The sequence below is a fragment of the Candidatus Uabimicrobium helgolandensis genome (assembly GCF_041508025.1).
In the GTDB taxonomy this organism is placed as follows: Bacteria; Planctomycetota; Uabimicrobiia; order Uabimicrobiales; family Uabimicrobiaceae; genus Uabimicrobium; species Uabimicrobium helgolandensis.
The window spans coordinates 4,839,231-4,954,573 of the sequence record NZ_CP165719.1; the positions used below are offsets into that span (position 1 = coordinate 4,839,231).

88 protein-coding genes, 1 tRNA gene and 4 pseudogenes (2 of these 93 cut by a window edge) are annotated in these 115,343 nt (G+C 35.4%); 47 read left to right on the forward strand and 46 right to left on the reverse strand.

Annotation, left to right across the window (positions count from 1 at the left end; translation table 11 throughout):
* The 6 genes from UABHE_RS17635 to UABHE_RS17660 all read right to left on the reverse strand — a co-directional run.
* Positions 1-484: the 5' portion of a xanthine dehydrogenase family protein subunit M gene (locus tag UABHE_RS17635; RefSeq protein ID WP_372364556.1), read on the reverse strand. 392 nt of this gene lie to the left of the window's left edge; 484 of the gene's 876 nt are visible here — the first part of the coding sequence; its start codon is at positions 482-484; its stop codon lies beyond the left edge, outside the window.
* Between the two features lie 129 nt (positions 485-613).
* Complete coding sequence (locus UABHE_RS17640; protein WP_372364557.1) at positions 614-1,222, reverse strand: carbon monoxide dehydrogenase subunit G; 609 nt, start codon at positions 1,220-1,222, stop codon at positions 614-616.
* A 139-nt stretch (positions 1,223-1,361) separates the two neighbouring features.
* Positions 1,362-3,713 (reverse strand): molybdopterin cofactor-binding domain-containing protein, encoded by a 2,352-nt coding sequence (locus UABHE_RS17645; protein ID WP_372364558.1) that lies wholly within the window; start codon positions 3,711-3,713, stop codon positions 1,362-1,364.
* Between the two features lie 22 nt (positions 3,714-3,735).
* Entirely contained in the window at positions 3,736-4,191 is a 456-nt protein-coding gene (locus tag UABHE_RS17650) for a (2Fe-2S)-binding protein (RefSeq protein ID WP_372364559.1), read from the reverse strand.
* Positions 4,188-5,633 carry a protein kinase gene (locus UABHE_RS17655; RefSeq protein ID WP_372364560.1) on the reverse strand — a complete coding sequence of 482 codons (1,446 nt, stop codon included), beginning with the start codon at positions 5,631-5,633 and terminating at the stop codon, positions 4,188-4,190. Before UABHE_RS17655 ends, UABHE_RS17650 begins: the two co-directional genes overlap by 4 nt.
* Positions 5,634-5,849: 216 nt before the next feature.
* The gene (locus UABHE_RS17660) at positions 5,850-6,167 is read right to left on the reverse strand and encodes a hypothetical protein (RefSeq protein WP_372364561.1); all 318 of its coding nucleotides are present in this window, start codon (positions 6,165-6,167) and stop codon (positions 5,850-5,852) included.
* A 326-nt stretch (positions 6,168-6,493) separates the two neighbouring features.
* On the opposite strand from UABHE_RS17660, the gene UABHE_RS17665 reads away from it, so the two are divergent.
* From UABHE_RS17665 to UABHE_RS17705, 9 genes are all read left to right on the forward strand, one after another.
* On the forward strand, positions 6,494-7,054 hold the full coding sequence (locus tag UABHE_RS17665) for a hypothetical protein (protein WP_372364562.1): 561 nt from the start codon (positions 6,494-6,496) through the stop codon (positions 7,052-7,054).
* A 42-nt stretch (positions 7,055-7,096) separates the two neighbouring features.
* Positions 7,097-8,893: a protein kinase gene (locus UABHE_RS17670; protein ID WP_372364563.1), complete on the forward strand. Its 1,797-nt coding sequence runs from the start codon at positions 7,097-7,099 to the stop codon at positions 8,891-8,893.
* A 225-nt stretch (positions 8,894-9,118) separates the two neighbouring features.
* On the forward strand, positions 9,119-10,069 hold the full coding sequence (locus tag UABHE_RS17675) for a serine/threonine protein kinase (protein ID WP_372364564.1): 951 nt from the start codon (positions 9,119-9,121) through the stop codon (positions 10,067-10,069).
* Positions 10,070-10,187: 118 nt separating this feature from the next.
* Entirely contained in the window at positions 10,188-16,268 is a 6,081-nt protein-coding gene (locus UABHE_RS17680; RefSeq protein ID WP_372364565.1) for a protein kinase, read from the forward strand.
* Positions 16,269-16,281: 13 nt separating this feature from the next.
* Positions 16,282-17,280 (forward strand): succinylglutamate desuccinylase/aspartoacylase family protein, encoded by a 999-nt coding sequence (locus UABHE_RS17685; RefSeq protein WP_372364566.1) that lies wholly within the window; start codon positions 16,282-16,284, stop codon positions 17,278-17,280.
* A gap of 240 nt (positions 17,281-17,520) precedes the next feature.
* The gene (locus UABHE_RS17690) at positions 17,521-18,645 is read left to right on the forward strand and encodes a hypothetical protein (RefSeq protein ID WP_372364567.1); all 1,125 of its coding nucleotides are present in this window, start codon (positions 17,521-17,523) and stop codon (positions 18,643-18,645) included.
* A gap of 229 nt (positions 18,646-18,874) precedes the next feature.
* Positions 18,875-19,006 carry a hypothetical protein gene (locus UABHE_RS17695; RefSeq protein WP_372364568.1) on the forward strand — a complete coding sequence of 44 codons (132 nt, stop codon included), beginning with the start codon at positions 18,875-18,877 and terminating at the stop codon, positions 19,004-19,006.
* A 339-nt stretch (positions 19,007-19,345) separates the two neighbouring features.
* On the forward strand, positions 19,346-20,266 hold the full coding sequence (locus tag UABHE_RS17700; RefSeq protein WP_372364569.1) for a hypothetical protein: 921 nt from the start codon (positions 19,346-19,348) through the stop codon (positions 20,264-20,266).
* Entirely contained in the window at positions 20,259-22,550 is a 2,292-nt protein-coding gene (locus UABHE_RS17705) for a WD40/YVTN/BNR-like repeat-containing protein (RefSeq protein ID WP_372364570.1), read from the forward strand. The genes UABHE_RS17700 and UABHE_RS17705 overlap by 8 nt, the downstream gene beginning before the upstream one ends.
* A 218-nt stretch (positions 22,551-22,768) precedes the next feature.
* On the opposite strand, the pseudogene UABHE_RS17710 reads toward UABHE_RS17705, so the two are convergent.
* The 6 genes and pseudogenes from UABHE_RS17710 to UABHE_RS17735 form a co-directional block, all read right to left on the reverse strand.
* Positions 22,769-23,247: pseudogene (locus tag UABHE_RS17710) on the reverse strand (IS5 family transposase); the annotation flags it as partial.
* Positions 23,248-23,345: 98 nt separating this feature from the next.
* Positions 23,346-24,326 (reverse strand): group II intron reverse transcriptase, encoded by a 981-nt coding sequence (locus UABHE_RS17715; protein ID WP_372371633.1) that lies wholly within the window; start codon positions 24,324-24,326, stop codon positions 23,346-23,348.
* Between the two features lie 102 nt (positions 24,327-24,428).
* Entirely contained in the window at positions 24,429-25,442 is a 1,014-nt protein-coding gene (locus UABHE_RS17720; protein ID WP_372364571.1) for a site-specific integrase, read from the reverse strand.
* Positions 25,432-26,244 carry a tyrosine-type recombinase/integrase gene (locus UABHE_RS17725; RefSeq protein WP_372364572.1) on the reverse strand — a complete coding sequence of 271 codons (813 nt, stop codon included), beginning with the start codon at positions 26,242-26,244 and terminating at the stop codon, positions 25,432-25,434. The genes UABHE_RS17720 and UABHE_RS17725 overlap by 11 nt, the downstream gene beginning before the upstream one ends.
* Positions 26,245-26,404: 160 nt before the next feature.
* On the reverse strand, positions 26,405-26,944 hold the full coding sequence (locus tag UABHE_RS17730) for a site-specific integrase (protein WP_372364573.1): 540 nt from the start codon (positions 26,942-26,944) through the stop codon (positions 26,405-26,407).
* Between the two features lie 154 nt (positions 26,945-27,098).
* Positions 27,099-27,557 carry a hypothetical protein gene (locus tag UABHE_RS17735; protein WP_372364574.1) on the reverse strand — a complete coding sequence of 153 codons (459 nt, stop codon included), beginning with the start codon at positions 27,555-27,557 and terminating at the stop codon, positions 27,099-27,101.
* Between the two features lie 225 nt (positions 27,558-27,782).
* Here UABHE_RS17735 and UABHE_RS17740 point away from each other — a divergent pair.
* From UABHE_RS17740 to UABHE_RS17750, 3 genes and pseudogenes are all read left to right on the forward strand, one after another.
* A pseudogene (locus tag UABHE_RS17740) lies at positions 27,783-28,064 on the forward strand (reverse transcriptase domain-containing protein); the annotation flags it as partial.
* A gap of 78 nt (positions 28,065-28,142) precedes the next feature.
* Positions 28,143-28,445: a group II intron maturase-specific domain-containing protein gene (locus UABHE_RS17745; RefSeq protein ID WP_372371634.1), complete on the forward strand. Its 303-nt coding sequence runs from the start codon at positions 28,143-28,145 to the stop codon at positions 28,443-28,445.
* Complete coding sequence (locus tag UABHE_RS17750) at positions 28,414-28,668, forward strand: macro domain-containing protein (RefSeq protein WP_372364575.1); 255 nt, start codon at positions 28,414-28,416, stop codon at positions 28,666-28,668. Before UABHE_RS17745 ends, UABHE_RS17750 begins: the two co-directional genes overlap by 32 nt.
* A gap of 193 nt (positions 28,669-28,861) precedes the next feature.
* Here UABHE_RS17750 and UABHE_RS17755 read toward each other — a convergent pair whose 3' ends face one another.
* Positions 28,862-31,243: a hypothetical protein gene (locus tag UABHE_RS17755; protein ID WP_372364576.1), complete on the reverse strand. Its 2,382-nt coding sequence runs from the start codon at positions 31,241-31,243 to the stop codon at positions 28,862-28,864.
* 735 nt (positions 31,244-31,978) lie between these two features.
* On the opposite strand from UABHE_RS17755, the gene UABHE_RS17760 reads away from it, so the two are divergent.
* The 4 genes from UABHE_RS17760 (at position 31,979) to UABHE_RS17775 (ending at position 34,617) form a co-directional block, all read left to right on the forward strand.
* The gene (locus UABHE_RS17760; RefSeq protein WP_372364577.1) at positions 31,979-32,476 is read left to right on the forward strand and encodes a hypothetical protein; all 498 of its coding nucleotides are present in this window, start codon (positions 31,979-31,981) and stop codon (positions 32,474-32,476) included.
* A gap of 60 nt (positions 32,477-32,536) precedes the next feature.
* Positions 32,537-32,881 (forward strand): hypothetical protein, encoded by a 345-nt coding sequence (locus UABHE_RS17765; RefSeq protein ID WP_372364578.1) that lies wholly within the window; start codon positions 32,537-32,539, stop codon positions 32,879-32,881.
* Between the two features lie 117 nt (positions 32,882-32,998).
* Positions 32,999-34,336 carry a transposase gene (locus tag UABHE_RS17770; RefSeq protein ID WP_372364579.1) on the forward strand — a complete coding sequence of 446 codons (1,338 nt, stop codon included), beginning with the start codon at positions 32,999-33,001 and terminating at the stop codon, positions 34,334-34,336.
* The gene (locus UABHE_RS17775) at positions 34,291-34,617 is read left to right on the forward strand and encodes a transposase (protein ID WP_372364580.1); all 327 of its coding nucleotides are present in this window, start codon (positions 34,291-34,293) and stop codon (positions 34,615-34,617) included. The genes UABHE_RS17770 and UABHE_RS17775 overlap by 46 nt, the downstream gene beginning before the upstream one ends.
* Here the strand turns inward: UABHE_RS17775 and tnpB are convergent.
* The 5 genes from tnpB to UABHE_RS17800 form a co-directional block, all read right to left on the reverse strand.
* Positions 34,568-34,930 carry an IS66 family insertion sequence element accessory protein TnpB gene (gene tnpB, locus UABHE_RS17780; protein ID WP_372371636.1) on the reverse strand — a complete coding sequence of 121 codons (363 nt, stop codon included), beginning with the start codon at positions 34,928-34,930 and terminating at the stop codon, positions 34,568-34,570. The two genes, UABHE_RS17775 and tnpB, sit on opposite strands and share 50 nt — an antisense overlap.
* Before the next feature lie 90 nt (positions 34,931-35,020).
* Entirely contained in the window at positions 35,021-36,685 is a 1,665-nt protein-coding gene (gene ltrA / locus UABHE_RS17785; RefSeq protein ID WP_372364581.1) for a group II intron reverse transcriptase/maturase, read from the reverse strand.
* Positions 36,686-37,340: 655 nt separating this feature from the next.
* A complete protein-coding gene (locus tag UABHE_RS17790) occupies positions 37,341-37,751 on the reverse strand; it encodes a hypothetical protein (RefSeq protein WP_372364582.1) in 411 nt (136 codons plus the stop codon).
* A 450-nt stretch (positions 37,752-38,201) separates the two neighbouring features.
* Positions 38,202-39,164: a leucine-rich repeat domain-containing protein gene (locus UABHE_RS17795; RefSeq protein ID WP_372364583.1), complete on the reverse strand. Its 963-nt coding sequence runs from the start codon at positions 39,162-39,164 to the stop codon at positions 38,202-38,204.
* A 10-nt stretch (positions 39,165-39,174) separates the two neighbouring features.
* Positions 39,175-40,521, reverse strand: coding sequence for a hypothetical protein (locus tag UABHE_RS17800; RefSeq protein WP_372364584.1), 1,347 nt, complete (start codon positions 40,519-40,521; stop codon positions 39,175-39,177).
* Between the two features lie 121 nt (positions 40,522-40,642).
* Between UABHE_RS17800 and UABHE_RS17805 the strand changes: the two genes are divergently transcribed.
* The gene (locus tag UABHE_RS17805) at positions 40,643-41,458 is read left to right on the forward strand and encodes an aldo/keto reductase (RefSeq protein ID WP_372364585.1); all 816 of its coding nucleotides are present in this window, start codon (positions 40,643-40,645) and stop codon (positions 41,456-41,458) included.
* A gap of 226 nt (positions 41,459-41,684) precedes the next feature.
* On the opposite strand, the gene UABHE_RS17810 is transcribed toward UABHE_RS17805, so the two are convergent.
* The gene (locus tag UABHE_RS17810) at positions 41,685-42,401 is read right to left on the reverse strand and encodes a hypothetical protein (RefSeq protein WP_372364586.1); all 717 of its coding nucleotides are present in this window, start codon (positions 42,399-42,401) and stop codon (positions 41,685-41,687) included.
* Positions 42,402-42,410: 9 nt separating this feature from the next.
* Positions 42,411-44,003: a hypothetical protein gene (locus tag UABHE_RS17815; protein WP_372364587.1), complete on the reverse strand. Its 1,593-nt coding sequence runs from the start codon at positions 44,001-44,003 to the stop codon at positions 42,411-42,413.
* 117 nt (positions 44,004-44,120) lie between these two features.
* Here UABHE_RS17815 and UABHE_RS17820 point away from each other — a divergent pair, with 117 nt between their 5' ends.
* The 6 genes from UABHE_RS17820 (at position 44,121) to UABHE_RS17845 (ending at position 49,079) form a co-directional block, all read left to right on the forward strand.
* The gene (locus UABHE_RS17820) at positions 44,121-45,032 is read left to right on the forward strand and encodes an ADP-ribosylglycohydrolase family protein (protein ID WP_372364588.1); all 912 of its coding nucleotides are present in this window, start codon (positions 44,121-44,123) and stop codon (positions 45,030-45,032) included.
* A 208-nt stretch (positions 45,033-45,240) separates the two neighbouring features.
* Positions 45,241-45,405 carry a hypothetical protein gene (locus tag UABHE_RS17825; protein WP_372364589.1) on the forward strand — a complete coding sequence of 55 codons (165 nt, stop codon included), beginning with the start codon at positions 45,241-45,243 and terminating at the stop codon, positions 45,403-45,405.
* Positions 45,406-45,569: 164 nt separating this feature from the next.
* On the forward strand, positions 45,570-47,498 hold the full coding sequence (locus UABHE_RS17830) for a hypothetical protein (RefSeq protein WP_372364590.1): 1,929 nt from the start codon (positions 45,570-45,572) through the stop codon (positions 47,496-47,498).
* A gap of 300 nt (positions 47,499-47,798) precedes the next feature.
* Positions 47,799-47,933 (forward strand): hypothetical protein, encoded by a 135-nt coding sequence (locus UABHE_RS17835; protein WP_372364459.1) that lies wholly within the window; start codon positions 47,799-47,801, stop codon positions 47,931-47,933.
* 12 nt (positions 47,934-47,945) lie between these two features.
* The gene (locus UABHE_RS17840; RefSeq protein ID WP_372371558.1) at positions 47,946-48,140 is read left to right on the forward strand and encodes a four helix bundle protein; all 195 of its coding nucleotides are present in this window, start codon (positions 47,946-47,948) and stop codon (positions 48,138-48,140) included.
* A gap of 309 nt (positions 48,141-48,449) precedes the next feature.
* Positions 48,450-49,079, forward strand: coding sequence for an IS982 family transposase (locus tag UABHE_RS17845; RefSeq protein WP_372364591.1), 630 nt, complete (start codon positions 48,450-48,452; stop codon positions 49,077-49,079).
* Between the two features lie 85 nt (positions 49,080-49,164).
* On the opposite strand, the gene UABHE_RS17850 is transcribed toward UABHE_RS17845, so the two are convergent.
* The 4 genes from UABHE_RS17850 to UABHE_RS17865 form a co-directional block, all read right to left on the reverse strand.
* On the reverse strand, positions 49,165-50,187 hold the full coding sequence (locus UABHE_RS17850) for a YeiH family protein (RefSeq protein WP_372364592.1): 1,023 nt from the start codon (positions 50,185-50,187) through the stop codon (positions 49,165-49,167).
* A gap of 20 nt (positions 50,188-50,207) precedes the next feature.
* Positions 50,208-50,345 (reverse strand): hypothetical protein, encoded by a 138-nt coding sequence (locus UABHE_RS17855; RefSeq protein WP_372364593.1) that lies wholly within the window; start codon positions 50,343-50,345, stop codon positions 50,208-50,210.
* A gap of 1 nt (position 50,346) precedes the next feature.
* A complete protein-coding gene (locus tag UABHE_RS17860) occupies positions 50,347-51,648 on the reverse strand; it encodes a DUF2950 family protein (protein WP_372364594.1) in 1,302 nt (433 codons plus the stop codon).
* A 265-nt stretch (positions 51,649-51,913) separates the two neighbouring features.
* Complete coding sequence (locus UABHE_RS17865; protein ID WP_372364595.1) at positions 51,914-52,600, reverse strand: hypothetical protein; 687 nt, start codon at positions 52,598-52,600, stop codon at positions 51,914-51,916.
* A 138-nt stretch (positions 52,601-52,738) separates the two neighbouring features.
* Here UABHE_RS17865 and UABHE_RS17870 point away from each other — a divergent pair, with 138 nt between their 5' ends.
* Positions 52,739-55,012: an ankyrin repeat domain-containing protein gene (locus UABHE_RS17870; RefSeq protein WP_372364596.1), complete on the forward strand. Its 2,274-nt coding sequence runs from the start codon at positions 52,739-52,741 to the stop codon at positions 55,010-55,012.
* A gap of 219 nt (positions 55,013-55,231) precedes the next feature.
* Here the strand turns inward: UABHE_RS17870 and UABHE_RS17875 are convergent, their stop codons facing one another.
* Positions 55,232-56,407 carry a hypothetical protein gene (locus UABHE_RS17875; protein WP_372364597.1) on the reverse strand — a complete coding sequence of 392 codons (1,176 nt, stop codon included), beginning with the start codon at positions 56,405-56,407 and terminating at the stop codon, positions 55,232-55,234.
* A gap of 123 nt (positions 56,408-56,530) precedes the next feature.
* On the opposite strand from UABHE_RS17875, the gene UABHE_RS17880 reads away from it, so the two are divergent.
* The gene (locus UABHE_RS17880; RefSeq protein WP_372364598.1) at positions 56,531-58,120 is read left to right on the forward strand and encodes a DUF2254 family protein; all 1,590 of its coding nucleotides are present in this window, start codon (positions 56,531-56,533) and stop codon (positions 58,118-58,120) included.
* Positions 58,121-58,272: 152 nt separating this feature from the next.
* Here the strand turns inward: UABHE_RS17880 and UABHE_RS17885 are convergent, their stop codons facing one another.
* From UABHE_RS17885 to UABHE_RS17920, 8 genes are all read right to left on the reverse strand, one after another.
* Positions 58,273-59,367, reverse strand: coding sequence for a DUF1624 domain-containing protein (locus tag UABHE_RS17885; RefSeq protein WP_372364599.1), 1,095 nt, complete (start codon positions 59,365-59,367; stop codon positions 58,273-58,275).
* 17 nt (positions 59,368-59,384) lie between these two features.
* A complete protein-coding gene (locus UABHE_RS17890; protein ID WP_372364600.1) occupies positions 59,385-59,762 on the reverse strand; it encodes a phosphopantetheine adenylyltransferase in 378 nt (125 codons plus the stop codon).
* Positions 59,763-59,861: 99 nt separating this feature from the next.
* On the reverse strand, positions 59,862-60,728 hold the full coding sequence (locus tag UABHE_RS17895) for a PIG-L family deacetylase (RefSeq protein WP_372364601.1): 867 nt from the start codon (positions 60,726-60,728) through the stop codon (positions 59,862-59,864).
* 55 nt (positions 60,729-60,783) lie between these two features.
* Positions 60,784-61,521, reverse strand: coding sequence for a sulfite exporter TauE/SafE family protein (locus tag UABHE_RS17900; protein WP_372364602.1), 738 nt, complete (start codon positions 61,519-61,521; stop codon positions 60,784-60,786).
* A gap of 210 nt (positions 61,522-61,731) precedes the next feature.
* A complete protein-coding gene (locus UABHE_RS17905) occupies positions 61,732-63,960 on the reverse strand; it encodes an NADP-dependent isocitrate dehydrogenase (protein WP_372364603.1) in 2,229 nt (742 codons plus the stop codon).
* A gap of 95 nt (positions 63,961-64,055) precedes the next feature.
* Entirely contained in the window at positions 64,056-64,475 is a 420-nt protein-coding gene (locus UABHE_RS17910; RefSeq protein WP_372364604.1) for a VOC family protein, read from the reverse strand.
* A 575-nt stretch (positions 64,476-65,050) separates the two neighbouring features.
* Positions 65,051-65,785 carry a hypothetical protein gene (locus tag UABHE_RS17915; protein ID WP_372364605.1) on the reverse strand — a complete coding sequence of 245 codons (735 nt, stop codon included), beginning with the start codon at positions 65,783-65,785 and terminating at the stop codon, positions 65,051-65,053.
* Between the two features lie 40 nt (positions 65,786-65,825).
* Positions 65,826-66,782: a serine/threonine protein kinase gene (locus tag UABHE_RS17920; protein WP_372364606.1), complete on the reverse strand. Its 957-nt coding sequence runs from the start codon at positions 66,780-66,782 to the stop codon at positions 65,826-65,828.
* 175 nt (positions 66,783-66,957) lie between these two features.
* Between UABHE_RS17920 and UABHE_RS17925 the strand changes: the two genes are divergently transcribed.
* From UABHE_RS17925 to UABHE_RS17945, 5 genes are read left to right on the forward strand one after another with little or no spacing between them, the layout of a single operon-like run.
* On the forward strand, positions 66,958-68,283 hold the full coding sequence (locus UABHE_RS17925; protein ID WP_372364607.1) for an APC family permease: 1,326 nt from the start codon (positions 66,958-66,960) through the stop codon (positions 68,281-68,283).
* Positions 68,284-68,294: 11 nt separating this feature from the next.
* On the forward strand, positions 68,295-70,064 hold the full coding sequence (locus UABHE_RS17930) for a hypothetical protein (RefSeq protein WP_372364608.1): 1,770 nt from the start codon (positions 68,295-68,297) through the stop codon (positions 70,062-70,064).
* 1 nt (position 70,065) lies between these two features.
* Positions 70,066-70,848, forward strand: coding sequence for a hypothetical protein (locus tag UABHE_RS17935; protein ID WP_372364609.1), 783 nt, complete (start codon positions 70,066-70,068; stop codon positions 70,846-70,848).
* On the forward strand, positions 70,848-71,975 hold the full coding sequence (locus UABHE_RS17940) for a serine/threonine-protein kinase (protein WP_372364610.1): 1,128 nt from the start codon (positions 70,848-70,850) through the stop codon (positions 71,973-71,975). Before UABHE_RS17935 ends, UABHE_RS17940 begins: the two co-directional genes overlap by 1 nt.
* 20 nt (positions 71,976-71,995) lie before the next feature.
* Positions 71,996-74,251, forward strand: a complete 2,256-nt coding sequence (locus UABHE_RS17945; protein ID WP_372364611.1) for a tetratricopeptide repeat protein — start codon at positions 71,996-71,998, stop codon at positions 74,249-74,251.
* 80 nt (positions 74,252-74,331) lie between these two features.
* Here UABHE_RS17945 and UABHE_RS17950 read toward each other — a convergent pair.
* Together UABHE_RS17950 and UABHE_RS17955 are read right to left on the reverse strand one after the other, a co-directional pair.
* Positions 74,332-74,810 (reverse strand): annotated as a pseudogene (locus UABHE_RS17950) (IS5 family transposase); the annotation flags it as partial.
* A 193-nt stretch (positions 74,811-75,003) separates the two neighbouring features.
* A complete protein-coding gene (locus UABHE_RS17955) occupies positions 75,004-75,546 on the reverse strand; it encodes a DUF5565 family protein (RefSeq protein WP_372364612.1) in 543 nt (180 codons plus the stop codon).
* A 202-nt stretch (positions 75,547-75,748) separates the two neighbouring features.
* Here UABHE_RS17955 and UABHE_RS17960 point away from each other — a divergent pair, with 202 nt between their 5' ends.
* From UABHE_RS17960 to UABHE_RS17975, 4 genes are all read left to right on the forward strand, one after another.
* Entirely contained in the window at positions 75,749-75,988 is a 240-nt protein-coding gene (locus UABHE_RS17960; RefSeq protein ID WP_372364613.1) for a hypothetical protein, read from the forward strand.
* Positions 75,989-76,581: 593 nt separating this feature from the next.
* Positions 76,582-77,724, forward strand: a complete 1,143-nt coding sequence (locus UABHE_RS17965) for a hypothetical protein (protein ID WP_372364615.1) — start codon at positions 76,582-76,584, stop codon at positions 77,722-77,724.
* A 53-nt stretch (positions 77,725-77,777) separates the two neighbouring features.
* Entirely contained in the window at positions 77,778-79,877 is a 2,100-nt protein-coding gene (locus tag UABHE_RS17970) for a serine/threonine protein kinase (protein ID WP_372364616.1), read from the forward strand.
* Between the two features lie 163 nt (positions 79,878-80,040).
* Entirely contained in the window at positions 80,041-81,360 is a 1,320-nt protein-coding gene (locus UABHE_RS17975) for an MFS transporter (RefSeq protein ID WP_372364617.1), read from the forward strand.
* 349 nt (positions 81,361-81,709) lie between these two features.
* Here the strand turns inward: UABHE_RS17975 and maiA are convergent, their stop codons facing one another.
* The 4 genes from maiA to UABHE_RS17995 all read right to left on the reverse strand — a co-directional run bounded on the left by maiA (position 81,710) and on the right by UABHE_RS17995 (position 90,150).
* Entirely contained in the window at positions 81,710-82,345 is a 636-nt protein-coding gene (gene maiA, locus UABHE_RS17980; protein ID WP_372364618.1) for a maleylacetoacetate isomerase, read from the reverse strand.
* Between the two features lie 10 nt (positions 82,346-82,355).
* Complete coding sequence (locus UABHE_RS17985; protein ID WP_372364619.1) at positions 82,356-85,847, reverse strand: protein kinase; 3,492 nt, start codon at positions 85,845-85,847, stop codon at positions 82,356-82,358.
* A 32-nt stretch (positions 85,848-85,879) separates the two neighbouring features.
* A complete protein-coding gene (locus tag UABHE_RS17990; protein WP_372371638.1) occupies positions 85,880-86,986 on the reverse strand; it encodes a hypothetical protein in 1,107 nt (368 codons plus the stop codon).
* A 143-nt stretch (positions 86,987-87,129) separates the two neighbouring features.
* Positions 87,130-90,150, reverse strand: coding sequence for a serine/threonine-protein kinase (locus UABHE_RS17995; RefSeq protein WP_372364620.1), 3,021 nt, complete (start codon positions 90,148-90,150; stop codon positions 87,130-87,132).
* 169 nt (positions 90,151-90,319) lie between these two features.
* Here UABHE_RS17995 and UABHE_RS18000 point away from each other — a divergent pair, with 169 nt between their 5' ends.
* The 9 genes and pseudogenes from UABHE_RS18000 to UABHE_RS18040 all read left to right on the forward strand — a co-directional run bounded on the left by UABHE_RS18000 (position 90,320) and on the right by UABHE_RS18040 (position 96,600).
* Positions 90,320-90,832 (forward strand): RNA polymerase sigma factor, encoded by a 513-nt coding sequence (locus tag UABHE_RS18000; RefSeq protein ID WP_372364621.1) that lies wholly within the window; start codon positions 90,320-90,322, stop codon positions 90,830-90,832.
* Positions 90,832-91,167: a hypothetical protein gene (locus UABHE_RS18005; RefSeq protein WP_372364622.1), complete on the forward strand. Its 336-nt coding sequence runs from the start codon at positions 90,832-90,834 to the stop codon at positions 91,165-91,167. The genes UABHE_RS18000 and UABHE_RS18005 overlap by 1 nt, the downstream gene beginning before the upstream one ends.
* Before the next feature lie 36 nt (positions 91,168-91,203).
* Positions 91,204-91,275: transfer RNA gene (locus UABHE_RS18010), tRNA-Gly, on the forward strand.
* Between the two features lie 688 nt (positions 91,276-91,963).
* Positions 91,964-92,791, forward strand: a complete 828-nt coding sequence (locus UABHE_RS18015; protein WP_372364623.1) for a serine protease — start codon at positions 91,964-91,966, stop codon at positions 92,789-92,791.
* A gap of 77 nt (positions 92,792-92,868) precedes the next feature.
* Positions 92,869-93,714 carry a hypothetical protein gene (locus UABHE_RS18020; protein ID WP_372364624.1) on the forward strand — a complete coding sequence of 282 codons (846 nt, stop codon included), beginning with the start codon at positions 92,869-92,871 and terminating at the stop codon, positions 93,712-93,714.
* A 219-nt stretch (positions 93,715-93,933) separates the two neighbouring features.
* Positions 93,934-94,140, forward strand: a pseudogene (locus UABHE_RS18025) (transposase); the annotation flags it as partial.
* Positions 94,141-94,172: 32 nt separating this feature from the next.
* Entirely contained in the window at positions 94,173-94,742 is a 570-nt protein-coding gene (locus UABHE_RS18030) for a TetR/AcrR family transcriptional regulator (RefSeq protein WP_372364625.1), read from the forward strand.
* Positions 94,743-95,080: 338 nt separating this feature from the next.
* Positions 95,081-95,833 (forward strand): SDR family NAD(P)-dependent oxidoreductase, encoded by a 753-nt coding sequence (locus UABHE_RS18035; RefSeq protein WP_372364626.1) that lies wholly within the window; start codon positions 95,081-95,083, stop codon positions 95,831-95,833.
* A gap of 74 nt (positions 95,834-95,907) precedes the next feature.
* Positions 95,908-96,600: a cupin domain-containing protein gene (locus UABHE_RS18040; RefSeq protein ID WP_372364627.1), complete on the forward strand. Its 693-nt coding sequence runs from the start codon at positions 95,908-95,910 to the stop codon at positions 96,598-96,600.
* A gap of 90 nt (positions 96,601-96,690) precedes the next feature.
* Here the strand turns inward: UABHE_RS18040 and UABHE_RS18045 are convergent, their stop codons facing one another.
* The 3 genes from UABHE_RS18045 to UABHE_RS18055 form a co-directional block, all read right to left on the reverse strand.
* Positions 96,691-98,826 carry a tetratricopeptide repeat protein gene (locus tag UABHE_RS18045; RefSeq protein WP_372364628.1) on the reverse strand — a complete coding sequence of 712 codons (2,136 nt, stop codon included), beginning with the start codon at positions 98,824-98,826 and terminating at the stop codon, positions 96,691-96,693.
* Positions 98,827-98,832: 6 nt separating this feature from the next.
* Positions 98,833-100,197, reverse strand: coding sequence for a hypothetical protein (locus UABHE_RS18050; protein ID WP_372364629.1), 1,365 nt, complete (start codon positions 100,195-100,197; stop codon positions 98,833-98,835).
* A gap of 198 nt (positions 100,198-100,395) precedes the next feature.
* Entirely contained in the window at positions 100,396-100,806 is a 411-nt protein-coding gene (locus tag UABHE_RS18055) for a hypothetical protein (protein WP_372364630.1), read from the reverse strand.
* Between the two features lie 146 nt (positions 100,807-100,952).
* Here UABHE_RS18055 and UABHE_RS18060 point away from each other — a divergent pair, with 146 nt between their 5' ends.
* The 4 genes from UABHE_RS18060 to UABHE_RS18075 all read left to right on the forward strand — a co-directional run bounded on the left by UABHE_RS18060 (position 100,953) and on the right by UABHE_RS18075 (position 107,825).
* Positions 100,953-101,813, forward strand: coding sequence for a hypothetical protein (locus UABHE_RS18060; RefSeq protein WP_372364632.1), 861 nt, complete (start codon positions 100,953-100,955; stop codon positions 101,811-101,813).
* A gap of 61 nt (positions 101,814-101,874) precedes the next feature.
* On the forward strand, positions 101,875-102,984 hold the full coding sequence (locus tag UABHE_RS18065) for a DUF819 family protein (RefSeq protein WP_372364633.1): 1,110 nt from the start codon (positions 101,875-101,877) through the stop codon (positions 102,982-102,984).
* A gap of 461 nt (positions 102,985-103,445) precedes the next feature.
* A complete protein-coding gene (locus tag UABHE_RS18070; RefSeq protein WP_372364634.1) occupies positions 103,446-104,879 on the forward strand; it encodes an aspartate aminotransferase family protein in 1,434 nt (477 codons plus the stop codon).
* Positions 104,880-104,984: 105 nt separating this feature from the next.
* Positions 104,985-107,825, forward strand: a complete 2,841-nt coding sequence (locus UABHE_RS18075) for a protein kinase (RefSeq protein WP_372364635.1) — start codon at positions 104,985-104,987, stop codon at positions 107,823-107,825.
* Between the two features lie 34 nt (positions 107,826-107,859).
* On the opposite strand, the gene UABHE_RS18080 is transcribed toward UABHE_RS18075, so the two are convergent.
* From UABHE_RS18080 to UABHE_RS18095, 4 genes are all read right to left on the reverse strand, one after another.
* A complete protein-coding gene (locus UABHE_RS18080; protein ID WP_372364636.1) occupies positions 107,860-109,560 on the reverse strand; it encodes a Kelch repeat-containing protein in 1,701 nt (566 codons plus the stop codon).
* Positions 109,561-109,983: 423 nt separating this feature from the next.
* Positions 109,984-111,777, reverse strand: coding sequence for a serine/threonine-protein kinase (locus UABHE_RS18085; RefSeq protein ID WP_372364637.1), 1,794 nt, complete (start codon positions 111,775-111,777; stop codon positions 109,984-109,986).
* A gap of 3 nt (positions 111,778-111,780) precedes the next feature.
* On the reverse strand, positions 111,781-114,720 hold the full coding sequence (locus tag UABHE_RS18090) for a tetratricopeptide repeat protein (protein ID WP_372364638.1): 2,940 nt from the start codon (positions 114,718-114,720) through the stop codon (positions 111,781-111,783).
* Between the two features lie 217 nt (positions 114,721-114,937).
* On the reverse strand, positions 114,938-115,343 hold the 3' portion of the coding sequence (locus UABHE_RS18095; RefSeq protein WP_372364639.1) for an ATP-dependent Clp protease proteolytic subunit. Its footprint extends 209 nt past the window's final position; the window shows 406 of its 615 coding nt (coding positions 210-615); its start codon lies beyond the right edge, outside the window — the gene reads right to left on this strand; the stop codon is at positions 114,938-114,940.

A 115,343-nucleotide genomic window follows, 5' to 3' on the forward strand; every position in this document is an offset into this window, starting at 1 on the left:
TTGCTGTTCCAAACATACCAGTAAAGAAATCTGCGATTTCAACCCAACGTTCGTTATCTTTACTGCGCAAGCGCAGCTTAGCATCTAATGCTAACATAATTGCAGGTAGCTCAGCTGCTGGATCTGCGTGAACTATGCTACCACCAATAGTCCCACGATTGCGAATTTGAGGATGCGCAATATATGGCATTGTTTCGTGTAGTAGTGGACATTTTTCAGCGACAATAGAACTTTTCTCTACTTGAACATGGCGAGTCATAGCGCCAATAAGTAAACCGTGTTTGCGATGTTCGTTAATATAAGATAAGTCGTTTAAAAAATTAATATCTATGAGAATGCTGGGGTCTGCAAGTCTAAAATTCATTGCAGGAACAAGACTTTGTCCACCTGCTAGAATTTTTGCTTCAGATCCATACTGATGCATTAAATCAAGAGCTTCTTCTATCGTTGAAGGCTTGTAATATTCGAATGCAGAAGGCTTCATATATAAATTCCTATATTATTTATTAGGGGCATGCCCTAAAATCAAATTGCATATGCATTGTAGTTTCAGAGAACCAACCGCAGGGATGACAGTATGTTTTGTAATTATAGTTCTAGAAAGCACACTCTTTTATTTTGTAAAATACCAAATAGTTGCCGCAATACCAGCACTTGCAAGTATTATAAATGTCCAAAATTTGGGATTTTTCATTGAATCTCCAGCTACATCTTTTGCAACTCCCGCCGCAAATTTCGCTTGAGAAGGCGGAATATATTCTGTTTTGGCTCGCGGATCTATTTGATATTCAAGAGCGGTATTCATTGCTTCCAAACTTTGGCGAGCCATGCTTTTGCCAACAGTATCAAGAAGTCTTTGTCCTACACTTGCTAGTTTACCTCCCACTTGTAAATCAGCGGTGTATTTCATTAGAGTTTCATCTTGGGTTTTCTCTTCCAAGCAAATAGTTGCTTTTCCTTTGACAAATCCCGACTTGCCTTTACCATTTACCACCATTTTATAGCTTTCAGGTTCTACTTTGTCACTTAACTCGATATTACTTGAAAATGTTCCAGACACAGGTCCTACTTTTACTTCCATCTCTGCTTCGTATTTATCATCACCTGTTTTCTCCATTTTTTTGGCTCCAGGTAAAGCAGTAATAAGGACATCTGGATCTTGTAACAAGTCCCAAACCTCTTCCCTTGGTCCTTTGAAAGTAAATTCACCTTCTAACTTCATGGTCGCTCCTTGTTGATTAAAATATTTGAAGAGTGTAATTTTTAGAATTTAGTAGCTCTTCAGTATGTTGTTTACTTGCGATTTTTAGGGCGCGATGGAAATAATTTTTCCACTACACCCTTTAGCTTGAGAACTTCGTTTATTTTTCACCACATTCTTTAGCTTGAGAACATAGCTCGTATAATCTATTAGGACTTAGAGGGATTTCTAAAATTTCTAAGTCACAATCGCGAAAAGCATTTTCGATTGCCTGTGCATAGAGTGCACCTACAGGTATAGATCCTGCTTCTCCAGCACCTTTTACCCCCAAAGGATTAAGTGGTGAAGGTGTTTCTATATGGTCACCTTCTATTTTCGGAACATCTAACGAAGTTGGTATCAAATAGTCCATAAAGGAAGCATTTAATAATTGACCATTCTCGTCAAAGCACAACTGTTCATAAAAAGCATTGCCAATACCTTGTGCAACTCCACCTTGTATTTGGCCATCGAGAATCATTGGATTAATTACTCTTCCGCAGTCGTGTACTACAATGTATCTTTCTATGTTAACTAGAAATGTCTCAGGATCAACGCTAACTATAATGGCATGAACTCCACTAGCAGTTGTTCCCCGCGATGGTCCAAAATAAGATGTGGCTTCGAGCCCTGGTTCTGTTCCCGGTTTTACAGCACCACGTAGAGGGTTAGCACGTGCCGCTAGTTCTCCTAGTGAAATTGACGCATCTGGAACACCTTTTACTTGTACTTTACCATTACCTACTTCCAGATCTTCTTCGCTAGCCTCTAGTACTTCACTCGCTAATTTTTTAATTTTCTTTTTAACGGCAATAGCAGCTTCGTGACAGGCACTTCCAGCAACTACAGCGCCGCGACTAGCAAAAGTTCCTGAGCCCCACCCAAACTCTAGCGTATCTCCTGTAACAACTCGTACATCTGCAACAGGGACATCTAATACTTCCGAAACAATTTGCGCAAAAGAAGTAAAGTGACCTTGGCCTTGTGTACCAATACCAGTTACTAAATTTATTTTTCCGCTTGGTTCTACGGTGACACGTGCGCCTTCGTATGGACCAATACCTGTTCCTTCTACGTAGGAAACAATTCCTATTCCTAAGCGTTTTCCCTCTTTGAGTAGTCGTGGCTGTTCTTCTTTGATAAATTTATCGTATTCAATTAATTCAACAGCACGTTTTAAAGCAGGGGCGTAGTTTCCACTATCATAAATTAAAGGAGAAAAATCTTGGTAGATTATTTCGTTGTTGTATGGAAAGTCTTCTTGTTGGATGAAGTTTTTACTGCGAATTTCAACAGGTGTAATTCCTAGTTTTTGGGCTGCGAGATCTAATAGGCGTTCCATGACAAAAACACCATGCTGTCGTCCAGCACCTCTGTATGGAGTTACAATTGGTTTGTTGGTAAAAACAGCTGTAAATTCACTGTAATAGTTAGGTACATGGTAACAACCTAATAAAGTACACTGGCTATTGATAGGAACTGTTAAACCGTATGGGGCATACGCACCTGCGTCGTGTATAAATACATCGCGAACTCCCAATATCTTACCATCACTGCTTACAGCAATTTCAGCTTCGTGAACTTGCCCGCGTTCTTGGGTAGTAGAAAAAAAGTTTTCTTCGCGATCTTCGATCCATTTGACAGGTCGTTTGAGTTTTTTTGACACCCAAGGAATAAGAACTTCTTCAGGATAGAACATCATAATTTTAGGGCCAAAACCACCACCGATAAATGGCGCAATTACGCGAACCTGCGATTGGGAAAGACCTAACATACTAGCTAAACCATTGCGAATAGGAATTGGAGCTTGTGTTGTATCCCAGATAGTGAGTTGTTGGTTTCTTTCGTCCCAATTGGCAACAACACCTCTATTTTCCATTGCTGCTGCGGTTCCGCGATCATAGAGGAATTTTTTTGAAATCACAACATCTGCTTGGTCGCGAATGGCAGAATAACTTCCTTTTTCTTGGACTACATGCGCTGCCATATTTTTGGCGATATCATCATGTACTAAAGGACTTTCATCACTAAGAGCTTTTTCGATATCTACAACCGCATCTATTGGATCAATATCGACTTCTAAATCCTCAACGGCATCTTCTGCAATGTAGCGGCTTTCAGCGACAACCATAACAACAGCTTCACCTGCGTGACAAATTTTATCTTTTGCAAGTGGAACTTGTGTTCTTTCATTGAATACAATATCTTTTATAGGTGGCGGAGGAACAAGAAGAGGTCCTCTCTGCCAATAATCGCCTAGATCTTCTGCTGTGTAAACGCCAATAACACCTTTGCGCTTTTTAGCCTCTTCGGTGTTTATACTAATGATTTTCCCATGTGCATAGTCACTGCGGTAGAAGGCAACATGTAACATGTTAGGTAAATTTACATCATCTGTAAACAGTGCTTGTCCAGTTAGAAGACGAGGATCTTCATTGCGACGAATGCGCTGTCCAAAATATCTTGTAGCCACAAATTGCTCCTTATGTCAAAAATTACTTTTTTGCTGCCAATTTTACAGCTTCTACTATGTTTTGGTATCCAGTACAACGGCATAGATTACCTGATATTGCTTCGCGAATTTCCTGTTCACTTGGTTGAGTGTTTTCCTTTAAAAAAGGAACAAGTGTCATTAAAAAGCCAGGAGTACAAAAGCCACATTGTAACGCGTGTTTTTCGCGAAAGGCTTCTTGAATAGGATGGAGATTGTCTATTTCTCCTAACCCTTCAACAGTCGTTAACTCTTGTCCATCAACCTGGACAGCAAAAATAATGCAAGATCTAATTGCTTCTCCGTTTAATAAAATTGTACAAGCTCCGCATACACCATGTTCGCAACCTACGTGAGTACCTGTTAGTTCTAACTCATGGCGTAAAAAGTCACTTAGAAGTGTTCGCGGTTCAACATCTCTTTCATATTTTTGGCCGTTTATTGTTACGCATATTTTCATTGATCGCGTTTCTTTCCTTTGAAAAGGTTTGTGAAAATTTGCCACATGCTCTGTTTTTCGTCCATTTTAAACAATTCTTTTGCCAAAGAATCGGCGGTTTTAAACCTTTGAAAAGCATCTTTTTTTAGGCACTTCATACAAATTTGATCTATTTTTTTACTAATTTCAGGACGATCACTACTTGGTGGTGGAGGGTCGACGGTTAAGATGTTTTGGTATATCTCAACTGTACTATCTCCTTCGAAAGGGTTTTTTCCTGTTAACATTTTATAAAAAACAACACCCAGCGAATATATGTCACTTCTTGGCCCTATACGACCTAATTGTCCTTTAGCTTGTTCTGGAGACATGTACGATGGAGTTCCAAGCAAAGAACCTGTACGCGTAATTACGGTGATAGAGTCCATACATTTGGCCAAACCAAAATCAGTGATTTTTGGAGTACCGTCTTTATTAATTAGTATATTGGAAGATTTTATATCACGATGCACTACTCCGAGTTTATGAGCGTATTCTAGACCGCCACAAATATCCTTGACGATAGATACTGCCCTATCAATTTCTAAAGGTCCACGGCTAATGATATCCGAAAGAGCTTCCCCTTCAATAAAATCCATACAAAAGTACGGAATTTCATTTTCAATACCGACTTCTAGTATTGATACTATGTTGGGATGTTTCAGCATTTCAAGAGTTCTTGCTTCACGTGCGAAACGCTCTTGAGCTTCTCGTGAAGTTCGATGGCCTTCGCCAAGAACTTTTATTGCGACAATTTGCCCAGTAGATTTTTTTTGCCCACGGTATACAATTCCCATGCCACCTTCAGCGATTTGTTCTAAAAGTTCGTAGTTACCAAAAATTTCTTTTTCTATAACAGCCTGAGAAATCTCTTGTCCACGCTTGCATGCTGAAATTTCTTGTTCAATAGTAGGAGCACCAAATACTGTTTTGCAGTGCTTGCATCGTACTTTTTTTCCTGGGCCTAAATGCATCAAACGAAAGTTTTTTTGGCAACCAGGACATGCTAAGGTTTCTGAAGAAATAGAATGATAAGTTTCTAATAGTTTTACCAATGACATCTCTTGATTATTCAAAAGAAGTTCAATAAGCGAAGTACTTGTACCTCGATCTCTATATTGTTGTTGCTTACGCACATATTTTTCCAAACGTTCAACCTCAACGAGGTTTTTGCGTAATAACAAACGACACATTACGAGATCTTCGCCTTTTTCTCGGCTTTGTGTTACATTTATTTTTTTTTGTTGTTGCTTGATTAACTTTTCTAGATTCTGTTCATTAACGAACTTCTTTTTTAACATCACAATACCTAAGTGAGTACCTTGATGCTCTTGTGCTTCTAAGCAAAGTCGTAAATCCTGTTTACTTAAAGTTTTTGTAGCAATTGCTACTTTACCAAGCAATAAATCATATTTACTGTGCATACATTCTACATACTAAAATAAAGAAAAATGAGTTAATTAGGGACATGCCCTAGTTTTGGGTAGAGCTCATCAACAAACTGTACAGCAATCAACAAAAATTTTGCTTGATTACTTTACCTAGAGTACACCACATTCATTATTTCATAAACTTGAAAATATTGTATAAAAATTTGAATGTGGTACTCTAGTTTAAAAAAGTTTAGGGCTTGGAGTGCCCTAACCTTTTCGGCCTTGACTTTTTTGGCGTTTTTTTCCTGGAGTAAACATAACAAATATTTTTTTGAGGCCGCGAATAAAATTCGTATAAATCGTTTTGTTTTCTGGCTCCAAATCTCTCTCTGGATCGAACTGGTATTCGATGGTGTCTTCAAAAATTTCGTAATTTGAATCTTTTTTTTCTACCTCAGAACTTTGCTGTAGGGATTTCAGTAGTACTTCAGATTGCTTTGTTGGAATTATCTTCTTCTTATTAGGTTGTCCAAACAAAATGATGTACTTTTTTCCTTCAGAGGTCGATACAGTGCTTTCACCCATATACAACTCTTTCGACAAAATAAACAACAACTGCTATGCGCTTTTTTCTATATGATATCTATTTTATTTATGTATTTTTACTTTGTCAATCGCAAAACTCACTATCGAGAGGAAACGCTCTTGACAGTATTCTGTGGAATGATAAAATTTGATTAGTAATAATAGGGTGTATTTCTGTTTCGGTTTTTACAAAATGAAGTTATTTTGGGTATGCATAGAGCATATTAGCGTGCTTTATTAAGGTCCACCTAATTTTAAGAGCAACTTCTATTGTCATGGTTGAAAACAACAAATAATATATAATTTTCTAGCGCAAGGTATAAAACATGGCAAAATTTTATTTTTTTATCACAATAACTTTTCTTATCTTCGGTTGTGGTAGTCTCTCTCGTCAAAAAGATCTTGAATCGCAAAAATATTTAGGTAAAGAATTGTGGACAAAAACAAATTTACATTTATTTGAAAAACAATATCTGTATTGGCAGAACTATTTATCAGGTGAATTACTTCCTGTTGGGACAACTTTTCGGTTGAAGGAAGTGTATACAAAGGAAGCTATTTTAACAGATAATAGCAATAATGATTTTATTCTCTACTGGAAAGCGGATGAAACAACAAACTTTAAAGACGCATTTGATAAATACTTTTTAGAAGAAGATCCTAAAGCATCCATTCAAAAAATGAATGTGCAGATTGTTGAAAGTATTTCTTTAGGTGAAGTAAAGAGAGGTATGTCGAAACGACAAACAATAATCTCTCTTGGTTATCCTCCAAGAACGACAGACCCGTATGACAAAGATATCTGGATATATTGGGAATCTGAATTTCGCAAAAGAGCTATATATTTCGAAGATGATAAAGTAACGAACATAGTTTACAGTGAATAATCATGTTGAAACGCAATTATTCTAAGAGGAAATGGTAATCTTATGGTGAATACAAGCAGAACAACAGATTTTAATACTTTTTGTGCGCAGTGGGAAGAACGAGTGTTTATCCAGATTCTCTTAAATTGGCGTTTAGCTTCTCAGGAGCAAATCCAAAACGCATTACAAGAAAAATCATCTCCTCTATCTCCTGTAAATACGACATTAGGGCAAATACTTGTAAGAAATCGCGTGTTATCTCCCGTAAATTTTTCTAAAGCTAATAATCTTGTACGGCAACAATTACAAAATTTATATACAAAACAACAAGGGGATGCTGCGACATTAAACGTCTCTCAAACTGCTCACGTTGCTAGCCGTGAAGCGCAGCAACCATCTCGATCGCAAGTTAACACGCCTCAACCCCAACAAACGCGTCGATTTGGTTCTTACGAGCTGATTGAGGAAATAGCTCGTGGAGGAATGGGGGTAGTTTACAAAGCACGTCAAATGTATCTTAATCGAATTGTTGCACTCAAGTTATTGTTATCTGGTACTGCTGCGTCGGAGTCTGAAATCCTAAGATTTAAAAGAGAAGCGGAAGCCGCAGGAAGTTTGCAACACCCAAATATTGTTTCTATCTACGAAATAGGCAAACAAGATAACCATCATTATTTTACTATGGATTTTGTAGATGGAGAAACTCTGCAAGCGCTTATTAAAAAGAAAAAGCCAAGAAAAAAACTTCTCGAATATTTAGTGAAAATAGCCCTGGCTTTGGAACATGCTCATCAAAAAAAAGTTATACATCGCGACATTAAACCCTCAAATATTATTGTCTCTAAAGACGGAGAACCTAAAGTAACAGACTTTGGTTTGGCAAAAAAATTGGATGCAGAAACAGTGCTTACAGAAAGTGGGTCAGCGCTTGGAACACCTTTTTACATGTCGCCAGAACAAACAACAGGAGAAGAAGAAATTAGTGGAAAATCTGATATTTATTCTCTTGGAGTTATTTTGTATGAAATATTAACAGGACGTTATCCATTCAATGGAAGTACTCTTATCGAACTTTACCATAAAATTGTTAATGATGATCCTATCCCGCCGAGAAAAATAAATCGTAAGGCCGATAAAGATCTCGAAATTATATGCTTAAAATGCATGGAGAAAGTTCCAGAAATGCGCTATGCTTCAGCTAAAGACTTAGCTGAAGATTTGGATAACTATTTAAAAGGCGAGGCAATTAGTGCTCGTAGATCAAGCCTTGTTTATCGTCTTGGGCGAAAAATAAAAAAGAACAAAAAAACTATTGGGGCTGTGGTTTGGGGAATTGTTACTTTTAGTGCTCTAATTTGGTTGTTGTTTTTTGGGGCAGTTGATTTAGAACTATATAACGTTCCCAAAAACGAACGTCCTCAATATTTAAAAGCCAGAAAACATATGGAAGAAGGACGGCTTTTTATTCGTAAACACAAGTTAGAAGAGGCGATTAAGTCTTTTGAAAAAGCTATTGAAGATTATGCTAAGATGAAAGAAGCTTATATTAGTATCGGTGATATATACCAGGTGTATAAAGACTATCAAAAAGCTTTACAAGAATATAGCCGTGTTCTCAAAATAGACAAAAAATATGCACCAGCTTACTTTCGCAAGGGACACTCTTACATGGGTTTAAAAGATTGGGCTCTTGCAATTAAAGAATTTGATAAAGCTATTGAGTATAAACCCGATTTCACGGAAGCTTTCGATGGTCGAAGTCAAGCTTATCGTTATCTCGGCGACAAAAACCAAAATAGTGCTGATTTTGAAAAATCAATTAAAGATTATGAAAGAGCAAGAGAGCTTGAAAAAAAATGAATTTGCTTCTTTAAATTGCTTTACAAAACGTAGATTGTTAGTATACTTTAGTTATGAAAATAAAGAATTGTTCATTGACTATGCAGTCTTAATTCTAAAACAAGAATTGTTATTTTAAAATCATAAAATTACAGTCAAAAAATATGTTGAGATTTTTACCTTTATTTGTAAAGTCTCAATTTGAAAATCCAGTAAAATCAGTATTTATTGAGAAATTAAAATATTATGGATACACCTCTTTTTGAAATAAATGACGGCCATGAGCTAAAAATAGTAAGAAAAATAGCCTCTGGAGGAATGGGAACCGTGTATGAAGCCATCCAGATCGGGGCAAGAGATTTCAAAAAAAGAATGGCTATAAAAACTTTAATGGAAGATGCAGCGGAAGACAAAGAGTTTGTGGATATGTTTATTAGTGAAGCTAAACTAGTTGCCGACTTAATACATGAGAATATCACTCAAGTTTATCAGCTTGGGAAATTCCAGAACTCTTTCTACATTGCAATGGAATACATTAACGGTGTAAATCTTCAAGATTTCCAAGAAAGACATACTGCTATACAAGAAGTTACTCCTGAAGATATAAGTGCATTTTTAATAAGTCGTGTTTGCCGCGCGCTTGAATATGCGCATAACAAAAGAGATTCTGAGGGCGATTTATTAAACATTGTACACCGAGATGTATCGCCGAAAAATATAATGATATCTTTTGAAGGTATTGTGAAATTAACCGATTTTGGTATAGCAAAAGCTGTCCACCATATGGATAAAGAGGGAGATGTTCTTTACGGAAAAGTCCCTTATATGTCTCCAGAGCAAGCTTCTTTCAAAGTTACAGATTCTCGTTCAGATATCTTTTCTCTTGGGATATGCTTTTATGAGCTCCTGAGTGGGGAAATACTTTTTGGAAACCAAGAAACAATTATCACGATGCAAAAAATTATGCGCGAAGATGTTCCTCCTATTCGCGAAAAATGCCCTAACATATCGGAAAAACTAGAGCGAATTATTCACAAAGCTTTAGATCGCGATTTAGAAAAACGCTACCAAACAGCTGGTGAAATGGGAACAGATCTGGAGCATTTTTTATACGACGATGGTTATGGACCAACAAATTTGACTTTGAAAAAATACGTCAAAAACATGTTCCCTGAACGAGTACCACAGTATAAGTAATTAGTTAGTAACTCTGTAGAACATTAACATGTACCGTAAAATATGATAATTTAAGCCAATATCATTACGAATCTTCAAACATATAAAATTAACCCCCTAGGGCTGGGAGAACACGCAAATGAGCGGAGAAATTTCTATTAACTGTTCAAACTGTTCTAAAACATTGAGCGTTATTCCAAGTGACGTTGAACGCATCATAAAATGTAATTACTGCAATACTTTTCTAAAAGTACCTGCTCGCAAATCTAAAAGGTTAGAGATGCCTTGTCCTGCTTGTAGTGCCAATCTCAATATTCCACTTAAACTACGAGGGAAAATTTGTAGTTGCTGGAGTTGCGGAACAGAAATCACTATCCCTAAACCAGCCGAACTAATCATTGAAGAAATCTCTATCCCTCAATCGGTGGAACAAGGTGCGCAAAGCTGCGAAATAAGAATGAAAATTCTCAATGTTGGTATGCAAGCGGAAATTACAGGTATTGATGTGGCTTTTGAAAAAGGTGGTCAAGATTTAAATACCTATTTTACGATAAAAGATGTCAATGGCAGTTCTTCTACTGTAAGCGAAAAAGAGCCGGTAACTATCGTGTGTGTATTTGAAGTAGCAGAAAATGCTCCTGCTGGAAAAGTAAATATTCATATAAAAATAAGTGGCCTAGATAATGCTGATAAAAAACCTACAGCGATAGAAACACGAGTACAGACAAGTATTGGTTATAACAGAGTTTTTGCTGTAGTAACAGAAAATGAACTATGTGAAAAAGCAGGTAGTCCATTTGCTGTCCAATTATGGGCATGCTTGGAAAACGGAGAGGTTGATGCCGATTTTTCAGGAAACTACAATATCGCTTTTTCTATATCTGATACTCCTACGAGCTCTGGAATTGAAGCGCAGTATCCAAAAACATTGCAAATGGAATTTATCGAAGGGGTTGCGACGAGCGATAGCGATTTTATATTATATAATTGTGCTGATTCTACACAAATTATGGCAACGGAAAAAGATAGTGGAGTGGGAGAAGGCTATACAGATTACATTCAGTTAGAGCCGTCTGCTTTCTTAGGATTTGCTATTGATCTTACTTCGCCACAAATGAATGGCTGTTTATTTCAAGGAATTAACCAAATTCGAGCTGTAGATAAATTTGGTAATATTATTCCTGGTTTTGATAAAGATGTGTCGATATCTCCGTCTGGTCACAATGGTGAACTTTACATTGATGGTAAATCTTCATCTGTTATTGCAGGAAATCACTTCAAAAACGGAATTATTGATTTAACAAGTCTAAAATTGAGTTACACAACAACCCAAGAAAAACTACTCCCATGTCAAGAAAGTTTTGTTGTTTCGTGCCACGGCCAAGGAACAACTTCTTCTGAAATAGTAATAGAAAATAATATTCTTGAAATATTTATTGAAAAAGTGGATGCTCCACAATCAATAGAGCAAGGCCAAAATTTTTCAATGGAAATACAAGCTTTTAATTCATCGTCTATGGATGTAAAAATATCCAAACTAAGTATCGATTTTCAGCAGAATGGTCAACAAGTAAATCACTTTTTTGACATTTCTGCTCCAGCAGGGACAAGAGAATTAAAAGCTGCCGCGCGCAATACATTACAATTTCAAGTTAACCCTCACCAAGATACACCTTTTGGCGAATACAATATCGAAATTTATTTGGAAACACAGGATTCTACATCTGTATTTCGCGCAAAAAAAAGGCATTCGCAACAGTTGTATATTGAACCTTCTGGACGCGTCTTTAGTGTAAGTTCTACAGACGAGAATAAAATTGTTGCAGGAGATAACATTTCACTGACATTTGCTTGCTATCTTAGTAATGTTTTAGATACGAGTTACCATGGGAAAAAAAGATTACATTTTGAATCAAATGCGTCGCCTTCAGCAAATGCTTCTGAACCATTTATTCCTTCATTTGTGGATGTAGAGTTTAATAACGGAGTTGCTGAAGTTGTTGGACAAGTTTCTTTTACAAACGCACAAGAAAAACCAGTGTTGAAAATAGAAGATAGTGCTCCTGGAGGAGCAAAAGGAGAGCTTTCTTTTGATGTAAAAGCAAGTGAACTGGCGAGTTTTTGGTTTGTTCTTGAACCTACACAAAGAAATATGGAGCTCTTTGCAGGTAAAAACTTTGTTATGGCAATGGATGCCTTCGGCAACTTAAATCCAAATTTCGCAGAAAACTGTGAAATTCTATCTGCTAGTGGAAAAGGTTTGATTGCTTTTGGTGACGAAGCAGGAATTATTCCTGCCGAAAGTTTCAAAAAAGGAATTGCTGATTTAACAACCTTACAAGCTTGTTATCGGGCAGATGTAAGTGAAAAGCTTCCTAAAGAAGAGCAGTTAAAAATAGTTTACGGCGATGTAATAAGTACAAGTGAAAAAATAATAATAACACCAAAGCCAGCAGAGTTGTGTATTAATCGTATTACTGCCCCAGAAAAAGTAGATAGAGATTTGAGTTACCAAATTTCTTTAGAAATAGAAAATAAAGGTAACAAATCAGCAAGTATATCAACTATACTTTTTAATTTTCAAAATGAACATGATGTATCTTCTCACTATGTGGTGACTCCTGTAAACAACCATACAGAAGAATTGTTGCCTTTTGTTCCTTTTCTTGCAACTTTTAATGTAAAAACGGGAAAAGAAGCGCCCTCGGGAATGACAACAATAGAAGTCACTGTTGCAGGCATAGATAAAGAAAATATTCCTCTGAGATCTTCTAACGCAATACAATGGCTTGTAGAGGAAAAAGAACGTTCGATTGTTATCACCACGCAAAATAAAAATGTTGAGACCGCAGGAAAACAATTTGCTTTAAAGCTTGAAGTTCTTCGCGAAGATGTTCGCGACCAGTCATTTAATGGTTCCATCACTTTTCTTTGTACTACGAATGCTACAGCATCAAAAAATGGTGATTTACACCAAATACCTGATAGTATAGCTGTAAATTTTGTAAACGGTGAAGCGCATACTGAGCCTGTTTTTTTTCTAACAAATACATTGGAACAGCCATCTATTTATTTTAGAACAACTGATGGAAAAATGCAAACTTCCACCTCTAAAATACAATTACAAGCTGATACTATTGATTCTTTAGATTTTAGGATAGCGCCTAATATTCGCGTTGGTGAAGTGCTGATTGGTGAAAATGCTATCCACACTCTAGATAAATATGGAAATCTAATTCCGAATTTCAAAAATCATGTTCAGGTTACCTTGTCTGGTGTTGATGGTCAAATTTACGATATGAATGATCAACCAAAAACAGTTTTAGAAGGTCATTTGTTTGAAAATGGAATTCTTAATCTTTCTCATCAACAACTTAAAATAGACTGTGTATCTTCCCAAGTTTTACCACAAAAAGCTCAATTGGTATGTGTTATAAACAACACTACTTATGAAAGTCCCGAGTTTAGAATACTTGCGCGACCAATAAATCTCCATATTGATGAAGTGATGTCTCCATCTCAGGTTTTGTCAAATAATAATTACATAATTGAAATTAAGATTCGTAATGATGGAAACGAAGTCAAATTAAGTAGTTCAAGTTTTTCGTTTGTACAAAACGGTTCTCCTGATAACACTTACAAGGTTGCACCTCATCCACAAAACTTAGAAACTCTTCCTAAAGGTGTCACTTCGTTACAATACAATATCAATATTGCAGATGATGCGGGGCAAGGGACTACAGAAATAAATACGCAACTAAAATTTCAGGATTCTTCAGGGAAAGAAATTACCTGTGACCGCTCTTTTAGGTGGTTCGTTGAAGCTTCTGGGCGTTCTTTTTCCATTGATATTCCCAAAGGTGTTACTGCAGGAAAACCTTTTGCTATAAAAATTCATGCTGAAAGAGATAATGAGAAAGATTTACAATATGAAGGTAGTAAAATATTGGTGTTTAACAGTAATGCGAAACCTGCACCAAATGGAGTTGAGCGCAATATTCCTTCAGAACTAGAGCTAGAATTTCAAGAAGGTACGGGAAGTACAGCAGAAGTTTTTACTTTTGTTAATGCCGATGAACAAGTTGTTATTGAGGTAGAAGAAAAGCAAGGTAGTACTAGTGGTTTATCAGGAACAATAGAGATTAAAGCAGCAGAATTGGGGAAATTTGCCATTTATTTGTCTACACCTCAAATCAATGAGAGTCCACTTCAAGGTAAGAATGTAATTACTGCAAAAGATGTCTACGGTAATACCAAAAGTGATTTTAAGGAAAGTATACAATTGCGGCCGCAAAGTGGTAAAGGTGAATTTTATTTGCCGCAACAAGATATTATCAATACTATTCCTGATACAACATTTCAAAATGGTAGCGTTGATCTTACTCAATTAGGAATTGTTTATCGCGGTAATATTAATGACGTTCTTCCAAAAGAAGATCAATTTTTTGCGTCTTACCAAGATAAGCAAGGACAAAGCAACGCTATTGTAGTGGAACCACGCCCAATTCACGTAGAGTTACAAGAAATTAAATTTGTAGAAAAGCTATTTCAAGGTGACTTAGTTTGTCCTATTTCATTTGATGTTCAAAACTGTAGCGACCAAGCACTAGACTTATCGAAAGTATCTTTTAAATTTATAGACAAAGAAACCGAAGAAGATATATCTAGTTATTTTACTGTGAGCTCTCATCCAAATAATCCAAAAACATTACTACGCAGTAATCATAGTCAGTTGGCGTATCATATCGATGTCGACTCAGAAGCTAAAACGGGTGAAATTGTTTTAGAAATAGAACCTACGGTAACTGATTCTAGTACAGGGAAAGAACTTAGTGTCATTGAAAAATGTACATTTTCTTTATCAGAAAAACCTCGTACATTTATTATCAAAACCGAAAATGACAATAATGAAAAGGTTGGAGAATCGTTTTATCTTATACTATGTGCTTATAAAGATGGACAGATGGATGTTTCGTACAATGGTATACATAAGATTTACTTTTCCTCTTCTGCAGGTAATATGGGTAACCATAATGCGAGAATTCCAGAATACGAGAGTGTCGAGTTTAAGCAAGGTATGGCAAAGACTAAACGTAGTTTTATGTTTGTTAAGGCACAGCAAAAACCGATCATTACTGCCTTAGAAAAAGGTAAAGCGGAAGGATCATCTGAAGAAATCGTCTTGCAGCCAGGTTCTATTCAAAGTTTAAAGATTGTATTTCCAAAGAAAGAAGAAGAACGAAAATCTTCTTATCTGTTAAAACCTCTAGATGATTATGGCAACACCTTAAATCAACAGTATTCTATAGATGAAGATATTAAACCAGGTGTTATGCTTAGCGGGAGCCGCGGGAATTTTTATGAAATTCTTGATTTAATTGGACATGGGGCAATGGGGAAAGTTTACCGCGCACGTAGATTAAATGATAACTTTATTGTTGCTATTAAATCAACAATGTTTAGTGCACTTTCTGATATTAACCGCTTTATTTTGGAAGCTGTTATGTTAATTCAGTTCGATCATCCAAACATTGTAAAAGGTTACGATGTTCGCCAAATTTGTTCCATTGAAAAAGGTAAACCAGAGTTAAAATTCTATATGATGATGGAGTTTTTAACAGGGCAAAGTGTTAAAACAATTATCGATTCATCGCGCGATGGAATATTGTCTCCTGTTCACGCAACAAAAATTATTTTACATACAGCACGTGCATTAAAGTATATTTGGGATCGCAAAACAATACATCGCGATATAAAGCCAGAAAACATACAAATTACCAAAGATGACCATGTGAAACTCCTCGATTTGGGGATCGCGCGAGCAGAAGGTGGTATTACTGATATTAGTATTACTCGCGACGACACTATTGTTGGTAGTTATCCTTATATCTCGCCAGAGCGATTAAAGAATAACAATATTGATTATCGCGCTGATATCTACAGTTTAGGTTCTACATATTACCACATGCTTACAGGAATGCCTCCATACTTAGATTCATATGATGGACGTGGAGGTAAAGATTTACTTGACTACTTAATTAGAATTCGTACAAAGAGAGCGCCTACTGCTCCCGACAAATTAGAGCCAAGAATACCATCTAGTGTATCAAGTGTTATTATGACAATGTTGAGCATAAAACCAACACGTAGATACCGTGATTCAGAAGAAATGTTATCTGTTTTAGAAAAACTATATCAAGAAATATCCAGTAGTAAGTAAGAGGGGTCGAAAAATGATAAAATATATTATCGTTGCATTCTTAATATTTCCCGTATGTTTCGCTGAATGTGTTCATGAAGTGACATTGACAGGAAAAGAAATTAAATCTCTCGACGCAGGGATGCAAATCTATGTTGAAATAGAAAAGCGTTTTGTACCTGTTACCGAGGTTAAACTTGAACTAAATAAAAAGTATAATGTTCACGTTTTGCCACCACGTGAACGAGATGACTATAACAAAAAATATGTGCAGTATTATGATTATGCTCGCTTAAATACTTTTCTAAATAGTTACAATGAAACTTTTAAGCAAAACAATTATGAGCAAATAACTATTGGTAAAAGTTTACAACAACGCGATTTGTATGCTGTTATTCCTAAGGAACTCAAGGCAAATAAAAAAACCGTGGTGATGTTTTGTCGCCACCACGGAGATGAAGGAACTGCAAATTGGATTGTTGAAGGATTTGTGGAAAAGGTGTTTGCCGATAAAGAGTGGTTAGGGAATTTTCAACTTATTTTGTACCCAATGATCAATCCTGATGGCGCAGAAAAGCGTACGAGATACAACAGCAATGGTAAAGATTTGAATCGTTGTTGGGGAGGAAGTGCAACGGATGAAATTGTTGCTATTCGCACTCACTTACAACATCTTTTGCAAAATATTGATGATAAAAATGTTGTTACTGTTCTCGATATGCACGGTAGTTTTGTTGATGATTTTATCTACCGAGTTCCAAGATTTTTTGTTGATCTAGATTTCTTTGAAATGCAGGGGCAACTTATCAACCAAATTGCTGTTCATGATATCTGGCAAAAAGGAAATTTTAAATTGTCAGAAGGAAGTCCTGGAATGTCGCGTATTTATTTGATTAAAACTTATGGATTCAATGCCTTGACTCACGAAACTATTCGCAATATTCCTTTAAACAAAGGACGCTCTGTCACTACACTGAAAAAACAAGGTGAAGATGTTTACAATGCTATTCGCGAATTGTATACGAGAAAATAAGTGTTTGATGTATAATAGTTTTTCAAAAGCAGGCTCTCAATATTAATATTGAGGGCCTGTTTTCGTTAAGTGTGTCTCATTTTTAGTAAAGCTCGTAAAGATACTCTTTGCTCTAAACATGCTCATTTTATTTTAAGTAAGAAATACTTAAAATATTCGGTCAGAACCACAGTATAGTAATTATTAATATCTAATTGATGACACTTCCTAAAAAATTTCTATTTTTCGAAAGAAATCACTATGTTATATATTTTTTTATCTATTCCCTTGCTCTTTATAAATGAGAATATTTCTTCTTCAGAGTTCTTTAATTTCTTATTAAACAATGCTGTTGGACTATCGATCTTATTTATTTTTCTGAGTGCATTGTTTGGGTTTTTTGTAAAAGCGCGTAGTGTTGATAAGTGTCTGAAAGATTTTAATTATTTCTCTGTCACAGTTGAAATAGATGACAGTTCTATTTATAAAGGAGCGATGAATTTATATCATACTGGAATGGAATTATCATTTAGGCAAAGGGATGATCACAACAAAAATTATAGCAAATATAGTAGAATTTTGTATGAAACTGAGTATCCAAAAATAAAATGCGTGTATCGTTACCAAAACGAACTGACAGATGTAAATAAGGCTAAAAGAAAAAAAAGCATAAAAAAAACATACAAGCCAGGACTTATTCGTAGAGCGTTGCGAAAATTACGTAATATTTTAGGAACATTTCGCGATGCCATTTCGCAAAGTTTTCATCTTATACTAGGGCAGCTAAAACAAACGAAATTAAAACAACAAAACAAACATTTGAAAAATATAGGTGAAAGCCTTGTTGAATATAGTGGTAATATATACGATCCTATTCTTGAAAATTTTATTGGTCGTCATATTGTAATCGAAACATTAGAAAAAAAAGAGTACTTTGGTATTTTTAAAGAATACAGTAAGAATTATTTACAATTACTCAATGTGCAAACTTATGAAACAAATGATTACAAGATCGCAACAAAAGTACCGCAGTTAACAGCAAATAAAAATGATGTTTATGTTTCACGATCAAAAAAGAATATTATCATTAAAAATCTAGAAAATTTTCCTTTGTATGTTTCAAGAGTAGGAGTATTGAATGATTTTATTTCCGTTGATCGTATTATTGAACCGCAAAAGAAAATTCAAATACCAATAAAAGAAGTTCCTGTGACGGAAGAAGATGTTATAACAATTGAGTTTATGAATATCGCTGATGTTATTATTCCGCGAGCGATTGCCTTTGTGAGATTTTGCGCTGATGAAAAGAAAATTACGTGGAAGGAAGCACTAAAAACGGATTTTCAATCTGTTTGGCAGGTAGCGATGTTAAAAAATAAATCTTAAAAATAACAAACCTTTTGTAAATATATGCGTTTATATCTTTGCCACTCATAAATAAAATTTCAGTGTAACCTGAAAATATATTGCCGCTTTTGTTTTTAGAAGAGTATTTATAAGATAAAGTAGGATGAGTTGGTTTTTTATAATAGTCACACTATAATTAAAAGAGGAAGACTATATCTTCCTCACAACATTCCACGGACTATTAATATAGATAGGATGTATATTATACATGAATGAATATAGATATCAACCATTAAAATTTGCGAAAAACGCATCGCAAATATCGCATCGCGATATTGCAAAATTGGTAGGTTTCTACCAAATTAATAAAAAAGATTTGTCATTAAAAAAAGAGCCATAATTTTGTCTCGATTCTAAAGTTTAACTAGGGATTGTTATCATTCAAAATGTTTTTTCGAGCTCGAGCCCGATTTTAAAGCTTTTAATCAAACCAAGAAGCATTTGTTACAATTCGTAAAAAGTTCTGTTTTTCTACTAGAAAATTTTCAGAAACGGGCTCGATACTCACAATATCTAAATATAAGACAATGATATTTTAGCGACTGTTATTCTCATACACTGAATGATGATACGTTCTAGTAAATCCAACACCACAAAATTACGGCTATAACAATCTAATTTTGTCAAGAGAGCGCATCGGTAGATTTATAATCGATGCCTCTAAACACACGAGAAAAAAATGAAAAAAGAAATCAAGCAAGAATTTTCGAGTGTTGCAGAAGTTCTAAAAACAATATTGATCTTCGGTGGTGTTGTATTTGCTTTTGTTATTAATATTTGTTATTTAGCTGTTGAGCGTGATTTTACTATAAAAAGCGCTTATATGACTCTTGAACACTCTCACCTATTCACCGATGCTGAAAAAATAGAAGCGATCGAAATCCTATCAGAAAACCTCCTTACTGCTAAAAATCGAAATCAACTGGTAATACATGAAAAAGATTTACAATTGATAAAGCTCTATTTTAAATCTAAAGATGTTTTACAGTTAAAATTAAAGGAATTCTTAGCTCTTAAATTTGGCAACGACTCTCCGCAAAAATGGGAAAAAATATTTGTAACTAGGTTTCCACGGAGAGGAACAATCTTTTATATGCACGAAATAGAAAATTTTATTTTGTTTTATTCGTGGTTTATTAGTTTGTCTTCGTTGGTTTTTCTTTCGCAAATTTTAAATAAATCTCATGTACGCGAATCTTTAGCTATGTCTTTTAAGAAAAAACGCTATTTTCTTCCTATAACAATAATAATGGTGTGCCCTCCTATCTTAAAATTTTTAGGTGTGTGGCTTGGCCGAGAATTTTCAGAGCTGTCTATCCAGGGATTAGCACTTATTATTGCTGTTATCGTAGCTATTTTGCTATTTACCTCTATTCGTAAAAATTTTAGTGGTAAACATCTCTATGATATGGGAATTTGCCTTTTGATTTTGTCGTTGCTGTTGCAATCTCTATCGATTATCATTAGAGAAGATATGGTCTACCATTATTTTGGTAACCCTAGAATTAATTATGTGTTATATTTTTCATGGTTTTTGTTTATCATGCTTCCTATTTATATATGTGAGAAGTATTTTCTAAAAGCGAGGTCAAATGTTTAAAAATATAAAAAACCACAAAGAGTTTTTGTTTTTTCTGAGTGTTACAACACTTGCTATTTTATTATCCCTAAGTTTTGTGAAGGATACTTCTCTATCGAATAATGAGCAGTATGCTACGCATGACGAAGAGTATGAAGAAGGGGATGAAAAAGATTCAAAACCAACTGACTGGTTCATAAGACAGCGAATGGGCACAAATCGCAATCAATTTAATTTTGCTGCCTTTCGCAAAGCAAAAGATCAAAGTGCACAATTATTAAGTTCTTCATCTTCGCGTGCTGCCTGGGAATTTGTCGGACCAACGAATATTGGTGGTCGCATTTGCGATGTTGAAATGGATCCTACAAATCCGAATGTAGCCTATTTTGCAGCAGCATCAGGAGGAATATTTAAAACTACAGACCAAGGCGAAACATGGTTTCCTATTTTTGATAACGAAATGACCCTCAATACTGGAGATATCTGTTTAGCTCCTTCAAACCCTAATATTATTTATGTTGGTACAGGAGAGGTAAATCCAGGCGGTGGCTCTATAACATATCCGGGTCTGGGTGTATTTAAATCTGTCGATGCTGGAAAAACATGGACTCATCTTGGTCTTGATAAAACGCAATGTATTGGGCGCGTAAAAGTTCATCCAACAAATCCAGATATTGTTTATGTCGCTGCAACAGGGGCACTCTATGGGGAAAGCGAAGACAGAGGAGTCTATCGTTCTCAAGATGGTGGTCAAAGCTGGGAAAAAGTTCTTTTTGTTTCGACAAAAACTGGTTGCGTCGACATGGCGATAGATCCTAAGGATCCTAATAATTTGTATGCCGCTATGTGGGAAAGAATACGTAGACCTGGTTACCAAAAATATGGAGGAACACAATCTGCGATTTATCGTTCGCAAGATGGCGGAAATACATGGGCAAAATTAGCTGGTGGGCTACCAAAAAGTGATGAGAACACTGGACGAATAGGAATCGATATATGTCAATCGCAGCCAAATGTTCTTTATACTTGCTTTTCAACAACAAGTGGTGATCATCTTGGTGTATTTAAGACAACAAATGGTGGTGATTCTTGGAAGCAGACAAATGACAGTGCTCTTTATGGTGGTGTCGGAACATACGCATGGTGGTTTTCCAATATACGCGTAGACCCTAATGATCCAAGTGTGGTATTTTTTCTAGGGTTCAATTTTTACCGTACGCAAAATGGTGGAAATAGCTGGCAAAATGTTGGGTATGATATGCATGTAGATCATCATGCTCTTTATATTCACCCTCTAGATTCCAGTATATGTTTAGCAGGAAACGATGGTGGAGTTTATCTTTCTAAAAACTCAGGAAGTCGTTGGAAAAAATCTGATAGCCTACCTATCACTCAATTTTATTCTCTTGCAGTTGATCCTAAAGACCCAAATAGAATTTTAGCTGGTGCACAAGACAATGGTGTAAATTTTATTGCGACAGGAAGTAAAACTGGCTGGAAAGGTGTTATAGGCGGTGACGGTTTAGATGTGGCTTTTGACCCTACAAATTCAAACTACGCTTATGGAGAGTCGCAATACGGTGCCTTCCGCGCTTCGAGTAATGGTGGTAGAAGTTTTGGTTGGGGAGGATCTGGTATATCGGGAACAAAGGGATGGAAATGTCCTATTGCTGTAGACCCTACAAATGGCCATGTTTATTTTGGAAGTAATAAAATATATCGTTCAACAGATCACGGTAGTTACTTCAGTGCTGTTAGTCCGAAACTCACTACTAATGATAAACGCGATCCTTTTGGTACAATTACGACCATTGCCGTTTCTGCAAGCAACAGTAACTACGTATATACAGGAACAGACGATGGTAACGTATGGGTCACAACTAATCACGGCAAAAATTGGAATAACATATCACAAAATATACCAAAAGAGTGGATTACCAGTATTGCAGTTGACCCTACAAATGAGCAGGTAGCCTATCTTACAGTTTCTGGTTATAGATGGGATAAGCATCTTGCACATGTTTTCATGACCACAGATGCAGGGAAAAATTGGAAAGCGATCTCTGGGAATTTACCAGAAGCTCCAGTTAATGGCATTGTGACAAATTCTCGGGCAACAGCTTTATACGTCGCAAGTGATGTTGGAGTATTCATGAGTAAAAATCAAGGGCAGACTTGGGAAACTGTTGGTAAAGGACTTCCAAGTATAGTAATTCATGAACTTGATTATCATATTGCAACAAACACGCTATTTGCTGGAACTTTTGGTCGCGGTATTTATAAAATAGATGTTTCGCAGCATTAAAGTGTGATCAGATCGTAAGTGTGATAATATGATCTTGATTCATTGATTTAAGGAAAACTCTTTATTAGTATTGGACTAGAGAGCTATTTTGGCTTTCTAGTCCAATACTAAAAATATACTGGTAAATGAATTAGGTGATGAATTGTTACAGTTCTTTTTTATTGATGCGGTAGAACTATTTTCATTAAATTTTAATTTAGGGCCTGTCATCATTCAAGCTAATGAAGCCAAATAATGCAAGAAACTAAGTATACAGCCGCTAAAAAATTCTGAGCAGTTTTGTCGTACCGCGTAGCAATAGCTCGATATTGCTTGAGTTTGCAGAATAGATTTTCTATCAGAAGGCGAGATTTATAAAGGTGGCTATCGCATTCTTTTGGCTTTTTAATATTAGATTTCGGAGGAATCACAACAATAATATCTCTTTGTTCTAATTTTTGAATAACGCGTTCTTCTGCATAGTAAGCTTTGTCAGCAAGTAGTGCTTTAGCTTTGACAGAAGGTAATAGAATATCTGCTCCCACTAAATCATGTACTTGCCCTGCCGTCAAAGAGAAATCTGTAGGGTTCCCTAACGCATCACATATAGCATGTATTTTTGTGCTAAATCCTCCGCTACTTTTTCCTATTACTTGGCTTTGATCTTTTTTTTTATTGCACCTGCACTATGTTGATGTGCCCTGATTACAGTTGAATCGTCGGATAGGTCGGCGGAGTTGCCCCCGCTTTCCCTCCTAAGAACGCAGCTTACAACTTTCGAAGTACTACGCTCAAGCGTTTATTAAGGCTATCCGGTTAAGGATTGCCCGGTACCGCAAGTTGTAAAGTTATTTGTTTACTATGTCGTTGGTGATGACAGTTATAACACATAAGTCTCAGGTTGTTTATTTCATCAGTTCCCCCTAAACTCCTTTGTTGAATATGATCTATTTCGAGACGATCTTCAGTAGAGATAGGATTTTCACAAACAGGGCATCTGCCTTTTTGGCGTCTAACAAGTTGTTTCATTTTCCTGTTGTTTGTGAGTTGCCATTTCTTTAGGAGTCGATTAATGAAGTATTGATGATCTTCTGGAAAATAGGGGTTAGCCTTACTTTTTATTTTTGTATGTCGAATAATTTTCGTATCGCTGGCTGCTATCAATGTAGTACATGTTTCACCTGTTATTTTGCTAATAGCGACAAAGCGCCAATCTCGGTTACCAATTTTACGCCAATATCTTTTCTTTAACCATTTCTTTGGTTTAGAAGGATGTCTTCTTTTGGCCCAAAACCAGAGTTTGTTAAATATTAGGTGGTCTATCTTTTGGAAAATTCTCTTGCTACATACAAACCTGTAGTAATTGCACCAACCACGGGTAATAGGGTTCAACTTGCTAATTAGATTATCTTGACTATCAGCTCTGAATTCTCTAATAACTTTACCAACTCTTGATAGAAAAAGGGTAATTTTCTCCTTTTGAGGTTTTATAATAAGTTTGCCATTGTATTTTCGAATGTTGAAACCGAGAAAGTTGAAGCCTTCGTCTATGTGGGAGATTTTTGTCTTTTCTTTAGATAGCTTAAGACCTCGTGTTTTAAGGAATTCTTCAAGGATCTCTTGAACTCTGATTACTGCTTCATGAGTTTTTCCAGTGATAGTTAGATTATCTGCATACCTGGTATCATTTATGCCAAGTTGCTCTCGTTTCCGAGAAGATTTTTTCTTACCAAACTTCTGATCTAGTAAGTTCTCTATCCCATCCAATGTCATATTCGCAATTGTTGGTGAGATAATTCCACCTTATGCAAAGAAAGTTATTATGCAAAGTAATTAAGCAAATCCTTTATCCAGTAAGACTTATTCTCTTATTTACTTTGCATAATATCTGAAGCTATTTTATTTCAAAGAAGAAAGCCAAGAAAGTAGTTTAGTATCTTTATTCCAATCAGGCATCTCACCATTAATAATATCAGGACATGCATTTTCTATAGCTATTCGCTTTGTTTCAGTATCAGCTTTAGCATAGATTTCCGTTGTTTTAATATCTACATGCCCCAGAAAATCACGAATGTAGATAAGGTTAACACCTGCCTGTAATAAATGCATTGCCTTACTATGTCTCAGTAAATGAGGGTAGACACGCTCAGGAACTTTGGGAGAGATTGATTTTGCCATCACGACATACTTTTTTAAAATATAGGCAACACCTTCCTTGGTGAGTTTTCGACGCTGATTATTGGTAAACAAAGGGTACTGGTTTTTCCATTTTTCATCTAAACTATTTTCTAAAATATAAGTTTGGAGAAGACTTGTCGTATTTTTCATTAGTGGAACTCGTCTAGTTTTATTCCCTTTGCCAGAGAGAATGATAACAGGAGGAAAATCTAATTGTATATCACAAAGTTTAATATCAATCAACTCTTGAACTCTCGCTCCTGTATCATACAAAACACTTAAAAGAGTCAAATTCCTTCTTCCTTTGGCTGTAGTTTTATTAGGTTGTTCCAAAATAATCTGAATAACTTCTGGCGATAAATAATCCACTACTTTTTGCTGAGTTTTTTTTGCTGGTATGGAAATTATTTGCTGAAAATGATAAAGTCCAGCAGGATCTTCGCTCTGAACGTAGCGAAAAAAGGAATGAATCGAAGCAAGCCTTTGGTTTCTAGTTGAAATACTGCATTTTCTTCCATCTTCAAGCCAATTTAAAAAACCTTTAATTAGTTCAACGTTCAAGCTACTAAGAGTAATGCGCTCAATTTTTATTCCCCTTTGTTCTTGGCAATATCTTAAAAGCAATTTAAAAGTGTCTCTATAAGCATAGATTGTATTTTTACTCACATTTTTTTGCCTTGGTAAATAAGAAGACAGAAAATCTGTAAGATATTTAGCAAAATCATTAGAATTCACTATCTTCTCCTTCAAGTACGGGTATTAAGTGAGGATAAGCAGCTTCAAGTTTTAATGTAATTGTTGGAAACACATCAGCAGTCAATCTCAAGTAATAGGCTGTTTCTTCAAAGGAATCATGACCAAGATACGTACGAAGTATAGGAAGATATGCCAAAAGATCCTTGCCTTCAGTAACCCATTTCTTAAGACAGTGAACAGCAAATGTGTGGCGTAAATCATGAACTCGAGGTCCAAAACCTCTGCCACCATGAGATATGCGTGCTCGCCACAAGAATTTTCGAAAGTTTTTATAAACATTTCCAAGAGTCATTGGTCGATCATCTACAAATGGGAAAAAGTAACGCTTACCACTTGAATGTTGATGAACTTGATGGTAATATTTCTGGCATTTAGCTCCCATTTCACTGGTCATTGGCACCAATCGGCTGTTATCTTTCTTCGATTGGTGTATAGATAGTATATTAGCAGTTAAATCAACATCTTGAACTTTTAAAAGCCTAGCCTCTGAAGCTCTTAGTCCACAGCTATATAGCAGTCGAAAGAAAATGGGCATAATAAGATGGCGATAAGGGCATTGGTAGTTACGATGACATTTGTCTGTTTCTTGGAAAAAGTTTTTAAGCTCATTAGTTCTGTAGATGTAAGGTACATGCTTTTCGCCAGATTTAAAGTAACCTTTCGCAATGATGTAGCTATCTACACCGATATTATCCATATAAATAGCTAACTGTCTAACTGTTGAAATTCTCGATGAGAAATTTTCAGCCTTTTCATACGGCCTTTTTGTGCACCAATCCATCACGATTTCTTTAGATAAAAACTTTGCCGATCCATATTTTTCTAAGGTGAATTTATCAAAGCGCCTTAAATTTCCTGCTACTTGTAGCCGATAGCTTGTTTAAGTTCGATTAAATCCCAAATGTATTCCTTGAAAGGACCATAGTATTGATATCTCTTCATCATATACCTCCCTCAATTTCGAGAGGGCACTCTTTCAACTTTTTTATGTCTACTTTTAGATAAACTACTGTTGAGTTGGTATCTACATGTCCAAGAATATCAGATATAACAGGTAGAGGTGTATCATTTTCTAATAACAAACTCGCTAAGGTATGTCGCAAGGAATGCATACCGACTTTCTTTTTCGGGGAAATCGGGATGCGCGCCAATTTCATATATTTTACAACTATTTGTCTCAAGTGATCTTCTTCGCTAAAAGGTAAGAATGGAGCTAAGTGCCTAATAAAAATATGCGACATCTCTACTTTTGGACGACCATATCTAAGATAATCAATGACCGCCCAACCAACATCTTGTACTAGAGGTAAGGTTATGCTTTTTCTCGTTTTGGATTGTACAAAAGTAAGTTGTTTCTTTTCCCAATGAAAATTTTCAAGTGTCAAATTTTTTATATCTTTTACTCTAAGTCCCAATCTACATGCTAGAAGAATTATCGCATAATCTCGTTTCCCTGAAGGATTTCCACGATCTATAGCCATGATTAGTTTTTGCAGGTTTTCTTTTGTCCAAACTGAGGGAATCCGCTTTTGTTTCCTTGCTTGAACCATGGGAAGTTTTGTTGAGTAGTCAATATCAAGACATTTAGCCGTGTGGAGATATTTGAAAAAGGCTCTTAGAGAGCATATTTGTTGCTCAATTGTTTTGTATGTATACCCTTGCGAGAGTCTTTATGTAATTGTTAGTTATTGCTAAGTTTATCTGGCTGCATGAGGTAATTCCTTGTGAATCAGCATAGTCTAAAAACTTTGCAGAGTGTTTACTGTAGTGATCTACAGTTACCTTCGAATAGCTTTTTTGGCCACAGTATTTTTTGAAGTCATTGATGATTTTGATGAAGTCTTTGTTGTGAAGAATTTGCTTATGTTTATAGTATCTTCTTAAGACTGTCCGATGAAGTTGAAAGTCTCCTAACATACGAATAACGCGTAAATTTTGGACTTCATTTTGCTTTAGTTTTCCATCGAAGTCTTTTTCCAAAATATTGAAGTTTTTTTCTATATAATCAATACCTAAATGTTCTGAGTAATAATTCTCTGAACGTTCTTCTGCAAACTTTAGCAACTTGAGCCAATGCCTTCTGTAGAAGGTCATGCTACCATTAGTATATCCTAATCTTAGCAGTTCTTTTTCTAAAGCTTCTATTAACTCTTTGAGCGTTTTTTTTCCATTATTTATTCCAATTTTAAAAGTGAAAATGAAATTTACTTTCTTAGATTGGAATATTATGCAAAGTAAATCAAAAGAAATTTTTGTTATTATAGGCTTCTTAGTCGATTACTTTGCATAATAACTTTCTTTGCATAAGGTGGTGTTTGTTCTCCACTATTAGCATTAATTGGATTACATGGATTAGAAACAGCAATTGTTGAAGCCTTCCCTTTCCAAAAACAGATAGCTGGAAAGCGAGTACGATGGCGGCCCAAAATCGTTATTTATGCGGACGACTTTGTGATAATGCACCATGACCTGGAAACGCTGAAACGAGCAAAAGAAATAACAGCTGAGTGGTTAAAGAGTATCGGTCTTACATTTAAAGAGGAGAAAACAACCATAACTCATACATTGTATGAGTATGATGGTAATCTTGGGTTCAACTTCCTTGGTTTTAATGCTAGACAATATAAATCTATACGCAAGGCTGGAATTAAAACCATCATCAAGCCGAGTAAAGAGGCAATATCTCGTCATTGGGATAAAATCCGCGAAGTTTTTCAGCGAAACAAATGTGTTTCGCAAGAGGAACTGATTGGCAAACTCAACTCTGTCATAAGAGGATGGGCTAATTACCATTCTTGCGGTGTATCCTCCAAAATTTTTAATAAGCTTGATAACTTGATGTGGGAGAAATTAAAACGGTGGGCTAAAAGAAAACATCCAAAAACTGGATGGTGGGTAACTATGGATAAGTATTTTCGAGATGGATGGAAATTCAAAACTAAGGATGGCTATGCTCTCATTAAATACTCTTCGATACAATAAAAAAGCTCTAGATTTATGTAAAAAAGAAGGACTAAAGAGCATCGCATTTCCTAATATCAGTTGTGGCGTTTATAGATTTCCTATAAAAATAGCATGCCGGATATCTCTTGAAACAGCTAGGTTTTGGGTAGAAAATAACCCAAATGTTTTAGATGAAATAGTTTTTGTGTGCTTCGATCCTAAGATCAAAAAATATATGGATTCTCTACTTCGTGAAGAATAATCTAGATTGTATTTATCGACAGTTTGGCTAGCCCTTAGGTAATAAAAGAAGCTTTTTATCGCTTGTCGTACTGTGGCAATAAAAGCTTCTTCTATTACACATTAGTTTTCAATAAACACAGAAATTTTCTTATAAGTGTTAATATTCCAAATAGTTTTGTGGTAGTCCATTTTTACTTTTGACCGTACTAAGATTATCCAGAAGGTGGTGAAATACGACCTGGTTCACTACCAGATACCACGTAGCAAATTTTCCAAGGATTAGATAATACAGGATTAATCCCCATACCAACAATGACATTGTTTACGCTTTTTTGCACGTCTGTCATTGCAGAGATATGATTCTTTGTATCTTCGTTCCAGGTAAGATTGTCTAAAAAACTATTACAAAATGTAGTTCCTTCATCGCTATAGTTACCAGGGTTTGTATCACCATCTTTGTTGTATTTGATTACGGTATCATCAGCTTTTACAAAATAAATCTCAGTAGTGATAGAGGTATAGCACTGTGGGTATAGATTGGTGTTAGAGTTTAAGGTCATATTGGCATCAATTGCGCGACTTCGGCTGACTGATGCAACATCTGATGTCGAATAGCTAAAGTCAAATCCTACCATGATTGACCCTTCAGTTTCCCAACCAGGACCTTTAATATCCCAGTAAACGCCAATTTTAGTTGACAAATCGATGTAACTGCCACTCGATGAAGTATCTTGGAGAAAATACGATTGCATAACTTTGGCATAACCTACTGACGACCAGGCTATATAGGGTGGGTTATAGGCGTTTGAACTTTTAATCCCAGATTCGTGGACTGTAAATTCTAAACGAGAGCAGTCGAGAATTCTCTTCAAGCGATCTGCATTCTTGTAAGAATCTAAATTACCAGGAGCGACATCTGTAGCTGGATTAATAAAATATGGTAGTTGCTCTGTTATAATTTTAGTTGCCCCAATTTGGATAGAAACTGGTATAGCCGGAGGAAGGTCTTGTGAGCGAGGAGGATTCTTTTCATCCCATAGATCTTCGGGGATAAAGTAGTATAGAAAACCAGCGACAGCGGATTTTAATAATAGTATTGATCCTGTCGCTTCAGGAACAAGAGTTCCATCTTGATTAAAAACTTTAGTTTGGTGTTCTATAGTCGTTGTTGTTGTAGCTGCTTTAAGTTCTGAATAACTCCAATTATATCCCGTTTGTAAACTAAATTCGAAAGCAATACCAACACTTGCCGTTACCATAAAAACAGATGCATGTGCTCCCACTTTCATATTAATTGCAATAGAAGTTCCTACCGAACCATTAACAGTTGCCTGGTTTGATTTTTGAACTGTATCTGTTAAGGTGACACTAGAGCCTTGCCTTGACTGATTGACTTCCAGGTTTAAGTTTTCTATTGGAAGTGGAGGGCCTCCTTCTATAATACCCAGGAGTGTCGGAGGATTTTCTTCAATCGGAACTTCGTCTAAGGCTTCGCGAACAACATAACCGTATTTGAAATCACCATCCCATGCTACACTAGATCCCTTATCTATCGAAACAGAGATTCTTTCTAGAAGTAAGTTGTATTGGTTTAGGCTTTTGTCTGTAGATTTTCGGCCTGACAAACTTCCACCATCAACTTCCTCTCTGTCACTTTGGGATTCAGGTATGTAAAATAGTGTGGGTAAAAAACTCTGATCTATTTTATCCTTCCAATCATATGAATACGTATTCATTTTCCAGACTATCTTATAACCTCTATCGCTATTATCGCTTTCAACATCACGTGTTATCAAAAGTGGTTTGGGTCCACTATTCATAAATCGTAAACAGGCTCTCCCATCAGGTCGAGTCGAGAGTCCTAAGCGATGAAAATCGGAAACAATGTGAAAATGAAGATAGTCAATAGTGTAATGTGTGTCTTCTTTTGGTTTATAGTTATCACCTAGTTGGTACTCTCTAATAGCGACTTTGGAATAATTACCTGCAATTCTAGCGATGATTAAACGTAGAGAGCTATTAGCTTCAACATCCAAAATAGCAGTAGAATTACAGGAATCAAAATCATTCTTGCTCGCATAGCTGCTATGTAATTCATAAGTATAATCGGCATTCCACTTAAAAACTTCACTACTTTCTTGATCTTGAGATTTGATTATTTGCTCAAGGCTAAAGTAGCTTAAATAAAGAGGATTATCTTTGATAATATGAGTCACAAGAAACCCACCAGGAATTGGGGTCACACCAAAATTGTACTGACATTTGACATTGCTCTGATCTGCTTCATCTCCTCCAACTGAGCAGTATAAGTTAAATTTAACTTCCTGGTTATCCTCTGAAAAAAAGTAACCATTTAAGTTATTGTTTCTATCCACATAAAAGACATAAAGTCTTCCATCAGAATAATGTGAATAAACTTGAGGCTCACAGGTATTTGACTTGTCTAAATCATAATATTTATCTTTACCATTATTATCATCCTGAGTATCATATTTGCGATATCTAAGTCTGGGGCCACTGTTTCTATCAGTGATATAAAAATACCAACGATAGTTAAAATAATCGATAAACTGAGAACCACTCTTTAAAGCCATAATTGCCTCATTTTTATTTAAAATTTGAAGTAGGGGCTGTCATCAATTAAATAGAAATATACATTCCAGTGTCATTCCCTGATCAATTCAGGGGTAGGCTCCACTTGACTGAGAATCCACTTAAAGGAATAAAATAAAAAGCAATATTTTAAGAATAAGAAACTCTTATGTTTCTTGACTTTCTTAATTTCTATTGTGGATTCTGAATCAAGTTTAGAATAACACAAAACGTAATTTCTATATACTTATGGAAGATTTTTAAATTGATGACCCTAAGCATAGTTTCTTTGGTTTTTTATTTGATTGCCATATCGAGTAAAAAAAAAATTGCAATAAAATAATATTTTAAACACCAAAAGCATTTAATAATAGCATATATAATATTTAAATACTAAAATTATTTAAATAAATATAAATTATCATCCGGAATGTGTCAAGAAAAATGAGGCACAGAGGGCACTCCTGAGGATGAAATTCCTGCGATGATTAAGTGGAAGTTTGCTAAAATCAAAAGCGATCAGAAGATAAAAATTAAACTTATTGTGCGCGACTCCTAGCTGTACAAATATTGTAAAAGTAATTGATGGGAAACACGAAATAACCAAAAAAGCTTCTGCAAGAGGAAGACCAGCATCAATGATCAGGAGTTTGTATGTTACTTAGATTGGACTCGAAAATTCCCAAAAATACAGATATTCATAACCTTAAAACATCGAAAAACACTTTGATGTAAAAATGATACGGTCATACAAAGAAAACAGTGCTTATGTAACCAAATCCTCACTTTTTGAAGGAACACATTATATTCTAAAAAGCCTGTTAAGTTTTGATGTTCATTTATCGCCAGAGTGTATTCTTGATTGCAAAATTAGTGAAGCATACTTGTCCAACGACTTAGAATCATTCCTCGCAGATTTGCTTGACGCAGGTGGTCTCATTCCTGTGGAGTTGATGAAAATTTTTTTTGAACAGCAAGCTAAAAACAGAGCGGAGATAGAATATTTTTTATTTAGTTTTTCCATAACTTTGCAGAGATGTGAAGGTATGCTAATCGAAAATTTCCACAATTTTGTCGAGAATGCCTCTCAAGCTGTCCCGATAGACAAGAACTTTTTGCAAAGTGTGTATCAACAAAGAATTTCTGATAACATTGATAACAAAACCTTAACCAAAACTAAGCTCAGAAAAATAAAGAATTTTAGGTTCGACAAGAAGAAAATGACAAATCAGTAAACTCAAAAGTTCTAATTCTCTATTTTGAGCGAAGTTGTTCTAATTAAAATAGAGGATGTTGTGCAAAAAACAATATTGTTAACTGTATTTACCATAATGCTTTTGGCACTAATAAATGCCGAATTGGTATTGAAAAAAAAAGGAGCAAAGTTCGTTCATATCGGACAGCAGTCACAATATGCCATAACGATTACAAATAACAGTACGACTCCAATAAAAGACATTGCTATTTACGAAAAAATACCAGCAGGCTTCGAATACAAAGGGCGTAAAACAGGAAAATTTAAACTAAAGTGGATCATAGATACTTTTCCTCCAGGCTCTACAAAAAAACGTAGCTATTCTGTTAAGGCTATACAAACCGGAGATTTTTCTTTAGCAACAGAGGTCGTGTCCCTTCGGTAAGCAAGGAATTTTGAAATTTTTTGAATTTTTCTCACAAAGAAAAGAAAAATTTGGTATATGTATTTAAGAATGGAAATGAAAACAAAAACAGCAAACTGATTTTAGAAGCGTAAAATAATGAGCAGAAAAAAGAGCTTAAAGCTAAAGAAAATAACAGAGGAAGAAATCCAATCTGCTCTAATAGAATCAAAAAACAGCCTAAGTAGTAAAAGTCACAGAACTTTTGAAAAAATGGCAGAGGCATTCCAAACAATAACGCTAATACTAGAAGCGCAAAATGTAAGGATAGAAAAACTAGAGAAAGAACTAAAAGGGATAAAATCAGAAAAGTCGTCGAAGGTATTTGAGCAAGTAAAAAACAAAGGCAATACAGCGACTTGTTCAAAAAAAAAAGTAAAAAAACGTAAAGGTCATGGACGTCTAGGCGTAGAAAAGTACACGGGTGCAGAGAAAAAATGGATAGAGCATTCTGAATTGAACTCAGGGGATCGATGTCCCGAATGTCCAAAAGGTAAAGTGTACGAAGAAAAAGCTGGTGTTTTCATCCATGTAAAAGCAAGACCACCAATTGACGCAACAGTCTACAAAACACAGAAATATCGTTGCAATCTGTGCGGAGAGATTTACGAAGCCGATTTGCCAGATGAAGTTCCAAGTGTTGCAAATAAAAGACGTAAGCATTACGATGCCTCAGCAAAATCAATGATAGCTTTATTGCGATATAGCAACGGCCTTCCACTAAACAGACTAGGAAAACTACAGGCAAGTATAGGTATTCCTTTGCCAGCAACAACGGCATGGGACAAAACTCAAGAGCTTGCAAACGACATTTCTCCAATCTACGAAGAGCTAAAACGAGTAGCAGCCCAGGGAGAGATTCTTGCCAACGATGATACAGGAATGAAAATCCTCGAAACGATGAAAGAAATAAAGCAAGAGGAGAAACAAGCTAACGGTAAAAAAATAAGAACAGGTATTTTTACCACAGGAATCGTGTCGACCATCAAAGATAAAAAAGTCGCATTGTTTTTCACTGGTCGCCAACATGCCGGAGAAAATTTTGATGAGCTGCTAAAACAAAGAGAATCGGATCGCAGCCCTCCACTACAAATTTGCGATGGCAAAAGTGACAACACATTGCAAAGCACATCAGCCACTGTATCTAACTGTAATGCACACGCTCGACGGTATTTTGTCGATGTATCGAAAAATTTTCCTCAGGAGTGTTCGTATGTAATTTTGGAAGTCTATCGCAGTATTTACGAATTTGATGCCAAAGCCAGAAAAAAAGGTATGTCTGCAAAGAAAAGACTTGAATATCATCAGGAGAAAAGTGCGCCGATAATGGAAGAGTTTCGTTTGTGGTTGAAACAACAGTTTGATGAAAAACTTGTCGAGGAAATTCTGGTTTGGGTAAGGCCATTAACTACGTCCAAAAACGTTGGTCAGAGTTAACTCGTTTTTTACACGTTCCTGGTGCTCCTTTGGATAACAATATTTGCGAACGCGCGCTTAAAAAAGCTATCTGCCACCGCAAAAATTCGTTGTTCTATAAAACCGCCAACGGGGCTAGCGTTGGCGATTTGTTCATGTCTATTATCCATACATGCTTTTATGCTGGTGCTAATCCTTTCGAGTATATTACTGAGTTACAAAAGAATTTATCAACAGCGATAAAAGATCCTACTAGTTGGTTACCATGGAACTATTCTCTACAATTGAACCGTGGTTTTTAATTTCTCGCCAGGTTTCACCTACTTCGCATCCTGTTGGATTACCACTCCATATCAACAATTGCAGTTCATATGCTGCTAATTCGACAGATGCTGCTGATTCAAACTTTTCTGGCCACCACGAAAACTTTCCCTTCGATAATCTCTTGTGAAGAAGCCAGAATCCCTGGCCATCGTAAACCAGCAGCTTTATCGCTGTCTTCTTTCGATTTCTAAAGACAAAGACATTTCCAGAAAATGGATCTTCTTCGAGTACCTTACGACAACTTGCTGCTAACGAATCTATTCCTTTCCTGAAATCTTCAGCTTCTATCATCACAAGTTATGGTCAACAGGGAGATCACTCTCCCTACTGCCACTTCAGAACCGTGCCTAATACTTTCGCATTACACAGCTCCTCGCGCGCCTAGCTCTTGTCATCAGTACCTCTCCTGCAATCTAAAGCAATTGCAGTTTTAGTATCATGGCAATGTCCATGCAGTAATTGGAGATTATAAAGTACAGATTTTCCTCCGTGATTAAGAGGAACTATATGGTCGATCTCCAAAATATCTCCATGTTTGAAGTGCAGTCCGCACCAAGTACATTTACCTTTTTGCTCTTTTAGAAGACGAGCTTTTCGAGGAGGTAAGATACGACTCTTACCCATTCGAATAGCCCAGTAAATGAAGTCTCCATCGAACGGACTTCTACATCCCTGGACTTTTACATGACGTCTAATTGGTATGGAGGAATACTTCAAAAGAGAGACACCTTCTCGCGTTTTGAATCTCCATCCATCCCGAAAGTATTTATTAATCGTCTTGCGCCATCCAGTTTTTGGATGTTTTCTTTTAGCCCATCCACTCAATTTTTCCCACATCAAGTTATCAAGTTTAGAAAAGATCTCTGAAGAAACACCCGTAGAATGGTAATTAGCCCATCCTCGTATTAGAGGGTTAAGTCTTCGAATAAGATCTTCCTGCGAGGCGTGTTTGTTCTTTCGAAAGATATCACGGATCTTTCTCAAATGACGCGAAATAGCCTCCTTACTTGGCTTGATGAGGGTTTTAAAGCCTCTTTGACGTTTTGATTTATATTGCCTAACGTTGAACCCAAGAAAATCAAAGCCTATATTGTCGTTATACTCAGATAAAGTGTGGGTTATTCTTGTCTTTTCAGCTTTAAATGTCAGCCCCATCTCTTTCAACCACTCTGAGGTAATCTCTTTAGCTTTCTTTAATGCCGTTAAGTCGGTGTGCATGAGAACAAAGTCGTCGGCATATACAACGATTTTGGGACGCCATCTTACCAGTTTCCCGTTGAGAGATATCTGCGTGGGAAAGGCATTGATTATGGCTGTTTCCAGTCCGTGTAATGCTATTCCAGCTAGTAGGGGTGAACAGACTCCGCCCTGGGGCGCCCCTTCTTTACTAGGATAAAGAGATTTACCTTCCATAATACCTGCTTTAAGCCATCTTTTAATAGTTCGACGTAAAACAGGATAAGTGTTAAGTTTAGATAGGAGTGCAGTGTGGTTGATGCGGTCGAAACATTTCTCCAGATCAGCATCTAATATATAATGTGGTTTCTGATGTATAGAGTTGAAAATAGCTTCTCTTGCATCGTGGGCTGAACGTCCTGGTCTAAAGCCATAACTATTTGCTTCAAATTTAGCTTCCCATTCAGGTTCAAGTGCGAGTTTTGCTAGCATTTGAAGCGCCCTATTATCCATAGTTGGTATACCCAATGGACGCTTTTCCTGTTTTCCATATTTAGGAATCCACACTCTTCTAACAGGATGTGCTTTTTGTTTTAAGTCCATTTTTGTAACAAGTTGTATCCGTTGTTTGGCGGTTAGAGATTTAACCCCGTCCACACCGGCTGTCTTTTTGCCACGATTGTCTTGGGTAACTCTACGTACAGCAAGGCATTTGGCTGACCAGGATTTCATGAGGAGTCTTTGCAGTTTGTGGACGGCACTTACATTACCACGGCGTGAGGCTTGATAAATGCGTTTTTGGAGCTTAAAGACTATCCTCTCGAATTTCTTCCAGGGAAGAGCCTTCCATTCATACCTCGATGGGTTCATAACATATATACTCCTACTTACGTCTTTATCTTCTAGGACTGCCGTGGACACGTTAGCATATCCCTATGTTTCCATAGGGCAATTGGCTTCTTGCCCAATCCTTCCAGCGTTTAGCTTGTGGTTAACTAACCTACTATAACCATTCGACCTGATAGTTATAGAGCATCCACGCCGGTTACTCCGTTCCTGATATTCGTTTTGTGTCACCTTAGAGCCGTACTTTCTGCCGAGATCATAACGGGGATGGTTATTGGAATACGCATAGAATATCCAATCCCTGATCTAACACGGAACCTTTAATCCGATTATGTTCTGTCCATATTAACGACAGTTCAATCATACGTTTGTATACACTGCTCATAGTCACTTGCTAGCGGGGATTGCCCATGTCGGATTCAGAGCTTACCCGCATTTCACCCATGCTTGCACAATCAGTTTAGTCACATCTGATTATGTGGGTGACGCTTTCATTCTCCATCAAAAATGATAGGGGTTGTCTTTATTGTTCAATTTCCCTCCTTTCTAGACTCACCTATTCGAAATATCAAGTTATCAATCTGTCTAACAGATTGCCTCTCATCCCTTGTTTCTCAAGATTGAAAAACAATTTCGAGAGAACGGATCGCACCTATACGCATATGTGGAGTTATTTGGATCATCGTTTACACTCCACAAAGCTTTTACAAATCAGGGCTACATCTGGCATTTGCAAACCGCTACCACTAATTTTCATCTTAGTACCATCGACTTTTTCCATCTCTATCGACCATTCGTTTTGCTTTGGTTGTGATGGCGGAGGGATCTCCATTTGGATGAAGGCTGGGGTTGGTTTTGTCTTTGTTTTTGACGCTTCTGAAATTAGGCTTTGGAGTTTACTATATGCTACTCCTAAATCTCTTGCTATTTCATAAGCACTGTAGTCGCCGTGTAGAGAAACTGCTCCTTCCCACAGGTGTTTCGGCGTTGTACTACCTCTTCTACTTTTATTTTTTCTCCAATTTGAAAATTGTTCCTGCACTTTTTTCATTCGTAATTGCCTATCGCTGGCAATTTTTGACTGCTTCATGGGCTATCCTTCCTTCTAAAAGTTTATTCGGATTTTGATAGCCTGATGATATTTTATCTAAAATTTAAAAGCAAACGCGCTCACCGAAGGGACACAATCTATTTTTCGATTTTTGAGTTTTAATAGGAGCGGTGGCACTGACATTGACCACGACTAAAAGGAACCAACCAAGAACGGAATAGTTATACTTTTCGATTATGTAAGGACATTCTTTTTCGCCTTGTGGTGCATATTTTCAGTATAGAGAACTTTTGACTATCCACCTCTTGTTCGTCTGTAGAGACTCTGATAGAATTTGAGCACCAGATTTCGGAAATTGCTTTCCATAAGGAAAGTTGCCCACCCATTATTAATACATTCGAAAATCAAAATACAAAAAAAAACCCTCTTGCAGAAAAAACAAGGCCCTAGGGGTGAAAAAATGCCTAGGATATCCAGTTGCCATTTTTTTTATTTCACTGACTCAAAATATTGCATTATTGCATCTTCTCCTTCTCTGATTACTTGTAGTGGAGGTATTTCAATTGGATTATTCGCCAAATTTAAGATCTTCATCCCACAATGGCTTGGATCATCCAACTCTATCTCATTACTAAATTTCTCCAGTAGCTTTTGTGGAACGTTGGAAATTTGATTAAAGCTGAGGTGGATTACTTGGTTGTATATACCGGCATTTGCCAGCTCCGTAGGAATTTTTTTGATTTGATTTTTCGAAAAATCTAAGCACATTAAATTTTTTAGCTGTTCTATTTCTGAGGGAATTTCCTCAAGTTGGTTTTCACAAGCGTGCAAATGTCTCAGCTTTTCTAACTTGCCTATCTCTGCTGGTAAATGAGTGATTTTATTCCTGTTTATATCAAGTTCAAAAAGATTCTTTAATTTGCCTATTTCTGCTGGTAACTTTACAAGCTCTGTTGAAGTAACATTTAATACCGTAAGATTTTCCAAGTTATAAAGCTCCAGTGGAATTTCTCCAATAGGGTTTAAACTGATGTCAAACTGCCTTAAATTAGCTAATTGACTGATTTCTGGAGGCAGATTCGCAATTTTATTTTTCGAAATAGAAAATTGATTGAGATTTGCTAAGTTAAAAATTTCAAGACATAGTTCTGTAAGCTTATTTTGATTTAGATGCAATTCTGTGAGCGTGCTTAGTTTTCCTATTTCTACTGGAATTTGTGTCAGTTGATTATCACAACAAAATAGCTTGTCAAGGTTTGTTAAATTAGCTATTTCTGACGGTAATGTTTCTAAGTCATTAGAATCTAAATCGAGTATCACCAAATTGGTTAATTTGCTTATTTCTGAAGGCAATTGTTTTAGTTCGTTATTGTAAATATAAAGTTTTTTAAGATTGGTTATTTCAAAAATTGCTATTGGAATTTGTGTTAAGTTGTTATCGCCCAACCTCAATTCTTCAAGGTTATTTTGGATTTAAAGTTAGTATGTATTGTTCCATACTATGATTGTGCAAAATTAAGTGAAATAATTCAACTACCTCGTATTTCATAATCTCATTGCGATTATATTTTGAAACAAGCTTATTCTCTTGTAAATAAGATAAACGCTCCTGCCATGGTTTTTGCAGCAATTTATTATGGATTTCTATATTTTGTTTTGCAAATTGTAAGTACTCTAACCTAAAATTCCACGTAGAACGGTTACTTTTGAAGTATGCGTCTTGTGATTTTTTCTGTGCTTTCGAAATAGCTGCGTCGACGTTTTTTATATTCACAAGTTTTGACCACAAGTTGCGGCGAATTTTTTTGTACATTTTTTGTGGAAGTTCTTCTACAAATTGTTGTAGTCTTTTCTGTTTTTTTACTAATTCTTCATCGTTTAATTGCGGATTATTGTACACTATAACTTGGCCTATATGTTTACCTACTTTGGGAACTAGATCGTGACGATGCATGTGGTTTTTTATGGTGTGCATTTGTGGCGGTTTTTTAAAAAAAACAACAAATATTTCTTCCATACCTGGAGCTGCAAAGGTTTCTGTTTTTTGCGCATAAGTTGCTCCAACGATTTGCGCGTAACCTCCCCCCAGTGAGTGACCAGTGATAGAGTAGTTAAAATTTTCTTTTGGATATTGTTTGGAAACTTTTTTCTGCGTTTCTAGATAGAAATCTATTGCCACTTGTAAATTGGTTTTTAAGTGCTCTAAAGGTTTTATTTTACGTTTTTGGCGCGTAAAGATACTTAACAATTTCATCAAACGTTTTTCTCTTTTGGCTTTAGTTTGTAGATAGTTGCTCCATGTTTTTTCGTCATTTTCTAGTTCCCAAGCTAAGAATTTGTCCATTTCTTTTACCGCAGAAATGATTTGGTATTTATCTATTTTATTTTCAATTTTAGAATAAATAAGCGATGATAGATTGAGTATTCGCAAGAGAGTCGGGAGATTTGCATCGATTAAAGTATCATTTAAGATACTTTCCATAATTTCTGTTGCAGAATGTTTTTCACTGTTAAAGACCGCAATATTTGCAATTGCAATATCGGCGACGATATCTTTTTTGTTACTCGTACCACGGTATGCAATCATTACTTCTTTGCTATATTTGTCAATATAAGCAATAGCCCCAAAGCCGGTTTTCTCATCGTAGAGTTTGTGAATTAGATTAAAACCTTCAAGTTCTCCAGAAGGAATTTCAGAAACAATTTTGTTCGGAAAATAAACTAGATTAGATAATTCAGCTAACTTTAAAGTTACTTGCGAGGAGCTTAAATAACCAACAAGTAGCCATAGAAGTAAGAATTTTTTCATGTATAGTTCACCTTAGCACAAATAATTTTTTATATAAGTAAATTAGGATGCCGAGAGATCCTAAATCGTGATAAAATAACAATGCTCTAGAAAAAATATGCCCTAAAATTAAGGACTTTTTATGAATATAAAGACAACAACGCTAAACAATGGTCAAATTATACCATATTTAGGTTTAGGTGTATACCAATCGCCGCCCGGAGAAGTTACACAAAATGCGATTGTTCACGCATTGCAAAATGGTTACCGTCATATAGATACGGCAAAATTATACGACAATGAAAAAGACGTTGGGATCGCAGTTGCAAAGAGCAGTGTTCCTCGTGATGAAATTTTTATTACCACAAAACTATGGAATGATGATCATGGTTATGATAGTGCACTAGAAGCGTGCAAAAAAAGTATAGATAGTTTGGGAACATACATAGATTTATATCTAATTCATTTTCCTGTAGAGAATATCAGAAAAGAATCTTGGCGTGCATTAGAACAATTATACAAAGATGGTCTTTGCAAATCTATAGGAGTAAGTAACTATACCGTGCGGCATTTAAAGGAACTTTTGAGTGTTAGTGGTGTTGTTCCTGCGGTAAATCAAGTAGAGTTTAGTCCGTATTTATATCAGAAAGAATTGCTTGATTTTTGTCGTGAAAACAATATTCAGTTACAGGCTTATAGTCCTCTTACGCGAGGCCAAAAACTCGATGATGCAAAGTTAATGACGATTGCAGAAAAGTATAAAAAAACAACGGCGCAAATTCTTATTAAATGGTGTCTACAGCATGAAATTGTCGTGCTTCCTAAATCAATCAATCACGAACGAATTGTGCAAAACTCGCAAATTTTTGATTTTTCTATAACAAGCGAAGACATGGATGTACTTGACAATTTTAATGAAAATTTTCGTACGTGTTGGAATCCTACAGATACTCCTTAGTAAAATGTATGAATTTTAACGGTTTTCTATCTAAGAGAATACATATATTCTTTAAAATTATGGACCATCCGTTTATTGCGCACTTCAATTGAAGTGGCACTTTGACTTTCTAGAGATTACTAGTACCTGTCATTATTCAGGATGTTTTTTCGAGCCTGAGCCACCTCGCAAGTAGGCTCAGGTTTGAAAAAATAGATAACACTTTGAATGATGATAGGCCTTAATATTATTTTTTCTCTAAAACTCTATCTAAAAGATAATTTGGAACTTGTAATGTTACTGGAGATATTTCCCATTTCTTATTTTCGTAACCATAAGCAATAGGTTTTCCGTTTAGTGATACTAGCTGCTGAGGGTTATAGATATGAAAATAAATCCCTGTAGACGTCCCGCCATACTCTGTAATTTGATAGTCGCCAACAAAAATATCAACAGGTATTGCGTAATTGTTTGGTAAGTCAGCGTCAATTGAAATTACATAGACATTTGTGTAGGTACTTTTACCTTGAGATATCGGTTTGCGTAAAGTTTTTTGTGTAACACGACAAGCTCTTAGAGCAACGTTTTCTTTTTGAGGTGTTGAAGTTCGCAAAGTAAATTTACTTTTATAGTCGTGCAGTTCTCCTTGTCCTATACGATAAGCAAAACGTTGATTTTTTAGTGAATATAAAAGATCTTGATCGTATACTTTAAATTCAATTTTTTTGGCGGTAACTGTAGCGTTTTTTGGGTGGTAACTTCCAATAAAAAATTGAAAATTTGTTGTAGGAAATTCACCATGTATGGTGATTATAAAACTTTTGTTGTAGGTTTTATTGTTTACAACCACTTCTTTTGCGTATTTCTGAGTGATTACACTGTAAGATGTTATAGCTGTCTTTTGCTCCTGTGCTTGAATCATAGAAATGAAAAATAGCACGCAAAAATAATATAGATATTTCACTCTTGTCTCCTATTTACTCAATTGGATATCATCAATAACAACGAAACCACTAGGTGTGTTTGTAAATTGTATTAATATCTTGATGTTTTGAAGTGGCAGTTTATCTTTGAAAAAACTTTTTATAGGTATACGCACTGTCTGCATGTTTGTTTTACTAATATCATAGTTGTATTTAAAAACAGGTACAGGCGCTACTAGTTTTGTAAAATTAGATACTTTAATAGGTTCACTTACATTTTTTCCTAGTTTTAGACCCAAGGATAAATCTTGTTGTGTAGGGTTGTATTTTGGTTCTTTTTCATGAACTTGGCCAACACGCATGGATAGGTAAGGATAATCATCAACTGATTTTTCTAGTTCTTTCGGCAGTTCTATTTCATATGTTGCATCACTACTATTCCATGTAACAAAAGCGCTGCGTGTTTGGTAAGAAGTCTTTTCTTCAAACTCTAGCATGTTGCGAGGAGAATTACCAACACCAGGAAATGAGCCTGTTGAGCTGTCTTCATCTTCTTCGTAGTTGTTTAGATCTATATGCTCGCGGTCACTGTATTGCTGAATACTTACAATGTCTTTTGGTGAAAAACTGGTGGTTTGTGTAAAAATATCTTTATGTGGCTTTCCCAACAAATTCCACTGAAAAAAAGCACTCATAAAAATTTTAGCTAATACTTGTTGCTTTTCTGCTGTAATTTGCAAAAAAGGAGATGACATTCCGTATTGTGAGCTAGCATCATTTGCATATTGCTCCCAAACAGAATTCCAATAATTGTGATTTGCGCCATGAATAAATAATAGAGATTTAAAGCCTTGGGCGTCTTTATCGATGGGGAAAGCGCGATTGTATGTTCTTAGCCCCGCAAAATTATAGACATCTCCATCATGGCTCCCGTGCATTACAAAATAGTCACAACTGTTGACTATTACTTTTGTTGCTTTGCCAATTTGCCCATCGACAGGGGCAATAGCGAAGAGCCCTTTTATTTTGAATTGGAAATTGTGGTCGCTGTCTTGTTCGTTGTGTAAAGTATCGTTGAATAAATTGGCAACGGTAATTGCTTCTCCACCACGAGAGTGTCCAGCTAAACCAATTTTTTCCATATCTATTTTTTGAAAAAGTTGGTGTTGTGGATCTCTATTCCATTCTCGAAAACGCTGTAAATGACGAAGTAAAAGAATTGCGCGAGCATCCATTTCCCCCGATACACGACCATTTAAAAAGTTACCATCAATACTAATTGCAATCATTCCATGACTTGCAAGTAATTTAGTGAGATAACCATAGCCTTCATGACTTGGATGCAGTGGCGTGTGGTTTCCGTGAAAAATAATAACCAATGGAAAAGAGCCCTGTGCTGCAGGAATATGGCCAATACCAGAAATAGGAACACTATCCATTTGTTCTTTTACCATTTGGTCTGGAGTGCTAAAGTATTGACGTATATCGGTGCGCATTGGATCTTCTGGACTGTTGGTATTAGGAGCATATGTATATTCATTTGTCTCGTAATTTCCTAGATTAGCGGGATTTTCCAACAGAGCTTGTCCAAACAACGTACAAGATAGTGAAAGTGCAACAATGATCTTAAAAATATTCGGCATATCTATACTACTCCTTTGAATTATAAAATGTTTGCTGATTATTGTACCAGTTGTACTTAAAAACGGAAATAATAAAATAAACGCCTATGAACCTTAAATAATTGGAGATGGCAAAACATGGAAAAAATACAACGAGCACACTTAGCATTAGAAGGACTATCAATTGGAGATGCGTTTGGCCAACAATTCTTTGGTCAACAAAATGCTATGATTGAAAAAATAGAACAAAGAATACTTCCCGAAGAGCCGTGGCATTTAACAGATGACTCAATTATGGCACTCGGAATTTTCGAAACTTTAGAGAAATTGGGCGGTATAGACCAAGATTACTTAGCAAAATGCTTTGCACAAAATTACAAAAAAAACGTTTATCGCGGTTATGGCGGAACAGCGCATTCTATTTTGCGCGCCATATATTTAGGAGGTGATTGGCGTGAAATAGCGCCAGCTGTATTTAGTGGTAGCGGATCATATGGTAACGGAGCTGCGATGCGCATAGCACCTTTAGGCGCTTATTTTGCGGAAGACATCGATACTCTTAAGAAAGAAGCACAGCTCTCTTGTGAAGTAACACACAGTCACATAGAAGGTCAAGCTGGCGGTTTAGCGATAGCCTTAGCATGTGGTTGGGTTTTTTCGCGCGCCGAATCTTGCGAAGATTCGAAAGACATGCTACGTTTTGTATTAGACAATTTGTCGGATAGCGAAACAAGAAATGGAATACAAAAAGCTTGCGAACTTCCTTTTTCATACAGTGTAGCAACTGCTGTTTCTGCCTTGGGAAACGGCACGATGATTTCAGCGCAAGATACAGTCCCATTTTCATTGTGGTGTGCTGCACGCCATTTAAATAATTTTGAAGAAGCTATGTGGACAACTGTGAGTGGATTGGGGGATCGCGATACTACTTGCGCAATCGTTGGTGGAATAGTCGCTCTTTCTGTTGGTGAAAAAGGCATCCCAAAACACTGGCAACAAGCAAGAGAGTCACTTGTTAAGTGGCAAGAATGTGAGTCAGAGTGGTTTTGAATCGAAAAGTAACATTATCGAATATCTTTTTCGGTGAATCTGCATTGTTTGTAAATGTTAAAAAAAATTTGGCTCTCAGAAAAGAAACCACCAAATAGAGTATCTAGGATTTTAAATTTTTGTTCGCTGTCGTGTTATTATACGACCGAACGTTTTGAACCCGTTTCCGAGCCCTAGCCGCTTCCGAAATCTTATAAATGAGGTTATAATGAATCGTTTCGATCATAAACGTCTTGATGTTTACCAAGTAGCTCTCCAATTTGTTATCCTTGCGCATAAAATTGTAGAGTATTTACCAAAAGACCGGAATGTTTATTGTTATTTGCAGTTTCGATTCGAAACTGTGCAAAGAAAATCAAGTCATTCTTTTTAGTGTGAAATAAAATTCACAATAAAGTAAGGCTTGATTTTTATAGTAAAATATATTACGGCGATACGTTCCTATATTAAAAGGAATGCCGTTGTAGTAGCTGTTTGAATTAGTTTGTGGCATGTCAATTGCATATTGCATCTTCAACTTTTTTTAGGAGATGTAATATGATATCAATATATCGCAATACCGCGATTTTCATTATTTTAGTTGCTAGTATACACAGTCAAACATATTTTCAAGGGCAGTGGAAACTTTCGCCTAGAGCTATACAACAGTATGGTTTTTCTGATGAACAAAATTTTGCGACATTTACCGTTCAATTGCCTCAAAAGCAAGTAAATATTCCTGATTTATTATACAATGTACATCGTGATCCGAAAATTTTAGGTGTTCGTGCTATACCAATAAAAGATCATCTTGCTAGTGCAGAAATAACGAGTAGTGGAATTGTTATACCTAGTTACGACAATAGTAATTCTTCTTTTCGTTGGGGACGTGGGTCGCAATTGATTGATTCGCATTACAACAAAATTATGTTTGCAGATGAAAATACAGAAAAACCTATATTTGCTATTGCAGGGTACTGTTACCCTAATTCAAAAAACAATGAATATCTTACCCAAAACCGCGTTACTCATTTAGCTGCATATATTGGCAATGGTCGCTTACGGAATGCTCCTGTTGGATATCATAACTATGGTTGGAAAGTAAAGCGCTATCCGGCCCATTTGTATAGTATTTCTCTAAAAGGTGTTGGACAGTCTGTTTTAAATACTAATATGAAAATTACTTTGCAATTACTCAACCAAACGAATTATGGCCCTCGGTTTGCAGAAGAATATGATTATGATTGGTTTACTGCGCACAATCTTCATGAAACTCTTGCTTTTTATCGTGGTTGGATTGATCCCTCTTATGTACGCACTGCTATAAATAAGAAATTGATTGCCGCTGGCGTTGACATCGATATTAAAACACCGTACCAAGAGTTACTACTAAACGAAGAATTTTTGCAAACATATTGTTCCGAACATCTTACGATTGCAATAAATTGTGGGCTTAATATTCCACAAAGCGAAGCAGGTTATATTGAAATATGGGGCAAAGAACAAGGGAAGAAGTTATTTCATCGTGCTAATGAATTGTGGCAGAAAATAACAGGTGATGATATAAAACAGCAAATTTCTTTTACAAATCCATTATGGAAAAGAACTATACGTACTCAAAAACTTATTGAGCATCCTGATATTCATAAAACCGGTGTTGCTATGGCTTGGAAACCGGAAACATCGGGAGATCTCATTGCTGATTTTATCGCTCATTATGCGAAATTTACAGAGACGTCTTTTAGCTACGCGGCAACTGCGATTTTAAAATTGGCAATTGATTACGAGCAACGAACCGGAGGTGAGGTAGACAAATATTTTACTGTAGCAGTAATGTTTATTGAAAAAATGCTCGAACAAGATTTTCGTTTATTTATTACTGAAAGAAAAATCAGTGAACTTTCTCTTGAACAACAACAGATCGCAACGGAAAAATATTTCCAAAAGCATTATGATAACTTTGCTGAACAGTTATCCTCATATCCTAATCTTATACGGGTAGTGCAGGTTCCTATAAAAAAAATCCATACTCAAAAAATGCAATGGATTGAGAAACCTATAACCCACAACTCTTTTGATGAGAATAACAAGATTTTAGTCGAAGTGTTAAAGAAAAAAATAACAGATAAATATAAATTAACACTTGATGAAATTGCTTGGTTACAGTTTTGTATTAGCGTACATACTGCAAATACAGAGTATTCTCAAAAAAGTTTAATGGATTTAGCGCGCAATTTGCCGATTAAAATGCCTAATATAATTGAACAAATAGCTAAAGGAGAGAAATATATACAGCATTATAGTTCCCCTGCGATTTTTCATAAAATAGTAAAAGGCTTACATTTAGATTTGCAACACAATGATATTCTTATTTTGCCTCTAGGAACTGTGTTTGATTACAGTGAGGTAGTACTTAATAACGAATACGATCCCTCGACAGATAATGTTTTGTTGCAGCAGCAAATTATCAAGGAGTGGCAAAAATAGTTTACTTTGTAAATGATTATATACAAGGTTTAAAGAGTGTGTTGTTATGGTGAAAACAGTGATTTTCGCTATTTGAACTTTATATCTCTGGGACCAGAGATATATATTCAGTTCTTGATTCAGCGGTAGGAGAGCATTGCTCTCCTATTTTTTACCTCTATCAAATGATATTTTAACCCAAGTTGCGACCTATAAAAGTTATCGTACAGTCTGGTATAATTACTCTTACAAATTCGATGTGCGCGGTTCGAATCTCGTGAGACGCAGTCGTGGCACATGGCACGAAGTAAGGGTAATGCAATGAATTTTAATCATGAAAAATTAGATGTATATCAAGTATCACTAGAATATACAAAAGAAACATTTAATGTGATGGAGAAAATGCCATCAGGTTACAGCTATTTAAAGGATCAGCTAAAAAGAGCATCGCCTTGAGTCCCTCTTAATATAGCAGAAGGCAATGCCAAATTTAGCAAAAAAGAGAAAGCAAGGTTTTTCTCTATAGCAAGAGCATCAGCAAATGAATGTAGTGCAGTATTCGATGTTGCTAAGATAGCCCAAATAATAGACTCAAAAGAAAAAGAGAAAATCAAAAAACTACTCTATAGAATAATTTGTATGCTTTCAAAGTTAATAGTCTAATTTTCGCACATGGAATATCGATCCACGACCACGAACCTCAAAAATCGAATTGCACACATCGTTTTTTTATACTGTTATAACGACTCTTCTCCTAAAGTAGGAAAAACAAGAAGGAGAAAGTCATGAAAAAGAAATTATAATTGTTTTCTGTATATGTGATGAGATAACACAAGCACTCAAGATTGTAGAAGATCCTCAAGTTAAAATGACTAATTCAGAAATTATGACAACAGCATTAGTTTCTATGCTCTACTTTTCTGGCAACGTTGAAAAAGGACGAAATTTTTTAGCTGAACATGGCTACAAAAAATGCTAAGTAAAAGTCGTTTCAATCGCCGCATACGTGCTATTGGTGAAAGTGTATGGCTTTCCCTTTTTCATTTATTTGCTGAAATTAGTAAGCGAAACAATCTGCGAGATTATATCATAGATAGTTTCCCTATTCCGGTCTGTGACAATATTCGCATTAGTCGTTGCAAAATATACAATACACAAGATCATCGGAGTTGTGTTGCAAGCAAACGTCGTTATTTTTTCGGTTTGCGGGTTCATATGCTCGTCACCAAAACTGGTTTACCAGTTGAGTTTTTGCTTGCTCCTGGTGGCTGCAATGATTGTCGTGTTCTCAAACAATTTCAATTAGATATCCCTGAAAACTCTTTTGTTTTTGCTGATAAATCTTACAATGATTACTCTTTCGAAGATATTGTTTCTGATGCTCTTAATGTCTCTATCTTACCTCAGAGAAAGAAAAATTCTAAAAGGGCTTTTTCCGGAGCTACTGAGTTTATTCAAAAGGTTACCTGTAAAAGGATTGAAACTACTTTTAGTCAGATCACTTCTTTTTTTCCAAAGAAAATTCATGCTGTTACCTCTTATGGATTTGAGTTAAAAGTTGTCCTTTTTGTTCTCGCTTTCACTTTTTCTTGTTATTTTTAGGTCGCAACTTAAGTTATTTTATTGTGTATTTGTCGTTAATGAAAAAATTCTTTTAGATTTGGCTTCGTTATTGAGTGATAATAGGCTATCCCAGTTTTAGAAAATAAATAAGAGTGAAACTGGTACAGGAAACAATTAAGCCAACAAAAAGACCCAACAAAAAAGGCCGCCAACCAATATTTTTCATGGATGTAAAGCGCGTATTGAGTCCTACGCCAATAAGAGCTATTAGTATTAAAAATTTGGTTAACCATGAAATATGCCCTATTATTGTTATTTTTGAAATACCTTCTAGCCAGTGGAAAAATCCTAGAGAATTAATTGCTGCAACAATTAGAAACATTACTACAAACATGGGAAGTTTTATTTTACTAATGAAAGAGGTATTTTTATTGTCTTTTTGTGCGTACACGAAAGTCATTGCTACAATTACAAATCCCATCAAAGCATTACGCGTTAATTTTACTGTTGTCGCCCAATCTCCGGCATTATTACTATACGAAAAACCTGTGGCAACAACTTGCGATGTGTCGTTTACTGCTGTTCCAGCCCAAAAGCCAAAAAATGTATCGCTAAGATGTAAATACTCTCCTAGTAACGGATACAAAAAAACAGCGCATGTTCCGAACAATGTATTGACTGCAATGGCAAATGACATCTCTTCATCTTTTGCTTTGATTGCCGGAGCAATAGCCGAAATCGCTGTGTTACCACAAACAGCTGTTCCTACGCCAATTAATGCCGCAAGCTTCGATGAAACACCAAGCCATTTTCCTAAGAAGTAAGTAACAATAAGTGCCAGAATAATAAGAAATATCACTAGCAAAAGGGCTGTTCCACCAACAGCAATGATTTTAGAAATTGATATACGTACACCAAGTAAAACAATTGCTAATTTTAAAATAAGCCCAAAGCTTAAGCGAATACCACTCTTGAATAGATCGCTAACTCCAATGAAATTACCAATAATTAATCCAACGAGCATTCCTACTACGACCTCACTTAGTAGTTTTTCATATGCGTTAGGTAAATACTTATGTGCAGAACGCACAATGACAGCGATAAATACGACAAATGTCAATCCTGGTAATACATCTTTTATTTTCATTGAGCTTCCTTTTGCTATCATTAGGTGACCTTATTTCTGGTTTCAAGTAAGATTTGGGCATTTGCGGTGGAGTATTTTTTTTTTAAAGTAAACTCCATTGGACGAAAATATCCAAGTGTTTCGTCAAAGTCCCAACAAATAATAATATCTTTGCTCATTTTATTTCCACACAACCCAAGTATCTCCGTTTTTGCCTACGCTGTTTTCATCGACGTAGATATAATTGTCATTTAAACCAGCTTCAACATTTGGTTCGAATAGTCCTGTGTATTTTTTATTGTTAGTAAAAAATACTTGCGATTTTTCGGTGATAAAGAATGTTGAGGTACCTGTACTTCCATATTTCATTGGCCAAGCATAGCAAATGAAACGTTGTTCTTGTTGCGAAGCTGCTTCGGCATTGACAATTAAATTTGGGTCAGTAATAGCGTTTTGGTAGCCCTGGGAACCAGGTAAATATATACGAAAATAATAACCTAGTTTTGTGGCAACACCTATATTGCTAGGAGCAAGAGAAGTGGAAAGGTAAGGGACTTTTACATTTTGACCTCGTCCAGGCCCTTGGGCTGTTAGTTCTCTAAATAGACCGTATTCTCCGGCCCCATTTTGATTTTGGTCGATAACAACTGAGGATTCAAATAAAGTTTGCGACATTTGAATTGACTTTAATGTAGTGACGATGAGTTTAGGATCTTTTTTTTCGCTTTTCTTCGGCTTTGATTGCATGCGAAAAAAAGCAAATGCAGATATCCCTGATAGCAAAAGTATTATCACTATGATACCAGTTGTCGAAAAAAGAATTGCCGACAAACCACTTGACCTTCGTTCTCTCATTTCAGAAGAGCTGCTTCGGTTGCGACGTCTTGTTTTTCTACCTCTTGAGGAGCTTCGTGACCTATTACGAGAAACTCTTTTTGGGATCTTTGGTTTGTCAGAAGAGCTGGATTGAAGGAACATATCTTCTGGAACGTTTTCATCTAAAGGTTGTGTTTGGTTAGGGTCGTTATCTAATTCGTCGCTCGCTTCTTCAGGATCTAAAATTTGTGCTTCCTTTGGAGGGGTATTTTGTATCGTGGAGGTATTGTCATCTAAAGGCTGTGTTTCTTTAGGGACGTTATTTTGTTGTTGTGTCGTTGAAATATTGTCATTTAAAGGTTGTGTTTCTTCAGGATCACTTTTTTTTGTTTGTTGTTTCGGCGCTAGTGACTCTTTGTAATAATTAACATCTGGTGAAATAGCTTTTGTCTCATTTGGATCATCTAGCCCTTGCACAGACTCTTTGGGTTGAGAATTCTTTATTGCTGCATCTTTTTTTTGTTGAGGTTTTTCCATAATTTTTTTGGTTAGAACAAAAGGTTTTTTGCAGCCAGAACACTTCTTGTTTTTCCCAATAGGGTTTAAACTTGATTTGATGCTTGTTGGTCGATGACAAAAAGGACAATAAAAAATAATATTAGACATAAATTTCTACTTTTTATTTTAGTGTTATAGGGCGTGTCCCTATTCAAAGTTGTTTAGTATGTAAATGATTGTAAAATAACTAGGCGAGTCGAGTGTAACATAACCAAGTTCTGCAAATGAGTCTTAACGAAATTGTATTTTACAAGGTTACGTAATAAATAAGCCTAAATAGGGACACGCCCTAGTATTTTGCGACTCGTTATTATTTTCTGATGTGTGAATATCATTAAATATTTAGGGAACTAATGTAGATTCCCCCTACACGTTATTTGTTTATCTTGCTTTTGGCATTTTTTTCACTTGTAATTTCCCATCTTAGGCGGGGGTTTTCCATAATAAAGACAAGATCATGTCCTTCATCATTCACATAGGTTTCTCCTGAAAAGTCTTCACCTTTAGCAGAGAACTTTATTGGAAACACAGATATCGTTTCTTGATTTATTTGTATATTTTTTTTTGAAGATATTTCAAATTGAACAGCAACTACTTTTTGGTCTTGAGCCATAAATAGTTGTTCTTTTGTTTTTTCGCGCAGTTTACCAAGGTGTTTAATTACGCGTCCACCTAAATTTCCATAAACTATTTTAGGTTTGATAACTTTGACGGTTGGTTTTCCTTCTGCGAAAAACTCAATAAAATCACCTTTAACAAAAGCGCTTTTTACTGTTTTTTGCCCTTGGCGATATTGTACGAATTTTTTTGAACGCATCTGCATGTTTTTTTCCATAATCTCAGTAACGGCAATAAATAATACATGTTCTTTCTGAGGATAACGAAAAATATAGACATTTTCATTTTGTTGTATGTGATCTTTATTAAATAAAATCTTATGGTGTACATAACCTATTTTGTCACCATTATCCCTGCTATATATGTTATACCAACTTTGTACTTCGTCGGCCATTATTGTAGCAAAAAATGATAAAGTAAATGCTAAGATGATGTTGTTCATTTTGTTTTCCTTCGAAAGAGTAGTTTTTAATAGTTCTATTCTCGCCAAAGTAAGTGGTCTAAATACTTAAAAATCAACAATCCCAAGTTGCGTTGTGTACTTCTATAATAGAGTATTTGTTTTTAGAAAGGAATACAAATGAAATATTTGAAAAGGCTGCCTATCATTTTTTTGATAGTTTGTTCGATGTTTTGCCAAGAGATAAAAAGCACTGTTCCAGTAGGAGCATCTATAAAATTAAATGTAGAGAATAAGTTGTTTTTTGTTGGTGAAAATATTTTTATTGAGTATTGTGTTCTCAATAATAGTAATGAGGATTTCTGGATTGAGACCAAAGGAGACTACAGAGGTTCGCCTCGACATGCACGATTTATTGTTCGCGCCTTTAATGAATTAGGGCAGGCAGTTGAGGATCCAACACCAGATCAGTTTTCCATGGGAGGCTTTTTATCTACAACGAATATTGATCCTGGACAAAAATACTGCGAAATAGTACCTGTACACCGGTATTGTATTTTCGACAAACCAGGAGTCTATAATATTTCAATTAAACATGATTTAGGGTGGAAAGAAACAAAGGATCAGAAAATTCCGCATGGATCTATAACTGTTAAATTTGTTATGCCGACAGAAAAACAAGCGCGAAAGTTTGTTGAAGATATATACAAAGATCCAGACTTTGAGCACAAAGATAGCCTTGAAAGTATACGCTGGAATGTTTATCTTCCCGTTCTTGAAGAGCTTGCTTGGAAAAAAAATCTCCGCGCATTACAGGCGATTTCGCAAATAAAAACCGAGCAATCAACAGCAGCATTACTTGATTTGATGGAGCATCCAGACGAAAAGATTTCTCAGGAAGCAGTAGAGATTATTGGAGAACGATTACCAGGACAATTTCTATATCAATTTGAAGAAAAAGCTTGGAATAAAAGATTTATAAAGGATATCGACAGGTTTGCTAGGGAAAATATATTTTCAACGAATAAAGACCTACGCGATAAATGTATTAGTTTTTTCGAACTAATTGGCAACAAAAAAGCTTTACCACTACTCATGAAAATATTGAACGGTGCCTATCCATATGACAACGAGAATAAAGAATATTTATTTAATGATCTTTGTCGTGCTATTTCTAGAATTTTAAAAAGAGAGGGAGGTGTCGAATTTCCAGTAGAACGAAAGACTGTTGGTGAAAATATTTTATATTTTCTCAATCTAAATGAAAAGTTTCCTTATCCTGAAGGCTGGAGTAAATGTTGCTTAAAGCTTTTACAACATAAAAATAAATCTGTTCGAAAGCTTGCCTTAGAAACGGTTCCTCTAGAATCAAAAGAAATTATCGCGTATTTTCTCAAATTTATTTTAGATGAAGATATTGATTTCCAAATAATAGCTTGTGCAAGAATAGCTAGTTCCGAAAAAACAAAATTTAAACCACTATTATTACAAATGCTCCAAACCACAAATAGTGTAGAGTTATTTAGGGATATTTATCAATGTTTATGGATTTTAGAAGCAAAAAGTGAAGCTTTGAACGTAGTCGTTTCGCGATTGCATGAAGAAAATATCCCGTGTTTTGAGATACTCCAAAGAATATTTGTGATTTCAATGAAGTTTATTCCTGAAAAAATAAGCGCCGAAGAAATAAATATTTTGAAAACAACATGGAGAAATTTTTTAAAAAGCCACCACGAAGATATAAATAATGAGCGTATTTTTTGGTTTGGAGATAAAGGAGTTAGTCGAAACTTATTTCCTAAAAAAGCAAAGTTTGACATTTCTTGGCCAACGCGAACACTTAAGGAAATAATTGAAGGAAAAACACATTTAAATAGTCGAGATGAACAAGGTTACACACCGCTAATGAGATTTGTGTCGAGCAACAACAAACAAGCCGTTAAACAATTGCTTGTTGCAAAAGCAGATGTAAATATAAAAGCACAAGATCCTACATCTATAGAAAAACTCAGTGCGTTATCAATAGCTGCTAAAATAGACATTGAAATGGTAAAAATTTTAATCACCGCAGGAGCAAACGTTGATGTTGAAAGTCTTATTGAAGCTATCTATAGCCGAAATTACGAAATAGTAAAGCTGCTAATTACTGAAGGAGTGGATGTTAATTATCAATATGAATATAATAGCAATGCACTACACTTAGCTGTAGACATAGGAAGTTTGCAAATAGCGAAAGCTGTATTTCTTGCAGGCACTGATATTAATAGTCAAGACGAAAATGGTGACACACCTTTACTATTTGCTATTGATAGTAATGAAAATGAAATAGCAAAGTTTTTGATTAATTCAAGAGCAAATATACATATAAAAAATAAAAATGGATATGATGCTTTGTACTTAGCAAAGAGAATGAACAATAAAGAGATTATCGCTCTTTTAAAGAAAGATAAATGAGTTAAAACTTATAGAGGCACGTTTTCTGAAAATTAGATAAGTGTTCTGCTGTTTCTGCAAAAGCATATGAATGTCAAGTTAAGAACGCTATTTTTGTGATACCAGAACCCAGATCGCATAAAATTGTATTCTTAGCTTGACAGTCATTTATGAAACAGAGATCCATACATGAGAGTTTGGATTGTTGGATTACTGCTTTGGTGGAATAATGAAAGTCGATTAGTTATGTTGTGGTTGATTTATGTGCTCAAACTTGGGTCTTATAAAAGTGCTGTGAAGAAGAAATTCAATTACAATCAATAGCAGGGGACTGCACAGTAAAATAAATATAGGTGGTGATTGTATACCAAAATAGTGGTAAATATCATTGCTAAACAAATAACAGCAAATGACCATAAGAATCGTGATACGCACAATATGTTTGCTGTAAAGTTTAACAGTCGGTAAAACTTCAGACGTGTCTTTAGCTGTGGAATTAATTAAATAAATGGCATTGCTTTGTTTGATTATATAATACACAAAAGGAATGGCAATAAGTAGCCATCCCGTACTACCACCAACAAAAACCCCAATGACACCTAAAAAAAAGACCGTTGCAAGGAGCACATATGAAAATTTATGAGGAAAGCTGTCTAGTTTCTTACTGCCAATAAAATGTAGTGCCGCAAATTTAGGATACATTTGTTGTTTTGGTATATCCTGTTCTTGCATGTTGGCGAGAAGCATTTCAATTTGTTGTAGATCATTGAATATATCTTCAGCTTCATCTGTTTCTTCTGAACTATACTTCTCATACACTTCTTGCATTGTTTTTTCAAGGGACATTAAGAAATTTTTGGTAATTCTCACAAATGTTTGCATTAAAGCATCGCAATTCCAGTCATTAGAGTATTCCATTGCTTTGGCTTGTTCTTCTAGTTCGTTAAAACCAATATCTTCTTTTAGTACTTCATCTAGTTTTTGCGATAGTTCAGCATAGGATATAAGACATAACTCTCCAATACCGTTCTCTTCTTTTATTTGATCTTGGTGTTTATTGTGAAGTGTACGAGACACTTTTTTCCAAGCATCATTTTTAAAATCCTTGATAATTTCCTTCTGTATTAATTGCCATTCACTTTGTAATTGGTAGTATTTCTCCATCGAAAATTCGTCAAAGATATGATAGAAAATATCTTCTATTTCAGAGAGATATTCATCAAAGTCATCTAGTTCTTCTTCGGAATATAAATCGTCAATTTGCTCTTTGGCTTTTTCTACGTCATATCGTAGAATATTTAGTTGTTTCTGGATATATTGTATTTGTTCAGGTAAACTGGATGCAGTGTATGCAACAACATTTGCAATTGCGTATAGTAAAAAAACAACAGCAATAATAATCAATCCTGTGGGCATAATATTTTTATCTCAATAGGGGTTGTTCTGTTTAGAACGTGTTGACATTATATAAAAATCTAAATGTTAACGCGCCCTAAAAGCTAGAAAATCGAATTTCCATGACCCACGGTAAGGGAATCTATGTTTCGGGATCAAGAACTTTCTAAATTTTTGCGCTCCACATTATGGGTTACAGTGGGGCTATTTTTTGTAGTAATTTGTTTTTACGTAGTAAATAGTTTTTTTTTATTAGGTAAAGTTACTTGGCAATTACATTTTATTGCAAATGATATAGATATCCAAAACGTGCGAAATGCGTTTTCTTCTGCATCGAGAGTTGCTACTCTTTTACTGGCTATGTTAATTAGCGGCATGGCTATTGCTGTACCCCTTGCTGCCAATAATTTTACACCTCGTTTGATCAAGATGTTCCGTGAAGATGTAACCAATCACTTTATTTTTGGTTTGCTACTTTGCTTTGGCACTTTAACTATGTGGTTATGTTTTGTTGTAGATGAAAAGTCTAATTTAAAATTCTATTTATACTCTTGTTTTATCTTATTTGTTGTATCCTTATCTTCTATTGTACCATATTTATCACATTTGTTTAGTTTTCTCAATCCCAATAGTCTTATTTTTCGTTTACGCATTAGTGCGCAGCATAAAATCATTCAAGCCTTACGAACTAAAAATTCTCAGAAGCAATTAATACACCTTAAACACCAAGTAGTTGAATCTATGGATAGTTTAGCTAATATCGCACTTAAAGCTTTGGAAAGAAATGATCGTCAAAGTTTTACCGCTGCGATGAGAAATATTCAGTTGTTAGCTATTCATTATTGTAAATTGAAGCCTTATTTATCTAAAAAATGGCATTACTTAGACACTATGGAAATCGGAATGTTTATGGGGATTCTTCCTCTTGCACGTAATGAAATCCAAAAGCAAAAAGTTACTTTAGAGCTACATATATGTCAGTTTTTACTAGAGTTCTTTGAATGTGTGGAAGTACGAACAAGAGATGCAGCAGATTCAGTTTCTTTTACTATTTACAAAATTGCTAGTCAATATATTTACACACAAGATCGCCATGCTATCGAAATGTATAGTTCATTGTTTAATAGTGCTCTACGCCTTGGCATTAATAATTCGAATATTCGCATGGTTTACAATATAGCTTCTCACTACCGTAATTTAGCTGTAGATACAATGTCAGCAATGCCTGAAGTTACTCTCAAAATAACCCAAAAAATGTTTTACTATAGTAAGTTAGCTTATCAAAGAAAAGGGTCTTTGGTGTTTGTTGTAGAAGTTATGTCTTATGAAATACGTAAAACTATTGAGATGGTTGTTGAAAAAGAAAATTCTAGCTACAAGAATATAGAAAAAATGATACACATACTTTTAGAGATTCCGTGTGTAAGCCAACAAGATGCACCTCTTCTCGGAGTCCTTAAATCGCGTTTGTCATTAAGTGCTGTTTTGCACAGGTACCCTGAATATAAATCATATATTGCTACCTTGAATGAACCTCTAGCTAATGTGGATATTGAAGTACTTGAAATCATTTATGATCATCTTTTAGAAAATAATCCTTTACTTTACTGGGAAATTACACCACGGCAGGTGAACCTAGACTATGTAAAAATCGAAGATCGTAACTATATATACGATACAATAACTAAAATCAAAGAAAAAAAATTACAAGAACTTTCTTCTACTGAGGAATAATAACCGAAAAAGTCTTGCCGCAGTTATCGCAAGTGTATTCTATAATACCTCTTATGCTATTTGTTCCGCAAAAAGGACAATAATAGATTTGCATAAAAAAATTGCTCCAAAATAAATTTTAGTTAAGGAGGTTAGCGCATTATAGTTCCTATTTATACATAACGTAACCATGAATTTTTGTATTTAATTTTTAGTTGTCTGTACATGTAGCAACAAGGCAATAATATAACAATGACACACACAGTAGAAATAAACGTTGCGGTTAAACCTTGTGTACCTTTCATACCAAAAAACTTTGCTGTCCACACCATTATGTGCATATGTAACAAATAATAAAACAGTGCTGTTTGCCCTAAAATTTGCAATGGTTTGAGAATAGTGGTGATATATTCTTTTTTTTGCAAGTATAAAAATCCACCTAAAAGAATGGCAATGATTCCTAGCTCAAGAAAAATAAAAGTAATTGCTGGCGGATACTTACTAACATGTAGCCACTGTACAATAGAGTGGTTTTCGCGGTATAATAAAAAGTTACCATAACTATTAATTGAACGTACAATGCTAAAAAAGATAAGCGCCCCAACTCCCAATAATATGAATTTGCTAGGATTTTGTTCTTTTTCTAAAAATGAACGACCTAAAATCCAGCCAATGATCATAATTGCTAACCATGGTAATAGTGGATAAATGACGAGAAAGTATTGATGTATTCCTCCTGAAAGAAGTAAACTGGAAATAATATTCACGCCAATAGTTTTGTAGATTAATCCTGTAATTGCTTCTCCACCAATAATAATTGAGAGAGAAATGATCCATAACCACTTATTTGATAAACGACGCAACAAAGGCATACATATAAAACTAAAACCAATAGCATAAAGTACTTGGAGAACAATTCCGTTGACGATAAGGCTCATCCATAGCACATCGAATGCAATAAGCAAAATACCTCTTTTTATAATAAAGCTGTCTAGCTCACGTGGACACTCGCCGCGTGCAATACGTTTTTCTATACTAAGTGCCAACGAAATACCTGCTAAAAATAAAAAACCAGGAGCACAAATATGAGTAATCCATCGCACAAAAAATTGATCTACTGCTAACTCGGTACCTGCTTTGTATAAAAAAATCGAGTCTGTCACTAGACGTCCTGAATTGAATGCCATAGATGCATGATCAATAGTCATTACAATCATAATAAGACCGCGTAGCCAATCAATGGCGAGTAAACGATTTTTCTTTTGCATATTGATTCCTTTTTGCTTTATGCCGATGCTTTTAAGTAATAGATGATAACCGCTACAACTAAACAAATCGCTGCAACAATATCAGCAATCACTACTTTATAAATAGGTGCATTAAAATTACCAACGCTTACCGATAGCCATAAAAAAGATGCGATGCTTAAAAAAGCGGCGATGAAGGCAATTGGTTGAATGGTTGGTTTAAAAGCAGCATAAACAAAAAAACTTCCTAGGATACCAAAAAGTACTGCTCTATGACGCATAAGAATCTCTAGATTGTTGTCTTGTATCTTAATTCCATATAAAGATTCTAATTGACTACTACTCATTACACCACTAAGAGGTAATAAATGAATTACCCCGATAATTAGCATTAGAAAGGTAATTATTTTTTCCACTATTTTATCCTATCAGAATGGCTACAAGTAAAATTGTTACTGTAACATGTTACACATTTTGTATTGGGTATATCAACAACCAAGATTTGAGTTTCAAACTTACAATTGCCATTGTCTTTCGCAATAAACTTCATCACGTCCTTGGTCAATAGCAATAATACGGCAATCTCGAAAAAAAGTTTCCTTACCACCAATAAAATGCTTTAGTTGCGATTTATAACAAGAAATGATTTTCCAAACTTGTTCTAAATTATCGGAGTAAATAAATCTACTGCTTTTTATCGATTTTGTTGTTTCTTGGTTGGCAATGCGTTTTACAAAATCGTTATAATCTTGTTTTCTTTGCTCAAGAACTTTTGGTTTCGAACGTCCTAAAAATCCCGAAGTAAACAAGTTATCTAGGAATACTTCAAAGCGAACATCCACTTGGTATCCCAATTCTCTCAAAAAAACTTCTGTGGATTGAGGAACGAGTGCATAGGGCCTATCTTCGTAGTACCAAACTTCAATATTACTATTTATTAGAACTTCGTTACAAGTAATATGCGTTATTCTATGATCGATATGACGACCTACACCAATGGGAACGAAAACGGTTTTAGGTTTCGCTATATCAAATAATTCTACCAACCAAGCTCGAACACTTTCTATTAGCTGCGTTTCGGTTAATTCACTCCAAATTAAACCATTGTGGGAAATTACTTTACTTTTGCGAATATCATTAAATTGCGCGAAAATATAATCGTAACCTCCTTGAATAGAGGCATTGTGTTCCTCTTGTTGGCGCGCAAGAAATTTAGGGCAGTCAGCGCTTTTCCCTTCAGAAAAAATTGTTACAACTAGTATTCTCCTGTTCTTTGGCGCATTTAAAATAGAGGTCGGACATGAAAAACCGACATCGTCTAAGTGTGATGATATGTATATATCATCATAGTTATCCATTTCGTTAAGATTATTTATTTTCAATTATTTTTCCTCTAAATACCGTGCATTCAATAGATTGTTATTTTTGTGAGCTCACTTATAATACACTAGTCAAAAAAATGACTATTCCCATCGCAAAGACAAATACAGCAAAACTTTTCTTTAAGTGTTGTGCCGAAATATATTTCACAAGATGAGTGCTTATAAAAATACCGATAGTAGCAAACAATGTAAAAAGTAGGGTTACGTCCCAAGCGATATCAACTTTATCTATATACCCGAAAACGCCTGCGGTACAGTTCATACTAATAATAAATAGCGAGGTTCCTATCGCGTCTTTCATAGGGAGTTTTGCAAAGAGCACTAATGTCGGTACAATCAAAAAACCTCCACCAACACCAACTAAACCTGACAATGTCCCAACAAATGCACCTGAGATGACAAGTTTAAGTAAGGAATCTTTGGTGTGTCTGTTGGTTGTTGCTTTGCTAGTAAACATGAAATAAGAAGCGAAAAGAGTTGTTATGGAGAATAAAACTAGTTGTAGTCCGTCACTTAGGTAATGAGAGATTTGAGCGCCGCCATAGGTCGCTATCATTGCTACAGTGCCAAAAATAAATACAATACGAAAATGAATACAGTCCAATTTCCAGTAACGAATTCCGCCGATAAAACTTGTAGATCCAACAACGACCAAGCTCATACAAATAGAACTTTTGACACTAAATGTCATCACATAGATAAAAATGGGCACTGACATAATAGAACCGCCTCCGCCCATAAGTCCAGGTAAAAACCCAATAATAAAGCCGAACACAATACTGGAAAAAATCATTTTACCTCCGATGAATTACGGTGTGGTTGGAAAAGATGTGATTTAGGTGTTATTATTTCACATAGAAAAGCGCAACTGTATCATTTTTACAGTTGCGCTTTCTATGTGACATAGTTCTCGTGAGAGAACATACAAAATAGCGATTTTTACATTTTAAATTGATTTAAAGATTAATGTAATAACGCTAATTTAGAGTTTTGTGCTTTTCAATTACATAGCATCAATAATAGCGTTCAAGGTCGCACTTGGACGCATTACAGCATTTGATTTTTCTGGACTTGGGTGATAATAACCATCTAACTCAACTGGCTTTCCTTGGGCCTCAAGAAGTTCTGCATTGATTTGCTGTTCTTTTTCACTTAACTCTTTTGCGACTTTTTCAAAACGTGCCTGTAACTCTGTATCTTTGGTTTGCTGTGCAAGCATTTCTGCCCAGTACATAGAAAGATAAAAGGCGCTGCCGCGATTGTCTATTTCGTTAACTTTGCGCGAAGGGGATTTTCCATTCTCAAGATATTTGCTGATTGCTTGGTCTAGTGTTTCAGCCAAAACACCCGCTTTAGCATTGTTGTGTTTTTCTGCGATGAGTTCTAATGAAGGAACTAGCGCACAATATTCACCTAGTGAATCCCAACGCAAGTGACCTTCTTTAACAAGTTGTTCTACGTGTTTTGGTGCAGAACCTCCTGCGCCTGTCTCAAACAAACCACCACCATTCATAAGTGGAACAATAGAAAGCATTCTTGCGCTTGTGCCTAATTCCAATATTGGGAATAGGTCAGTTAAGTAATCGCGAAGTACGTTTCCTGTTACAGAAATAGTGTCTTCTCCTTTACGAATTCTCGCTAAAGAAAACTCCATTGCTTTTTGTGGTTTTAAAATTTGAATGTCTAAACCTGCAGTATCGTGTTCGGGTAAATATTGATTCACTTTTTTGATAATTTCAGCATCGTGAGCTCTATTGTCGTCTAGCCAAAAAATGGCTGGAGATTTAGAGGCTTTTGCACGACTAACTGCTAGACGAACCCAGTCGCGTATTGGTGCGTCTTTGGTTTGGCACATTCTAAAAATGTCACCAGTTTCTACGTCTTGTTCAATAACAGCATTACCACTACCATCTACAACAGAAATTTTACCGTTACCCGGCGCTTCAAATGTTTTATCGTGGGAGCCGTACTCTTCTGCTTTTTGTGCCATTAAACCAACATTAGAAACACTTCCCATTGTCGAAGGATCGAATTGTCCGTTTTTCTTGCAGTCTTCGAGGATTTCAGCATACATCGTTGCGTAACTACGGTCTGGAATAACCGCTACTGTATCTTGCAACTTGTCATCTGTATTCCACATCTTGCCACCGTCGCGAACAACATTTGGCATAGAGGCATCAATGATAACATTGTTTGGTACATGTAGATTAGTAATGCCCTTGCGTGAGTCTACCATCGCGAGTGCTGGTTGTTTTTCATACACAGCATTAATATCAGCCTCGATTTCAGCTCTTTTATCTTCAGAAAGACGATCGAGTTTTGCATAGACATCGGCGATACCATTATTTAAATTGACACCTACCCCTCTTAATGCATCAGCATGTTTGTCTAAAGCTTCTTTATAGAAAACAGAAACACAATGTCCAAACATAATAGGATCAGAAACTTTCATCATCGTTGCTTTAAGGTGCAAAGAAAACAAAATACCTTGTTCTTTTGCTGCAGCAATTTCTTTTGCAAAAAACTTGCACAGCGCTGTAATATTCATTACTCCAGTGTCGATAACTTCATCTTTTTGCAGTGTTACAGACTCTTTTAAAGTTGTCTTCGTACCGTCGCTTGCCACAAACTCAATTTTTACGTTACCGGCTTCTGGCATGGTTGTTGATTTTTCTGTTGCAAAAAAGTCCTTCTCACTCATGTGGGCAACATAAGATTTTGACCCATCGTTTGGCCAATCTTTCATCATGCGATGCGGGTTTTTTTGAGCAAACTTTTTTACAGAACTTGCAGCTCGTCTGTCAGAATTTCCTTCGCGAAGAACAGGATTTACAGCAGAACCAAGAACTTTCGCAAATCTCTTTTGAAGTTCTTTTTCTTCATCATTCTTTGGTTCTTCTGGATAATCAGGAATTTTGTAACCGTGTTGTTGTAGTTCTTTAATTGCACTTTGCAATTGTGGAATGGAAGCGCTAATATTTGGGAGCTTTACAATATTCGCTTCTGGAGTTTTTGCTAACTCACCTAACTGTGTTAAAAAATCATCTATTTTTTGTTCATCAGTAAGTTGATCTGGAAAATTGGCGATAATTCTACCAGCAAGAGATATATCTTTGGTCTCGACATCAATATCGCAACCTTTCGTATATGCCTTAATAACCGGAAATAGTGCATATGTAGCTAAAGCTGGTGCCTCATCGATTTTTGTCCAGATAATTTTTGATGTTGTCATGTTATGTCCTTTTTTGAAAAGATTTTATCTGAAGATGAGAAATCTTACTCGATACGTTTGGAAAAAGCAACAAAAACGTTAGGTATGTGGCAAAATTACCAAGAACCCTTGCTTTCCATACTTTTCCATGGTTCAGCTACCGGTAGAGCTTCGCCTTTTTGAAGTAGTTCGACAGATATATTGTCAGGTGATTTTACAAAAGCCATATAGCCATCTCTAGGAGGACGCAGTATTTCAACTCCCTTATCCATAAGTTGCTGACAAGTATCATAAATGTTATCAACGGAGTAAGCAAGATGGCCAAAATTACGCCCACTGCTATATTCTTCTTGTTGATCCCAGTTATAGGTTAATTCTAACTCTGGTTCTCCAGGAGCAGTAGCTAAAAAAATAAGAGTGAAGCGACCTGCTTCTATTTCTTTGCGTTTTACTTCAACTAAACCTAGCTTGTTGACAAAAAAGTCTAGCGCACGGTCAATATCTTTGACGCGAACCATTGTATGTAAATATTTCATTTTTGGTCCTTATTCAAAATTATGTGGTTTTTATAAATGACTTTTATTTGAGATTTTGAAAGTTAGTGGAGTGCTTTGTTGTGGAAATGTTTATTTTGAAAAAATATGGGGGAGAAGCACCCGTATCACTCAAGACGTTGATGAATGAGTTGATAAAATGATGCTTCGTCCCCCAAGCGGATTTGACGTATTAGTAGGGGAGCAAAAGGAGTATCCTTCTTTCTGCCTCCTGATGATGTCGTCAGTATCTGTACTATGATTTTGCTGAAAATACGCTTTGAAAACACATAAGTCACACGCTTTTAAACAATGTAGGTCAAATTGTATCGCTGCGCTCTACCTCTAAGCTACTTTTGCTTATTTTGTGATTCTTTTTTGGAGCAAAAGAAGGGATTCGAACCCTTGCCTCAGAAAAATAGCCTACTTGTGTCGCGTGCTCAGCCATAGGAATGCTAAACTTAGAGTAATAACTTGAACTTATCAAAAACAATAAAGGTGGTATTTATACCTACACTTTGTTGTTTTCTAAACTTGAGTTTGAATTTAAGCTTGTACTCTACTGTTATTATATCTCACTATTTATCTAATATAAACTTAAAAATTTTATTAGCAATATACTGTTGTTTCGTTTCTATCGAATTTGCTTCTTCACGCGCAAATTTAACAGCTTTGTTTAGTTGTTCAATGCGTTCAAGTATCTGTTTTTTCTTTGGCATTGGAAGTGCACCACTTTGTTTAACAGTGCTCCAGTGCCCTATTACAATATCTTCTGTAATCATCTGTGTTTGAGCCGGATGTTCTTTAGTTGCATCATACAAAACAATTGGTTTTTGTACTTTTTTGGTCTTACTTGTTAATGTCGCTTGAGTTTTATATAGATTGCTGTTGTCATCAAAAAACCAATCGTCTTCTGGATTTAGCACGGGAACTTGCGCAACAAAACTTTGTAGATTCCCTAATTCTTTTTCTAGAAATAGCAAATAAGTTACTGGAACTTTTTCCATAATGACATTGCCATCAACGACTATATCAGCGATCGCACTACAATTTGCCATATCTTTAGTCAAGGTAATATCTAGCAATTCAGTTAAGTGTTTTTCTAAATCGGTAATTGCTTCACTGGCAATAAGCTGTACTTTATTACTTTCAGGAGGAAAACTGTCACCATCTTCATCTTTTTTTTCATAGTTTTTGCTAAAACCATTGAGTAAAGCAGGTTTTAGGACCATTTTTCTTAGTTTAGTAACAGCACCAGTAACGCGACTTCTAATACCTTTTTCTATCGCCAGTATTTGATTGAGTTTTGGCATAAAGCACCTCATAAAATAGTAGTGTTTAGATGTGACTTTTTTATCTTTGGTAGATAAAAATGATTATAATCACAATAATTATATTTAATATAGTTAACCATTTATTGGTTTTTATCCACCTGGTAGGTTGCCACATTAATGTTGTGACTAATGACGTGGATATTTTCTTGTTGGTGATAAAATTTTGTAAATCTTCTTTAAATTCTTCTGCATTTTGATAGCGCGCGTGTTTTTTTTTCGCTAAAGCTTTTAAACAGATAGCAGATAACGCCCCAGGTATTTTTTTATTGATTTTGTGTGGCGCTACTGGAATTTGATTGAATATTTTAGCCATAATTTCAGGAGAGTTGCTTCCAACAAAAGGTGGCCGTGAGGTTAAACAGTAATACAATATGGCACCTAATGAGTAAATATCACTTACATTATCAATATTACGTCGTTGTCCATCAGCCTGTTCAGGAGACATATAGTGCATACTACCCATAACAACACCTGTCGCTGTTAGTGTTTCGTTAATTGATGATTTTGCTAAACCAAAATCCATGACTATCGGTTTTCCTCTTTTGTCAATCATTATGTTTGCAGGTTTTAAATCGCGATGAATTATTTCTTGTTGGTGAGCGTAAGATATCGCTTCTGCTATTTTTATAAAAATACGAACTAGAGTTCTATGATCAGGTGCGTAGTTTAAAAAATCGGTTAAGGTTACTCCATCGATAAAATCCATCACAAAATAAGGAATCGAGTTATTCGCTACTCCTTTATCATGTAGTTTGATAATATTTTTATGGTCTAAGCGAGCAGTTAAATTTATTTCTCGAATAAAGCGTTCAATAGTACTGCGCTCTATTTTTTTAGTGATATTTAAAACTTTGACGGCAAAAATTTTCTTAGAATCAGTGTGCTCAGATTTATAGACAATGCCCATTCCACCGGAACCTATCTTTTCTATAATCTTGTAAGGTCCTAACTGATCAAATTTAAGTTTGCTGTCCATTGATTCCTCTTTTATAGGTAAGTGTTGGTATTTAGCAATGCGCAACTACGCGATTTCCCATATTTTTGTAGGATACTCATTGAATTATAATTATAATATTTTTAGAATAGTAATCATATAAAAAAAACCTAATTCCCGTTCTATTTAGATTTCCCGAATTTTTTTGAGATAATAAATGAAAAAACAGTTTTACAAAGTAATGGGGGTGTGTAGTGCCATGTCAATGGTAGTTGGTATTATCATTGGAACAGGCATATTTCTTACAGCCGGACAAATTGCAAATTATATACATTCACCTACTTGGATTTTAGTTGCTTGGGTTGTCGGAGGTCTTGTCGCAACAACAGGTGCTATTACTATGGCCCAGTTGTCTTCTCTATTGCCCCAAGTCGGGGGATTATATGTCTATATACGCGAAGCTTTTGGCGAGCTTATGGCATTTTGGTACGGTTGTGTATTGTTTTTAGTCTTACAGTGTGGGTCTATTGCCGCAGTTGGAATGGGCTTTGCATATTACTTTGGTAATTTATTTCCGTCTACCAGTAGTAGTTTACTTGATCTGTATTTTTTTTCAATAAGTGGCGGTCAAATAACAGCGATGATTGCAATAGCACTTTTAACTTATGTCAATTACATTGGTGCGCGCTTTAGTACCATAATGCAGCTACTTCTCACACTGTTATCAGTTATTACCATTATTGCTTTTATTGCCACTGCTTTCGCAAGTTCAAAGTCTCAGACATTGGTATTTTCACTATCGAATCCACCATCATTTTCAAACTTTTCATTGGCAATGATTCCTATACTCTGGACATTTTCAGGATGGTACAATTTGAATTTTGCCGCAGAAGAAGTGGAGAATACTTCGCGAACAATTACGATTTCTTTACTTGCAGGTATGATTCTTGTTACTATTTTATACTTACTTGTGAATGTTGTATACTTAACGACTCTATCAGTGACTCAAATTCAAAAAGAAAAGCAAATTGCATACACTGTTATGAATATTATAATACCTAATAGCGGTTCTTTTATCTCAATGGCTATTGTTATTTCTGCTTTAGGTACACTCAACGGTTTGATCTTTGCAAGTCCGCGTGCTTACTTTGCTATGGCGAAAGATAAACTATTTCCTATTTTGCCAGCGAAATTACATCAAAAATATGGCACGCCACATAGTTTTATACTAGTACAAGCTTTGTGGTCTATTTGTTTAGTTGTATTAGGACAGGGAAGTTACGAAGCTTTGTTTAGCTATGTTATGTTTACTGGACTGCTGTTCACTTCACTTGCAGGAGTCGCGGTTATAATTGTCCGTAAAAACAATCCTCAAAAGCTTGCTATATCTTGGGCTTACCCGTGGGTGCCAATATTTTTTACATTGTCTTCCGTGGGATTAGCGATAAATACTTGCTATTATAATTTTTTCGAATCGCTCATTGGATTAGCAATTGTCATCTTTACATTTCCGCTATATTTTATAATGAAAGCCAGGAAATAACTGAGGTTAATATGAAATTTATTGGTTTTATCCCCGCTGTATTTATTACAGTATTTATATATTTGGTAACAATTATTTATGATGAACGCTGGCAAAAAGCTTATGAGTTTTTTGACCAAAATGATCACAGTCTTCCATTTATATTTAAAATAGTGCTTTTTTTTCAATCTTTCTTTTGGATTATCGCTCCTGTACTTTTATTATTTTGCCTAGTGCGGATGGAAATTCAAAATCCACTTCGCAACATCCTTTTATGTGTATTATTTTTTATGATTATAGCGGTTTTACAGCGCGCTTTAGAAGAAACAGGAGTATTTTTAGATCCTAAGAAATCTCTGTCATTTACTCCTGTAATGGTGCTCGGACTTATTTTACTTTACATAGGAGGATTAGGATATACAACGGAAAAGATTTGGGAATTTTCGCAAATTCCAGAAGCTCTCGTTTCGAAATGGGAAAAAAGTGTTGATAAACGCCATTTCCCTTCTTTGTCTTTAGCCGTAAAATGGCCTTATGTGGTTGCTTTGTTTATTGCTATTTTGATTTTTGATTCTGATAAGCGCCAAGTGACACCTGAAAATTTCAAAATAAAACGTTTAACTGTAAAAGAGCATAATCTAAAAAATCAACAACCTAGAAGAAAAGATTTTTTTGAACGCTTTCTTTTGACAACATCTCATATTACATCTTTAAAGAATATTGAATCGAATCTGTTTTGCGATTTAAATATAAATATCAAATGGCAACAATTAGAACAAAAACAGATGAAAATAGATCTATTATTTGAATTAAATGGCTACAAAACGCTGACAGATCATATTTACAAACAACAAAACTTAAATTTGTCATTCACTTCGACGGTCCGATTTCCAGATACTTATGCGATTGAACACGGCGAGTATTTATATTTAAATGCTCTTAATCAATTACAAGAAAAAGTAAGGTTTTTTCCTACAAAAAAACATAGTTTTATGCGTCAATTTTTTCAAGTAAAAACACCTATAAAAGCTTTTTTCTCCACTGAAGAAGCTTTTTTTATAGATACGAATGATCAATTATTGATATTTAATAATGCATTTAAAGAATACCAGAGTACAAAAGGGACCAGCTTTTTTGAAAATAGCACATTCACTACAGATTTTGTTATTGTAAGTAATAAACAGTTGTTACATAACAAAAACCTAAAGTATACAATAGAAGGAAAAATTCACAAAATAGCGATGTCGCGTTTGGGGGCAACCACTCTTGCACAGATAGATGGTTCGTTGTTTAGACTTCAACATGATTGGATTTGGGAGGCGCAAGAAATTGACTTTCCTGCTGTAATAAAAAAAATTGTTTTTAATTATGATGGTCGTCGTGCCTTTTTACTAACAAAGAACAATGAGTTATTTGTTTGTAATTTACATAATTTTTCAATTGAAAATCTTGGACAATTTCCCTTTACAGTAAATAATATGAAACTCGGGCGAGATGGCCGCATTTTTTTAGCAACGAATCTTGCAGGGGTTGTTGCATATGATTTAGACAAAAATACTCTAAACACAATTTGCGCTCCTAAGGAAACAATCTTTGACTTAGGCATATCTATTGATGGAAGATATCTAATTAGTGGAGGTCAAAGTAAAATAATACGTATATTAGATCTTAATTCTCAAACTGTGTATGATGAAGTTACTGTTGAAGATGTAATTACACACGTTTCATTTACACCGTTTAGTGATTGCGATTTCATTGTTGCATTACAAAATGGCGAAATAATGGTTAGTATAGGGAAGTAAAATGTCAGAAAACGAAAATAAAAATACCGATAATGATACCCAAAATGAAGAAGTAAAGTTTTCTTTAGAAGTTGACCATACTGAAGATGCGACAGTTAAGGATACTCTAAAAGATATAGTAAAACCAAAGTTTTCTTTTGAAAAAAGTAAAGGAGAAAAGACAGAAAAAGCTCAGAGCACCAATAAAGAAAAGCCAGCAAAACCACCTGAGAAAAAAAAAGAAAGCTCTAAGTCAAATAAACAAGGTCCTGAGAAAGAAAAAAGAGCTATTAAAATTAAAAAAGTGAATGATCTAAAAGAGATTATTCAAAGTGCAAGTGAGGGCAATAAAAGTGCTATAAAAAAATTAATAAAACCTTTCCTTGGATCTGATGAAGTTCTTGTAACCTCAGGGATGTCAGGACAATTTGGAATGTTCATAAAGGTTTATAATTTCTATTTTCTTACCAACCAGCGCGTTGGAGACATTACTATTACTCCGTTTACTGGTGAGCTAAATATAGAAGTGGCTTTTCTAGATGATATTAAGTCTTACACTATCGTACAGCCTTACATTAGTTTAACATTTAAAATGTTTACTTGGTCTTTATACCTAATTCTTGTCGGATTTCTTGCCAACTCATCTCTTAAAAGAGCGTATTTGAAATATAAAAAATCAGGGCTTTTTATTAAGTTTGGTGATTTTGGAGGAACACATATTTTTTTTGATCGCGAACGCTTTAATGCCTTGGCCCATTTAAGTAATTCTCTTAATAATGCTCGTAAGAAGATAAAGGATTTCTAATGGCAATACTATCGCGAGAGCAAAAATGGGAATTACAAAGCGGCGACAAGTTTTCGAGCCATGAAATATTCTCAAAACTGATTAAACGCGAAATTGATAAGAATATATTATGTCGCAGCGAAAAAAGCAAGAAATGGAAAGCCATTTCTTCGCGATTTCGCGTAATGAAAAGCTATGGCATTTTACATAGCATTGGGCAAGGAGGATTTGGCAAAGTATACAAAGCTTTAGAAATAAAAACTAAGCGCATTGTCGCCCTTAAAGTCCCTACTGATAACTTCTTAACAAACTATATCGACGAGAGAAAATCTGATTCTGGTAAAAGCAAAGAGCAAATGAAAAAGGAAGCAAAAGCAAAAATAGGGCAGCTTTTTTCCCAAGAAGTGCTACTAACAGCGCGCTTGAATATGTCTCCTCATGTAGTTTCAGTAGTGGACCACTGTGTTACTACACCTTATATTGCTCTTGAATATTGTAGTGGTGGAACACTTAGTGGACGCATGAAAAAATCTTACGAAGGAAAAGATGTATTATTATGGATATACCAAATCGCAAAAGCATTAGACGCTGCGCATTCTTTACAACCAGACCGTATGATTCATCGCGATTTAAAGCCATCAAATGTGCTTATTCACGACAATGTTTTAAAAGTATCTGATTTTGGTACATCTAAGATGTCTTATGATTCAAAATCTTTGCAGTCCCTTGATGGTGGATACACGCCTTTCTATGCAGCTCCTGAAGCATTTGATGGTAAGGCAACATGCGCTACGGATATTTGGTCTTTGGGGGTTATGATGTATCAATTTGTAACTAGAATGTATCCATTTGAAGGAGGATCGATACCAGAGCTTATCATGAAAATCAATTTTAAACCTCCTGTTCCTTTACAAAAAAATCAAAAAATTTCTATTGCAAATGAAGTAATAGATTTAATAAATGGCTGTTTGGAAAAAAAAGGAATAAATCGCCCAAAGGCTAGTGAATGCATGGCAATAGTTGATGGTTTATTGCATCCAGAATCGAAAACTAAACCAAAGCCTCATGTTGCTCCTAAAATAATAGATGAGTGTCAAGACGGGGAAAGTGATGAAGACGAGGTAGATTTTGGGAATCTTGGCTGGTAGGGGAGTTAAGGTTAATAACAATGGATACAAAAACGCGTTATAAGATAGATAAAGAGTTAGGTCGCGGAGGAATGGGAGTTGTTTATAAAGCATATGATTCTCACCTACGAAGATACGTTGCTTTAAAGGTGACAACAGAAGGTTCTTTAGAAAGATTTAAGCGCGAATATACTGCAATGGCGCAATTAAAGCATCCAAGTATTGTCACTTTTTATGAATATGGTTGCTTACCTCAACCTTTTTTTGCCATGGAATATGTAGAAGGGGAAACTTTACAACAAAAAATCACTCAAAAATGCCTAACTCATGATGAGATAGTTGATTTTGCAATGCAAATATGTGAAGGTCTTCACGAAGCTCACGGTAAAGGTATTTTTCATCGCGATATCAAACCATCAAATATAATTATTAACAAACAAAAACAAGCAAAGATTATGGATTTTGGCGTTGCAAAATATGTAGATGATAATGAAAAAACGCATTCAAAAACAGGTGAAATGATCGGAACTTTGCTCTACATGTCCCCCGAGCAAATAGAAGGAAAGTTTTCTGCCCAAAGTGATATATATTCTCTTGGAGTTTGCATTTACGAAGCGCTCACTCACCGTACTCCGTACCAAGGAACATCGCACATTAATATAGCACTGCAAATCCAAGATAAAGATCCCATTCGCCCGCGAGAACTCAATTCTGAAATTTCGCCTTATCTTGAAGCGATTTGTATGAAATGCTTGTCGCGGTCTTTAAAAAAACGTTATATTAATATGAGACAGTTAGCAAAAGAGTTAAAAAATCTAAAGCACAATAAACCCATCATCGCTAAAAAATTCACTTATTTTGATCAACTAAAACATGTTATTAGAAACAATAAAGCACTTTTTAGCATTATTTCGATAATTGCAATGCTACTCTTTGTATTTAATTTGTATTCTGTAGCAAAAGAAAAAAAACTTCAATCAATTAACCGTGAGCTCTATATCTTAAACGAAGCAATGAATAAATTTACTCACAATATATTGATGAGTGACTATGAAGACTTATTTTCTCAGAGGCAAATATCACAACCACTATACTCTGCTTTTAATAAATCTGCTTATCTAAAAAATGCAAAAGAGTATTCGTTTTTACGTGGTGTTGTTTACGGAAATAGAGATAACAAACAGGATAAACGTCAAGCGCTTAAAGACTTTAAAAAACACATCCAATTAGATCCTAATTCAGACATTACTTACCGTAATATCGGTGTTCTTTACCAACAATTAGGAGATAATGAGAAAGCTATTTTGTATTTTAACAAAGGAAAAATTGATGAAGACGCAACGCTTTTATATGCTAAAGCATTATCTTTGTGTGAATTAAAGGAATACACGAAAGCAATTACTGTTTTTTCTAAAGCAATAAAACTCGATCCTCTTAATGCTAAATATCGTTATCAGTTTGCTTTATTACTTAACACCTTGAAAAAACCGCAACAGGCATTACGTCAACTGAGTAAATCGATTGAAATTCAACCGAATTTTGCGAAAGCTTATCGCGAAAGGGCGGTTATTTTTTTTAAATCAAGAAAGTTAGGTAGAGCAGTTACTGATTTAGAACAAGCAATTAATTTAGGACTTATATCCGCAGAAATATACTGTGATCTTGCCAGCATGTATTTCGAAAGAAAACAGTACGAAATTGCGTTACAAAATGGCCAAAAGGCCATTGAACTCAATGATAAATATGCGCGTGCTTATTATACTCTAGGAATAACATACGGAAATTTAAAGCAATATAAATTATCTGTTAAATATTACACAAAATCCATAGATCTCAATCCATATTATTTTTCGTCATATATCAATAGAGGTAATATATATTGCGATTTAAAGCAGTATTCTAAAGCTATTGAAGACTACAAAAAAGCATCTTCTATCGATAGCAAAAACGCATTAAGCTATAGAAATCTCGCTTCTTTGTATAATGAAATTGGACTATTTGAAGAGGCCATAAAGGAAGCAACTTTAGCGATTGAATTAAAACCTTACCAAGTTAATTATTATCAACGTGGGCTTGCTTATCATAAATTTAAAATGTACCCAGAAGCATTGAGAGATTACAATAAAGCAATAACAATGCACTCTTTTGAAATATACGATAAAAGAGGTGATCTTCATTCTTTGATGCAAAACTATTCGCTCGCTATCAAAGATTGGCAAAAAGCTTTATCTCTAGCACCTTCTGTACAAAAAAACAAGATAATTGCCAAAATAAAAAAATTAAATGGTAAGTGGTGAAAATTTTATCAAACTAGGGAAATATCGTTTGGAGTTTATATTTTTACGATAAAGGATATTAGGGCCTGTCATCATTCAAGCTAATGAAGCCAAATAATGCAAGAAACTAAGTATACAGCCACTAAAAAATTCTGAGCAGTTTTGTCGTACCGCGTAGCAATAGCTCGATATTGCTTGAGTTTGCAGAATAGATTTTCTATCAGATGGCGAGATTTATAAAGGTGGCTATCGCATTCTTTTGGCTTTTTAATATTAGATTTCGGAGGAATCACAACAATAATATCTCTTTGTTCTAATTTTTGAATAACGCGTTCTTCTGCATAGTAAGCTTTGTCAGCAAGTAGCGCTTTAGCTTTGATAGAAGGTAATAGAATATCTGCTCCCACTAAATCATGTACTTGCCCTGTCGTCAAAGAGAAATCTGTAGGGTTCCCTAACGCATCACATATAGCATGTATTTTTGTGCTAAATCCTCCGCTACTTTTTCCTATTGCTTGGCTTTGATCTTTTTTTTTATTGCACCTGCACTATGTTGATGTGCCGTGATTACAGTTGAATCGTCGGATAGGTCGGCGGAGTTGCCCCCGCTTTCCCTCCTAAGAACGCAGCTTACAATTTTCGAAGTACTACGCTCAAGCGTTTATTAAGGCTATCCGGTTAACCGAGATTTGGTAAATCGTTTTTAATGGAAAAAATAAAAAGGAAAGAGTATAAAAGTATTTGGAAGGAAAAAGTTATAATAATTTGAATAATTATCTTTTTAGACCAAAATCGCGTTTTTTTATTTTTGCCATTCGTCCATCTGGGTGATGAAAGACTAGTCCCTCAATATTTTTGTCTTCGAACCATTTGGCAATTTCGGAGAAAGTTCTTGGAACATTTTGATACTGTTCAGCGCTACTGTGCTTTACTAATGTATGTTGACTATATTCTTCCAAATTCCCTTGTACTTTAGGACCAACTAATTCATAAGTACCATCTTCTAAAGAATCATCAAACGCTTCCATATGCCACTTATTTTCTTCTAATTGTGGATTTATTTTTATCCATCCAACTCGTTTACCAGTATTTACATCAAATGTCTCTTCTTGAAATCCATCAGGAGCCTTCTTGTCTTTTTTAATTTCACGCCGTTTGAAGTATTGTCCATCGTCAATTTTGACACATGTACCATCGTATTTACGGGTAGCAACACCTTCTCCTGCAAATACCCATTCGCAATTAGGATTAATTTCGTTTAATAAACTTTTCATATTTTGTGGATCACGCTTAAAAATTGTTGGTGTTTTTTTCATATAATAACTCCTTAGTTTTAGTCTCTATTTGTCTGAAGTTAAGAATATTTTGGTATAATTTATGAGTGATAAAATATAATTTTTGACCAAGTATATTGCTAAGTGTACACTATATAAATTAGAAGCAGTTGTTTATTGTTGTTAAATCTGATATTTTTTAGACTTCTCGTAGAAATTAAATATTCTAGAAAAGGTAAATAAAATGAAAAAATTAACGATACTTATTATTTTTTTACTCTTAACCACAGCACTGTTATCTAGTTGCCGGCGCCATCGTCGTCATCGTCAAGAAATGCGCCAAGATCGACATGAGCATCGCCAAGATATGCGTCAAGATCGTCATGAGCACCGCCAAGATATGCGACAAGATCGTCGTAATCATCGCGATGATCGTCATGATAATCATGATCATCACAACCACAATCATAATCACGGATACTAGTGTATAGACAATGTGAAAGTTGTTGGTTTAGGCGTGCTGTGATTCTATCGTAGATAATGATTGAGCACAAGTAATACAATTAACTTAGATCACTGTAAGTCAAAAAGCTATTCCTTTTTGACTTACTATCCTCCAAATAATTCATACCAAATTTTAGACACCTATAAATATCGCGAGTCTCAACAAGTAAAAGACAAAAGCTCTTACATTGATATCTCAATGCCATTGACTTCAGCTCCAAAGGAACGTAATATATCCTCCAAATAATTCATAGCAAATTTATTTCATTTGATAAATAGGTAGAAGTAGATTTTACTAAAAGATGATAAATTCTAGCTAAGCTCTCAGCTGCAATCATCTTCTTTACAAAAGAGATGTTGCCGATAGAGAACTATTTGGTATTTTGTTAAAGGTTCTGAAATATGATATATCCACAAATTACAACCCGTAGATTAGTTTTGCGTACACTTGTACTAGAAGATGCACAAGATTTAGCTACTCGCTTTTTTGGACCTTTTCTTGTTTTATTGGGAATGGTGATTATAAGGAAGATAACTTCGGACGCGCTATTGTAGATAATGTAAGGAGTTTCGATGAATTTTATTAAATGGATCATGTCAAATGACAAAGGGAAATCAATTATCTTGTACCAACAAATTTCTTCTGACAACTTAGTCGCGAAAAAAAAAGCCTTTGATAAGTTACAACAAATGCCCGAATTTATTTCTTTGGTAATAAAGGAAATAGATAAATCTCCAGCTCCTGAGTCTGTTGATCATCTAATTGAACTAGTTGAACATTTTCCAAACGAACAGTTTATGGAAACATTTGTTAAAATAACAGCTATAAGAAAAAAATGGTTGCTTGAAACCAATCAAAAATTATATTGTGTATTGCAAAAAGAACAAAGCCCGATAAAACCTTGGGTTATTCAAGCATTGATAGAAAATCCCCAAAAAGAATCAATTCCACATTTAGTACGTGCAGCAAAAAATGACAATTCTATAGAAGAATTGGTTTTATTAGCGTTAAAAAAAATGGACGCATCCTTGGAACTTGTTCGTTACTTAAAACAAGAAAGCGCATGCGAGAATATCGTAATGAAAATGTTAGAAACATTACTTCCACAAAGAACAGCCAGTGTTCAACAAGATAAAATGTTAGTTATCGAATTGCTAGATATTGTGCAAAATAATGCCGATTTAAGATACTCTTCTCTAAAAATATTAAATCAAATGGGACCTAAGGTAAAACCTGTTGTTGATATGATACCGAGTAATTATCATAAAAACGTTTCTCCTACTCGCGAAGATAAAGAAAAACTACAAACGACAATAACACAAGTGGACAATGAACAAATAGATTCAGGTGATACGGCGTTTTCTTTCGATCAAATTTATATTTCACAAACGGATTGGGACGGGTATGAAGCAGTAAAGGACTCTAATAATAATAGCGATACAGTAACTATATATTTTTCGCGAAGTGAAGAAATGCATATATACGAATTAGTTTTTTTAGGCGTAACAAAATATAAGTTGCCTAACTATGATGATATTAATTGGTATGTTGATGGGCTACAAGTAGAAAAATTAGATAATTCTTCAAATCGTTACACAATAGAGTTCAACGATTACAACGATGAAGATCCAGATTTCGATATCGATGTCTTTGTCATTGCCGCAGAGTTGAAAATTCGCGAGCGATTATTTCCTAAATTTAATCGCTATAAGTAAAGTAGTGATTAATTCAGACATCACTTAATTGTAACGTTTATGAGGATGAACCCTTGAATTATAAAGATTATTTCGACATCGTGGATATTGCTTACCGTAATGATTTTATTAACTACAAAGAGAAGAATGAAATTATTAATGTTATAAAGCACTTTTCGAGTAGAAAACAAGCAATACCTATGCTGAAAATATTGCAAAAGTATAACGTTACAAAGCAACAAATGTTATTTATTCGCCAACAACAAGCAGCCTTCAAAGAAACAACAATCAAAGAACCGACAATTAAAGAGCCCAAAAACCCAGAAGTGGAAAAAATGTTTTCTTTATCTACAAGTATTTCTGGTCCAGAAATGGGAAGTAAAATTGGCAATTATGAAATAATAAAACTTCTCGGATCGGGAGCGATGGGATCGGTATACTTAGCAAAAGATCATAATGGGCAAAAAGTGGCGATAAAAAAAATGTTGCAGAGTGTGGCAGAAAGTAGGGTAGGAGTAAAACGTTTCCAAAAAGAAGTTAGTGCCATGAAAATGCTAAGGCATAAAAATATAATCAAGATTTTTGATATAGGGGAAGAAAAAGGCAACTACTATTTTAGTATGCAATACATCGAAGGTAAGCCACTTTCAGATTGTATTAGAGAAAAAATGTCTTCTTCGCGAATTGCAAAAATCGTAGAAAAAATTGCAAGAGCTCTTGAATATGCGCATTCAAAAAATATTATCCACCGCGACATAAAACCTGCAAATATAATGATCTCTAAAAGCGGTGAACCTGTTATTATGGATTTTGGATTAGCAGTCCAGGTAAAAGATAATAATCGCCTAACAAAAACAGGTTCGATGATCGGAACGTTAGCATATATGCCTCCTGAGCAAGTGCAGGGGAACAAAAAACACATTGATCATCAAACAGATGTTTACGCACTTGGAGCAACCATGTATGAAATGATGACGGGCCGGATTCCATTCTCTGGTTCGCAATTAGTCGTTTTAAAAAAAATAATACACGAAGATCCAATTCCTCCGAGGGAACTAAACAACTTAATTCCTGATTCATTAGAAAAAATATGTCTTAAAGCCATGGCAAAAGACAAGGAATTTCGATTTTTGAATTCCAGAGATATGGCAGAAGATCTCGAAAGGTTTCTTGGCGGTGAAAAAATTGAGGCTCGTTTAGATAGAAGAGTCATAAGCAAAAAAGGAAAGCAAAGAATTGTAACCATCGCCTATGGTAGTGGTTTTTTGTTGTTGATGATTCTGATAAACCTTACTTTTTCTTCTGGAAGTGCAAATATTCTTAGCTACGAAAAAAAAATAAAGGATAAAACACAAGCAATTGAAGAACTTAAAGTGAAAGTGACTACTTTAGCTAATAAAATAACCGAATTACGAGGCATCATCGACAAAAAATCTCAAATGGATAATGGAAAAACTATTGTTGATAGACTAACTAAAGTTACTTTTAATCATACTCTCGAAAAAAAAGCTATTTTAGTTTTGTCGAATTTAAAGTCGCTTCGCTTGTTTCAAGATTACTGGTCGAAAGAACATCTTGTAAAAATGAATAAATCTTTGAGGTTTGTCGCCGAACATAGTTACCAGGAACGAACGATGTATCTTAAAGCTGACATAGCTAAAACAGTATGGGGGTTTTGTATTGATGTAATAAGGAATCGTAAATTTTTAGACAAAGACAAGGTCTTATTTATGGACCTTTTTCTTGAACTTTCTCATAACTATACACCTTTGGACCGAGATCGATATTCTAGACAAATAAGAAAAAGATACGCGGAAATTGTTCTAAAAACAAAATTTAATGAATTTATGATAGTCAAAAATAACATAAGAACTGTTAACAAAGAACAAGTAGATCGGTTACCTGAACAATCTTATAAGTATTTCTTATTGGCAGATTATTACGACGAACAGTACAAAAAAAGTGGCAATTTGAATGACCGAAAAAAAAGCTTAGAACACATAAAGAAATCTTTGAAGCTCAATGTCAAAAACCCTGGATACATTCAAGAGATGTCAAAATTCTATAAAAGTCTATTCATGTTTAAGGAAAAACTTGCGAGTTTGAATGAATGTCGCGATATTAGCAAAATATTTATGCGTCATATGCCGATATTTAAAACTGTTATTGATTAGTATTCAACAAAGATAGTCAAAATTGGAATTGGTCATTATTTCTACTTTTTGCTAAAATTTAGATTTCAAAAATATTCTTAGCATAATGTTCGCCTGTTGTATACCGAATATAATTATTGTAGTATACGATTCATGATTTATTTACCTAAATTTGGGAGAGAAAATGTCTGATCTTACGCAAAATAATTTAGTTGAACAACGTACAAAATGGGAATACAAAATTCTTGGTTCTATGTACATTGGATATATGGCATTTATTCTTTGTAGAACAGCTATTTCGGCCTGTAGTCCAGAAATGATTAAGGATCCCAAACTTGGGTTTGATGAAGACACATTTAGTAAGATCGCTTTTTGGGGAACCATTGGTATGGTTACCGGAAAACTTCTTACTGGAGCGGTTGCTGACCGCTTAGGAGGTCGAATTGTTTACCTTATGGCTCTTATGATTACAGCAGTTATCACTATCGCGCTTAGTACGGGTAGTTATTTTGCTATGTTTGCCACTCTTAACTTCGTTATGTTACTTGCCGCCGCAGCAGGTTGGCCAGCGATGGCTAATTTAATTTCAAATTGGTACCATTCAAGTAAATTTGGAAGAGTTTGGGGAATTATATCTACAAGTTCGCGTTTAAGTGCGGTTTTTTCGGCTATATTTTTAGGCTATCTGTTGTCTAAATTAGACTGGCACTATGTTTTTTGTATTGCTGGTGGTATTGGGCTTGCGACAGTATTTCTGATTTTCTTCTATTTAAAAGGACATCCTCGAGATGTTGGGTTAAGTGATGTTGAGCCAAAAAAAGCTAAACAGGCGGAAGATGCAAATCTAAATCACCCAATGGATGGTGCAAATATCAAACAAGCTCTTATTACTTTTGCTACAAGTGGGCGATTTTGGTTAATGTGTTTGAGTTTAATGTGCACCACAGTATTAATGGAATTTATTATCTTACTCCCTCTTTATATCGATCAATCTTTTGATGTTCCAAAAGGCTATGCCACTATAACCTCGGCAATTTTTCCCGCAGGTTGCTTAATCGCTTTAATTGGGGGTGGTTTTGTCTACGATAGTGTTACGCGAAAAGGTAGAATTGCTTTGTTAGGAGGTTTACTGACTTTGACGTGCATTTGTATTTCAATACTCCTATACTTACCAGGTTTTGATATATCTAATTCTGCTAAATTTTTTATAGCCGTTGTCACTTTGTTTTTCTTTGGTTTAACCGTTGCTCCTGCTTACTACCTTCCAATGAGTATTTTTTCGGTAGAATTTGGAGGAATCCATTGCGGTCTACTTATTGGCATAATAGATGCTACTGGTTATGGGGCATCTGCTCTTTACCTCTGGCAAGGTGGTAGCATTGTAAAAGACCACGGTTGGGGGGCATTACTAGAGATATTTCTAATCATAGGTATCATTGCTACTTTGATCACTGCTTGGTTTGCTTATGAGGATTACAAAGGTTCCAAACAAACTACAAAATAGATTACTGTATCAGAGAGAAAATACAAGAGTTTGCGATATGTATCATCAATCTTGTATTTTCTATCTTAGTTATTAGGGCCTGTCATCATTCAAAGTGTTTTTTCGAGCCCGAGCCCATTTCCGAGCCCGATTTAAAAGCTTTTAATCAAAGAAAGTAAGCATTGTTACAATTCGTAAAAAGTTCTGTTTTTTTACCATCTTTAGAAAGTTTTCGGAAACGGACTCGGGCTCGGAAACGGGCTCGATACTTTTTGTAGTATTAACACAAGGCAATGGCACCTGTTTATTCTCACGGGCCGAATGATGACACGCCTTAAATAACAATTATTTTCTTTTCACTATTTTCAAATTAGGTTATTGCTCCGGGCTGATTATCAGGGTGCGACTTTTTGTAGCTCTCAAGCGCAATACAGTTGTTGTATACTTTATAAATATTCGTATATTTCTCAATATCTACACCAAAACGGATAGCATTGTAACATTGAGGTAGTAAGCACAGATCTGCTAAAGTAATATTGTCTCCGAAACTATAAGTACCGACAGTAGAAGAGATCGTTGTTTCATATGTTTCAAGTCCTTTGTTAATCCAATACTGAGCATATTCTTTACGTTTCTCTTTCTCTGAAGAGTAATAGATTTGCGCACATAGATTTTGTAATGGTTGAGTACCAGAAGTAATGATGGTTGTTAATTCACGTACGCGCATTCTATCTAGCTTATTTTGGGGTAGTAAATTGGGTTTGGGATATTCTTCCTCTAACCATTCAATCATCGCTACAGATTCTCCAAACGATTTTCCATTTACTTCTAAGCATGGAACAAATCCGCTGGCTACCTTGGAAAGGTACTCTGGTGCTTTTTGTTCTTTTTTTAATAGATTAACGGCAATAGATTCATATTCTATTTGTTTGATCTCTAGAGCCCATCTAACGCGCCAAGAAGATGACGAGCGCCAATAATGATAGAGTTTTAGTTGATGTGCCATACTCGTTTCCTTAAAATCGCCATTCAAAAGCCCATAGTTTTATAATTCCATCACTACCTGCAGAGTAGCCAGAAAAACCTTGCGAATCTAGATCTACTTTAACGACTTTTCCTGTATGTGCCTTGATTTTCTTTATGCATTTTTCTTGTTCAAAATCCCATATATAAATGTTTCCATTGTCACCTCCTAACAAAGCTATTTTTTGCTGTGTCGAGATTGACATACAAGTAAGAGCTTCATTGTCAGTTACTTTGTATATGTTGTTACATGTTCCGCTACGAATACTCCACACTTTTAAACAACCGTCTGTTCCACAAGAAACCATTTCAGCTTTATCAAAATCAAGAATACTGATTTGAGAAGTGGGGCCTGCTGTTTTGTTTGTTTCAAGAATACACTTGTGAGATTCTGTTTCCCAAAATTTAATGTTTCCTTGTAAAGAACTGCTAACAATTACAGACTGGTCATCGGTAATTGCGAGATCGGTTATATAATCGAGGCTTTGGCAATTTCCAAGAGGATCACCTGTTTGATGATCCCAAAACTGTATAGTGCCGTCGGAGCTCGCTGAAATAAGCGTATTGCCTATGATTTTTAAGCAAGTAATACTGTTGGTGTGCCCTTCGAGTATTGTCCAATTGTCTGTTTCGGGTGTCCATAAATGAACAAAATGGTTATTATCTCCAAAACACAAATTGCGTTTATCGGGAGACATGATAAAGCACGAAAAGTTATATTTACTTTTTTGCCAAAACACATCACAACTCTTTTCTGCTACTTGCCAACGATATAAGCGGCTATTGTTACATATGGAAAAGAAATAATCGTCGTTGAGAATGAGAAAATCCTTAATGCCGCTTTCGTGATAAAAAATAGAAATAAGTTTGTGATTATTAATTGCACGTGGCAAGGCATCATTTTTCTTAATTAATGCTGTTACGCTTTTTAATGTATCTAAGTATAGGTTTTGTTCTGTTGCATCGAGAATCTTTTTATAAAAATCAAGTGCTTTGTCTAACTTGTTGTTGTGTACAAAGTTTTCAGCTTTATCTCTCCAAAAAGCAATTTGTTGACGCTTTTCAAGGGAGACTGGTTGCGTTAGGCGATCTAGAACAAATGGTGTTTCCATCCAGCAAGGGCAATTACGTAAACTAATGTCTTCAAATACACGAATAGTTCCATCGACATATCCAGCGATAATAATGGATTTATCATGCGACAAAGTAACCTGAGTAACACTTTTTTTCTCGCCCTGTAGCAATGCAATTTTAGTATTTGATGGTACATCTAGGATGTGAACATTGCCACATGCATCGCCTGATACCGCAATAGAACCGTCGGAACTAAGGGATAAAGAAGTAATGTCGCCATATAGATTTTCCATTGTCGCAATACAGCAACCATTTAATACATCCCAAACTCGTACGGTTTTGTCCCAACTTCCTGAAGCGGCAATATCTCCTTCACTTGAAATATCAACGCAGTTTACACAGTCTTGGTGCCCGTCTAAATTGAGTTGACACTCTCCCGTTTCAACGCTCCACACTTTCACTGTTTTATCTAAACTACCTGATACAAAAGTTTTTCCGGAATTGGTGATAGCAATACTTGTTACCGCTTTTGTATGTTTGCGAAGTTCATGGGCACAAGTGTGTGATTTCATGTTCCATATTTTGATTATCGAATCACCATGAATTGATATTCCGACTTCTTTTTTCTCGCCAAAAACAATATCACTCATGTGCTGAGAAAAAAAACTACGATGAATGCGTCCTGTTCTCGATAATGGAATTTGCATGGTGTTTTGCACTTGTTGTTGTTTTTCGCCTTTAGGCCAACTCCATATATTTTCAATACCATCTATTGTTGTCACTGAAATATACTTCTTATTTTTGGTTACGGCTAAATCAACAATATTTTTTCCAATGTGAAATGTGCGAACGTGGCTCCATTTGTTTTTAGGATACTGATTTGTTAAAGCGTCGCTATGAAAACCTTTCTCAAAGTATTCTCTGGCTTTTGACCAATCTCCCATTGAAGTAATGACCATCCCGTAGGCTAAGAATAAATCAAAGTATGGTCGTGGATAATTAAGACCTTCGTGCCAAGCTTGGTGCGCGCTTTTTTCGTCTTGAAGTGCCAAAGAGCTTGCTCCCATTAAGTACCATAGCTCTTGCGTGGCATCTTCTTTTTTGACTTCAGAACGGAAAATCTCTTTTGCTTTTTCATATTCTCCCATGCGATAGTATAAACAGCCTTCAATAAGCTGCAGTGGATATTTTTTCTCAGGCAGTTGCTGAATTTTATCCAACATATCTTGTACAAAGCTTCCGAATTCTAGGCATATTAAACTTTGAAATACAACTATCTTTTCAAGATCAATATACTGTAAATCTTTGGTCGCTTGTAAACACTCGCGTAAAGAAATTTTTTGTTGCCGCAATTGCAAAAGTTTTAAATTTAGTATAGCAGAAATGCGATCTGTGTGTAGTAGTGACACATCGCGAAGAATAGATTTTGCTTTATCAGCATTATCATTATCTATTTCACCAAGAGCACGATTATTGAGTGAAATAGACAACAAACTAGTGTCGGGAAAATTTTCTGCTATATAATTGATTCCTGTATAACTTTCGTATATTTTGTGTAGTGACGATTTAATTCTAGAAAAAGAAGGTCTTTCTTTCGGATCTATCGACAAACACGAAGAAACTAAGTCGGAAAATTCATTAGAGATGTATGAATACTTTTGCTTAAGAGTAGGCACAGTATTTCGCTCATATTTACGTGCATAAAAGGAAAACATTTTCTTTAAATTTCCCTCAAAGTAAAAAGGAAATTCGCGACTACACATGTAATAAATTAGCATGCCAAACGAATATACATCTGCAGGGAAATTTTCTTTCCACGAAAAACTTTGTGCAAGGTAGTATTCAGGCGGTAAAAGCGCAAATTTTTTATATATTTTTTGCGCATCAAAATCGAAAGGATCTTGTAAAAAAGATGAGCGTAAGCCTCGCGCTGCACCTTCCAAATTTTCCCCGAACTCCCATCTTATATTATTTATCTTAATGCGCCCATTTTGTAGAATAATTATATTATCAGGAAGAAGGGCGCTATGTACAACTCTTTCATCATGTAGGTAGTCCATGCCTTGGCTAATTTGTATTGCAAACTCTAAAATTTGTGGAAAATTTTCTGTTGAGTATTTCAAGGGGATAGAAGTTAGATTTTTTCCACGAGTATTTTCTATAAATAAGCATGGTTTCTCTTTTATATCTTTAATGAAATATGCAGATATTATATTCGGATGCGAACTCACTTCAATCCATGTTTGCGCTTCTTCGTGTAAAAATTCTTGCGTACCATATAAATTTTTAATTACACGAACAACAACATATTCTCGCCAAGAGTTATGCCAAACTTGATAATCTGTGTAGTAGGCGTTTTCATATAGCGTTTTTTCAAAGTAATATTTTTTTTCTAAAACATTTGCATTCATAATTTTTTCCAAGAATTTTGTTTAGGGCGTACCTACGCTTCTGATGCGTTTTTTATAGCTAGTTGTGCTCTTTCACATGCCTGAATGTATAAATCGCAGACATTTTTATATTGTATTTCATCTGTTGGATCTAATGTAGATAAATATTCTTGAGTAAAACAATAGTCATGAGCAAAAAGTAAGTTTTTCCACGCTTTACGAATAGTTAACGCCTTTGGATCCTTTTTTTCTTTTTCGACGATAATGTCTCGTGCTTGTTGTGCCAATTGTTGTAATCTTTTGTCTTGTAATAGGGCAGGTCCTAACTCTATTTCATTTTCAGCACGTTCGATAAGTGGAATTGGTAATGAAAAATGGAAATTGCCTGTACTCTGTAAACCTTCTATAAAAAAGCGAAAACGCTGAATAGCAGAACGTGGACCTTCTTGAAAAAATGGAAGTTCTGCATTTACATGGAACAGAAGAATTGGTTTTTCAACTTTGTCAAATAGAAGAAATAATTCATTTGTCAAATCCTTCGATGTTATACGTCCAGTAAACAAGTCGTCTATTTTTGTTTCTGAGCTTACTAATCCATCAGTATAACTAGATATGGCATGAATATGGGTATTTTTTAATCCACGTATTTGATGAATAGAAGTAGTACTTTTAGGCGATTTTTTATGACAATTTACCACACTATTTCCCGAAAGAAGAGTGCATTTGAAGCCTGCTTTTTTTAGGATGCCTGGCATATAAACGTCAATCCATCCCTCTTGAGGCATAAAAATATTTGTTGATTTTCCAAACGTTTCTTTATTTACTTCGTGAGCAAACCCCAGTTGATGAAGTATTTCTGTTTTCGATAGTTGTGTTAAAGCAGCGCTACTAAAACCTTTTGTTGCAATAACAGCTTGCTCTTCTGCTACAGTACTTTTCAGAGATTCAATGATCTCTTCTTGGCGCTGTGTATGTAACCTTTCGATCACACGTCCAGAAATTCCGTGTACAACAGGCAGCATTAATTCATTACATGTTTTAATTAAAGGTAGGTAGGCTTTTTCACAAAGTTGTGGAAACATATCTTGAGGAACTTTTTGTGGATTGTAGTCAAGAACAACAACAACTTCTATCATTTTATTTCTCCAGTATATTATAATTTTGAGAAGATATTTCGTATTATTGCTGCTCTATTTTACAAAAACACAGCGCGTCATCAATGAAATTTCTAGATACAACACGGATTCATAATATTTTAAGGAGTGGAGCAAATTATTTTCTGCCACATCTCAAGTGAGTATTCTTATTGTTTATGATCAAGTGTTTTTCTTAGTAATTTCTCCATTTCTTCTAGTTTTCGGTACCATGTCTCTTTGTTTTTTTGAAGTTTTAATAGGTAGAACGAAAATTTGACATAACGATACGCTAAAGACAACTTGTGCAATTTTCGGTACAGACGTATTTGCTTAAAGCATCTCTGAATATTTAGTGGTGGGTATTTGACAAATTTTTTTGTGGTGTCACTGGTAGGAAATCGTTTGGAGTGAAAAAAGTGATAATGCAGCGTTTGCATGGAGAGTTTGTAAAGACGTTGATATACTTTTTGCTCTACGATATTTTGTAAACCATTTTGAATGCGAAGAAGTTGCAAAGAATATACTATATCGTAGTGGTAATCGGGATCTTGTTTAGAACAGCTTTCTAACATGCTTAGTACTTTGTGTGCTTGTTCTGAGGAAAATTGACTTTGCGTAGATTTAGAAAGTTGATTTATTGTATATATCGTTTTAAGTTTATAGGCATCTTTACCTACATACATTGGCAAGATCTGAGAAACTCTATCGTAGTTTTGAGTAAGCAAGCATCGTAAAATTTGGCCTTTCATTGCTTCACTTGACTTTTTATATAGTGTTAACAAAAAATGAGGAGATACTTTTTTATAATTAGCAACTAAAGAAAATATATTTGGTTTACCCTTGATTAACTGCGGAATCTCTTTGATGAAAACTTGTTGTGCTTTTTTACATCTTTTTTGAAAATAAAGAGGTAGTAGTTCTTTTACCTCCTCTATAGAATGGAAGAACCAACACAAGTCTAAGAAAAACAATAGTTCTTGTTCTAAAGAAAGATCTTTAAATTTATGACCTTTCTTCTGCAAGGTACTTATATATTGAGGGCTACATCGAATTAGTTTTCGTAGGAGTAGAGAGCTTTTTTTTTCTAAGCGAGTATTAATTTTATATTGATAATGGAAAGAATTGAGACTTTTATTTTTCTCAAGTACTGGTAGTAGAGAATGTAATTTTTTTTCATCACGAAAATAAGAAATACTACACGTCGCGATACTTTCATCGTAAGCAGCTGTGAGCAAATGATTAAAAAGCAAATCGAGATCCAGGTTTGGAGAGTTACCGAGAACGATACTTGCTAAAAAGAAATCGGGATAATCTTTTTCTATGTGGTAAAGCAAAGAAGCGTCTTTGGGATTTTTATTCTTACGAAGAGTGCTTAAAACATAAAAGTAACGAAACTCAGGTAGGTTAGGATATAGAGAAAAAAGCCCTGTTGCTAGTTTGTTAATTTTGGGATATTCTTTTGCTACATGAGCTTTTAGTAAAGGAAAAGTGTGCGCAAATGTAGTATTTTTTAATTTACTCTCAATGAAATCTTCTAGTGGCTTCCAATTGTCACTGTGGGTACTATTACACAAAATAAAAAATTGTAAAAAAGCGTCGTTTGTCATTTTTTCTTTAAGTTGTAATTTGTTATATGTGTTCCAATTACTTAAACGATAAAAAGCTTCTTCTAATTGTCCTACTCCGTAGCTACATACAGGGTGGAAAAGTTGTGATTGTAGTTGTGGGTATTTTTTTTCAAAAATATTACTGTAAACTAATAATAAATGATATTGCCCTAAGCACGCAAAAATACGTAAAGAGTAAAAAAAACCAATAGGTCCATATTTTTTATTACGCAATACTAATGGCGTTAATTGCATAGCTTTTTGCCATTTACCGTTATAAAAGTAACTCGTTAATTTGCATAGAGGGTCGTTAGTATAGATTTGCAGATTTTCAATTTTCTCTAGCTCGTAAATCTTTTGAGCACACATCTCGTAATTTTTTTTTCGGGCAAGTAAAATGCAACTTTGTAACTTTTCTTCGAGTAAGGATAATTGAGTTATTTTTGGAGCCTTTACCTCTAATACCTTTGGTCCCATAAAAAATTGATTGATTATAGTTCCTAGAACTAGGCCTGTTAATAGAAAACATAACATGACTACATACATAAGTCTATTTGATGATTTTTTACGGCGACTTGTTGTGTAACGGCGTATGCGCGAAAGATCAAAGTCGTTGCCATATTTCGCACGTAATTTGTGCAGCTTTTTGATTTCTTCACTTGAAACTTCTATGCTTGGTTGCCATTTATTGCGAGATGTTCGCTCGTCGTGGATAATTGTTGTAGAGTCTGTTTTCAATTCCTGATAGATAATAGAAAGTTCATCGGCTAATTCTTGGCAAGAAGCCATACGATCTTCACTGTTTTTTTCCAATGTTATTTCTATAAGAGATGAAATTTTTTGGTAAATAGGAACATCTTTTTTTATCTGCTCTGGTAACACGTCCCATAGTGATTTTATAGATGAGTTGGTTACAGCATTCCAGGTTGAAATAGCTGTCTTTTTCTGAAAAGGTGAAAGTTTTAACCATAATAAAAATTGGTATAGTACTATTCCTACACTAAATACATCACTATTTTTACAGACAATACCCTCTATTTGTTCCGGACTCATGTATGCTGGTGTACCAATCGCATTTCCTTGGGTCAAATCATTTGGACGTTTTTCTAAATTTTTACCAAGACCTAAGTCTAAAAGTTTTACATTTTTTTGCTGTTCATCTATAACGATATTTAAAGGTTTAATATCGCGATGAATAATTCCCGCGGTGTTGACAAGGGCTACCGCTTGCGAAATTTGAATAGCAATAGCTAGTTGTTCTTTTAGCGATAGACTAGATGGTTTTTCTTTTATTATTTTTTCTAGAGAAATACCTTTCGCGTATTCCATAACTAAAAATATGTGGTCACCTACTTCGTAAAAATCAAGGGCTTTGACTATGTTTGGGTGATCCATTGCCGCAAGAAATTCATATTCGCGTACAGCCCTCTCTCTGGTTTGAGATCTATTGTTTACTGGAAAAATAATTTGTTTAACCGCTACTTGCTCTTTTGTTTGAATGTTATAACCAATGTATACGCGGCCCATTCCACCTTGACCTATTATTTTACCAAGTTTGTATTTTGAATGTAGAGTTTGCAAGCACCACCTCCTATAAATTATCCATCAACATTTTACTAGCTTTCGTATGTAGTTACAAAAATAATCATAAAAAATAATTTTTATGAAAGTTTTCTAAAATGACATACGACTTTCTAATTGTTGAAACGAAAATAATTCGTTTTAGTGACCTACTAAAGAGGAATTAAAAATGAAAACAGAGGAAGAGCAAGATTCTGATATCGATCTTGAAAAATTGCAAATGGGTCAAACCGAAGAGTTTGACAAAGTATATCAAAAATACGCAAGCAAGGTTTTTATGTATGCTCATAGAGCTTTATCAAGTCGCGAAGATGCTGAAGAAATCATGCAAGAAGTTTTTTCTGAAATTTGGCAACAACGACAGAAAATTCGTTCTGAAGGTTTGATTTGGAAGTTAGTACGCTGTCGATGTATTGATAGATTGCGTAAGAAAAAAGTTCAATGTATTAGCGATGAATACTTGCAACAAGTTTATCGTGAAAGTGATCTTAGCAAGCATTTGATTGATGAAGAACAGCGTCAGACAATGCTGGATAAAATTTCTTGTGGTGAAAGAAAAGTACTCAGTTTGTTGATCAAAGGTTTCACTCGCCAAGAAATAGCTGATTTACTGAAAATGCCAATAGGTACAATTGATTCGCGATTGCACCGTTTAAAAATCAAATTGAAAGGAAATTCATAATGGGAGTAAAGAAAGCCGCGGAGAATGCCGCAGAGAATGCTCAGGATGAAGGTAATGCCGATGGAGCAGCAGGTGTAAATGTAGAACTGTTTATTACTGAAAAATTATTGTGTGCACAACAAGAAAAACTTCAAGACTTGTATGCAAATGATATTGAATTTCAAAAACAGATAGACGATGACTACTGTAATAGCCTTTTAAAGGAAGAATTACAGCAACAAGGATGCGAAGCTTATGATTTTTTATCACAAAATTTTGCTACAGATGAAGACATAGTTTTTAATGAAGAAGATAAGCAAGACTTATGGAAAAAAATTCAACTTCGCATCAAATAAATAGTTTAGCAATTGACTGTTTTTGAAATAAATTACGCGGGTATAGCTCAATTGGTAGAGTTCTGGACTTCCATTCCAGTTGTGTGGGTTCGAGTCCCACTATTCGCTTTACACATTGCTTTTAGATCTTAGGTGTGTCGAAACACTTCTGAGGTATAAAAATAAAAAAAATTTGTATTTTTTAGATTTTACCGAATATAATGTATATGTCTACAACCTTTGTTTGTAGGTGTGAAAACTAAAAGATCTTTTAGTGATGTATAGTTACGTGTTACAAAAAAAATTTAGCATTTTGTAAAACAGCTTGGTAGCGCTGGGCCCTCCAAATGCCCAAGTAAGAGTTCAACTCTCTTCTTTTATGAATGATAATTAATTGTGACAGCAATTGTAGCTTGTTCGCTAGCTTACCGAGTAAAGCACAGGCCTTCCACGCCTGAGAAAAAGGTGCAAGTCCTTTGCGAACACTTTTTTCCACATTATTAAGTGAATAAAAAATGGAGATTTTGCGCTCAATTAGTTAGGGCGTGTCATCATTCAAAATATTGTGTGTTTTTTCGAGCCCGAGCCCGTTTGCGAAACTTTCACTAACAATTTATCAAAGAAGCAAAGTTTCTTTTTCCATCGCAAAAAACTAGTATTGAACCAATAAATCACTTTCTGTCGCTCTCAAAAAGTTTTCGGGCGCGGGCTCGCAAACGGGCTCGGGCTCAATACTACTGGCGTATCATTAAATGAATCCGTTATATTTTTATCTGTATTGAATGATGACACGCCCTAGAACTACAGGATGTATTTAATGAAATTTTTATTTATTTTGTTTTTATTTTTAACGTGCTGTTCGCAATTAATCCATGTAAAAACCAACTCTGGAACAATTGGTCGCGAAGACCGAAAAATTGAAAAATATTTGTTAAAAACCATTTCGAAAGCTCTAACAACACCTACAAAACAACTCATCTCACAACTTCATCACACAACTTGTAAGCTAACATTACCTCCTACGCGCTCAAAAAAAATGAAAGCCAGTGAAGTCTATAAAAACTATAAAGAGAGTGTGGTTATTATTTGTGGTCGATACCTTTGTGACAATTGCGATCGTTGGCATATATCAACATCCTCAGGGTTTATACTTTCAAAATCTGGAGCTTGTGTTACTAGTTATCATGTAATTGCCGATCTTGGCATTGAAAGCTTTATTGTGATGACAGCGAACAAAAAATGTTATGATATTTCGCGTGTTCTTGCTGCGGACAAAGATAATGATTTTGCTATTGTCCAACTCAAAGGAAAAAATTTCCCGACACCAATCCCATTAGGAAAGCCCGTTATTGGTAACAATATTTATGTAATTAGTCATCCTCAAAGTCGTTATTACTCAATGACTTCAGGTATTGTTTCGCGGTTTTTTACACCTGAAAAACGAAAAACGCAAACACCGTATGTAACAATTACTGCTGATTATGCAACTGGATCGAGTGGTGGGCCAGTATTCGATGAATATGGAAATGTTATTGGTATTGTAAGCTATACTCAGTCGGCTTATACAGGGAAAAATGATTTACAAATGGTTTTTAAAAACATTACTAATGCTGTAGCAATACGCAGGGTTATCTTTAATGAGTAATCCTGATTTTCTATAGACCTTTAAGGGAAGTTGAAAATAAATTATTTTCGATCACATTCCTAATTTGGAGAATTATCATGAAAAGTTTATTTTTTATTGCTATTGCTGTTACTGCTATTACAGGATGTCAGTCTTTTAATCATGAAAAATATTCCGAGGCTTTGTCATCTACTGTTTTTTCTGCAGAGCAATATATTGTACAAGAGATGTATCCACAAGCTGCTATATTGTCTAGAGCAATCTTAGATGCGGAACCTGATCATAGTAAAGCGCAAAAAATTAAAGAACAAGCAATTCACAAAGAACCGCGGCTAAAAGTTTTGTTTGATAAATCGTATTTAGGCAGTAATTATAAAGATCGTATACGTTCAGAAAATGGTTTTGGGTGGGCAATTGCCACATATATACCAAATCGAGTGCTTGATATTTTAGATATCCTGAAACTTCACGTTGGTTTTGGTATTGGAGTTGGGGTAAATATTACTATGACTGAATATGGAGCTCTTGGCGCTCAGGTTTCTGCTGGAGAAACAACTATTGGCCTTGATCGACGTCACCCTGGGGCACGTGCTGGTATTCGCGATGGAGCTGAAATTTTTGCCGTTGAGGTAGGGGCCACTGCTGAAGTTTATACTAGTACAGGAGGAACTCGTGCTATCGCCCATGCTAATGCAGGTTTAAAAAGTCCTACTGATGATATTTATCAAACGTCTAGAGATTTTTGGGAGGTTGGCGCACAAGTACAACTTGCTCCGATTACTGTTGATGTTGGTTTTCACCCAGTTGAAATGCTCGATTTTATTGGTGGTATTTTCTTTCTTGATTTCCTAAACGATGACCTTGGAACATCAGAGTCGATATATTTACCAAGGGATGTTGAAAGTGAACTGAACGAACTTGCTAAACAAACAGCTCTCAAGTGAGTCGCAAAAAGTTTTTGAGCACGTTTTAAGTCAGCGTAGAATTTGATTGTCAGAGCAAGGACAGCTTGAGAGGCACATAATTGTAGCTATGTAACCGAAGGCTCAACGCCGCTATGACACTCAAAGGCAAGCTGCGTGCTCTTAAAAACTTTTGCGACTTGCTTAAGTAATAAATAACCATCAATGTGCTCTTGAAATTGCCATTACACTTGGAGCAAAGGTTTTCAAGTTGTTCCTAAACGCTGGATTATCGAAAGAACATTTGGGTGGTTCATATGGTCTCGAAGGCTTAACGCCGATTATGAACGATTTCCTAGTACTGCTGAAACCATGATTTATCTATTTTCAATAAAATTATGCTCAACAGATTTTAATTTTGTAAGAGGCTCTTACAACTCCATAAATGTTAAAATTTTTTTAACTTGACATACTACCTACTAGAAGGTAGTATCGTTTTCATGAGTAAAACAAATAATAAACAAAAAATCTTAGATGCTGCTCAAGAGCTTATTCAAAAATTTGGTGCAAACGGAATGAGCTATAATAGTATTAGTAAAATTGTAGGGATAAGTAGAGCAAGTATTCACCATCATTTTCCGACTAAGGAAAAATTAATAGAAGAATTGTTACACAGTTATAGCGAATTCTTCTTTAATAAAGTTGATGCTATTCTCCATTCTCAATTAAAAGCGAGTGAAAAACTTGATGAATATATCTCTTTATTTGAATTGACACTTAGGGGCGAAGAAAAAATCTGCTTATGTGGAATACTAGGGGCAGAACTTGCAACGCTAGATATACTTGCTGTTGAAATTATTCGTAATTTTTATCGAAAGAATGAAGATATTCTTTTTAAAATACTCGATCAAGGTGAAAAGCAAAACTGTATATCGATCGTTGGAGATACAAAAAATACAGCAGCGCTAATTTTTTCTCTCTTAGAAGGAGCAATGGTTACTTCTCGTGCACTTGGTGATATAAATCATTTTCAAAAGATAGTATCCCAATTAAAAAATCTTATTAAATAAATTTTTGCCTCTTTATGCTACCTTCTAGTAGGTAGCTTTGTAGGGATAGGTATAATCTTAGTTTTGTAACAGACTCTTAAATAAATTTTTGCCTCTTTATGCTACCTTCTAGTAGGTAGCTTTGTAGGGATAGGCATAATCTTAGTTTTGTAACAGACTCTTATGATCATCTTCAAGTAAAAACGTAAGACTTAAATTGCTAGACGAGATCGGGCTCGCAAGCGGGCTCAGGCTCGAAAAAATAGACAATACTCTGAATGATGGCATACTCTTAAATAAAAATTTTTATCTTTTATGCTACCTTCTAGTAGGTAGCGTTTAATTGAAGGGAAATATACATGGAAAATGCTGTGATTATAGGTGGTTCTAGTGGTATGGGTAAAGCGTCAGCAAAATTATTGCTAGGTAGAGGTATTGCGATTACTATAGTTGGTCGTAATAATGAAAAGCTGGAAACGGTGCAACAGGAATTAAGTTGTTTTGGATCTGTTAAAGTTAAACAACTTGATTTATATAATGAAAGAGCTGTAGACTCTTTTATTGTAGAGATTCAACAGCAAACGCAACATATAAAATATTTGGTAAATGCTGCTGGCGTTTTTAAACCAGTGTCATATCTTGAACATACTAAACAAGATTATGATAAATATTTAAATTTGAATAAGAGTATTTTTTTCATTACCCAAGCAATCGCTACAAACATGAAAAACTATGGTGGCGGATCTGTTGTCAATATTGGTTCGATGTGGGCAAAACAAGCGATCAAAGCTACACCATCATCCGCGTATTCAATGGCAAAAGCGGGTTTACATTCATTAACTCAACACTTAGCTATGGAGTTAGCAGATTATAACATTCGTGTAAATGCTGTTTCTCCAGCGGTAGTTGTAACACCAATTTACGAATCATTCATTGATCCTGAAAAGATAGAAGAACAGCTTAGTAGTTTTAATGATTTTCATCCCATTGGTCGTGTTGGAAAACCTGAAGATATTGCTAAAACAGTTGATTTTTTATTATCAGATGACGCAAACTGGGTAACTGGTGCGATTTGGGATATTGATGGTGGTGTGATCGCGGGGCGTAATTGATTTATTTTCTAGAAATTTTGTGCATATTGTAAATATTGATTTTGGTTTTATTTGCAGTAGTTAAGGAGTTTATAATGGATGTGTTGCGAATTAATGATGACTTTAGTAAACGTGTGGTTGTAAGGCCAGAAAATTATGAATGGCAGCCATCGCCAATCTTAAATGTCGAACGCATGATGTTAGATAGAATAGGTGGAGAAGTTGCAAGAGCAACAACTCTTGTTCGCTATCAACGAAATAGCAGTTTTACGTCTCATACTCACAATGGCGGTGAAGAAATTTTTGTGATTGAAGGAGTTTTTAGTGATGAGCATGGAGATTATCCTAAAGGAACTTATATTCGCAACCCTGTAGGAACAAAACATACACCAAAAATAGGAGATGAAGGGGCAACGATTTTTGTAAAACTACATCAATTCTCGGCAAATGATACCCAACAAAAAATAGTTGATACAACAAAAGCATCTTGGTCTGAAGGTAATATTCCTGGTTTAACAGTTTTGCCTCTTCACAACTTTCAAAATGAAAATGTTGCTTTAGTATGTTGGCAACCGTATACACATTTTACTTCGCATACTCATTTAGGTGGAGAAGAAATTTTTGTGATTGATGGAGTTTTTTATGATGATCATGGTTGTTATCCGAAAGGGTCTTGGATTCGTTCTCCACATATGAGTAAGCACGAGCCTTATACAAAAAATGAAGGCGCAATTATTTATGTCAAAGTAGGGCATTTGGCTGTTGAGCACAGTGCTGATATCTCATGAGTACGAATGACTTTCTAGGTTAAAAATTTTAAAATAATTATGACTTGTTCCAGTTGAGCTATTTAGGAGAAGTAGGACGTATTGTTTGTCCTACTTCTCTTTTTTTAATTGTGCAACTTTATCTCGGAAGTATTTCGCTTCTTTTTTGTTATTTAATTTTTTATGACAAAGATAAAGTTCTGCGTAGGCACGTTGTGTATAGGGTTTAATAGTGGAGGCTTTTGTGAAGCTATGAATCGCGATATTGTATTTTCGCAAGTTACGATAAACTATACCGCGATTAATATAGGCGCTATAAAAATCAGGTTTTAATTTAATTGCTGTGTCTAAGTCATTAATGGATTTTTTGATCTCTTTTTTTTGATGATAAAGTATGGCGCGATTATAGTAACCTTCAGCAAATTGAGGATTGATTTCTAATGCTTTACTATAGTCACTTAGGGCTTGTTCGTATTTTTTTAATGATTTATAAATTACACCTCTACTGTTATACGTTTTATAGTAGTTTGGGTTGATTTTTAAAACGTTGTTGTAATCTGTTAAGGCTTTTTCGTATAGCTTTTTGTCTTTGTACAGATTACCACGGTTGTTATAGGCTTCTACAAACTTAGGGTTTATTTGTAAAGCTTTGTTATAACTATTGATAGCTTCATCGTATTGTTCTAAATATCTATATAACAAACCAACATTATTATAAATTTCAAAATTATCAGGGGCTATTTCTAAAGCTTTGTCAAAATCAGCAAGTGCTTTAGAATATAAGTTTTGTTCTCTATATAACAATCCGCGGTTATTATATGCATTATAATCGCGATTGTTGAGTTGTAAAGCTTTGTTAAAATCAGCTAGTGCTTTAGAATATTTACCCTGCTCTAGAAACAATAGCCCACGATTGTTATAACAATCACTGTAATTAGAATTTATTGTTAAGGCTCTGTTAAAATCCTCCAAGGCTTTTTGATACTCTTTATTTTCTGAATATAGCAATCCACGGTTGTTATATGCTTCAATATCACTAGGATTTCGTTGAATTTGCCGATCATAGTATTCTAGACTTTTTTTTGTTGCACCACTTATGGATGTTATGTAGCCTTTGAGAAAACTCCAATCTTTATTTTCCCCGTATGTTTCTACATCAGAGAAAATTTCAGCACATAGTGTTGCGAATTTTGCATCTTCTTGAAGAACAGCATGTTCTTTTATCGAGTAACTAAGAACCTTCATTACTTTGTTTAGTGCCACTTTTGTTCTGTCTTTTTCACGTTGTGCCTTTTGCGTAGCTTTTTCCGCATAATTTAAGGCATTTAGAGTGATAATAAGAGAAGTAAAAAGTGTTAGAAAAATAAAGGCAAGGCAAGCACAAATTACTTTGTGTTTGCGAATAAAATTACCTAAAACATCCCAGCTGGTATATTTTTTGGCAAGTATAGGTTTTTGCGCTTTAAAATTTTTTAGTTCGCGCGTGAGTTGTTTGAAGTTATGATATCTTTTAAATGGATTACGCTGTAAACATTTGAGGCAAATTGCTTCTAAATAAGGAGAGATATCAGGGTTAAGTTGGCGAGGTGGAATAGGGTAACTCGTTGTAATTTGAACGAGTATATTTATTTCTAATGCCCCTTGATATACTGTTCTATATGTCAGAGCTTCGTACATTGAAGCGCCTAAAGAATAAATATCACTCTTGTAATCAGCTTTGCCTTCGACTTGTTCTGGGGCCATATAGTATGCTGTACCAATGATCTGCCCAGATTTTGAGAATTGTTTTGATTCATCTGCTATTTTTGCAAGGCCAAAATCCATAATTTTGACCTCTCCGCTTTTGCTTATCATGATATTACTAGGTTTAATATCGCGGTGCATAATCCTGTTGCTGTGACCATATTGCATCGCTTCACATACGGCAATCATAATATCAACTAGTTTAGTTGGTGGTATATTTTTTTTGTGAATCAAGGAAGAAAGTGTGACACCTTCTATATACTCCATGGTGAAGTATGGTTTTGGAGAACCGCCGCATTCATAAAATCTTACAATATTAGGGTGATTTAATTTTGCGACAGCTGTTGTTTCACGGAAAAAGCGATCAATATGTTCTTTTTCATCGCGAATCATAATCTTAAGAGCGACAACGGTTTTAAATTTTGTGTCATAAGCGCGGTAAACGATCCCCATTCCACCGCGCCCAATCTCTTGTAATAGTTGATAACGTCCAAAATTTTTCATGAGTTTTTACTTTGAATACATATCGAGATTTGTTGGCCACCAATCCCAGGTTTTTACTTTTTTTTCTACAGAGTCATTGTTTTGTGTTTTCATATAACAATGTGATTCAAATTGTTTGTGTTGAGTAGAAATTCGCGTAATTCCGTAGGTAGATATTTCTTTCATTTCATTCTCATCAACTTTAGCATTACCATTTAAGTCACGCCATATATACAGCCCTTTTAGTTCTTCTTTTTCAACCCAGTGATTGTTATCTAGATCTAGAGTAAGTGACATCTTATGATAACCGTCTTTGTATCCTCCAGCTGTTCCGAATAAATTATGACCATCCTTAACTGTCAGGTTTTTTTCTGGACGAACAAGTAAGCCGTCTGCTGGTCCTAACCACTCTATTACATTTTCTATACCATCACCATCAAGATCAAAAACAGCAGTTCTCTCATCAAAAATTTGAGGGGCATGTGGGAGCCATATACCACTGCTAACATCTGGAGTACCACTAAAGTCTATATCGATAATAATTGGACACGGGATTTGAGTTCCATCAGCAAGCGTGTGCATTGGATCTGCATTTGGGTCTGGATCTGGAGTTTGTGTATTTGTAGGAGTAATTCTCGGTTTTTTTTTCTTTGGTAATGGAGGAGTTGGTGGAGCCGGTGGAGTTGATGTAGTTGGTGGAGCCGGTGGAGTTGGCGGAGTTGATGGAGCCGGTGGAGTTGGTGTGTCCGGTGTAGTTGGTGGAGCTGGTGTAGTTGGTGTGTCCGGTGTAGTTGGTGTGTCCGGTGTAGTCGGTGGAGTCGGTGTATCGGGTGTAGTTGGTGGAGTCGGTGTATCGGGTGTAGTTGGTGGAGTCGGTGTATCGGGTGTAGTTGGCGGAGTCGGTGTATCGGGTGTAGTTGGCGGAGTCGGTGTATCGGGTGTAGTTGGTGGAGTTGATTCTTCTTCGATACTAGTTGGTTCGCTTTCTATTTGCTCGGTGGGCAATTCCTCATCAATTTCAGTGATCTCTGGTTCGAGTAATGCGCCTTCCTCTTCAGAGTTACTATCAGGGATATCATTACTTACATTCATTTGTGCTTCTATAGAAGCTAATTGGCTTTCTAGAGCAGCAATTTCACTTTGTAATTGTTTTTGGCGAATTTTCAATTGTTTTAACACAGACCAGTAATTTGGATAGCCCTTATCTGAAAATGCAGAGATATCACTTAATACTTGTTCAATTAAAGATTGCATTGTTTGTATTTCACTATTTACTTGCGCCTGCTCTTCTAAGGCAATACTCAGTTGAGCCGAAACCTCAAAAAATGCTTCCTCGATACTTTGGGCATTTGTTAAGCTCAGCGCAAGAAGTAAGATAATTATTGATTTCATTCATAAAGTCCTAATAAGTAATCGTTTACAAAAGAGAAAAACACTTTAGTATATAATAGCATATCTCAACAATTTGCTGGTATAGAAACCTGATAAAATTTCAATCAGAGAGTTCTTTCGTTTTTAATGTCTTCACCACTTCCTAAAATTTGAAAATTTAATGATACACAGGATCGCAAGCCTATTTCACTCGCAGATCTAAGTGGCAAGTGGTATTTTTTTCATAACAATACAGCGATTTATATTCTTTTTTGTTCCACTTTCTCTTTGTGCTGTTGAATTGAAATCAAGTGCCAAAAAATGAGTACAGGCATCTATCGCTGCATTGTCCCTTTCTTCATCACAAGAAAATCCACCTATTAACTTCCAGCTAGTTACTTTCGTACGGTAGCGCGCAGGTAAATACCGTGGACGTTCTGCAATATGATAGATCGAAACTTTACTGCTTCTTGTTTTAAGAAATTCCATTGTCAACGTATCTACACCACAAAAATCACAGACAACAAACTCTACTTTTCGTATATTGTTTAGTGTGTTTAAATGATGTAAATAAAAATCGATATAGTCGCTAAAATTTATACTACCATTGCCAAAAACAAATAATTTCATATTGTGTCTCAATTATTGATTCCATCATAAAATCGTAGGAAATAAACCTTTACAAAAGGCAGAAAAACATTTTAGTATATAATAGCATATTTCGATATTTTGCTAATATAGCAAACCTGATAAAATTTCAATGTGAGAGGCAAAAAATGAAAATATTTATTTTGATAATTTTTGTAATATCAACATTAATTCATACAAGTGCACAAAAAGAATACGATCTTATATGGAGAATTCGTAAAGGTCTTGTCAATGTCATGCCAGAAAAAAACATTATAGAAACCCAAACGTTTGTTGTTAATGGAGACAATGAAACACTAACAGAAACTCAAAAAACATCTCTCGTTTCGACCATTTATTGGACAACAGAAAATATTATTGGTAAAGACAAAGTCTCGATACGTATTATGGTTGAAGGTAAGAAGTTAAAAATTAAAAAAAATGATATTACTTATCAATATAAACCTCATAAGCCTTGGGAAGAGCAATCGGAAATTTTTTTACCGTACAAAAAAAGAATGGGGTATGGAGTCGTTGTTTTATTAGATGTTGCGAAGCAAGATGTTCTTGTGACTTGGGATTTGAAAAAACAAGACAACGGCACTTATAAAAGAGAAATGTATCGCGGAGCGCGAGATCCATATTACATCAGCAGTTCTTACAAACAACTTATTAATAAAAGAGTCCCTATAGGAGCGAAATGGCAAACAGAGCGGCTTACAACAAACGGATTTACTTATAAGTATAACTATACTTTTTCGCAAATCAAAAAGTACAGAGGTGAACCTGTTGCCAAAGTTGATATTGAAGGTAGCGTGTTACTTAATAACATAAATATAGGAACAATAAAAGGTTACTTTCTTCACGATTATAAGGTGAGATTAATGCGCTATTATAAATTGCACACGATTACCGAAAGTCGTTACACAAAAGACAAAAAGAAATATTTACAAACGATGTCGTTAAAAACAGAATGGAAATTGACTAAAACAAATGCTTCCGAAGAATAAATGTGTCGGCGCTTAGTATTTGACATATCTCTAAACCATTTTCATATACCTAGGATTTTCAATGGAAAAAATTACGATTGTTGTTCAAGTTGTTATGTATTTTTTAATGCCTATTATTGCGCAATATTTGGTACGTTTGCGTTTTTTTTCATGGCTAGGGACCGTAGCTGTTTGCTATGTTGCTGGTTTTGCAATGAATTTAGCGATGGTTGAGTGGCGTATCGATATTGCGCAATCTATTGCCGAAGTTGTAATTCCTCTAGCAATTCCCTTATTGTTGTTTAATTTACAATTTTTTGCGTGGCTACGTTGTACACGAACAACTATCACCGCTTTTTTTCTTGCGACAATAAGTGCTATTCTCTCGACACTTATTATCGCGCCATTTTTTTTGAGTAGCCATCCTGAAATGTGGAAAATGGCGGGAATGTTTTTAGGGATTTATACTGGTGGAACGCCAAATGTTGCAAGTGTTGGTTTAGCGCTAGGTGCAGATCAATCAACTTATACTCTTGTCAATAGTGTTGACCTTGTTGTCAGTGCCGTGTATTTTATTTTTTGTATTACCTTGTTAAAGCCTCTTTTAAAAGGGTGGTTACCTCCATTTAATGTAGATATGCCGGCTGTTGATACAACCCAAAAAAAATGTTCTTTTTTATCGGGAATATTGGTGATTGTTTTGGCAATTGCTATCGTTTCTATTTCCGTTGGAGTATCGTTTGTTGTTTTTTCTGATATCAACGTTCCACTTGTGATGTTTGGAATAACAGCTTTGGGTATGTTGCTTTCTTTAAACGAAAAAATACAAAAGATATATGTAAGTTCTATTCTTGGCGATTACTTTATACTCGTATTTTGTGTTGCTATGGGCAATGTTACCGATATAAACAAAATAATTACCCAAGGAGGAAGTACGCTTCTTTATTGTATACTCGTTGTAAGCACGACCGTTTGTATGTACTATATTTTTTGTAGATGGATGCATATTGATATTGATACGGCAATTATTACTTCCACAGCAGCTATTTACGGACCGGCGTTTATAGTACCCATTGCCCAAGCTATTGGTAATGAACGTGTTATTATGTCTGGATTAACTGCGGGTTTACTAGGTTATGTTGTAGGAAACTACGCTGGAGTTACCATCGCATATCTACTCTATAATTTTTAACTTGGGCGTGTCATCATTCAAAATATTGTGTGTTTTTTCGAGCCCGAGCCCGTTTCCGAAACTTTCACTAACAATTTATCAAAGAAGCAAAGTTTCTTTTTCCATCGCAAAAAACTAGTATTGAACCAATAAATCACTTTCTGTCGCTCTCAAAAAGTTTTCGGGCGCGGGCTCGCAAACGGGCTCGGGCTCGCAAACGGGCTCGGGCTCAATACTACTGGCGTATCATTAAATGAATCCGTTATATTTTTATCTGTATTGAATGATGACACGCCCTTATTAGAATAAGTGAATATTTGTTTTTGGTTATAACCTAGTTCTTTTAGAGGTTGTTGTTTTTACTTTTCTTTTTGTAGAGTATAACTTTGCGCTTTCAAAGTGTCTTGCTACTTTCTAAAATAACTCACATTATAAAAATTTAAATGTCGGCTACTATTTCTGTTAAAAGAAAGGATTTATCATTGAAAATTCCACAACAAGGACTAAACGCGAAAGATGTAATGCAAGAATTAAATGCTCATCGTGAGGGTGATATTAAATGGCGTGAAGGTAAAACTTTTAGTTATATATACGATGCTGGTGAAGAAGTTGAGAATGTTTGTAAAGAAGCTTATCTTTCTTTTCTAAGCGAAAGTGGTCTTGATCCATTGTCATTTCGCAGTTTATTACAATTGGAAAAAGATGTATCGTCGATGGCAAAAAATCATCTAGGTGGAGATGAAAATGTTGTTGGTAGCTTTAGTAGTGGAGGAACAGAGAGTATTATTCTCGCTGTAAAAGCTGCTCGAGATTATGCACGTGCTGAAAAAAATATCGCGCAGCCGGAAATAATTTTTCCTGTGACCGCTCACGCAGCTTTTCACAAAGCGGCACATTATTTAGATGTGAAGGCAGTGGTTGTTCCTGTCAATCAAGATACTTGTAAACCAGAGCTTGATGCTATTCGTGGAGCTATTAATGAAAATACTGTTCTAATTGTTGGTTCAGCTCCTTCTTATGCTCATGGAGTGATTGATCCTATCCGCGAAATGGGTGCGCTTGCGCAAGAGTACAACTTACTTTTTCATGTAGACGGCTGCATTGGTGGTTTCTTGTTACCTTACTTTCGTAAACTTGGTGTAGATGTTGCTGATTTTGATTTTTCAGTGCCAGGTGTTACTTCTATTTCAATGGATTTTCACAAATACGCTTATGTTGTGAAGGGTGCGTCTATTGTTCTTTACAAAAACAAAAATTTGCGTAAATATCAGTTCTACGCTTGCGCAGATTGGACGGGATATCCAGTTGTTAATCCAACTGTACAAAGTTCAAAGTCAGGTGGTCCCGTCGCTAGTACTTGGGCAACACTACGCTTTTTAGGCGAGGATGGTTATCTTGATTTAGCGCAAAAACTACACGAAGCTACCCAAAAATTTGTAGCAGGTGTTGAAAAAATAGACGATTTACAAGTAATGGGTACGCCAGAAATGACTCTTGTTGCTGTGAAGTCCAACACTATAAATATTTTTCATGTGGTTGATGAAATGAAAGTACGTGGTTGGCATATACAAGCGCAACTCGCCGTTGCTGGAAACAAAGAGAATTTTCATTTGACAATTCAACCATCAAATGTTGCGCTTATGGACAATATGGTTCGCGATTTAGAGGAAAGTGTGAAAGCAGCAAAAGAGCTACCTCTTTCGCCGATACCGCCGCAATTACAAAGTGCGCTTATGGCTGTTGCTTCTGGTAGTATTGCTGTTGATAATTTAGGCGCACTACTGCAAAGTGCTGGGATTGATGGCGATAAACTACCAGAGCGCACAGCGACGATTAATACGCTACTCAATCATCTACCGTGTGCTATTCGTAATCAAGTACTACTTAGCTTTTTTAATGAATTGTTTTCAGAATAGATATGCCTAAGGGATGTGGCAAAAAATAATCTACTATTTTGTTCTTTACGGCATCCAGAAATACTTTGGCTAACTCTTTGACTCTATAAACTATTGGGTAAAAAAATGACAAATAACAATCCGCCATGCTTTTTGCAAACGCCAGATAAGAAACAAAAAGTAGGTCCCTATACTTTTCATCAAGTATATCAATATTACGCCGCAAAAAAAATTACTGAAAACCATTTGATGTCACTGGATCGCAATAGCTGGCATAAAGTTGGCGAAGTTTTTGCTTCGCAAGATGCTATGCGCCATTTTATTCAAACGCAACAAGCAACTGTTTTCACAGAAGATAATATAGTTATTCCTCAAGAAGAGGATAACAATCTTGACAGTTTTTGTGCTCTTTTCGAAAGCGAACCAGAAAAAATAGATACCTTAATCGCGAGTAGTGTTGAAAACAAAGGCGATGGTGTTTTTGGTGATTATGAAATTCTTGGGGAATTAGGGCGCGGAGGCATGGGGGTTGTTTACAAAGCTAAACACAAGTTTACCGAAAAAGTAGTTGCCTTGAAAGTGCTATTGACAGAAGACAGTTCTGAGAAAGAAATAAAACGTTTTATCCGCGAAGCGAAACTTACCACAGCATTAAAACACCGCAATATCGTAGCAACATTTAATTATGGCGAAGATCCTGCGCCGTATATTTCGATGGAATACGTAGAAGGACAAACATTAAGCGATTTTCTTAAACGCAAAAAAGGAAAACTTTCACAACGAGAAGCAACAAAGTTATTTCTACAAATATGTGAAGGAGTTGCTCACGCCCACGAACAAAAAGTAATACACCGCGATCTAAAACCGGGAAATATTCTTATCGATAAACAAGGTGTGATTAAGGTGATGGATTTTGGGTTGGCGAAAGAGTTTAGATTTAAGGAAGACGAGGTACTGTCAGTAAAAGGTGAGCTTATAGGTACACCACAGTATATGTCTCCTGAGCAAGCATCAACTAAGCAAGTTTTAGATCACCGCAGTGATGTGTATTCTCTAGGCGCAATATTTTACGAAATGTTATGTGGGCAACCTCCTTTTAAAGGCGAAGGCAACACTCTGTCGCTGTTATTTAAAATACTACGCGAAAAAATTCAACCACTAAAAGAAATAAAACCTGATATCAACGAAAACCTGCATCTAATCACTATGAAGTGCTTGGAAAAAGCACGCGAAACGCGCTATCGTCGGATTAAACTTCTAGTACAAGATCTCAAGGATTTCTTAAATAATAAACCTATTTCTTTGAAACCACCTGGACGACTAAAAAAGATAGTAATTAAAATCCGCGAGGAGAAAAAACTAGTTGTTATAATGGCGGTTATTTCTATTATCTTGATATTTCTGGCAATGGCATATACTGCTAGAAAGCATTACAAAGTACAAGCGGAATTTACTCAACGTATAGCAGAATTTCATAATCGCAATTTTCATGGCGATTTTTCAAAATGCATTGATCAGATTGTTGACCAGAAGAATTATTTATGGATGCAGGTTTGTAGCGACTTAATCAAAAAAAATTATGTATCCGCGAATAACAACCTTAATAGATTGTGGGATGAAAATCCAAACGTAAAAGGAATAGAAAAGAATAAACTGACACTACTTCGGGTGATTTGTGCTATGCTTCTCAAAAATGAGACGTTAGCAAAACAGTATTTGAGTAAATTTTCGATGAAAAAACCTAAAAGTGAGGTAATGGAAATAAACGAATTTAGTAAAACTAAATTTAAAATTGCTACATATCGTGAATTTTTAGTAAGCGAAAGAGACGCAACAGATCAGGGGTATTTGAGTGCCCAAAGCCTTTTGGATGAAAAAGCACGCTATTATTTATTAATAGCGCTTTTACCGAATACACAAAGTAAGGATGCTTATGAACGTTTATTTTTTGAGGACTTCATTAATATTCAAATAAGAGATTTATATAGAAAATATGAAAGTATACGATATTTACTTAATAAGCAACAAGAATGGGTGACAGATTTATCGCAAAGTGAAATATCTTTTTTAGAAATGCCTGATCTTATTCAAGAAATAAAAGGCGTATGGGTTCTTGATATGCGCAGTCCATATTGGTCACATCTTACGGTTAAAACACAAGGTAACTATGCAAAATATTATCAACAGGCTTATGCAAATAGCATAAAGAAAAAAACAACACAATCTAAAAATATAAAGAATTGTGTATTTGAATTTGCGCTTATTCCACCAGGATATTTTCGTATAGGTGATCCACATTCTACTTTTGAGGATGGTCCGGCCTTTGATCACTACAAAACTACACATTTTTGGATGTTGCAGCACGAAGTTACTCACAAACAATGGGACTCTATCTTAGGAAAAAGTAAACGTTTAAATGTCAAAGATAAAAATGCTTTTTATCTAAAAATCAGCGATAATACTCCTATTACAAACTTTTCTTTTACAAAGCTACAAGAATTTATAAAAAAAATGGAAAAGGAAAGAATTTTTTTGCCTAATGAATTTGAATGGGAATACTGCTGTAGGTCAGGAACTACTACTAAATGGTTCTGGAAGAGATATGGTAAACAAGCAAGAAGTGAGCCTCAACATATTAGTTATGTCGGAGAAGAAGCACTAAAAAATAAGGCTAAATTGATTAGATTTAAAAGAAATGAAAAACCTAATTATTGGTTTTTATATGAAATGAGTGGAAATGCAATGGAGATATGCAGTAATATTTACACTGACTACAGATATGTAATTGATAATGGTTCTTTTATGCCAGAAACTCTAGATCGCGATGAGTCTTTTTCTTACAAAGGAGGACATATATATATAGATAGTTTAGAGCATTGTTCATCCAGCTATAGAGGAAACAGAACAAGGAGGCAGTTAGAAAGAAAAAGTTTTATGCTCGGATTTAGACTGTTAATGAAAGATTGATCTCTTTATTAACAGTCTAAATGTGGATTTCAAATTATGGTAATTCGAACTTCACAAAACCGAAAAATGGAATAGCAAAACTTTGGTCGGTAAAACTCCACACAAAAGTATTTTCTTCTACAGAGGTTTGTTCGTCACCCTTAGCAAAAAATGGGATTTTCGAATGCCAGCGTACTGGATTTTGTGGTAGAGTTACACTGTGTTGTGCTAAATCTTCTTTTTTGTTTGGTGGACCTATTGGAAACAAATACACGACTTGTTGAGGAGTACTTTGTCCTTCGACACGTACTTGAACATTACGTACAGTGGTTTGCTGTGGTTTATTACCACCACCACAAAACTGCTCGATTAGGTTGCTGTGTACAAGGCGTTTTTTGCCGTGCTTTACCGCAAAAATAAGAGTTTTCGCTTTGGCAAAAGAAACAGTCAGAGTTTGGCGATTTCCGTCTTTGACTATTTTTCCTTTGGCTTCGCACAAACCACGCAATTGATTTCTTTGGATATGCTTCCATGCAAAGCGCGCAACTTTTGGGTGTGTGTGCATAATTCTTTGGAAACGTTTTAGGCGCTTTTCAAATTCATTGCCACAGCGTTTTGAACATATTCCTGTGCCAAGCACTTGTAGTTGCACTTGCGGGTCATTCCATTCAAGAGAAACTTCAATATTTTCTTGTTCTTCGCTGTACTCTATCATGAAAAGAGCACAACGATCTGATCCAAGAGTTCCGATTTGTGCAAGGACAGCTTGGTCGTTTATAATTCCTTCAGAAGCATAACGAAATGTTTTATTTAGTGGTAATAACTCAGCGTTTAATCCACCAAAAATAAAAGCATTGATATTTTCTTCGCGTGTGGGAATATTTGGAAAACTAGCTGTGCCGTTATAAAATGCCACAGGTGAATTTTCGCGCTGCTTCCATGAAAAAGTAATAAGATCAAATTCCCAGGTCTCGTCAACAGTCACATCACCTTCGGTAAGTCCACCAAACATGAAAATAGATGGGCCATTTTGCGCCATCGCGTGTAGAAAACGCGCTGGCGGTGTGTCAATTGTCGTGGCTAAAAACCAACGATCTTGCTCGATATCGTATTGAAGGATAGTATCAAGAGGGTTGGCGGCAGCGTCGCTACCAAAAAATACCAAAACGGATTTTCCCGAGGTAGCAACAGTATGAGCAACCCGTCCGCCGCCAGGGTTTGCTGCTTTTGGTGTCCAGGTACTAGTTTGCGGATCAAATTCCCAAATGCGCGGATCTAAATTGCCATCGGCTTCAACACCACCAAAAAGATATATCTTACCATCGACAACTGTGGTACGGTGAAAAAATCGTCCTGGTGGAGTTAGCGATGTGGTGATTTCTTGCCAAGTGTTGGTGGTAAAATCAAAGCGGTGCAAATCGCTGAGTAATTGGTCATCAGCATCGCGTCCACCAAATACAAACATCTCGTTACCAACAACCGTTGCACTATGACCTTTGCGTGGCGACGGTGGGTTTTCGTCTTCTACTTCTTCCCAATCATCGTTAGAAAACTCCCACAAATCATCGAAAAATATATCATCAGATGTGGCGTCTTCGCCACCAAAAATATATACTTTACCACCAAAAGCTACTGAACTATGTGCTGCGCGTGCTGGTGGGCTTACTGATATGTTTACTTCTTGCCATTCCTCTGCCGCTCCCCATGATGAAACTATGAGCAGGAAAATAGCAACAATCATAAATAATTTATTCATAATTTGAATTCCTGACTAAATTTTATTAAGTGATCTCTGCGATCACGCTGAAATTTCAGCTGTATATCATTTAGGTGCCAATCTTGTGATTTGTAAAGGGGGATTATCTTTGTGTAGCACCCTTGGCTAGTGATGTTCTCTGTCTCTCAAGGACAGTTTGCTCTTCTACTTGCTTCGCAAACCAAAAACATTTTGTTTTTTACAAAGTAGACGCATGATTCCTCTCCTGTGGAAGAGGAAAGCTTGCGAAGCAAGCGAGGTGAGGGCATCGCATAAAGACGATCTTCTTAGCAAGGTGAGGTGCATCACATAAAAATAATCCCACCTTTAAACAATTTATAAGATTACACACTTTTATTTTAGCATATCTATTTATCGGCACAAAGCTTTTTGTTGTGAAACATCGGCTTTCTGGCGAAAATATTACAATAATTTACCTAGAACAAAACTTATTGTTGCGATTGCGATAGCAATTGCGATATGAGTATTATTCTTCTTGGCAACATTATTACTATTGTTAGTATCACTAGCTCTTACTTCTTGTAGTTTCACTTTTAGGCGCTCTGCGTCCTCGCGATTGTTCATGTCGCTCATAACGCGTTCTGCTAAGTTGAAATCTTTGTGAAAAATCGCTATTTCACAGTAGAGAACAAAACCTTCGCGTTGCCCTGTAATCGCAGCAGGGTTTTTAGGCCAGATACGCAGAGCTTCGTTGAAGCCAAATAGTGCTCTTGAAATTGGACAATATGGATTGGGAATTTTTTTGCGCACTTCTTCAATACTGTATTTGCTCAGATCTTTTAGTACATTGCGACCAAATTCTAAAAATTCTTGCGCTTCTTTTGCTATATTGATACTTTCCCAGTGCTGCAAGAATTTATGGATAGCGTCTTGCAGTTCTTCTACGCTGCGATAGCGATCCTCGGGATCTTTTTGCAAAGTTTTGTAGCAAATATCGCGCAGTTCTTGTGGGATTTTATTTGAAATTTTGGGCATATGCCCTTCGGAAGACAAACGAATACTTTCCCAAATATTACCACTGTGATGTGGTGCTTTACCCATTAGAATATAGTAGAGAATTCCTCCCAGTAAATAAATATCAGTCCACGGGCCAATTTTTTCCCCGTGACCGTTTGCAAGTTCAGGAGCCATGTAATTTGGAGTTCCCATTGGCATATCGACGGATGTTTTATATAAAGTGGGTGCATTTTCGCTTTTGTCAAGGCTTACTGCTATTCCCCAATCCATTAAAAACACTTCTCCAAACTCTCCGACCATGATGTTCGCTGGCTTCAAATCATTGTGTACTATTCTTTTGCTGTGGGCATAGGCTAAAGCGTCACTTACGCGCAGTAAAATTTCAAGATGTTTTTGGACGTAATCAGGACATCCTTGTTGAGCTTTTTCGTCGTTAAATAATTGTTTCCAACTTTTCCCACGAACAAGTTTCATCGTGAGCAGTGGATTTCCTTCAACATCTATTCCTAGCTCGTGAATAGGAATAATATTTGGATGATCGAGGAAGGCTGTTACACGCGCTTCCATCACAAACTTTTTTTTACTCACTTCGTCGTCTTCATCATGTAAACGCTTAATTGCTATTTCTCGTCGAAGGCTGTTTTGCTTACCTTTGAGAATAATTCCCATTCCGCCGCGTGCGATTTCTTGATAAATTTGTAGTGCCGAAGAAGTGTTTTCGCTAAGATTTTGTGCTGACAAAGAAATGGTCTCATCGGCTATGTAGTCAATTGGTTGTGGAGCTTCAAATGAATCGACAATATCTGGCGTTTCTACCATGGTAATATTTGAAATTTTGTCATCGACTACTGTTGCCATGGTTTCATCTACTTCGGTGAGATCACTTATTTTTGGAATTTCTTCTGTTTTATCAGCAAAAGTACATACTGTTTCATCGCGAAAACTTTCAGAACCAGCAACCACTGTTTCATCCCAAAGGCTATCAGAACGATCTCCGCCTACTGCCATTGGTTCTGTTGCTGCCATGTCATCTATTTCGCTAAAAGAAATATTACCAATGCTGATTGTATCTTCTTTTAAAGAAGAGGAAACATCTTCACCCTTGCACTGGATAGTGACTGTTGGGAGATCATCAAGACTGGTATTTGTCACTTTATCGGTTTTATATGTAAGGTCAGCGTTTTCCATTGCGGCACTGTTTACAATTGTTTTCCAAGTATTTTGCAGTTCGCTATTCACACTTCACTCCTTTGTTGTTTGTTCTTTGTAGATTTGAAGATGTTTCAGAGATAGATCGGTTTTTCCGGTTTTGTGGTATAAACCAGAGAGTAATTCATGAGCTTGATGATATTCAAAGCGATACTCTATTGCTTTTTTTACGTAGGAAATTGCTTGTTGGTAATCTTGGCGTTCTTTGGAAATAACCGCAAGCCAATAATAACTCTCCGGCGCATTAGCAACAGTAGAAATGATTGCTTTGTATAGTTTCTCTGCACGATTTAAATCTTTGCGCCTTATTGCATTTTCTGCTTTTTCATATAGTATCTTAAGACGTATGAGTTTAAAGTTCTCTATAGATTTTTGTAGATCTTTCACACGCGCTTGTATGCGTTTTTTTTCTTCTAGATCAGAGGACATTGTGACAAAATTTTTAAAATGTTTTACTGTTAATTGGAATTTTTTCTGCGCTTGGTATTCGTAACCTTTTCCCAGTTCAACCAAAGCAAAACCTTCTCTGGAGCGTGGATCACTAGGGTCAATTTTTTGTACTTGTTTATAGTGTTGATGTGCTTTTTCCCATTTTTTTCTTTTTAAAAAAATAGTGCCAATAAGCAAGTTTGCTTCAAGGTGTTGCGGATCATTTTCAATAGCTTTTTCGAGAGCTTTTGCACCTTCCTCTACTTTTTTGTTGTTAAGTAATTCTTTTCCTTCTTCATAATACAAAGAACCTAGAAATTTTTTATCTGGCTGTGATAGTTTTTCAAAATTTTTAATTGCTTCGGCAAATCTTTTTTCTTTTGCGAGAATCTTGCATAAACGTACAACAACAGCGATAGAATATTTTTCGCGAAGTTGTTTGTACAATTCTCTGATCACGCGATCGTTTACGATGGAAACTGCTGCTTGGATGTAACCTACTTCTTCACCAGCAATGGGATCGATTACTTTCTTCGCTTCTTCCCACTTTCCTATAGCAGTGAGAGTAATCGCTAAATAACTAAGACCTTCTTTGTTTTTTGGAATTAAACGCAAAACTCTTTCATAGTAATCTTGCGCTTCGCTATATTTCTTTAATTTGTGATAAATTTTACCTGTTTCTAGAAGAGCTTCAACCGAATTTTTATCTAAAGCTAATGATTGTTCTAATCGCTTGAGGGCAAGACGAAATTTACCTTTTTGGACAAGTAGTTTTGCCTGCTTTATGTATTTTTCCTGAGCGCCTACTCGTATTTGATTTTGTTTTATACTATCATAATACTGCTGTGCTTTGCGAAAATGAGGATACTGTGAAGTAATTTTTTGTAATGTAGAAAGCGCTGTAACATAGTCTTCTTCGAGATAAAATAATTGCGCTTGGTAAAAGCGTATTTCTATATTGTTTGGGTATTTAGTAAAAGCGTACTTTAACCACTGGCGTACTTTTTTAAAATTATTTTGGTCATTGGTACGCAAGTATGTGGCAATTAAAAATTGTAATTCTTGTAGGTTGTGACTACGATTTTCTATATATTTTGAGCAGATAGTTGCTGCTTGTTCGAGCTCTCCATCATCGTTGGCAATGTAAGCTTGGAGTAATTTGTATTCTATTGATTCTTTAGGTATTTTTTGAGTAATTTTGCGCCCAGCGATAGCATAATTGATTCGAAAATAAAACTGAGCAATTTGATAAAGGCTTTCTAGCTCTTGGGTGTCGCACTTTATATTCTCTTCATCTTCAACTTTATGCTTTAGGATGGTATCGACGTTTTGAGGTATATTTTTTAAGAAAACAGCTATCGCTTCATTACAATAAACTAAAGACCAGTGTGAGCTTTCAACGAGGGTACGGCATAAATCAGTGGAATAAGCTAAGCGGTGGTCAATAGTTGCTGATGTGAACTTGTAGCGATTTGCTATTTCTTTGAAAGAGGAAGGGTTATGACGAATAATTTTCTCAATATTGTTTATAGAATTGGCATATGTTTGTTGTTTATCAATAAATACTTGTTGTCTAGAAAAAAAACTAAGGCGACCTCCACATGAAGAATCGTTGTACATTCGAGATAACGAGTCTTTCTTTATTGATATTTTAAAGCGTTCTGCACTTGTGCTTTGCTTAAAGTTTACTGTATGCCAAACAAATACACTCAAGAACAATGTACAAAGTATGATTTGTTGTTTTGGAAACAAGACTGTGCGTTTTTCAAGAAGTATGCCATATATAAAGATCGCAGCAATTGTCCATACGGGATAAATAAAACTAATCGCTAATAATAAAAATGCCTGAAGTATTTTTTTATGGTCTTTTATATGATAAATAAATGCTGTGGCAAAAGCAATCCACCATACAGGCCAATGAAACAACGAAATATTTGTTAGTGACCAATTTGCTTTAATCGCAGGAACCCACACTGATAAAGAGTACGGGGAAATAAAACAACAAACTAAAAGCACCAGAGATAAATAGATTGCTTGGCGAAATTTATGTTGTGACCATAATAGAATAAACGCCAAAAATGGTATAAAAACAAAGCTGGGATGGCTGTTCACCCAAATCATTTGCAGTGGTATTAAATACCACAATTGATTTTTGCGAAAAAATCGTACCGTAAGTGCTATAAAAATAAAGAGAAGGTTATGTTCACTGCAAGTTAAAACAGGATAGATTGCTGTAGAGAGAAGAATAAACAAGGGGATGTGAAAACCAAAAGACAGTATAAAAGCACTTGTCCACATTAAAGTGGCAACAACCACCCATCCCCATTCTCCCCAGAGTTGATAGCCTTGGTAAACAATAACATCGTACAACCAAAAAAGATTTGCTTGTTTGGGTTCCAAAAAAGATATTTGTTCATAGCCTAGTTTTTGTGATGATTCCCAGCTCATATAACCTTTACTCATATGAGAGTATAAGGTATCATCTAACATCGGAGTAATGAACAAAATGCTCGAAAGTAAAAGTAACAGTTTAAATTTTCTCATAGGATCTCCAAACCAGACATATACCGTATGTTGTAGATAAAAATTTTGTGATTTGTATGATTGATGGAAAATCTTACTCGTGGTTTATTGGGAATGTAAGTTTGATTAGAGTAAGATATGAAGTAAATCTGCGCCTTGTGTAAAGCTTGGTTACACTCTAACTTTACCTTTTATGGTAAAGTTAGAGCGCTTTTTACTCTAAAAATAGTGAAAATTTCTAAGAGTTATCGTCTTCGTTTTCTTTTAAAGTTCCAACAACTTCATCAACAAGACCGTAGTCTTTTGCTTGTTGTGCGGACATATAAAAGTCACGATCAGAGTCTTTAGCAATGGCATCGATGTTTTTGCCGCTATGAGTAGCTACAATGCGATATAATGTATCTTTTAAACGCAGTATTTCTTCAGCATTAATCAAAATATCTTTTGCTGTTCCTCTTGCACCACCCCAAGGTTGATGTAACATAATACGCGCGTTGGGAAGTGCATGGCGCTTTCCTTTTGTTCCTCCAGCAAGTAAAATAGCACCCATACTTGCTGCTTGACCAATACAATAAGTAGCTACGTCACATTGTACAAATTGCATTGTGTCGTAGATAGCTAATCCTGCAGTAACAGATCCTCCA

What these genes read in the sequence shown, in the direction of transcription:
- UABHE_RS17640 (WP_372364557.1), bottom strand. Translation starts at nt 1,222, where the DNA reads ATGAAGTTAGAAGGTGAATTTACTTTCAAAGGACCAAGGGAAGAGGTT.
- UABHE_RS17650 (WP_372364559.1), bottom strand. Translation starts at nt 4,191, where the DNA reads ATGAAAATATGCGTAACAATAAACGGCCAAAAATATGAAAGAGATGTT.
- UABHE_RS17655 (WP_372364560.1), bottom strand. Translation starts at nt 5,633, where the DNA reads ATGCACAGTAAATATGATTTATTGCTTGGTAAAGTAGCAATTGCTACA.
- UABHE_RS17660 (WP_372364561.1), bottom strand. Translation starts at nt 6,167, where the DNA reads ATGGGTGAAAGCACTGTATCGACCTCTGAAGGAAAAAAGTACATCATT.
- UABHE_RS17665 (WP_372364562.1), top strand. Translation starts at nt 6,494, where the DNA reads ATGGCAAAATTTTATTTTTTTATCACAATAACTTTTCTTATCTTCGGT.
- UABHE_RS17670 (WP_372364563.1), top strand. Translation starts at nt 7,097, where the DNA reads ATGGTGAATACAAGCAGAACAACAGATTTTAATACTTTTTGTGCGCAG.
- UABHE_RS17675 (WP_372364564.1), top strand. Translation starts at nt 9,119, where the DNA reads ATGGATACACCTCTTTTTGAAATAAATGACGGCCATGAGCTAAAAATA.
- UABHE_RS17680 (WP_372364565.1), top strand. Translation starts at nt 10,188, where the DNA reads ATGAGCGGAGAAATTTCTATTAACTGTTCAAACTGTTCTAAAACATTG.
- UABHE_RS17685 (WP_372364566.1), top strand. Translation starts at nt 16,282, where the DNA reads ATGATAAAATATATTATCGTTGCATTCTTAATATTTCCCGTATGTTTC.
- UABHE_RS17690 (WP_372364567.1), top strand. Translation starts at nt 17,521, where the DNA reads ATGTTATATATTTTTTTATCTATTCCCTTGCTCTTTATAAATGAGAAT.
- UABHE_RS17695 (WP_372364568.1), top strand. Translation starts at nt 18,875, where the DNA reads ATGAATGAATATAGATATCAACCATTAAAATTTGCGAAAAACGCATCG.
- UABHE_RS17700 (WP_372364569.1), top strand. Translation starts at nt 19,346, where the DNA reads ATGAAAAAAGAAATCAAGCAAGAATTTTCGAGTGTTGCAGAAGTTCTA.
- UABHE_RS17705 (WP_372364570.1), top strand. Translation starts at nt 20,259, where the DNA reads ATGTTTAAAAATATAAAAAACCACAAAGAGTTTTTGTTTTTTCTGAGT.
- UABHE_RS17725 (WP_372364572.1), bottom strand. Translation starts at nt 26,244, where the DNA reads ATGGATTGGTGCACAAAAAGGCCGTATGAAAAGGCTGAAAATTTCTCA.
- UABHE_RS17730 (WP_372364573.1), bottom strand. Translation starts at nt 26,944, where the DNA reads ATGGCTATAGATCGTGGAAATCCTTCAGGGAAACGAGATTATGCGATA.
- UABHE_RS17735 (WP_372364574.1), bottom strand. Translation starts at nt 27,557, where the DNA reads ATGACCTTCTACAGAAGGCATTGGCTCAAGTTGCTAAAGTTTGCAGAA.
- UABHE_RS17750 (WP_372364575.1), top strand. Translation starts at nt 28,414, where the DNA reads ATGCTCTCATTAAATACTCTTCGATACAATAAAAAAGCTCTAGATTTA.
- UABHE_RS17755 (WP_372364576.1), bottom strand. Translation starts at nt 31,243, where the DNA reads ATGGCTTTAAAGAGTGGTTCTCAGTTTATCGATTATTTTAACTATCGT.
- UABHE_RS17760 (WP_372364577.1), top strand. Translation starts at nt 31,979, where the DNA reads ATGATACGGTCATACAAAGAAAACAGTGCTTATGTAACCAAATCCTCA.
- UABHE_RS17770 (WP_372364579.1), top strand. Translation starts at nt 32,999, where the DNA reads ATGAGCAGAAAAAAGAGCTTAAAGCTAAAGAAAATAACAGAGGAAGAA.
- tnpB (WP_372371636.1), bottom strand. Translation starts at nt 34,930, where the DNA reads ATGATAGAAGCTGAAGATTTCAGGAAAGGAATAGATTCGTTAGCAGCA.
- ltrA (WP_372364581.1), bottom strand. Translation starts at nt 36,685, where the DNA reads ATGAACCCATCGAGGTATGAATGGAAGGCTCTTCCCTGGAAGAAATTC.
- UABHE_RS17790 (WP_372364582.1), bottom strand. Translation starts at nt 37,751, where the DNA reads ATGAAGCAGTCAAAAATTGCCAGCGATAGGCAATTACGAATGAAAAAA.
- UABHE_RS17800 (WP_372364584.1), bottom strand. Translation starts at nt 40,521, where the DNA reads ATGAAAAAATTCTTACTTCTATGGCTACTTGTTGGTTATTTAAGCTCC.
- UABHE_RS17805 (WP_372364585.1), top strand. Translation starts at nt 40,643, where the DNA reads ATGAATATAAAGACAACAACGCTAAACAATGGTCAAATTATACCATAT.
- UABHE_RS17815 (WP_372364587.1), bottom strand. Translation starts at nt 44,003, where the DNA reads ATGCCGAATATTTTTAAGATCATTGTTGCACTTTCACTATCTTGTACG.
- UABHE_RS17820 (WP_372364588.1), top strand. Translation starts at nt 44,121, where the DNA reads ATGGAAAAAATACAACGAGCACACTTAGCATTAGAAGGACTATCAATT.
- UABHE_RS17825 (WP_372364589.1), top strand. Translation starts at nt 45,241, where the DNA reads ATGAATCGTTTCGATCATAAACGTCTTGATGTTTACCAAGTAGCTCTC.
- UABHE_RS17830 (WP_372364590.1), top strand. Translation starts at nt 45,570, where the DNA reads ATGATATCAATATATCGCAATACCGCGATTTTCATTATTTTAGTTGCT.
- UABHE_RS17835 (WP_372364459.1), top strand. Translation starts at nt 47,799, where the DNA reads ATGAATTTTAATCATGAAAAATTAGATGTATATCAAGTATCACTAGAA.
- UABHE_RS17845 (WP_372364591.1), top strand. Translation starts at nt 48,450, where the DNA reads ATGCTAAGTAAAAGTCGTTTCAATCGCCGCATACGTGCTATTGGTGAA.
- UABHE_RS17850 (WP_372364592.1), bottom strand. Translation starts at nt 50,187, where the DNA reads ATGAAAATAAAAGATGTATTACCAGGATTGACATTTGTCGTATTTATC.
- UABHE_RS17855 (WP_372364593.1), bottom strand. Translation starts at nt 50,345, where the DNA reads ATGAGCAAAGATATTATTATTTGTTGGGACTTTGACGAAACACTTGGA.
- UABHE_RS17860 (WP_372364594.1), bottom strand. Translation starts at nt 51,648, where the DNA reads ATGTCTAATATTATTTTTTATTGTCCTTTTTGTCATCGACCAACAAGC.
- UABHE_RS17865 (WP_372364595.1), bottom strand. Translation starts at nt 52,600, where the DNA reads ATGAACAACATCATCTTAGCATTTACTTTATCATTTTTTGCTACAATA.
- UABHE_RS17870 (WP_372364596.1), top strand. Translation starts at nt 52,739, where the DNA reads ATGAAATATTTGAAAAGGCTGCCTATCATTTTTTTGATAGTTTGTTCG.
- UABHE_RS17875 (WP_372364597.1), bottom strand. Translation starts at nt 56,407, where the DNA reads ATGCCCACAGGATTGATTATTATTGCTGTTGTTTTTTTACTATACGCA.
- UABHE_RS17880 (WP_372364598.1), top strand. Translation starts at nt 56,531, where the DNA reads ATGTTTCGGGATCAAGAACTTTCTAAATTTTTGCGCTCCACATTATGG.
- UABHE_RS17885 (WP_372364599.1), bottom strand. Translation starts at nt 59,367, where the DNA reads ATGCAAAAGAAAAATCGTTTACTCGCCATTGATTGGCTACGCGGTCTT.
- UABHE_RS17900 (WP_372364602.1), bottom strand. Translation starts at nt 61,521, where the DNA reads ATGATTTTTTCCAGTATTGTGTTCGGCTTTATTATTGGGTTTTTACCT.
- UABHE_RS17905 (WP_372364603.1), bottom strand. Translation starts at nt 63,960, where the DNA reads ATGACAACATCAAAAATTATCTGGACAAAAATCGATGAGGCACCAGCT.
- UABHE_RS17910 (WP_372364604.1), bottom strand. Translation starts at nt 64,475, where the DNA reads ATGAAATATTTACATACAATGGTTCGCGTCAAAGATATTGACCGTGCG.
- UABHE_RS17915 (WP_372364605.1), bottom strand. Translation starts at nt 65,785, where the DNA reads ATGCCAAAACTCAATCAAATACTGGCGATAGAAAAAGGTATTAGAAGT.
- UABHE_RS17920 (WP_372364606.1), bottom strand. Translation starts at nt 66,782, where the DNA reads ATGGACAGCAAACTTAAATTTGATCAGTTAGGACCTTACAAGATTATA.
- UABHE_RS17925 (WP_372364607.1), top strand. Translation starts at nt 66,958, where the DNA reads ATGAAAAAACAGTTTTACAAAGTAATGGGGGTGTGTAGTGCCATGTCA.
- UABHE_RS17930 (WP_372364608.1), top strand. Translation starts at nt 68,295, where the DNA reads ATGAAATTTATTGGTTTTATCCCCGCTGTATTTATTACAGTATTTATA.
- UABHE_RS17935 (WP_372364609.1), top strand. Translation starts at nt 70,066, where the DNA reads ATGTCAGAAAACGAAAATAAAAATACCGATAATGATACCCAAAATGAA.
- UABHE_RS17940 (WP_372364610.1), top strand. Translation starts at nt 70,848, where the DNA reads ATGGCAATACTATCGCGAGAGCAAAAATGGGAATTACAAAGCGGCGAC.
- UABHE_RS17945 (WP_372364611.1), top strand. Translation starts at nt 71,996, where the DNA reads ATGGATACAAAAACGCGTTATAAGATAGATAAAGAGTTAGGTCGCGGA.
- UABHE_RS17955 (WP_372364612.1), bottom strand. Translation starts at nt 75,546, where the DNA reads ATGAAAAAAACACCAACAATTTTTAAGCGTGATCCACAAAATATGAAA.
- UABHE_RS17960 (WP_372364613.1), top strand. Translation starts at nt 75,749, where the DNA reads ATGAAAAAATTAACGATACTTATTATTTTTTTACTCTTAACCACAGCA.
- UABHE_RS17965 (WP_372364615.1), top strand. Translation starts at nt 76,582, where the DNA reads ATGAATTTTATTAAATGGATCATGTCAAATGACAAAGGGAAATCAATT.
- UABHE_RS17975 (WP_372364617.1), top strand. Translation starts at nt 80,041, where the DNA reads ATGTCTGATCTTACGCAAAATAATTTAGTTGAACAACGTACAAAATGG.
- maiA (WP_372364618.1), bottom strand. Translation starts at nt 82,345, where the DNA reads ATGGCACATCAACTAAAACTCTATCATTATTGGCGCTCGTCATCTTCT.
- UABHE_RS17985 (WP_372364619.1), bottom strand. Translation starts at nt 85,847, where the DNA reads ATGAATGCAAATGTTTTAGAAAAAAAATATTACTTTGAAAAAACGCTA.
- UABHE_RS18000 (WP_372364621.1), top strand. Translation starts at nt 90,320, where the DNA reads ATGAAAACAGAGGAAGAGCAAGATTCTGATATCGATCTTGAAAAATTG.
- UABHE_RS18005 (WP_372364622.1), top strand. Translation starts at nt 90,832, where the DNA reads ATGGGAGTAAAGAAAGCCGCGGAGAATGCCGCAGAGAATGCTCAGGAT.
- UABHE_RS18015 (WP_372364623.1), top strand. Translation starts at nt 91,964, where the DNA reads ATGAAATTTTTATTTATTTTGTTTTTATTTTTAACGTGCTGTTCGCAA.
- UABHE_RS18020 (WP_372364624.1), top strand. Translation starts at nt 92,869, where the DNA reads ATGAAAAGTTTATTTTTTATTGCTATTGCTGTTACTGCTATTACAGGA.
- UABHE_RS18030 (WP_372364625.1), top strand. Translation starts at nt 94,173, where the DNA reads ATGAGTAAAACAAATAATAAACAAAAAATCTTAGATGCTGCTCAAGAG.
- UABHE_RS18035 (WP_372364626.1), top strand. Translation starts at nt 95,081, where the DNA reads ATGGAAAATGCTGTGATTATAGGTGGTTCTAGTGGTATGGGTAAAGCG.
- UABHE_RS18040 (WP_372364627.1), top strand. Translation starts at nt 95,908, where the DNA reads ATGGATGTGTTGCGAATTAATGATGACTTTAGTAAACGTGTGGTTGTA.
- UABHE_RS18045 (WP_372364628.1), bottom strand. Translation starts at nt 98,826, where the DNA reads ATGAAAAATTTTGGACGTTATCAACTATTACAAGAGATTGGGCGCGGT.
- UABHE_RS18050 (WP_372364629.1), bottom strand. Translation starts at nt 100,197, where the DNA reads ATGAAATCAATAATTATCTTACTTCTTGCGCTGAGCTTAACAAATGCC.
- UABHE_RS18055 (WP_372364630.1), bottom strand. Translation starts at nt 100,806, where the DNA reads ATGAAATTATTTGTTTTTGGCAATGGTAGTATAAATTTTAGCGACTAT.
- UABHE_RS18060 (WP_372364632.1), top strand. Translation starts at nt 100,953, where the DNA reads ATGAAAATATTTATTTTGATAATTTTTGTAATATCAACATTAATTCAT.
- UABHE_RS18065 (WP_372364633.1), top strand. Translation starts at nt 101,875, where the DNA reads ATGGAAAAAATTACGATTGTTGTTCAAGTTGTTATGTATTTTTTAATG.
- UABHE_RS18075 (WP_372364635.1), top strand. Translation starts at nt 104,985, where the DNA reads ATGACAAATAACAATCCGCCATGCTTTTTGCAAACGCCAGATAAGAAA.
- UABHE_RS18080 (WP_372364636.1), bottom strand. Translation starts at nt 109,560, where the DNA reads ATGAATAAATTATTTATGATTGTTGCTATTTTCCTGCTCATAGTTTCA.
- UABHE_RS18090 (WP_372364638.1), bottom strand. Translation starts at nt 114,720, where the DNA reads ATGAGAAAATTTAAACTGTTACTTTTACTTTCGAGCATTTTGTTCATT.